This is a genomic window from Sporosarcina sp. FSL K6-1508 (assembly GCF_038007465.1).
In the GTDB taxonomy this organism is placed as follows: Bacteria; Bacillota; Bacilli; order Bacillales_A; family Planococcaceae; genus Sporosarcina; species Sporosarcina psychrophila_B.
The window spans coordinates 890,172-1,005,514 of sequence record NZ_JBBOXF010000001.1 but is presented as its reverse complement, the minus strand read 5'-3'; the positions used below and the strand labels follow the sequence as shown (position 1 = coordinate 1,005,514).

Sequence of the window (115,343 nt, the reverse complement as noted above, 5' to 3'; positions counted from 1 at the left end):
CATTTGCAAGTTGTGTATAAAAATTAAAATTCATATCTCCCGCTTCAAATCCCAAGTTTTTAATACCGAGCTTGTTAACATTTTGCACAATGCTTTCCAATAACAATCGGGATGACTGGTGAATATTTATTTCATAGCCATTAATTTGTTCCCTCGCCTGCTTGTCATAGCGAAAGTCCGTTAAGAATAAAGCTTCGTTTTGGGTAATCAAGACAACACCCGCACTACCCGTAAACTCTGTTAAATAGCGGCGATTCAATTCATCGGTAACGAGCAGCCCATCTATTCCAAACTCTTTAAATAAACTTCTAATCTGATTAATTTTATCCACCTAAACCACTCCTCTTAATTTTCAACGGTATTTTCTAGCACGTATATTGCATTGCAACTTTGATGCCAACTAGTCATTGTCTTCAAAAAGGCTGCCGATGCCTAAATAAAACCTGCGCATCAGCAGCCTTCTTATTGAAATTTTTTAAAGAATAACCAATTCCTTTGAAGATGGCGACAATACTTCGCAGCCCTCTTCCGTAACCAGTAGCATGTCTTCAATGCGCGCCCCGCCTATCTCGGGTAAATAGATTCCAGGCTCAATCGTAATGACCATCCCTGGTAACAAGATTTTTTCCGAGTCTACGGAGAATAGTGGCTTTTCGTGTACTTCAAGGCCAATTCCATGACCCGTACCTGTTCCCGAGAATTGGTTGTAGTCGGCTTCGATTAGGACATCCCTCATATATTTATCCACTTCACGGTCCGTCAGCCCTGATTTTAGATTGGTTGCACAGTTGGTGAAAGCCCGAAGAACGACTTGCTGCACTTCCATCATTTTTTCATTCGGTTCACCCATCGCCACAACACGGGAAATATCAGACCAGTAGCCATTGTAGTTTGTTCCGAAATCGATGGTGATCATATCGCCTTTTTCAATGACTTTGTCACTTGCCCTGCCATGTGGCAACGATGCCCGCTTCCCGGATGCTACAATCGGACTGAACGTTGAAGTGATTCCACCGTTTTTTTTGATGAAACTTTCCAATTCTCCTGCGACTTTCAACTCTGTCAGTCCTGGACGAATGAAATCCAATATATGAACGAATGCATCATCAGTAATTTTAGAGGATGTTCGGATGTTTTCGATTTCTTCAAGCGACTTGACCATACGCAGATTTTCCACTACATCATAAGTAGGTATCATTTCACAATCGATTAGCCCATCCAATTTTGCATAGTTTCCGAAACTTAGATGCTGCTGTTCAAAACCAAGACGTTTTATGCCCATCTTTTTGATTTGCTTCGCTGCTTCATCGTAGATTTTATGCTTATGACCCGTGTGCTCTGCATGCAAGACCACACTTAAGCCAGTCTGACTTTTCGCTTGTTCAAAATAGCGGTAATCCGTTATGAGTGTAACGTCATTTTTCGTAATAAGTACAATACCGTTACTTCCTGTAAAACCAGTTACGTATCGTCGGTTCCAGTCACCGTTAATCATTAACCCATCAATGGATAATTCGTCAAATTGTTGTTGAAGCTTCACTAATCTATTCACTCTTTTCCCCCCATATCCTATTTAATGTTTTGAAACATTCATTACTTTTTATAAGAGATATACCGGAAAAACCGTTGTGATGACTATGATTGTTATTCCCGTGAACAGAATGTAGCGTGGAAACGTAGCTTTCTTAGCTGAAGACGCTGCAAATTCATCTTGACCATTCACTTCTGATACATATTCCTCCACTTTCGAGGATGTCTTCAAGAATTTTTTAAAGCTGTAAAAAAAGAAGTCAAATACCCCCTTTTCCAGCAATAAAAATACGCCGCCCAGCATAAATATCACTAATCCGATGAGAAAAAAAATATCCCACAAGACAAAACTTACATCCAGTAGTAGAAATGCCAATGCCAGCAAACTAACACTACTAAAAGTAATGACTGACTTTTTTTCCATCTTCAACAGTCCTTCATGGTAATTTAGTAAACTAAAAGAGCAGTAGCTTCTGATTTCGTTCTATATGAATCGACTTCATCCTTAGAACATGCAACCCAGTGTCCCTCTGTAATCTCCCTCAGTATGCAATCTTCAGAGTCGATAGCCCATTTGCCTTTGTGAATCCTCTTTCTTCTTTTCTCAACTTTAGGATCCGGAACAGGAATGGCGGATAACAATGACTTGGTGTAAGGATGTAACGGATTGTCATATAGCTCATTGCTCTCAGCCACTTCAACCAGTTTCCCCTGGTACATGACACCGACCCGGTCGCTGATATACTTCACCATCGACAGATCATGAGCGATAAATAAATACGTAAGGTTCTTCTCTTTTTGAAGTTTCTTCAACAAGTTCGTAATTTGTGCTTGAATTGAGACATCCAATGCTGAGATCGGCTCATCTGCAATGATAAATTCCGGATCTACAGCAAGAGCCCGCGCTATACCTATGCGCTGTCTTTGACCTCCACTAAACTCGTGCGGGTACCGATTTGAATGCTCTTCGGAAAGACCGACAGTATTTAATAGTTCATAAACCTTTTCCATTCGCTCAGTTTTCGATGTATATAGCCCGTGTATATCCATTCCCTCGGCTATAATATCAGCCACGGTCCATCTTGGATTCAGTGATGAATACGGGTCCTGAAAAATCATTTGAATATCTTTGTTCAAGTTCAATTTATTTTTCTTATGAATGTCGACGCCATTAAAGTAGACTTCGCCTGCTGTTGCGTCATATAAACGAATTAGTGTTCTTCCCGTTGTCGACTTACCGCATCCAGACTCTCCAACAAGACCAAACGTCTCGCCTTTATATATATCAAAAGAAATACCATCGACTGCTTTAATAATCGAATTTTTACCGCCCATAAAGTGCTGCTTCAAACCTTTAACTTCGAGTAATTTCTCCTTTCCAATTTCTTTGCCAGATACTTTTTCGCTTTTGATTATTTTCGCTTGTTGCTTTTCTTCCATTTTCTTCGCAACTTTTGAGGCTTTTCCATGCAATAACCACGTTGCGGCAGAATGAGTTTCAGTTACTTTGAACATCGGTGGATCATGAAGGAAATCAATTTTCAATGCATGTTCATTGCGTAAAGCGAAAGCGTCCCCGGTAGGAGGATGCAACAAATTGGGTGGAGAACCCGGGATTGTTCGCAATTCCTCTTGATCTATCGTCAAATCAGGCATCGCAGCCAATAACCCTTTTGTATAAGGATGTTGTGGATTATAGAAAACCTCTTCCGTTTTCCCGATTTCCACTACTCTTCCTGCATACATAACAGCAACCCGATCAGCAATATTTGCAACAACACCCAAGTCATGTGTGATGAATATAATAGATGTACCCATTTTCTTCTGGATATCTCTCAGCAATTCAAGCACTTGTGCCTGAACAGTAACATCGAGCGCTGTTGTCGGTTCATCCGCTATTAATATTCCAGGGTTGCAGGCAAGTGCCATCGCAATGACTACACGCTGTTGCATTCCACCGGAAAATTGGTGCGGGTATTGTTTCACCCGTTCTACGGCATTTGTGATTCCGACTAACTCAAGCAGTTCAACCGCTTTTTTTTCCGCTTCTTTTTTCGTGATTTTTTGATGGGCAAGAATCCCTTCAATAATTTGATTACTAACAGTCATTGTCGGATTCAGTGACGTCATCGGATCTTGAAATATTATGGATATATCAGATCCACGGATGCCCCTCAATTCTTTATTCGAAAATTTCGTAATGTCCTTATCTTGGTACATAATATTTCCTTTGACGATTCTTCCTGTCGGTTTCGGTATCAACCCCATGATGCTTTTCGACATCACAGACTTCCCTGATCCCGATTCACCGACGACGGCTAGCGTTTCACCTTTATATAAATCGAACGTAACCCCCCGAACAGCTTGTACTTCCCCATCGTATGTGTCAAAAGAGATATGTAAATCATCTACTGATAAGATTTTCCCCATTATATTCACCTCTATTTCTTCATTTTCGGATCAAACGAGTCCCGAAGACCATCACCAAGCAAGTTAAAACTGATCATTATTAAACTGATAATGATAGAAGAAAACATAAGCATATGTGGATATATTTTTAGCATCTTAAAACCATCATTTACAATCATCCCAAGTGAAGCGATTGGCGGTTGAAGTCCTAAACCGATAAAACTTAGAAAAGCTTCGGTAAAAATTGCAGTCGGAATCGTAAACATTGTTGTAATGATGATCGGTCCTAATGAGTTAGGAATAAGATGCCCCCAAATGAGCCTTTTATCGTTTGCCCCTAACGTTCTGGAGGCAAGGACGAATTCCTGCCCCTTCAATTTCAATACTTGTCCCCGCACGATTCTCGCCATACTTACCCATCCTGTAATAACCATTGCCAACGTGATTGAAAGAATGCCCGGCTTCAATATCAGGATCAATAGGATGACGACAATCAAATTGGGAATACCCATCAAAACTTCGATGATACGCTGCATCACATTGTCAATCCGACCGCCATAATACGCAGAAATACTGCCGTACGCTACGCCAATTACCAAGTCCAGTGCAGCTGCTAAAAACGCGATATATAGGGAGATTCTTGTCCCTTGCCAGATACGCGTCCATAAATCCCGCCCTAAATCATCGGTCCCGAACCAGTAGTACTCAGATACTCCTTTTACTGCGTATTGATCCGTTCCACGGATATCTACACCGCTCACACCCAAGAACGGTATATTTTCCAACACCGGCACTTTGGGCGGCATATTCGTTCTCGTTAGATCTTGTTCGTCAAAGCCATGCGAATTCATGAAAGGTCCGAAAGCAGCAAGGAAGATGATCAGCACGATGAGAATTAACCCTATAAACGCGCCTTTATTCTTTCGTAGCCTTACCCATGAGTCTTTCAGAAAAGTCGATGATGGGCGATTCACACTTTTGTTCTCTGTTAACTTTTGCCCCGCCTCTTCAAATAGGTCATCGGCTAATTCAAATTCATTTACCTTCACGCTGTCCACCTCCTGAAAGCCGGATTCTTGGATCAATGACGCCGTACAACAGATCCACAATAAGGATAACGATAATAAACAACAAGCTATAAAATAGTGTCACACCCATAATGACAGGATAGTCATTGGTTAAAATTGACTTGACGAATTGCTCTCCTAGGCCAGGAACACTGAATATTTTTTCGACTACTAACGTTCCAGTCATTAACGCTACGGTTAACGGACCTAAAATCGTAATAATCGGTATCATCGCATTACGCAAACCATGCTTCATGACAACAGTATATTCACTGACCCCCTTCGCTCTCGCAGTTGTAATGTATTCATTCCCCAGTACATCTAGCATTTCAGTTCGCATAAAGCGGGCCATAGTAGCAACAACAAATGCAGCAAGTGCAATTGTCGGAAGGATGGAGTACTCAAACCCTTCCCAAAACGCAACTGGTAACCATTGCAAGCGTACACCTACCCAATACTGAAGAAGTCCTGCCAATACAAAGTTTGGAATCGACAGCCCCAGAACCGCTACGACCATGGCCCCATAATCAATGAATGTATTGTGCCTCAAAGCGGCAATAATTCCTAAAAAGAGTCCGATTATCGTCCCCACAATTAAAGACTGCGCTCCCAATATCGCCGATACACCTATTCTTTCACCTATAATACTGGTGACCGATCTACCATCAAATTGAAAGGAGACTCCAAAATCACCTTTCGTAATGTTGGCAAGGTATTTAAAATACTGAACGGACAACGGTTCATTTAACCCGTATCTTTCATTTAATACTTCTTTTTGCGCCGATGATAAACGTTCATCATTAAAAGGCGAACCCGGCAACGTTTGCATTAAAAAAAATGTAAACGTAACAATTATTAGAAAGGTGAACAACATATACCCAATTCTGCTAGCAATGTAATTTCTCACGCAAGTCACCGCCTATATCGTGATGTATTAACAATAAATTCGCTGTATCCCTCCAAAGCAGACTTCCACTTTGGTGAGATACAATATGCAGATTGCATTATGATTAATTAGTTATCCATTGACACCCATTGGTAAGAATACGTAGAATTCGCATGTGCAGTAAATCCTTTTACGTAAGGTTTAATAAGTCGTGCAGATCCTGCCTGATACATTGGTGAAATTGCAGCCTCTTGTCCGATTAGAATTTCTTCGGCTTCTTGTAGTTCAGCAAAACGTCTGTCGATATCCGTGAAATCAACCATTGCCTTCTTCACGTTTTTGTCGAACTGATCATTTTTAAATGCCTGCCAGTTATATGCACCGTCTGATAGGAACACAGATAGAAACTCGACCGGATCCGCGACATCATTTCTCCAGCCTGAATGTGACAAGTCATAATTCAATGCATCTTCCAATGCCAGTTTTTGTTTGTTCGGCTGTTGATTGATTGTAATTTTTAAGCCCGGAAGATTTTTTTCCAATTGGTTTTTCATATACTCAGCTACGGATTTTCTTTGACCGTCGTCATAGCTAAGTAAATCCAGTTTTATTTCTGTTACACCAAGTTCTGCTAGGCCTTTATCCCAAAGCTCTTTCGCTTCTTCAGGCGTCCCCTTGTTCAAATCGCCAAAGCGCTCCCTGAACTCTTCTCCGTCCGGCGATTGTACAAACCCCGGGAATACTAACCAGTAAGCAGCTTTTGAGCCATTTTTCAGGATGGCATCTGCCGCCTGCTCTTTATCCCAGCCCATGTCAATCGCTTTACGGATATTGGCATTACTTAAGTATTCGTTTTTCTGATTCATACGTAAGAAGTAAACTTCGGATTTCAATGAAGTCGTATATTCCTCGTGGTCCTTGTAAACATCAACAAACTCCGATGATAAATTGGCAACATCGATGGTATCCGTTTCATAAAGATTCACTTCAGTCGAGGTGTCTTTTGCAACTTTGAAATTGATTTCATCAATTTTCACATCATCTGCATTCCAGTATTCGGGGTTCTTTTTCAACGTCCATTTTTGATCATGTTCCCACGAATCCAATGTGAATGGACCATTGAAGACAAGGTTTTCCGGTTCAAGCGCGTATTTATCTTTTTGCTCCTTCGAGAACTTTTCGTTCTGCGGATAGAAAACAGGATTTGACAGAAGTTCGGTAAAATAAGGTACGGCATTTTCCATTTCCACTTCCAATGTGAAATCGTCCGGCGCTGTCACACCGAGTTCATCTACTTCCCCGTACATTTCATGGTCAGGGTCTTGAATATTTGCAGCGCCTTTCACCGCCTCCATTAAGTAAGCATGCGGAGAGATTGAATCTGGATGTAATGCTTTTTTCCAAGCATAGATGAAGTCAGTTGCTGTCGTTGGATCACCATTGCTCCAAAATGCATCTTCCCTTAAGTGGAACGTATATTTCAATCCGTCGTCACTTACGTCATACGTATCTACGATTCCTTCAATAATTTCATCATTTGCATCTATTCTGAAGAGACCTTCGAAAATATTCTGCATCATTGTTTGCGATAATCCATCCAATGCACCGTTAGATTTAAGTGTTGGAATTTCTCCCGCTACAGCCAAGTGGAGAACGCTCTTCTCCACTTTCTCTTCACCCTTGGGATTGTCATCTTTCTCGGTTTCTTCAACCTTTTCCCCGCCATAACACCCTGCCAGTAACACTAGACTTGCAAAAATCAACGTAAAGAACCATGCGGCTTTCTTTGTCATCTTTTTTCTCCCCCATTTAATGTCGTTTATTATTCTGTACGTGTCCAAATTGCTTTACAGCTAATTGAGGTCTGGTTGAATAACTGTCTAACTTTATTGAATTTCCTATCAAAAACATTTGAACCGTAAACTATTTTTTACACTTATTCGTCTAGTAGACCATCTAGCACTTACGTATTTTAAATTACTCCGTCTACTCTACGTGGTATTGTCCTCCTGAAATTTGAATATAACTGTAATAAAGTAAGATCAATAGCTCCCCCCTTTAATTATCTGGTATAAAGTATTATGCAATTTTAATGCCAGTATTTATTAAACTTTTCGTTTTAATGGCATCTAGCGAAATAAACTGCCGCTTCCTCTCTTCTTGCTAAGATGGCATCCTTCTTGCATAATCATTAGTAATACCACCTTAGGAGGGTTCCATTTTGGCTACTATATATGAGGCAAGACGATCGCTTTTGAAAGAGCATCTCACTAAGAATAATATCGGCGCAGCTATGATTACTTCGCCGGCAAATGTTTATTATTATACTGGGTTCAACTCAGATCCCCATGAAAGATTCATGTCTTTGTTTATTGACATGCAAGCTAATGAAACCAATTTGTTCGTGCCAGCTTTGGACAAAGATGCCGCTTTGCAGGAATCTGACATTCCAACAATCATTCCGATTTCAGACGAGCAAGTACCTTTCGAGGTTGTTCGTGAATCGGTTGGTGAGCTTTCGAAAACAGTTGGTATTGAAGCTAAGGCGCTGAGTTATTTTCAGTACAATACCCTGCTAGAGTTTTTTCCGGGTGTACAAGTCGCAGATATACAGCCATTCATAAACAAACAAAGAATGAGGAAATCGAAAGAAGAAATCGAAAAATTAAGGACGGCTATCGAAATCATTGAAAAGGTTTTGAAGGAAGGCATCAAGAAAGTAAAAATCGGTATGTCTGAATCTGAATTCACAGGGGAATTGGAGTTTCTGATGAGGAAATTCGGCGCAGATGGTCCTTCTTTTTCGACTATTGTGCTAACCGGTGAAAAAGCAGCGTTACCGCACGGCTCTCCCGGTGAACGTAAAATTCAAAAAGGAGATTATCTGCTGATTGATTTCGGAGTTATCAAAGACGGTTATTGTTCTGATATCACGAGGACTTTCATTATCGGCGAAGCTTCGGAAAAACAAAAAGAAATTTACGACATCGTTCTGCGGTCCAATGAAGCTGGTATCAATGCCATACAAGCGGGAGTACCAGTGAAAACATTCGATATCGAAGCGAGAAATGTCATCAATAATAGTGGCTTCGGGGAGTATTTCAATAACCGGGTCGGGCACGGCTTGGGGATTGAAGTGCACGAAGAACCTTCCATTCATGAAAACAATGAACAGATTGCAGAGGCGGGCCTTGTCTTTACAATCGAGCCCGGTATATATATCCCGGATGTGGGCGGAGTCCGTATCGAAGACATTGTCTATATCAATGAAGATGGGAATGCCGAAGTATTGTCTTCGTTCCCGAAACAGCTCCAAATCCTGTAAGTAACTCATTTCAAACATGACCTTGTATGTGTAACGGGATGACTTTAACTAAAAGTCGCTACTTACACGTTCAAGGTTTTTTATCCCTATTTTATATAGTCCGAATATTCATATTCCATGTCGAAGTTCAAAGATTTATATGCTATAATAAGAACTATACTCATGAAAGCGCATTCATTCTTTATCAGCTTTAAAAGGAGGAATCATTATGGAGCTTGGACTCCAGCAACGGCAGGAACTGAATCTATTAATGACTTTTGAATTAAGGCAAGCTATTGAACTACTCCAATATTCCACCCATGAACTCGAACAATATATCAGGGAGCAAGAGCTGGAAAATCCACTTATCAAACTAAAGGAAAAAGAAGAGAAACCGGTCCATGAAGAACGTTTGCATCGGCAATCCTCCTCTTTCGGCAGTTCCGAGATGCCCATGAACGCGGTCCGAAGTAATGATAAAAATATGCGGGATGAATTACTCGAACAGGCAAAATTCATGTATCCGGATGACCATACGCAAAAACTGATAAAGTATCTTCTTTACAATCTCGACGATAATGGCTATTTACAAATCAGTGATAGCCATTCAAATGGCCATTTGGCATTTGAAGAAGATGATATCGAAAAAGGAATTCTCCTCCTTCAACAACTAGGCCCAATCGGGATAGGTGCCAGGAACTTAAAAGAATGTCTGCTCCTGCAAATCACGTACAACTATCCTGAAAACAAATTGGCTGCCTGTTTAGTGGAATATCATTTGAACCTGATTGCCGATCGTAAATGGAATGAAATCGCTTCAAAAATGAACATCAAAATGAACGAAGTGAAAGACCTTTTCGATTTTATCCAGACGCTTAATCCAAGACCTTGCTCCTTAATTTCTGATTGTTCAACAGAGTATTTGACTCCCGATATCATCATCGAGTGGAAGGATGATGAATTCACATTCCATTTGAATGACGGTTATTTACCGGCTATTCAGTTGAACAAAGACTATTCACAGTATCTCCACGCAAAAAATGATGCATCAAAATATATCAATACGCAATATAAAAATTATCAATGGCTTCTCAGCAGCATTGAACAGCGTCGAAATACTATTATTAAAATTGTGCATGTCCTCTTGGAAAAACAGGAAGACTTTTTCAAAAACGGATTCCGTTCATTGAAACCTCTGACACTCAAAGAGGTTGCCGATGAAATTGACATGCATGAATCGACAGTTAGCCGGGCAACGACAAACAAAGTGATCCAGACTCCATTCGGCACCTTTGACCTGCGGTTGTTATTCACCTCGAAGCTTGATACTGCAGATGGAAATGTCATTTCCCAAACGAAGGTGAAAAAACTATTAGAAAGTTTCATCGCGCAAGAAAATAAATTCAAACCGTATTCAGATCAAAAGATAGCGGAATACTTCAATACCGAAAAAGGAATTACAATCTCAAGACGGACAATCAGCAAATACAGGGAAGAACTGCGAATCCCTCCTTCTAGCAAACGCAAGGATATTCAAGTATAGAAATGTATCGTACAAAAAAAAGAGGAATGGAAAGATGCAGTCATCTCCGTTCCTCCTACTCATTCAAACTATTTTTCTTTTTCTGCTAAAAAGTGACCAAGCCAGTATTTATTATAAAGGATAATAGTTCCACTTAATAAACATGCATAGATTCCGGTAATTTTCCCCAATCCATACATCAATGCTGTGAGAATGACAATCGCAAAAACAAGCGAACCCACTATTTTGAAAAACGGCGTTATGTTATTCCGGAAAGTCATCGAAATTACTTTTTCACCAATTACCATGAATAGTAAAGTAAGAATGATAGCGCTTACCATCAATGCCAGAAAATCAAATAGTTCCATAGTTATGCTCCTTTTTGAAAAGATATTTATTTCTTACATTATATCCGATATACGTACGCCATTGACACATTTATCAGAAAAAACAAACCACTATACCGATGATGAAAAATGGCCATGGATTTAAAATCCACGGCCATTTTAACCATTCTTGAACTTAAAACAATTATTGTTTGATGTTTACAAATACACTTTTCACTTCTGTATAATTTGCCAAACCGTATTCTCCGCCCATTTCACGGCCAATACCGGATTGTTTGTAGCCGCCAAACGGCATTGTCTCTATTTCGATACCAAAGTCGTTGATCCAGACCGTCCCTGCTTGCAATTTCTTTGCAACATAATGGCCCGTTTTGATATTTTCTGTCCAGACGCTCGCTGCAAGCCCATAGATACTATCATTGGCACGTCGGATCACTTCTTCCACCGTATCAAAAACAAAAATGGATAGGACAGGTCCGAAGATTTCCTCTCGCGCAATCGTCATGTCATCTTCTACATCTGCAAAAATTGTCGGTTGCACATAGTAACCTTTATCGAACGCTTTGCTGCCACCTGCGACAAGACGTGCACCTTCCGCTTTTCCTTTTTCGATATAGTCGAGAACCGTCTGTTGCTGTTTTGCTGAAACGAGTGGACCCATTTCCGTTTCCGAATCCATGCCAGGTCCGAGCTTCAGCGCATTTGCACGTTCGACTAACTCATTCACTACGCGGTCATAATGCGACCGGTGAACGAAGACGCGTGTACAAGCGCTACAGTTTTGTCCATGGTTATACATCGTGCCGTTAAATGCCCCTTCAATGGCTTCTTCAAGGTCGGCATCTTCCAGGATGATGCTCGGCGATTTTCCGCCAAGCTCAAGGGTAACGCCTTTGAGCTGATCAGCCGCTTTTCGCATAATGCCTTTTCCGACAGCCGTTGAGCCCGTAAATGCAACTTTATCCACATCCTTATGCCCAACAATCGCATCTCCGGCAACTCGACCGGCGCCAGGTATAACGTTGACAACACCGTTAGGGAATCCGGCATCTTTGAATAGCTTTGCCACATATAGAAGAGATAGTGGCGTTTCACTTGCAGGCTTGATGACGACCGTACAGCCGACCGCAAGTGCCGAGCCGAGCTTCCAAGCAGCCATCGCTAGCGGGAAGTTCCAAGGAATAATTTGTCCAACAACACCAACAGCTTCGTGTACGGTGTAATTCAAGTAATCCTTGGACACAGGGATTGTTTGTCCGACCATTTTCGTCGCCCAGCCCGCGTAGTATCTGAAATGCTGAACCGTGCCATCCACATCATCTGCTAGCGCTACTGCATAAGGCTTGCCGTTATCCAGTGCTTCCAGTTGCGCAAGCTCTTCACGGTGTTCTTCCAATAAATCTGCAAACTTATAGATAAGATGAGAACGTTCAGCTGTCTCCATCTTCGTCCATTCACCTTCATCAAACGCTTTTCTCGCAGCGGCAACCGCTATATCAACATCTTCTGCTTGCGCTTCACTTACTTGCACGATCACTTCTTCGGTCGCCGGATTAATGACATCGAATGTTTTCCCGCTAATTGCTGGTACATATTCCCCGTCAATATAAAGCCCTTTGACGCCTTGCAAAAATTCCTGCACTTTTGGTTTCAGTTTATAGTCTGTTGCTTCCATTCGTTTTCCACCTCCACTTCTTAGTTAGTGACCGTTTCCAAGCTTTGTAGAAGTTCTTTCAATTTCGCTTCTTCCTCTTCGTTAAGCGGAAGTCTCGGTCTGCGGCATGGTCCGCCCGCTAACCCTTGCAGATCCATTGCTCTTTTAACGATTTGAACGTATTTTCCGGACCCTTCAAGGAATTCGCAAAGCGGCAGAAGTCTATCATAAAGTGCCCAAGCCTGGTCCAATTCATTATTTTGAACATGGTTGTACATGTCCGTCACAAGGCGTGGTGCAATGTTCCCCGATACAGAAATCCATCCCGTTGCACCGACAAGTAGCGATTCGATTGCAAGGTCCTCAGATCCGCAGAATACTTTAATGAAACCTGCGCCCTGTCGGGCAATATCACGCGCTTTGCCGATGCCACCGCTTGATTCTTTAATATGCGTAATGTTTTCAACGTCACGTCCGACTTTTAGAATCGTTTCCGTGCTAATGTCGACGCCCGATGTAAATGGGTTATTGTAAATCATCACCGGGAATTTAACAGATTCTGCAACAGCCTTGAAGTGTTCATAGATTTCGTTCTCTTTCGGGTGTGAATAATACGAGTTGATCAGCAATGAAGCGTCCGCACCAGCCTGTTCAGCCTGTTGTGTAAATTCAATCGCATCTGCTGTCGTTTCGGCCGCCGTACCAACTATCAATGGAATTCGACCGTTGACTTGTGCAACTGCTACTTCAACTGCTTTATAGCGCTCTTCCCTTGTCAAGCTGACGAATTCGCCCGTACTGCCGTTAATTGTAAGACCTGTCACACCCGCATTGATGAAATGCTCGATGTTATTTTTGAATCCTTCCCAATCGATTTCCCTTTCATTGATCATTGGTGTAATTAGTACTGGGAATACCCCTTCAAGTTTTACCATAATAAATTCCTCCTAAGTTTTGTGTTTTTTTAAGATAACTTTAAATCTCCTACGACGGGTTCACTTATTTCTTCAATTGATTCAGGTACAGCTGTCTTTGGCTTCGTATACCAAATGAATTTATTCGTATACCCGTAAATGACCGAAATAATGATGACTAAGAAGTTGAACCATAAGAATGGTAAGTAACTCAAAGTCGAAACTCCTAGTGCCGTAGCCATGAATACTCCACCGTCAGACCACGGTACCATCGGTGTCGTAACTGTTCCGCCGGCTTCCGTGTTTCTTGAAAGTACCCGACGATCAATGTTCTGGCGATCGTAGTTGTCTCCGGTTATTTTACTGGCCGTGATGATTGAGACATATGCGCCGCCAAATAAATTTCCAAGAAATCCTGCAAGAAGCGTAGAAACTGTTGTTCTACCTGGATTGTTTGCCCATTTCGATAAATAGTTACCAACAGCACGTAATACACCAATCCTTTCCATCAAGCCCCCTACACCAAGTGCAAAGATGATTAAGGCAATAACGTCAAGCATGAACACGATGCCACCGCGGTTTAACAGATTGTCGATGAACGGAACGCCCGACGTGATTGAGTTTCCTGCATACATGATGTTGAATGCCTGCAAAAACGTTGCGCCCTGGAATAAGAACGCCCAGATTGTCCCTAAAAAAGCGCCGAATAAAATAACTGGAATTGATGGCATTCTGAACGCCAGTAAAATGATAACGACAACTGCAGGGATCAGCATATACCAGCTGATACTGAAGTACTCTCGTAAAGATGCCATTGTTGACGTTGCTGCACTTAAATCTCCGCTACCGTTATAGAAGAATCCTGTCACTAAAAACAGGACGGCTGCAATCAACCAAGCCGGGATGCTGACTGTCAGCATCGATTTGATATGATCAATCAAGTCGACTTTAGATAGTGAAGCAGTCATAACCGTTGTATCGGATAACGGCGATAGCTTATCCCCTACATAACAGCCCGAAATGACCGCACCTGCAACAAGTGGGAGTGGAAACCCGAAGCTTGCCCCGATTGCCATCATTGCGATTCCTGCTGTTCCTGCCGAACCGAAAGAGGTCCCGGTCGCAATCGAAGTAACCGTACAAATGATGAACGCTGCCATTAAAAAAATGTTCGGTTCAATAATGGCAAGTCCATAGTAAATGATGGACGGTACAACTCCACCCGCTATCCAAGTCCCAATCAACGCACCGACTGAAAGTAAAACGAGCACCGCTTCCAGACCGTCATTGATTCCTTTCAAAATTCCTCTCTGCATTTCCATGTAGTTATAACCGATTTTCAATCCAACGAGCATGATCAAGAACCATGTCGTCAACAAGGCCAAGTGGATTGAAATCTCAAACTTGATGATAAATAAAATCATAATCAATCCAAAACCGATTAAAACAAACAGTGTTTCGGCCAAATTAGGCAATCTTTTTTCTGTTTCCATACTATCCCCCCTTACTAATTTCCCGAGTCATTTTACGAACAGTTTATACAAATCTTCCAAACAAACTTAATTATTTCTTATACCAATAAGAATCCATCCTTCAATGGATCGTCCTGGTCAAAGATGAATTCATGCGCCCCCGTGACAAACGCTTCTATTTCAACGGAGAATCGAAGGGCATCCTCCGAAAGTTTTTTTGCTGTCAATGAACTTCCAAAAATACTTTCATTTTCAATTTTGGATCGGTCGTCTTCTTTGTTCGCCAACGATGTAAGAATGGCAAACGTACTATCAATTCCCGGCGATCGTAGGATATAGCCGTCTTTTTCAAATGTTACCGATCGGATTTTATCAGGCGTAGATGGCACTGATTCAATCACTATAACTCCTGCGTAATCGATGTTATCGCCATTCAATTTCGTCGTCTGTTCCAAGCCCCAGCGGTTCAATTTTGCCAGATGTTCCAATTCAATGCCGGGAATGCTATCGGGCAGTGTGTAAAGCAAGTAGTTGCGTGCATTGTCAACACTTATTGAAACGAATTCCGAATTGGTATTGATTTCGGAACAGGCTTCACTTTCGATGGAAACGGAAGTCACTTCCTGGTTTTCACCGCGCGCTTTCACAGAATAAATGCCGTTCACTGTCTCCACTTTGTAAAACCCATCTGTCGACTTATTCAAATTCCCAGTTTCAATCAACGCTGTTACCGTCGCGAGCAGTCCTTCATATTTGAAGTTGCTGACATCTACGTGATTGAAGAATAACAACGAAAAATCCGCGGTTTGGGATGGGGCAACTACGCATCCATGCATTCCGCGGTGTCCACGCGGTTCGTTCAACAATAAACTCTTTTCATTTGTAAAGTTATTTTTCAACTCATCGTGATTTGCTTGCACGTCCTCTCCGTGAAGCCTGATCGGTGATTGGACAACGATTCTGAATGCCTCTCCCGCTACATGCGTATCGATTGTGCTGTACATTTTTTCAAAGTTCATTTATACACCCTCTTTCACTGGCACATGTTCCATTGGTGGAATAAGCAGGAATCCTTCGCGCAGCGGATCTTTTTCATTGTAGAAGAAACGGTGTGTCCCCATAATCCAAGCAGAGCCTGTCACTTCCGTTATCACTGCATCCAGCTCTTTCACTTTTGTTTCTTCAAGCACTTTCGCTTTGAACAACGTACCGACGATGCTCTCATGAACGAACAGTTCATGCATGCCGATCTGTTTATTCTTATACAGCGTCGCAAGTTTCGCGGATGTTCCTGTCCCGCAAGGGGAGCGATCAATCCCCCCGGGCGGAACGATAACCGTATTTTTGACATCTGCATCCGGATGAACCGGGTCTGTAAAGAATTCGATATGCGTCAATCCAGTGATAAACGGAAACTCGGGATGAATTACTTCTTCAGTTGCATTGATGGCATTGCGGATGTCGATTGCTTGATTGATGATTGTTGTTGCATTGTTTTCAACCAATGGCAGTTTAAGCTTGCGCGCATCGATAATGCCATAGAAATTCCCTCCATACGCGATATCACATTCCACATTACCGATACCCTCTACGTCAATTTCAATTGATTTAAGTAAAAATGCTGGCACATTGGCGAACGTCACTTCTTCAGCTTTTCCGTTGACGACTTTGATTTCCACCTCGATAAGTCCTGCAGGTGTATCTATCTTGATGTTCGTAAAGGGCTCACGAACCTCAATCAGTCCCGCTTCAACAAGCGCTGTACAGAAACCGATTGTATCGTGTCCGCACATTGGCAAATAACCGCCCGTTTCAATATAAATGACTCCGACGTCTGCATCTGGATGGCAAGGTTCTGTCCATAATGCACCTGACATAACACCGTGTCCCCGTGGTTCATTCATCAGGAACTTTCTGATCCAGTCATAGTTTTCTTCCATATACAACATCTTTTCAGACATAGTATTCCCTTTCAAAGGAGGCAGTCCACTAATCAGTGTCCTTGTTGGGTTTCCGCCCGTGTGCGTATCAATTGTTGTGAACAGTCGCTGGTAATTCATCAAATAGTCACCCTTTCTCTAAAACGGCTGAGTTGCAATGGCTCTATTGGGATACATGTTTCTTTTTCATTAATCATTTCTTCAATCAGTTTGCCTGTCACGGCAGCGAGACTGATTCCATCCCCTTCGTGACCCGCGGCGATGAAATACCCTGGGATATGCTCCACGCGGGAAATGATCGGCAAGTGATCTTCCGTCCACGGCCGCAATCCAGCATAAGTCCGGATAACGGTCATATCCGCGATTTTTGGATAGAAGCGCATCGCACGTTTGGCAATGTATTTTGTCACTTCATGATCGACCCGCGTATCAAAACCTGTGAATTGCCGGCTGCTGCCGATTAAGAAGTTTTGACTTTCGGTAGGCTCGAACACGAGTGCAACGCCATATTTCTCCGTCATCGGATCGACCGTTCTTTCACCGCCGAATTTCGAAATAAGGTAACCGAACTCCATAACCTTCCTCAGCCCGACAGGCTGTTGCCGTGAAGCGACAATCAGCTGACCTTTCCTTGGAATGATTGGTATATCCAAGCCCACCATCTCACCGAGTTTCGGTGCCCATACACCACCGGCATTGACTACTATATTGGCGGTATACGTACCATTATCCGTTTCGATGAAAAACTGACCTCCCTCATTTCGCGTCACATTTTTCACTTCTGTATTCGTATGTATTTTCGCACCTTTTTTTTCAGCACTATGAAACATTGAATACGTCATCATGTACGGATTTACGGTTGAATCCGTTTTACATTCCAATCCCCCGTACAAATCATCCGCAAAGTAGTTGGACTCATTGCGCAAGTCTTCACGATCTAGCATTTTGAAATCCAATCCCGCTTCTTGCTGTCTTCTGACCCACTCACTCGCCGCTTCCATTTCAGCATCGTTCTCACATACTAAAATACTTCCAGGGTTGCGGTATTCAAACGAAACCTCAAGTTCTTTATCCAACTCATGGACGAGTTGCTGACTCTTCACGGACATTTGACTATCAAAACCGGGATCTTTGTCAATCGCCAGTATATTTCCATCACATCTGGAGGAGGTTCCGCTCGCCAACTCCTTCTTTTCAAGGACGGTAACATCCAAACCGGCTTTCGAACCGTAATAGGCAATTGCTGCGCCCATAATCCCTCCTCCGATGACGACAACGTCTCGATGTTGAGTATTTCCCACAATAACCCCCCTCTCGCTTGATTGTTCACATATATCTATTGCAAGTCGCGTGCCAAACATCAAAACCCACATGTATTATCAATCTCTATTGAACATTCCGATAATTAGTGTAAACTTATTTATACAGTTCAAATATTTTGACAGTCGAGGTGGCTAATAAAATGAACTTTTCGCAAAAACTACTCAATAAGTTGATAGAAAAAGAGTTTACACTAGTGGAATCAATGAAAGACGAGGCTTTGTTAGCGAAACGGATTGCAAAAGAAATACCTAAAAAGGTATTCCTTTTAACGGCCGATGGTCCGCAATGTGTCAAATTTGTTGAATCTTCAAATGAAATCATTTACACCCCATGCAAAGTCTTATCAGTTAGCAGCACATCAGAAGAAGTTTTTAACGAGCTTGGGGCTACCGACATTGCACTTATCAGTAATGATTCCAATGAATATTTGGGATTTTTGACGTATGAAGTGTTTTCTAAATACTTATTGAACGAATATCGACGTGCTCAAGCATATTTAAACACCATCTTACAAACCATCGATGAGTCGTGCACAGTGATAGACGACGAAGCCAATGTCCTTTATTGGACAAAAGGGGCAGAAAAAATATTTTCCGTAAAAGAAAAGGACATCATCGGTCAACCCATCACCAAATTTTTCAATACCGAAAGATTGGAAATACTAAATACTTTAAGAGACGGAACTTCCCTTTACCACAGCCAGCACCACGCCCGGAAGAATCTCGTCGTCATGATCAATTCCAATCCTATCTATTTCAACGAAGAGATAATTGGGGCGGTCGTTTCCGAGACAGATATAACCAGCCAGATTTTATTGAATAATGAGCTCTATATGACTTCTGAAAAGTTGTTCAGCCTGGAAGAAGAAGTTAGAAAGACATCGCCTTCCGTCAATCCTTTTTCCTATATAAAAGGTAACAGCCCTGCACTGAAGAAAACGTTGGAAATTGCCAGCAAAGCGGCTACAACAAATGCCGGAGTACTCATCTACGGAGAGAGCGGTGTCGGTAAAGAACTGTTCGCAAAAGCGATCCACAACTTGCGCGAGCCTGAAAGCGCACCTTTCGTCGCCATCAATTGTGGCGCCATTCCAAGTGGACTGTTTGAAAGTGAAATTTTCGGCTACGAAAAAGGAGCTTTCTCAGGAGCAAATCAAAAAGGGAAAAAGGGGAAAGTGGAGCTTGCAAAGAACGGTACATTATTTTTGGATGAAATTGGTGAAATGCCAATGGACATGCAAGTGAAGATACTGAGACTCCTGCAAGAAAAAAAGTTCTACACTGTCGGCGGCACGAAGGAGCTGGAAGTGGATTTCCGAGTTGTGGCGGCAACCAATCGAGACTTGAAAGAACTCATTAATGAAGGTAAGTTCCGGGAAGACCTATATTACCGTTTAAATGTTGTCAATTTCAAAGTTCCACCGTTGCGCGAACGCCTAGAAGATATTATTGAGTTGACCCATTACTTCCTCTATGAATTATCGGTAAAGTATAACCGGCCCATCCACGGTATCTCGCAAGCCGTCATGCAGTCACTGCTCCAACACTCATGGCCAGGAAACATCCGCGAGCTAAAGAACGTCATCGAGCGGCTAGTTGCGTTTTCCGAAAATGGAGAAATAAGAATCGATGATCTTCCAGTCGATATGGAAAGAATTCCACAATCAACGGCTGCGGATAATGATGTACCTCAAGCCTATCAACCTGCCAGTGATGAAAAACTTTCTTTAAATGAACAATTAAAAATTTACGAGAAAGACATTATCCTAAAGGAACTGGGTAAAGCCGATGGAAATAAACTTCTTTGCGCTAAAAATTTAGAAATTACCAGAGCAACCCTTTATAATCGTATGAATAAATTAGGCATTAAATTATAAAACTCCAGACTTGGCTACATTCTTGCATATAGTTAAGTATGTATATTCACAAAGTTTAAGTATGGGGTGATTTACTTGTCAGAAAATGAAATGATCATTTGTCGATGCGAAGAAGTAACTTATGGCGAATTAAAAGAAACAGCTGAAAACTATAATTGTTCAGCAAGGGAACTGAAACTTCGGACCCGTGCCGGCATGGGCTATTGCGGTGGAAGAACTTGCCGCACGATGGTTGACAGCATTGCACATTCTTCAACCGAAAGAGACGTTGCACAAATCACATTGAAATATCAACCGCCTATCAGACCAGTAAGTTTCGGCAGTTTGGGGGATATTACAAAATGACGAGGAGAATTATTAACCATCCAGTATTGGATAAAGTAGACGACACGGATATTGTTTCCTTCACTTTCAACAACTCCATATTTCGGGGATTGAGAAACGAATCATTAGCTGCTGCCCTTTTGGCGAATGATGTCCGTACATTGCGTGTTCACGAGGAAAATGGCACACCTCGTGGAATTTATTGTAATATCGGCCATTGTTTCGAATGCCGTGTCACTGTTAACGGACAACAAGGCATAAGAGCCTGTCTAACGCCTATTCAGGATGGCATGACTGTATCGAGTGGCGAAAAACTCCTGACATCGGTTAGAGACTGGAGGTCGGAAAATGAGTAAAGTCATTATTATCGGAGCAGGACCCGCGGGTTTATCTGCCGCAATCACCATCGCGGAAAATGGTTCCGAAGTTCTTGTTCTTGATGAATATATGCTTGCGGGCGGACGCTTGTTAGGCCAGCTATACGAAGAAGCGAATGGAACGTGGTGGAATGGTATGAAAGAATCCAAGAACCTGCATGACAAAGCAATCGCTCTTGGCGTACAAATTCGATTAGGTGCCTCGGTATCCAATATTGAGAAACTGGATAATTCATGGGTCATTTATACAGAAGAGGAAACATACTATACTTCGCATCTATTGCTTGCAACCGGAGCAGCTGAGGTACCGTTGCCAATACCGGGCTGGACACTACCGGGTGTCATGTCTGTCGGAGCTGCCCAAGTCATGACGAATGTACATAGGGTCAAGCCCGGCAATCGTGGTGTCATTATTGGCGTGAATGTGCTGTCATCCGCAATCGCAATGGAATTGAAACTAGCTGATATAGACGTTGCATGCATCACGTTACCGAAAATGAATCAAGTTACGAAAGAATCCGGTAACCCAATGGATGTAATGAATTCATTGTTGCATGTTTCCCATATGGCACCCTCAGCCTTCATCAAATTCGGGAGCAAACTTATGAAGAATGAGTTCATGAAAAAAATGGGCATCACTTTCTTTCCGAAAAACGGCGTGAAAATGTGGGATATTCCAATCATGTTACGAAAAGCCGTCATCAATATCTATGGTGACAACGCAGTCGAAGGGGTTACTCTAGCTACCATTAACGCGGCAGGCAAAGTGATTCCCGGGACAGAAGAAAAAATCAGTGCCGACTTCGTTTGTATCGCGGGCGGCTTGTACCCTTTGGCAGAGTTGGCGGCGGTTGCTGGCTGTCCGTTCTATTTCATCGAAGAATTGGGCGGTTACGTGCCACTTCATAACGATCGATTGGAAACAGCATTGGACGGACTATATGTTGCTGGAAACATCACTGGTGTCGAAGGAGCTAAAGTGGCGATAAGTCAAGGGGTTACGGCGGGGCTTGCGATTACCAACAACATCAGCGGCGGCAAACAGGAATCTGAAATCAAAGAATCCATCAAAATGATTGAACACACACGAGACAATGCATTTATACAATTTCATCCTTCTGTAAAAGAAGGCAAACAGAAACTCCAACAGTATTGGGAGGAGCATGTCAATAAAGCTAAAGTAGAAGTGCATAGCTAAACAGAGCATTTTAAGATAGCTGCCGTGGAAGTCAGTATTACGACTTCCACGGCAGCTATTTTGGTTCCATAATTTATTATAATCTCAATAACTAATGCACTTCGCTTATGTCATAATTCAACCGTGACCCCGGCTTTGGTCGCCATCGCCTTATCGTATAAGTATTTTGCAACGACGATATCAGCTATCGCAAGGCCAACAGATTTGAAAACAGTTATTTCCTCGTCATTTTCTCTACCTGGACGTTCACCGCTAACCACTTTTCCCAATTCTGCATGAATACCCGATTCAGAAAATACTCCTTCTTGGATAGGCACTAGCAAATCACCCGTTTCTTCCAAAGCAGCATCCTCCGCCTCAACGATGACTTTTGTCGCTGAGCTGATTGCATGTGATGGTAACTCCTGCATCGATGGGCGGAATGATCCAACCGCATTAACATGCGTTCCAGGTTTCAACGCTTCTGTAAAAACCGGTGTTGTCGAACCCGTTGCAGTTACTAAGACATCCGCATTACGGACAACCTCATTCGAATCCATACAGACTGTGACTCTAAGGCCGAATTTCTCGCCAATGTATTGTGCAAATTCTTTTGCTTTTCCTTCACTACGATTAAAAACAAAGATTTCTTCAATGTCTCTTGCCGCCACAACAGCTTCGCAAAGCCCCTTTGCCTGCTCGCCGGTTCCGATAATGCCTAACGTCTTTGCGTCTTCACGGGCAAAGTATTTGGTTGCAACTCCTGATAAAGCCCCCGTTCGAATAAGGGTCAGATAAGAACCCTCTAGCAAGGCGAGTGGCTTTCCTGTCTCAATATCGGAAAGTAGAACGACCCCTTGTATCATCTTTTCATTTTCCTTATTGTTTGGAACGACCGTCACATATTTAAGACCCATTGTTTTTAACCCTTCTGCAACAGAAGGCATAACTAAACCTGTGTTTTCCTCACCAAAAGGGAGGGAAAGTCGTATCGGCGTTTGCGTTTTAAAGGCGGAAAACTCTTTCAAGGCAAGTTCAGCACATTCCATCACCTCATTCATATCCGCTAATTTTTTTTGGTCTTTTGCACTTAAAATCAACATGTCTCTTACCTCCAGTACTGAATTCACTCAAAAGATATGACTTTTTCAATCGAATGTTCAAATCTCTTCCAGTAAAAATCCTCTTGGCAATGTATCACGCGGGTCTACTAAGAATTGATGAAGGCCTGTCACGAATGCTTCTCCAGTGACTTTCGGGATGACCGCTTTATGCCCACCTACTTCATTTATTGACAAAATCTCACCGATGAATTGTCCGTCAGTAATGCTTTCATGGACGAATCTTCCATTTTCACCCAATGCGCCGTTCTCATAGAGCGTTGCAAGTCTTGCACAAGTCCCTGTCCCGCATGGTGATCGATCGACTTGTTCATCTGCAAAAATGGTGACATTGCGTAAATCTGCATCTTTGCTGACAGGATTGTCCGAAAAGATAACCCCGTATATGCCATGTAGACCGCTTTCTTCCGGATGGACAACTTCTAACTTTTCTTCAATGAAGAGTTTAATTTTTGTTCCCCATTTTTGTAGCGCTGATAAATCTTTTTTACTCACTTTTAAGTCAATGTCTTTACTCTGAGCAACCGCATAGAAAGCACCTCCAAATGCGATATCAACAGTGAACTGATAACCATCGATGCTCACTGGTACATCTTTATTCAAAACAAATGATGGAACGTTTTCAAAAGAAACCGATTCTACAATTGAACCGTTGCATTTCGCATAAGCAGTTATTTCTCCTGCAGGGCTATCGATCACAAACTTCCGATTCTCCTCCGTCACTTTAAATCTGCCCGTTTCGATCCCCATCGTAATGACTCCGACGATTCCATGACCGCACATCGTACTCCAACCTTCATTGTGCATAAACAGGACACCGAAATCTGCATGAGCACTTGCTGGCGGCGTAATGATACATCCATACATCCCGTGATGTCCCCGCGGTTCTAGCATTAGCAATTCTCTGATATAATCGAGATGCTCCATGCAATAGGCCCGTCTTTCAAGCTGGGTATCGCCTTTTATTTCCGGCAGTCCATCTGTAATGATTCGTAAAGGTTCGCCCGCAACATGGACATCGACAGTTGAATATAAGTGATTGGTTATCATTAATATATCTCCTCATTTCTATATAAAATTAGTTACTATTTGAAGTGTTATTACACTACAATTGAAATCACACTTCAATAATGTTAATCTAACTTTAAATTAATAGTAATCTTCTGTCAACTCAGCTAAATAAAAAGGAGGCAATTCATTGGATAAAACAATCGGTGAAAAAATAAAGTTATTAAGAAAAGAAAAACAGTTGACGTTAAAGGATATCGCGGAGAAAACGGATCTATCCATTAGTTTCCTTTCGCAAGTTGAACGGATGAAATCGTCATTAACGCTCGAATCACTTAAAAAAATCTCTGAAGTTCTGCAAGTGAATCCAAGCTACTTCTTTTCAAATGACACAGAGCCACATTCAAACCCTAAAGTCATTCGAGGGATCGATAGTGATAAACACTTGACGGTTAATCAATTCATCTACAAAGACCTGTCGGGCAGCCAATCAAATATAGGCTTCAATCCAATCCTAGTCATTCTGAATCCAGGTGAAAATAAAGGGAGCCCATTCTCACATTTCGGAAATGAATTTCTTTATGTTTTGGAGGGTACGCTCACTGTCCAAATCAATAATGAAGTTTATCAATTGAATAAAAATGACTCTATCGTTATCGAGGCCAGTAATCCTCACTACTGGTTGAATCTCACAGACAGTGCAGTGAAGTTCCTATGTATTTCATCGGGTTAACGATGGTATTATTATCACTTCTTTATTACTGCTAACCCCGAAATATAGAGTAACTTATTAAAGAAAGTAACCCTCGTTTTCATTTTTGAAAACGAGGGTTACCTCTAGTTAATTGCTTCTACTATTAATTCATATTATAAATGTTTCTAAAACAGTTTATCGCCAGACTTATTTAATCACTAATTTTCTCAAAATTAGTAGACTGTAAAACAGTTGCCTTTTTACTATTTACTGTACTTGTTTCTGTAAACTGGTCAGGAGCAATTATAGCTTTCAACTTCATTGCTATTAAATATACTATAACCGCAGCGACCAGGGACTGAACTGCAGGAATACCAATTGGTATTAGATATTGAGTTACGTATCCTACAAGCCCACCTGAAATCATTGCAAGAGTAGCCATCCAATTCCACCCCTCTTTATCAACCCACTCTTTGTTACGAATGAAAAAGAAATCAGCAAATATAACGCCCGCGATAGCCGGATAAATAACGCCCAATAGGATTAAGAAGTCCATGAAGAATGTTAAAATCCCCATTAATGCTAAAATGATACCTAAAGCGGATCCAATGATTGTTAACCATGCTCTTCCTTTACCTGATTGCACATTAAACATGTTTGCCGCAGCTAGACCAGTGGAATAGCTGGCAACCAACTGACTTGTCCAAAGGGCCAACCATAGTATCAAGAATCCCCAAAACGGAAATCCAAGGTTTTGCATCACCGTAACAATGTCTGCATCCCCTACACCGACCGACATCACAGCTCCCGTAAGGAAAAACACAAAACCTATCACGATAATCCCTAATGGAATTAACGCCTGGTCTTTAATTGTAGGCTTCGAATAGCGCGTATAATCTGAGGCAATTAGCCACTGAGCAACATTTGCTCCTAGGATGAGACCTACTGCCCCCCAGAATGTCATAGTAGGTTCTGGATTCCAAGACGTTATTTTTTCCCACCCGGCTCCTTTTAACGAATAGAACACTGCGGCAATGATAAGAATTAATCCTGACGGGACCGCTAAATAATCTGTCCATTTCATGGAGTTGTATCCAATGACAGCAGGTATAGCGAAAAGAAGGCCTGCACCTATTGTTAACAATGCCCATATTATCCAATTTTCTTTATAATTGACGTGTAGAACTGCCGCAATCGCGTTTCCAGCAACCGCTGTGTTTACAGCAAACCAACCTATATTAAGAATAACTAATGCGAGCCCGATAATAAAACGTGCTTGCAAAGATCCAAAACTAGTCCTGGCAATTACAGATGAAGATAAGCCTGTTTTAGCACCAATATACCCTTGGAGAGCATTTCCAGCCCATTGAATAACCACTAGTCCTACTAATAGAATCAACAATACTTTGGAAATCCCAAAACTCCCCGCAAGTACAGCTCCAATCATAAGAACAGGTACTGAAAATTCCAATCCTCCAAAAATTGTTGCCGGTACCATCCAATGCTGTCTCTCAGATTCTGGGACTTTCCTCATTCCAGAGTCCTGATCTAATAAATTCATTTCTATCACTCCCAACAAGTTTTTTCTTAAATAACTTTTTCTATTCTAATTTTTTCTAGTCCTTCAAGCCAAATACGTTCTCCGATTTTTCTCAACACTTCTAATTGGTTATAGTCTACTTGCCCAAGTACATTGACCAGCTCCTCCCCCATATGGCTCCGAGCCATTTCAGCTCCATAATATATTGCTATTACATGCTCGGGCTGTCCGTTTACTTCGAGCCTCCAATTTCGCCAATAGCATATTTCCCCAATACTTGTATATATTGTCTGATTTTCTCTTGAAGGAAGACCATGCAGATCTACCATAAAATTCACTTCTCTTCCGGACCACCTGGATTGAGTAATTTTACTCTCATATGGCAGTGAATCCCACATTAAAGAAGCAGTATCTGGGGCATCTTTTTCATTGAGTGTGGCAAATAGTACATCGCCTTTCTCGAATATGAATTTAATCTTTTTCATGATAAAAAATAACCCTCCACAAAATATGTTATTTAAATTTTCTGATATAAAATATGACGAAGAAGGAGAATTCGTCTTTACAAATGAATTCCCCTTCTTCACAACTTATGTTTCAGCAAAATATCATGTCTTAAATAGTCAAATAGCCGTTGCGGATGTCTCTTTCCCGATCTGCTTCCGTCCGATCCATTGGACTGCCAAAACCTCCACCTCCGCCAGTTCTAACAATAACTTTATCCCCTTTTAATACCTTTCTTCCATTTACCTTTAATAAATGTTCATTTTCAACTGCTGAAACAATTTCAACGTCAGGCTGATCTCCTGTTTCTCCACCAAATAGCCCCCAAGCAGGAGTTAATGATCTTTCAAACCAAAGTGAAACTTGGGTGTCTTCACTTAGCACTTCATATTCTCTAATTACACCAAGTCCGCCGCGGAATTTCCCTTTACCTCCGGAATCTTCCCGCAAAGCGTATTGGTTTATGCGAAGAGGATATTTGGATTCAAACACTTCAACTGGTAGATTTTTAAAATCCCCGCTGACATGGTTAATTAACGCAGAAGGTCCATCTCCATGGTTGAATGCTCCCCACCCTCCTGCTGTTGCCTCGACACTCAAAAACTGTTCATCATTTTCTTCATTGATCCCGGAGAAAGTAACTACCATTGAATCTCCATAGTGTGCAGCCGCTACTTTCTCTTTCATAACCGGAGAAAGCGCCTTTATAATTAAATCAATGAGTAAACCAAGTGGTGTAAAGTACCACCCACAAGGAGCTGGTTCTACTGCATGAAAAATGGTTCCTTTCGGAGCAACTACATTTAATGTTTTAAAGTTTCCACCAGTAACCGGTGAATGAGGGCTAATCAAATCTTTAAATGCTACTCTACATGCGGAAATGGCTTGTGCATAACCACAATTTGTCTGGCCCATTCTTTGTTCACTTGAGCCGGTTAAATCAATTTCAATATTTTCTCCATCTACTACTACCTTGACCTTTACAAGAATCGGCTCATCTTTCACGCCATCATTATCAAGATACCCTTCAGCCTCATAGTTACCATCTGGAATACTTCGTACAACTTCACTGTCCAATTCTTTTGATTGCTTAAAAATGTCATGGATACATTTATTAATCCTATCTAGACCAAAGCGCTCAATTAACTCTTTGTAACGCTTTTCACCTGTCCTACATGCCGCTATTTGTGCGTTTAAATCTCCTAGAGCTGCTTCAGAGAAGCGATTATTGCTAATTATTAATCGAATAACATCCTCAATCGGTTTTCCATTCTGATGAATCCTAGTAGGCGGAATCCTAATTCCTTCCTGATAGATATTAGTTGCATCCATTGGATACCCTGGATCCTTCGATCCAATATCAAGCCAATGTGCCCTAGTGGCCGTAAACCCAACTAACTCTTTTTCGTAAAAAATAGGGGAGAATGTGGTAACGTCATTTAAATGCGTTCCACCTATATATGAATCATTCAAAATATAGACATCACCTTCTTGATAGTTCTGGTTTCCACCAATCATTTTTGTTGTTACATTGATACATTCATCGAGATTCCCAAGAAATATTGGTAGTCCCGCAGATTGTCCAAGTAGTTCGACGTCTTGGTTAAACAGGCAAACACTGCAATCTTTCATTTCATAAATGATTGGAGAAAAGGCACTTCTCGTTAAACTAGAATTCATTTCTTCTGCCGCAGAAACAAGAGCATTCCTAACAATTTCCGTGGTAATTGGATTTTCTAAGAAGACTTGATTTTCTACTACCTTCATACAAGTTCCACCTCTTTTATAGTGATTTTAGAAATTTTAATATTACGATTTTCATCGATACTGATTGAAAACTTAGGAGGTATGACAATCGTAGAGTTCTTATCTTCAATAACTGCTGGTCCTATGAAGTGATTACCTGGCTTTAAATCATGAGTAGAATACACACCAGTCGTTTTCTCTACACCATTCCAAACAATTTCTCTTGTGTGATCTGCTAAAATGAACTCTTCCGAACTAGTGTTGTCTTTTTTGATTTCAATTTTTTCTAAGTCTCCCAGTGCAGTAGTTCTTATATTCACAATTTCCGTTCCGCCATTAGGATTATTATGTCCATAAATATCGAAGTGGGATTCATGAAACTGTTCTTCCAGTTTGGCCAAATCATCCGACTCATTCACGATATTCACTGTATATTCTTGACCAACATATCTGATATCGACACTTTTTTGGAATCGAATCTGATCAGTTGAAATATGTTGCTGGTTCAACATTGAAATACACTCTTCTTGCATTTCATTATAAAGCGACTGCATCTCATTTTTCTTTACATTAGAAAGTAAGGAGACATAGTTTCGTACAGTATCGAAACGGATATCAGTTTGAAGCATCCCCCATGCTGAAAATGTTCCGGAAACGTTCGGTACCAATACTTTCTTTACATCCAGTAAGTCTGCAATCAGTACTGCATGCATGGGACCTGCTCCACCAAATGCTACGATTGTAAATTCTCTTGGATCAATTCCGCGCTTAACTGTTAAATTACGGATTGCATCTGCCATTTTTGCATTCGCAATATCGCAAATTCCTTCTGCTGTTTCTTCGACAGAAAGGTTGATTTGATCAGCAACTGATTTCACAGCCTGATAAGCCGCTTCCTTATCAAGCTTGAGGTCGCCGCCCAGGAAATTATTGGGGTCTATCCTTCCCAATACAACGTTCGCATCCGTAACCGTAGGCTGGTTTCCACCGTTTCCGTAGCAGGCCGGACCTGGATTCGATCCGGCACTTTTAGGCCCAACCCTTAATCCGCCACCCTCAAGGTAAGCAAGCGATCCACCACCAGCACCTACCGTATGAATATTAACCATAGGCGAAAGAATTGGGAATCCTTCCATAATCGTTTCTGCAGTGACATCAGGTTCCCCGTCAATCGTTATGCTGACATCAAAGCTTGTTCCGCCCATATCCACACAAATTAGGTTTTTCTCTCCAGTCAGTCTTGTTAAATTGACACCGCCAATCGTTCCTCCGACAGGACCGGACATTAACGTTTGCAATGGAAGTTGTTTTGCCACTTTCGATGTCATAACTCCACCATTGGATTGCATGATATAAATATCTTTATCAAATCCATTCTCCACCATTTGTTGTTCGAGAATATTTAAATACTTTTTTACGATTGGAGCGATATATGCATTAATAATTGTCGTACTAACACGCTCATACTCTCTCCATTCACGTGCTATCTCACTTGAAAGCGATACAGGGATATCCAATTCTTTTTCAATCGCATCTCTAATTTCTTGTTCATGCTTTGGATTCTTATATGAATGTAAAAAACAGACAGCTACAGCATCATATTTTCCTTTTTTCAGTTCATTAATAACCCCATTAATATTAACGCTTTCAATCGGGGTTTGTACTTCTCCTTGGTAGGACATTCTTTCTTTTATTTCGTAAGTATTTTCCCGGTCAAGCAAAGGTGCAGGTTTACTATATTGAATATTGTACATTTCTGTACGATTTGCTCTCCCTATCTCATATACATCTCGAAAACCTTCTGTTGTCAAAAGAGCAACCCTTGCTCCTTTTCTTTCTAAAAACGCATTTAACCCAGATGTGGTTCCGTGAACAAAATACTCAATCTCATTAAAATCTTTTACATATTGATTGATACACTGCATTACTCCTTCCGCCAAATTATGTGGAGTTGTTAATGTTTTATGGGTATGAAAAACCTTCTCTTTTTGATCGTATACTACTAAATCTGTAAAAGTTCCTCCAATATCGACACCTAATCTATAACGTGACATGAATCTTCCTCCTTATAATATATTAATTAATAGTTTTTTAAAAAATCTAGTATTTAAGTGCTTACATTAATCTTTTGGCAATATAAGGTTTTTGATAATCTTTTAGATTCGATAGAAACAAGCATTAAAATACCGCTGGGCTCACAGAACTTATTAAAACCGTTTTATTATCACATGGATTTTCCCATTTATGAAGCACTGTAGAGGGAAAGTGAATTGCATCGCCTTTCTTAAGAGAGTATTTCTTTTCACCAATATAGATAACTACCTCTCCCTCCATCACATAATAAAATTCCTCTCCTGGGTGTTGAACTAGTTCAGAGTCTTTATGATGTGGGTCTAATGTTATAATAAACGTGTCCATTTTGCGGTCCGGAAAATGGTTACTAAGGCTAACAAGTGTGGCATCTGAACTGCCTATTCGGAAGGGTTTTTGATTTTCCTCATATATTGCATAATTTAAATCATTATTGTCTTCAAAGAAATAAACCATTGATTCTCCCAAAGCATCCGCAATTTTCTTTAACGAAGTTATGGCTAAAGAGGTTGTTCCTCTTTCAATCTGCGACAAAAAACTTACTGACAGTTCTGTTTTCAAACTAAGTTCTTTTAGTGTTATACCTTGTTCTTTTCGAAGAAATTTTATTTTATTAAATATATCCTCCATATTGGCCTCCCTCACTATTACAGTATAGGTTTAATTATTTTTCATATTACCATAACCAAAATTATTTGTACAACAATATTTCTGTCTATTTAAAATTAATTGTCAATTCATCCAAGATGAATATAATACACTTAAGTAAATTTATTTTAATAATAATTTAAGAAAAGTTAATATGAATATAAAAATAGAAAGCACTTCAACCGGTTACACTTTTTCAAGTGTAACCGGTTGAAGTGCCCACCATCATTGAAGTTATTTATTTAAAAAGTTTACAAAATATAGCCCTTCTTACCATCATTTCAACATGCCACCATCTACTTCTAGGACGGTTCCGTTAATAAAGTCAGATTCGTCGGATGCCAGAAACAGATAAGCATTCGCTACGTCTTCCGGCGTGCCAAGTCGTGTATAAGGCGTCATCATCTTGATTTGTCCTAAGATTTTTTCTGGAATTGTATCAATCATATCTGTTTCGATGAAACCGGGAGCGACAGCATTTACATTGATGCCCTGTCGACCGAACTCCTTCGCCCACGTTCTCGTCATACCGATGACACCCGCTTTTGCTGCGGCGTAATTCGTTTGCCCGACATTTCCTCCCGTTCCCGCGATAGAGGACGTATTAATGATTTTCCCTTTTCCTTGTGCAAGCATTGCCGGAAGGAAAGCTTGTGTACAATTGAAGACACCTGTCAAATTAACGTCAATCACTTGCTTAAAATCGTCCACTTCGAGCTTCAGCATCATCGCATCTTTTGTAATACCCGCATTGTTAATAAGGATGTCCACCTTGCCAAACTGTTCAATAACTTTCGTTGCCATCCCTTTAACATTTTCACTATCAGAAACATCCGCCTGAAAGAAAGCGGCCTCGATTCCCTTTTCATGTAGTTGTTGTGCTTTTGCCTCCCCAGCGATTTTATCAAAATCCACGATGGCGATCTGTGCTCCATGTTTGCCGAAAAGGGCAGCGGCAACAGCTCCAATTCCATTAGCCCCGCCTGTTATGACAACAGTTTTATCCTGTAAACGCATGCAAGAGAACCTACTTTCAATTATATTTTATTTGACTTTTTCAATAATTCTTATTTTATCACATTACTTTTGCTTCTGTAGAAAATCTTTTACTATTGTAAAAAAACAGGCACTCCCAAATCGGAGTACCTGTTTCACTTTAATTGCTTCCGTAGTCTTTTACAGCATGTTCAATTTGTGGACCACTAATCGAATAATGAGTCGCATGCCAGACCGCTTTTCCGTCTTTCAATAAAAATAGTTGGGGCGATTGGTGTTCAACACGCAGATTACTTTCGATTTCATTAGAAACGGGGCGACTTTCCCTTACTTTCAAAAAATATTTGGGTACATCTGTTGCGGATGATTCAAACGCATTATAAGCTGCAGCGCTAACTGGACAAGTTGTACTATGTTTTAAAACGAACAGAGGATTCTCTTTCGATTGTTCCAATACATCGTACCACTCATTAACGGTTTTTAATTCTTTCATAATCACCAACTCCTTCTATAGGATGTGTTTTCCCTTTGGGGTTAGTCGTAAACACTAGCTCATCCGTACTTATTAAAAAAGGCAACAGTTGGAGCATTCGATTTAACTCCTTTTCCGTCACATTGTTCATGCAGGAAATTTGCAACCAATTCCTTTCACGCAAATAGGCACTTTCGTAATGAACATTGAAACCGTTCAAAAATAAATTATCCCCGAGCTGCATTGCGGAGAAATCTGCAGGTAAAGAAATCGTAACAATCGCGTCGGCTGCCTCTTCTTCTGATGCCAAGATTGTGAATCCCGCTTGTTCAACAGCCTTCCTTACTTTCCGCGCACGACTTGAAATAGCCGTGTAAACTTCTTCGGGTTGCTCAAATATCAGTAAAGCTTCGTCTAGCGCCGATACTAGATTGGACGACTGGGTATACGGAATTCCTTGCGCTTCTGCGTAAACACCCAAGTCAAGGTAACGCGGCAGTTTATCACTTTTCGTGATTTTCTCATTATGGAATACGAAAGACAGACCCGTATAACTTAAAAGTCCTTTTCCACTGACACCCGTTGCATAGGTGACATCAGTAAGGTCGACAGTAGTAGTCCCGATTGCGCTCACACAATCCACCGCAAGTGAAACACCGTATTGTAAACAGACTTTTTTGAATGAATTCAAATCATTCAGCACACCAGTCGATGTTTCACAATGAACACACCATAACCAGCTGTAGGCACCAGAGCACAGTGCACGTTTAATTTCATCTTCATCAAAAGGGGTTCCCCAATCGACTTTTATTGTGTCAAAATCCATTCCAAAGCGCTGTGCATGATCTGTGAGCCGTGAGCCGAATTCTCCATTCACCAGTATAAGACCTTTACCGTTATGCCTACTTAACTGTGCTGCAACAACATCATTCGCAAGCGTCCCCGTCCCTTGAAGTAGCTGGACATAGTTTGCTCTCGTCAACGATGTCAGTTTGTCTTTCACACGTTCCAAAACACTTTCGAATTCGGAAGACCGATGAGAAAATGGTTCTGCCATCATAGCCTTTCTTACGCCTTCGGAAATAGTCGCTGGTCCTGGCAAGAAATTGACAAGCGGTTTAGAGATTCTGCCCGCAATCCCATCGTCAAAGGTTTCTTTCGTCAAATACATCGGCTGGAACGCGGCCTCAGCTGTTCCCGTCAATTGAGCAAATGGTGTAAATCCTAATTGGCCATATAACTTCTGCTCCCGAACTGTACCTGAAATGAGCGCAGCATCATAACCGGCTTTCAGGCAATATTGGACTAACGCTTGCATAAGCCCCAGAAAAGCACGACCGTTCCTATAATCCTGATCTATCGCAAGAAGCCTGACTTCTACAGGTTTTTTGACTTGAATCGGTAATTGCCGTTCGACTGGACCAATTTTCCCATCCAACGAAAATGGTCGTTTCCCCCGTACCGCAATCATTCCGACGAGCCGATTATCTTTCAAGCAAATAATATATGTATTTTCATCATGGAACTTATCGACGAGTTTCTGCGATTCGTTTCGGTCATGCTGCGGAATCTCTTCGGCAAATGTCCGGTAATTCAATTTATGAATCTGTTCGAATTCCGAAGCCGTTTCCGCGACTTTATAAATCAAACTCATACTCTCAACTCTTTTCCGGGAAAAGTTTCTGTTTCAAATCACTCCGATGTGTAAATAAAAGCAGTCCTGACAACAAGCAGGATGCGATGAAGACAGGAAATTCGTATAAAAAGACCAACACAAAGATCGGCGTTAACAAGACTGCACTGAGCCCTGCTAACGTAAAGCTTTTCAGGAAGGGATAGAACACGAGGAACACGCCAGCAAAAACGGCAAACAGCAGGGGGTTGAACGCAAGCATACCACCGATAAAAGTGGATACACCCATTCCACCGCGAAACTTCATGAGTAAGGGCAACACATGCCCTAACGTTACTGCCAATAATGCAAACAGTTCCATAGCGGCTCCCACTTCAAGCCACTTGGCAGCGCAAACAGCCAGCGCCCCTTTGGCTGCGTCCCCAATGAATGTCGCGATGAATGCTTTTTTCCCAAACACGCGCCCCGCATTGCGTGCACCAGGATTACCACTTCCCTCTATCCGTATATCTTTCTTATAATAGTAGTTACTAATAATTGAGCCTGTAAGCATATTGCCTAGTATATACGAGCCTACTAATAAAAGTATTAGTGTCATAATCAATCCTTTATGGTAAATGATAGGTTCTTTCTAGTGTAGCATCTTTCTAGAAATATGATAAATAATTTTCAATCAGTTTTGTATAGATTAAAATAAAGAGTTCCATTGAATCGCTGTGCTTTGGCTCAGTTTATACACCGATTTCAATGCTTCAACTTATATAGTTGTATTTTTTTCTCGGGTATAGTATACAATAATGATTAATTGAAAGGTGTGTGTGTGTTTATGCGTGAACTCTCGCTAAGGCTCCTAATAGCATTTGTCCTTTGCATCGGTTTCGGTGTAACATTCGGATATATTGCCGCCGCTATCGGCAGCGATGCAATAGTAGGGTTCGACAATGCTGTCATTGGATTTGTACAAGGTTTGGAAGTATCATGGCTTACGTCGATTATGAAAGGATTTACGTGGATTGGTTCCGGTTATGTCGTTGCACCAATTGCTTTGCTCATTGCAGGTGTACTCTACTTTGGACTGCACTATCGTCAACAAGCCTTCCTTCTCATAGTGGTCATTGCCGGGACTGCACTATTAAATAAAGTTCTTAAAATTTATTTCAAACGGGAGCGTCCTGAAATTCATCGTATTATGGACGCAAATGGCTTCAGTTTCCCAAGCGGCCATTCAATGATGGCGTTCGCTCTATACGCAATCATTGCATATATCGTCTGGCGTAATGTGAAAACGATGGTGAGTCGCTTTCTACTTATCCTGTTCACTGCCTTTATGATCATCATAATTGGAATAAGCCGTATTTACATTGGCGTCCATTACCCGAGCGATGTTGTCGGCGGGTTTGCAGCAAGTGCGCTTTGGGTGACGATTGCGATTTCGGTTTATGCTTACTTTCAGCATACTCGCGGGAAAAGAGAGATCGTTTCGCGTCAGTGAATGACGTGAGGCGGTCTATTTAAATTGCAAAGCCGGAAATCCGAGGAAAGAAAAAACCCCACGCCTTTGTAAGGTTCCGTTAATTAAACTCTTTAATGGAGTCGCCGAAGCCATAAGACTGGATGCAAAGCGCTAATCCAGGCTTATGGTGAAAGTATCCCCAAAGCGCCAAGCGTTCTATAATCCACATTCCGAATTACAACTCTCTCAATATTAAGCGCCACGGCAGATTCAATGGGTTCTTTATTTCAACATATATAGAAGCAGAATTACTGTTGTATCCAAATTGCTTTCGTATAGGCCATTTTCAATCCTGTTCTTTCCATGTTGTTTTGACTAACGGATCCAAACTTCGCTTGTCCCACGACTAACTTTCCATTCAGTAGTTTAGCTTCCTTTAGACGTTCTATAATTAATGCACGTTGTATGCCTCTATTTCTAAAGTGCGGAACAGTAGCAGCCGCTGCAAGAGTAGCTATACCATCTTTACTGAAGAGCACGCCAATTCCCGCGGGTTCATTTTCAATACTGGCAAGGTAGAAAGTCCAATTTTCATTGTCATATAATATTTCATTATTTTGAGCGATTCCACTTTTTAAAAACAGCGGCATTTGAAAACCTGCTACATAAACTTCTGCAAAAATATCAAATTCACTTCTTTCCAACTTACGGATAGAAATCTTCGGATCAATCGGATTTAAACCCGGGGAAAGTGAAGCGTATAAAGACGCATGAAAATCCGTTTGATAAAAACCCTTCTTACTTAGATAAGTAAGCAAGTCTGCAGACGCATGTGCGGGCGTCAATTCAAATCGTACAGGAATTTCTCTACTATTGTAAAACCCAATAATATCCTCCAAGGACTTTTCATCTCCTTCCTTCAAACCTTTCACAGTATTAAAGGAAGGACCCGGGATACCTTTGACGGAAAATGCGGTGGCATTCCCGAACCTTTTTATTTCCACCCCCATTGGATTACCACTTATTCCTTGGATGGCAGTTAGCCTCGAATGTAATGCATCTATTTCAGATTGTTCTACTGTTTTGGCTAGTTCTTTAGTTAAAACAAACTCCATATTTGCTACCTCCCACTTAATGTAATGACTCTATACCTACCGCTCTCAACCTAAGTAAAGATTAGTTAAAGAGGTTACCAATTTCTTCTTCAGTTAAAACTTTTGGCGTTGCTTCTCCGAGCTCAATGTACTCTGTACGGCCATTTCCTTTTACAATGAAAACATTACGGTTTCTAGTAGGAGAAATTAAATCAATCCATATGTTTTGTTCAGAGTAGAAAGCTTTTATTTCCTGTTCGGCAAATAAAGGAATAGGTACATAAGCAGCATCCGAATTGTTTTCCACAGCTTGTAACGCTTGTGGATACGGTTCATTCCGGTCATGAATCTTTTGCAGTAAATCAATCACTTCGCCAAATCCAATTAGCAGGATTCCGTAAATAGCATACGTTGCGAGGACGGTCATAAAACCGATAGACCCTATACCCCCCACACTTTCTATCATACTCATTCCATCCAGACCTGGCTGAGAAAATGAAACTTGCAGAATGAATGCGTAGATAATACCCCAACTAATCACAACTAACCCAGAGACCTTCAATATGAATCCGATAAGAGTACGTTTTACAAACAATTCTTGCATCCAGCTCAAATCCTTTCTATTTTCAAACTCTTCCATTAACTATACGAAGTGAGATGGAAATAGTTTCATAGAGATATTTGATATAATAGGAATAATGCAAGGAGGTTGTGAATTATGAATGTTTTTACAGAACGGGTCATCAGAATAATCCAGGAGATACCTGCTGGACATGTCATGACATACGGCCAAGTTGCCGCTGCTGCCGGAAGTCCGCGCGGGGCAAGGCAAGTCGTACGGGTACTGCATTCGATGAGTGCAAAATACAAACTGCCTTGGCATCGTATCATTAATGCGCAAGGTGGAATTTCCGCTCCTGCCGATGCGGAAGGCAAGGGGCTACACCAACGGGAATTACTCGAGTTGGAAGGAGTTACGTTTAGCATTGATGGAAAAATTGATTTGACTGAGTATCGCTGGTTTCCTCTTGATACTGAGGAGGGATAAGAATGACTAAAACTATGTATGTCGGGACGTTTATCGGAAAAAGGCTAAAGGGAATGCCCTTAAAATACTTAAAACAACATTAAAGGGGAATTGAATATGACACAAACATTGGCATGTACAGATGTTATTTATGCATTCAGCAAAGACAACTCGCCCGTGATGCATGTGGATCCGGGAACAACCATTGAAATCGAGACGTATGATTGCTTCGAAAATCAAGTGCAATCCGCAGAGACAAAAATTGCAGGCATTGATTGGGATAAAATCAATCCAGCGACTGGACCGATCTATGTGAACGGCGCGAAACCCGGTGATGTGCTGAAGGTGTCGATCGACAAACTGGAGATTGGTTCGCAGGGCGTCATGGCGACAGGGCCGGACTTGGGTGTCATGGGGCATCGCTTGGAGGAACTCGCTTCTAAGATTATTCCCATTGAAGATGACTATGCGCTATTTAATGATCGTGTAAAAGTGCCGCTTAACCCGATGATTGGGGTAATTGGTGTAGCTCCTGAAGGCAAGCCTGTTTCGTGCGGGACGCCAGGTGCACATGGCGGCAATATGGATACAAAGTTGATTGCCGAAGGGGCGACGCTCTACTTCCCAGTGTTTACAGAAGGCGCACTGTTTGCACTCGGTGATTTCCATGCCGCGATGGGTGACGGCGAGATTGGCGTGTCCGGTATCGAAGTTCCTGGAAAGGCGACCGTAACGCTCGATGTTGTGGAATCCACACCACTTCGCCATCCCGTACTCGTTAATGCACAGGGAATCGCATTCATCGTATCGGCCGCAACTCTCGACGAAGCCGTAAAAACGGCGGTTGAAGAAGCAATCGATTTCCTGCTTCCACATACAGACATGACAATCGCAGAACTGACGATGCTCATGAGTGCTTCAGGGGAAGCACAAATAAGCCAAGTCGTCGATCCACTTATGACGGCACGTTTTTTCGTGCCGCAGTACATTTTGGATGCATATGATGTGAAACCATTCGCATAAGTTTTTGCCTTCGCAATTGACCCGGAGGTTTTTATTAGAGAATACAATTGGAAAACATGTACTTTTGCTCTAGCAAATTTAGAGACTTCCAGTTTATAATCTTTTCATAGGGGCATTGGCAATCATCGGCTTGCCCGTGCTAGGAAAAAATCAATAGATTGGAATTGAAAGTTATGCTAAAAGATTTTAAAGACTTTGCACTCAAAGGGAACGTATTCGATCTCGCCATTGCAGTTGTAATTGGTGCAGCATTCGGGAAAATTGTATCATCACTTGTGGAGAATATTATCGTACCGCTTATCGGGGTGCTTTCTGGAGGTATCGATTTTTCAGGGATGCATCAGACAATTGGGAAAGCAGATATCACATACGGTGTTTTCCTCCAATCTGTTTTTGACTTCCTTATTGTTTCGTTTGTAATCTTCATGGTAATTCGTTTGCTAGCGAAATTTAAACGGAAAGAAGAAATAATTGAAGAAGCTCTGCCTGAAATCGACCCTAAAGAAGCACTTCTTGTAGAAATTCGCGATTTGTTGAAAGAAGGAAAAAAGCTTTAGGGTTTACTGTAAAAGAGGACAATCCCGCTGCGGAATTGTCCTCTTTGCTTTTATATCAAACATGATCGCTCAATTTCTTCACTTATAGTGAATGATGCCACCCGAGTTAATCTACCGTAACAGAAAGCTCTTTCACCACTAACGACGGTGAGCCATAACCGCCTGGCATGAATTCAAGGTCTGCCCCTGTCTCTACGATGTCTTTTAAATAATCGAAGAAGTTGCCCGCAATTGTCATCTGTTTGACCGCTGATGCGATTTTCCCGTCTTTAATATGGAAGCCCGTCGCCGCAAGCGAGAAGTCACCCGAGACCGTACTGGCTCCAGAATGAAGGCCGGCCAAACCTGTGATGAAGATTCCTTCTTCCACAGAGGCAATCAATTCCTCCTTGCTCTTGTTACCTGGAGCGATATACATATTCAGCGGAGCGATTGTGAGTGTGCTTTTATAGGATGATTTCCGTGCGTGTCCAGTCGTTACAACGCCATCTTTTTTCGCTGTTTTCCTGTTATGAAGTAGCGTTTCCAGTGTTCCATTTGAGACGATTGCACGTTTTTGGGTCGCTACGCCTTCACCGTCAAAATTTGAACCCGAAATTGCGTCTGGATGAGATGGATCATCAAGCAGCATGAATGTATCGGCTGCAATCTTCTCTCCAACTTTCCCTTTCAGTAAGGACTGACCCGCTTGCGTATTTTCGGCCGAAAAAACCGGTGCGAATGTCGCGAGTAACGACGCAGATGCATCATGACGCATTATGATTGGATATTTCTTGGTTGGAATTGACCTTTCACCAAGACTTGACAGCGCTTCTTCTGCCACCTCCTTCGCAATTGCTTCGGCATCGAGCTCAGCGAAGTTACGAGTCATTTTAATACAACTTCCCGTTTTCATCTCTTCCCCATCTTTAACGACAGCGGAAATAAAGATAATGAGACCGTTCTGCTTTTCATTCAACGAAAGTCCTTTGTTATTCGCCATAACACGCTCTTCGGAAAAATCTTGCAGCGCGCAATAATTAAGCGTGACAATACGCGGATCATACGCGTAAACTTTCGCTTCAATCGACTTGATCAGTTCGATTTTCTCAAGGGTAGGCACTTGCGCAAGCTCTTCACTATAGAAGTTATGCTTTGCATACGTTTCACTGCCTTTGAAAATATCCGTTCCGTCATCTTCATCAAGTACTTCCGCATTCGCTTTGGCACCGTCAATCAAAAATGCAATCGAGGCTTCTTCGATTTTTTCCGTATAAGCATAGCCCATTTTCCCATTGTAAAGGCCACGAAAACCAAGGCCCCCCTCTTCAGATGTCTCGTAACTGTCGATTTCTCCTTTAAAAGTCATGACACGAAATGATTCGGATTTCTCATAATAAACTTCAGCTTCCTTGAAACCTGTTCCCATTGCTTCAGCTAATAGCTTCTCTTGAAATTCGTTGATAGTCATCAATTATTCCCCCTTCGTCCCGCCGACGGTAATTTCACTGACACGAATCATTGGCTGACCGACATTGACCGGCAAACTTCCGCTGATTGACCCGCACATTCCCGCACCGTGTCCAAGATTATTACCAACCATGTCAACAAGCTGTAGCGTTTTTGCACCGTTTCCAATTAATGTTGCGCCCCGTACTGGACGATCAATTTTACCGTCTTTTACTAGATATGCCTCAGCCACGGCAAAGTTGTAATCACCCGTTGCTGGATTCACTGAACCACCACCCATATATTTCGCGTAAATACCATGTTCCGTCGATGCGATGATTTCTTCTGGCATCGATTTACCTGGTGCGATATATGTGTTCGTCATGCGCGATGTCGGATTAAAGCGGTATGACTGACGGCGTGAAGAGCCCGTCGCTTCCGTATTCATGCGACGTGCATTGAATTTATCGACAAGATAGCCTTTTAAGATTCCATCTTCAATAAGGACGTTTTTCCGCGTCTTTTCACCTTCATCATCAATATTGAGGGATCCCCACTCGTTCGGCAGTGTTCCGTCATCGATGTATGTGACGATATCAGGCGCCACCTTTTCGCCAATCCGGTTCGCGAAAACAGAGTTATTTTTTGCAACAGAAGTCGCTTCCAATCCATGACCGCAAGCTTCGTGAAAAATGACCCCACCGAATTCATTGTCGATAATGACCGGGAACTTTCCACTCGGACATTCATCCGCTTTAAGCATCGTCACCGCAATGCGCGCGGCTTCGCCAGCATAATGATTGAGGTCTAGGTTTTCGATAAATTCAAAACCCGCATGTGCTCCCGGTCCATAGAAACCGGTTTGCATTTCAATCCCGTCAGAAGCAATTGCTTGAATGGAGAGCCTGCTGTGGACTCGTGTATCCTCAACAAATTTACCTTCCGAGTTCGCAATAAGCACATTTTGTTCTTCGTCAATATAACGAAGTTCAGCTTGCTTGATGCGTGCATCATAGTTTCTCGCAATTTCATTGGCCTTTTTCATAACTGCCGCTTTTCGTGCATGTTCCACCGTTTGCGGCATTTGTACAATTTTATGAATTGCAGAGACTGTTTCTTTCTGAAGCGGGTGAATTGTCCCGCTGCCTCCGCCTTTGATGGCAAGCGCTGCCCGTTTTGCCGCATTAATTAGTCCTTCTTCCGAGAAATCAGTCGTATACGTGTAAATACTTTGAAGTCCAGAAAATATGCGGATTCCGATCCCGAAATCACGACCGGATATACTCTTTTCTATCTTGCCGCCCTGCAACTCCATCATGTTCATAAATTTGTCTTCAATGAATACTTCGGAGAAATCGCCACCCGTGGAGAGTGCGGCTTCCAATACGTTTTCAATTATTGATTGCTTGATCATATTCCTATTCCCCCTTTAATACCTGATTATAACGAATAATTAAAACAATGGCACTGTTTCTGTTATTAATTTGGCATTTTGAGAGATAGTAGATTGGATAACCGAAGAAGCCTAACAGATGTCAGGCTTCTCGTTGGTCGGTATTTGTAAATGCCCGAATAGTTTGGACTCAATCCGCTCCGGCACCGCCGCCATCGCCCCCAGATCCACCTCCGCCGCCTCCCGTATCAAAGGTTTGAGCGGATCCGCCATCACTGGAACTCGCTTTGACAATTCGTGTGGCTCCCCATGTAGATTGTACAAAGTGAAGTGGGTCTGCCTCCATAGCGAATAAGGCGGTAAATGGCAAAGTACCCGCAAGCCCGTTTTTGATTTCGGGAAGCTTTTTATGGGCTGAATTTAACAAATAGGCACGTGTTAGCCACCGCTCCTGTTCTTCAATCGTCAAGCCTAGGGGGAACCCTCTTTCAATCTGTTTGTGGAACTTGATGATACTCATCTTCGTGTACAGTGCATTCAAGGACGTTAGTAAAGTTGACGGCAACATGTAGTACAGCAATGTTCCTGCTAGTAGGAGGGCGGTCAACGCTATGTACAAGTCCCCTGTAATCATCTGTCGCATGACGAAAAATAGGATAATGAAAAACACAATCGGCAGCCATTTGTTCAATGGGTTTTGAGTAAACAGACCAATCACTAGTATTGCGATAATGAACGGAAAGGCTATCTCCCATCCACTTCCACCAGCTGTATAAACAGCGAAAGCCATAAGTAATGCAATTACAACAAAAATCATCTGCTTCAACACATTAGATAACTTACCGGAAACTGTTCGTGCTTCTACCATTAGCGCCTTCACGTCCCCATGCCATTTATAATGCGTTTTTTCAAATACATATTGTTTATTCAAATAAGACTTCTCACGGTCTTTTTCACCGTCAGCCTTTCCTGCGATATCATGTAAATGAAATTTACGGTTCGTTAAGCCGACTTTGAACAGCCAAGTGACCAGCTTTTTTTCATAAGCTAATAACGGCTGAGTGCCCTTTTTGAACTGAAAGGCGAAGGTCTTCTCGGGGACATTCAACTGGCCTTTGAATCTGTCAGCAGAAGGTGCTAGTTGGATGTCAACATGGCCTTTCTCGGCTAAGGAAAAAATTCCAGATAAAAAGCTTTTCGGATGATAGTCGCCATTATGATTGATGAAAGACAAATATACCGGGTCTGTCTGAAGAACATGAGCTGGATTACCAAACGGAGCGAACCATTTTTGACGCATAAATAACAAGAAGACCGCTCCAAAAAGAAATAGCAATGAACCGCCCCACACACTAGTAGATGCAATCGGAGTCAAGGCTACCTTCAAATGGAATGCCTCCAGCCGCTCTTTTTCCTGTTCAACAGCTTGCTCAAACGAAACTGGTGCAGCACCTTTTTGTTGTTCTGTCATGATGGAAGAGGGAAAAAAAGTCCGGGTTGCTGTTACTGAATGGGCTTGTGAATTCGGGGTTGTAAAAACAATCCCGTTTCGATAAACATTGTTTACTTTTCCGTTTTGATCATACATGAATCCATGAATCTTACTATCGCCAACATCTCCAGGCAGCACATACGCAATAGTAACGTTTTTATAGTCGATATCATGATTAGCTCCACGTTCAAAAAAAGTGATATCCAGATCACTGTATGTCTCATATGATTTTACAGCGCCGCGCATGATATATACATAGAGAACGGAGACGGACTTATCCTTCACGTCGACTTTCACTGTCCGTGTCGTGCCGTTTGCCGCGACCTTGACCGTATTCAACATACTTCCATTTATTTCACCTACGACAGGATGCTTTCCGCTAACAATGTGCGCTTCGAAGCCTTCTACTTGTCTGTTGTGCTTATCCGGAAATGAACGAGTCAGCTCAGAAAAGTTACCGTCAAGCGTATAGGTGAATAGTTCATTCACTACCATATCGCCGTTTGGCTGCACCCATCCCTTAATTTGAACTTCATCAATTGTATAAGATTTTGCAAGTGCCACCGCATTAAACGATATAACGAAAGTGATGGTAATCAGGATTGCGATAATTTTTTTCATAGAAAACACCCCCTTTTCTGTTCATATGTATACGAAATTAACGCTTCGGCGGTTTCATTTCGATAAAAGATAAGGAAGAAAGACGCATTGGTTATATTATTGTATGAATAGGGATACTTCATCAACTCTCAACAACTTCGCCACAAATAGCAACACCTCATCCTAGATAACATTGCCTGTCAATCTTGGGGGTGGTATAATGGGAACAGGATTTATTGGATAAAAGGAGTGATAGTCAATGTGGTTCATATACATCATGTTTGCACTGTTCGCATTCGTACTCGTTGGTAATATCGCAGGTCTGGTTCGTACATTCAGCAACCATAAATAATTACACGCAAAAGCCCTCCATTTTCGGAGGGCTTTTTGTTTAGCTGATTAACAATGTGGAGGTAATACGCTAGGCGGATGCATATTATCATTTCCTTTTGCATGAGTAGATACTGTCTCATCTTTTTCAAGTCCATCAAAATCAGCAAACGTATTTCCTGCTCCCACTAACATAAATAAGCTCAGAGCCATTAAGGCAACAATCAATTTTTGCTTCATCATTCCTCATCTCCTTCCTTATAGTAATAATTATTATAGAAATCTACTTTCTCATAATCAGCCTGGTCTCTGTAGTACTTCGATAATTTCCAGGCAATTCTTCTTCCTTCTCCAATATAACCATATTTTTTGAAAAATGGGAACATTATTTCTTCACAATGATCATAAAAGTCCTGTTGGGAAACTTCGGCAGACTTAAAGTACTTATAAAAAACAATTAAATAAGGGTCTTTAGTCACCTCTATTCTTCCCTCCATTTCTTTCAATGCATTAGAGATATCAATCCCCGCCTCCAATGACGTATGCAACATATTCAACAGTACCGCATCGTAAAATCCACTGTCATCCGTAATAATATTTTTCAGTTCTGCCAGCAACTCATACGCATATTCATGATTGCCCATGCGATTCTGCAGCACGGAAAGATTGTAAAGTGTATGCTGGTATAATTCCCCCTGCTCCATCAACTGTGTATTACGCATTAGGATGGTGAACAGCTTTTCTGCCTGCAAGTAAAAGTCACGGTTTGTGAAATTGATGGCCAGAAGCATCTGGCCATGCATGAGCCTGATGTAATTACAATCCTCTTGAAAATGATCAACAGCCATTTCCGCATAGTACGACGACTTGCCGTATTGCGTTTTTTTATGCAGTAGCCAGGCTCGCTGATAAAAGTATTCCCCTTCCAATAATTTTGGAATTCGTTCCGCATTTTCTTCAATTTTTGCAAATAACTGTTCTGCTCGCTCGTCTTCTCCTATCGATATATAGAACATGATGGAAATCACCTTTGCCACAATCCGCTCGTAATCATTGAAAGTCGGACTCAGTTTTTCAACCAGCTGATGCTGCCTCTTTGCTTGACTTGTATCTCTTTTGTACAAATAATAGCGTAGCTTGTACAACTCATATTTATTTACCAGATCGGTTGACTGCAGATAATCTTCATTTTCTTTTAGTTCTTTATACAATGTTTCCATTGATTCAAAATCATAATACACAGAGTGGCTGATAAAGCGACTTAACTTTTCTTCAAACTTCTTATAACCGACAACCTCCTTTTCCCATTCAATATGCATTTTCTTGAATAGCTCTTCTAGCGTTTCTTTATGGGGACTGTATTTATTTGATTCGATTTTACTTAAATGTGAAATGGAACAAATACCATTAGACAGCTCTGCTTGCGTCAATCCGTTCCTCAAACGATAGTATTTCACGATGGAACCGATATTCATTCAGAAGACCCCCCCTAATTATTCTGATAAGTCAAATTATATCACATCATTTGCTATTTATTTTTAAAACTTAGCCCTCACTGCTGAAAAAATTGGTCTGCGGGTATTATTGATGCTACCTCACTCGTTTCACTTTCATTTTTACATACAAAAAATCCGAATCACGGAGCTTTTTTCAAAGCTTCCGAGATTCGGTGTATCTTCTAGACTGCTAAAAACTAGAATTACCTCACACGCGCAAATCCAAATCCTGAAGCGATATCATCGCCTGTTCCTGCATAATAACCAGATCGGATATCATTTGCTTTTGCACGGTTTTGAAGGTTTGTACGAAGTTGTACATTTGTATAGCCTGGATTTTCAGCCCATACTTTTGCCGCCAAACCTGCAACATGCGGTGTTGCCATTGACGTTCCACTAATTGTCGCGTATCCTCCATTGTTCCATGCTGAAAAGATTGCTGTTCCTGGCGCTGAAATTTCTACATCAAACTTTTGGATAACGTAATCTCCTGCAGTACGTGTAACTCCGCGTGATGATGAATCCGCAACACGGTATGTGCCATTTTCAATTTTATTTTCCAGATTCGCTACTGCAATTGTATTCTGTAGTGCGGCGGGATAGTCGATTGACCCTTCAGCGTATCCGTCATTGCCGGCCGCGGCAACAATCAAAACTCCTTTGCTATATGCATAGTTCACTGCATTTGTAATCAGCGAAGCTTCTCCATTAGATCCAAGTGACATATTAATGACCGCTTTCACGCCTTGCGCAGATGCTTGGTCAGCAACATGGCGGATCGCATTGGCAATGTCATCGGCGTATCCTGTTCCATTATCGCCAAGCACTTTGTATGCCCATAACTTTGCACTAGGTGCAACGCCGTAGACGCCCCTTCTATCGTCTCCACCTTCACCAAGAGCCGTTCCGGCAACATGTGTCCCATGGCCTTGGTTATCAGTACATGATCCGTTGACGAGCGCCGGGGCTTGTGTAAAGTCCTTACATTGTTCTGCGTTATAGTACAAATCAGCGTGTTTGACGTTCACACCTGTATCGAGAACTGCAATTCGAATATTATTTCCGCCTGCAGTCTGTGACAGGTTATTATCATTGTAGATTGCTTTAATTCCCCAAGGAATAGACTGGCTTGCGGCTGCCGCATCTACTTCATCACTAATTTTTAATGAACTCGGATCGATTTGAATTGATAGCACCGGTACTTTTTCAACTTTCAAATTCGGCATATTCTGCAAAAAACTAAATTCCTTTTCAGTCACGTCAGTTGTAAAAAGATTGGTGTCAAATTGATTGCGAATTTCAAGTCCTTCTTGTGCGGCCGTTACTTCTGCCAAGCCAGTCGTTTCTATCATTACCCGGAATGTTTCACCCCTTTGTGACATCTGCTTTTCCTTAAAATCTTTAAAGTCATCCTGGGCACTTACCCCCGTTGCCGGAATTAACATACATGCAGCAAACACAGTACTTGCTATTAGTTTCATCGATTTCTTCATTAGTCATTCCTCTTTTCTTTTTCGTATTTTGCATCTGAAATGACTATATCAATTATTCTGATAACATGTAATTGGGAAAATAGAATGTTGTTTTACCAGTTCTAACTGTCTTTATCGTCACCTTCTCATTCAACAATCCATAGTAACCAGCAGTATTTGAATAGAAAACGCAAAAAACACCGACCATTGAACCAGTCGGTGTTGGGCAAATTTAGTAGTTTCTTGATTAACAGTGTCCTCTTAAGCTGTAATATCGCGTTTCATGAACGTCGTATAACTAATAACCAGGAAGATTACGATATAAACTGCAAGTACGGCGAGTGAAAACGGCATCGTAATGCCTTCCACAATCTGATAACCTGACTCATACATCGTCAAATCCATATGTGTAAAGACGATGTATTTCACTACTTCATATTGCGATAGAATCATAACCAACGTGTTGCCCATAAAGTAGATGAATAACGACAAGCCGATTGCGAGTGAGCTAGAACGGAAGACGCTACCAATCATAAATGCAAACGTTGCTGTCACAAATACATTTGCAAATGACAGGAGCAACATATAAAGTCCTTTCCCCCAAATAGATACTTCAACAACTTCTTTACCATTCCACGTAAGCTCTACTCCATTCCCCGATTGGAAGAAAATAAAGGCACCAAGTATGGATACAATGAACCCGACGAACATAAGCAGAATACCGAATATAGTGACCGTCACAAATTTAGACGTTAAAATCTTCCACCTTTTCACCGGACGGGATAACAGCATCTTAATCGTTCCTTGCGTAAATTCAGAGGCTACAATTCCCGCTGCAACAATAACTGTGAGTAAAACTGCAATGGAACCGATGCCACTTGAATTCATGATCATACTTTCCCGGCTGTTGCCATCTAGCGGTTCGATTGAATTCGCAAGACGGTATTCAAGAATTTTTTTATCGTTTTCAATTCTCTCTCTTTCACCATCCGAAAGTCCCGAGGTTCCGAGCTCTTCATTCGCATAGGTCAGTTCGCTTTGCACATTTGCTTTCCAATCTTGTTGTGCGTAATCATTCATCGAGTCAATCCACTTCGTCAGACCGAACATTCCCAAAATCGCAAACACGAGTAGGCCTGTCATTAACCAAGTCGCTTTTTTACTCCAGAGTTTCATCCATTCATTTTGTATGAGCTTCAGCAATCTGGCCACCTCCTGTCATTTCTAGGAATTGATCTTCAAGCGTCTTGCGATGCGGCTGAACCGCAAACAATTGCATTTCATGTACCGCAATCTGCTGGACAAGTCCTGGAATCTGCGTCTTCTCTGCATTGATAATAAAACCTTCTTTATACGCTTCCACAGTAAACCCTTCAGCTTTCAGCATACTTTCTGCGATTTCAACCGGAAATGCTTCAATATAATAATGGGATTCTTGCTCTGCTGTCATATCACGTATATCAACCAGTTTACCGTTTTGAATGACAGCAATCCGGTCACACATAAGCTCGATTTCCGACAACATATGGCTTGAAACAAAAACAGAAACGCCCTCTTTTTCAGCAATTAACTTAAGATATGTCCGGAATTCACGAATTCCCGCGGGATCGAGCCCGTTCGTCGGTTCATCAAGGATCAAAAACTTCGGACGGTGTAAAAGTGCCTGAGCAAGCCCGAGCCGTTGCCGCATCCCAAGTGAATACGTCGATACTTTTTCGTGAATCCTGTTTTGCATACCGACCTGGTCGATGATTTCATCAATCCGTGCTTTTGTCACGCCTTTGTGCATGCGTGCAAAATGTAATAAGTTTTTATAGCCCGACATGAACTTATACATTTCCGGGTTTTCAACAATGACACCGACTTTGGAAAGTCCTTCTTCAAAGTCATCAGCCAGTAATTTCCCGTCAATCACGATATCTCCGCCCGACGGTTCCATCAGCCCGACCATCATACGAATTGTCGTCGTTTTCCCCGCCCCGTTCGGACCGAGGAATCCTGTAATTTGCCCTGGATACAATGACAAACTCAAGTTGTCGATAATTTTTTTCCTGCCAATCGTTTTCGATAAATTCTTCAATTCCACTACCGGTTTCTTTTCCATATCAATTTCCCTCCCTAATGAAATGCGCAAGGCGCCGTCACAAATGAACGCAGCTTAAGAACGCCACTTCCTGTGGCAATAGCTGTATGACCTACATCCTGTAGGCCCGCGACAGGCATAAGACAGACCCGCGAAGCAGCGTTTTCTTTGCTGCGGTAGCCGGGCTGACTTATGACCCGAGCGTCTGGCGCCTGGAGCTAGACACTGTTCCATATTGAAAAAATATACCTATCTTTTAAACAGTGACACCATCCATGAAGCGGCATCTTTTCCATACGTATCCCGGATTTCGTCAACCGCTTCATGCGCGATTATACGTCCCCCTCTTAGTACTACGATTTCATCGAGCAATGGTTCCACTTCTTTTATTTCATGTGTCGACAAAAGGACTGTTTGGCGATCCGGATCAGTGAAACGAATCAGGCCTTTCGCGATATCATCCCGGACCATCGGATCGAGGCCCGAGAACGGTTCATCCAGCAAATAGTAATCCGCTTCGCGCCCGAGTGTCACCGCAATTTTGACACGGCCCCGATTCCCTTTGGATAAATGTTTTATTTTTGAATCAGGTGACAGGTTGAGAAACTGTGCAATTTCTCTCGCCTTCACCGGATTAAAATCATTGAACTGTGAGTCGTAAAATTCGATGAGTTGATCCACTGTGAGATAAGGATAGAACAAGTCCGCATCCGGCATATAAGCAATATTTGTCGCCACTCTGCGCGTAATACGACTTCCGTTAAACGTGGCGATTCCAGAATCAGGCGTCACTAATCCTGAAATCAATTTTAGCAGTGTTGTTTTCCCGCTCCCATTCTCCCCGACAAGACCAATTATTTTCCCTTGCGGCAAAGAAAGTGAAAGACCTTCAAGTGCTTTCCGCCCGCCGTATTTTTTAACTATATTTTTCAGCTCAATCATCTTTTTCACCCCGTTCCTGTAGGTGTTGTATCATTTCAGACGTCGTAAAACCAAGTGCTTCCACACTTTGAAGGAATGATGTGACAAGCTGTTCCTTCATTTCATTGCGGAGCATGAAAATCTTCTCCTCATTTTCCGTGACGAAAGATCCCTGCCCCCTCTTCGTTTCAGTGATTTCCATCTGCTCCAGCTCCTTATAGACGCGCTGCATCGTATTAGCATTTACACCGGCTTCAACAGCATACTCACGAACAGACGGCAATTTCTCCCCTGACTTCACTGTTCCTCGAATGATATCTCCCGTAATCCGGTCGATGAGCTGCTGGTAAATCGGTTTGTCTGGAAGAAAATCAATGCCCATCGTTATAACCTCACTTTCTTTTCAAAAAGGACGGCTGCAACGATGAACATAGCAACTGTGAAGAAAGCATCAAGTAGTATTTCACCCGTGTAAAAAAAAGTTTGAGTTTGTTCAAAATACATAAATTCCACATTAATCTTCGGATTTTTAATTTTCATTAAGTCAATCGGTCCAATTAAAGTCAGTTTCTTGTAAAACTCAGAGAGGGCGAGCAGGGTATATAACCGAGATGAAACGAAAAACAAAATAATCGTAACAACAATTGAAAATCCCTTTAAATATGGCTTCATCAATCGATCGATGACCCAGAAGAAGAACCCGATACTCATGAAGATTATCGAAACTGCAAAAATTAGTACGATGAAAATACTTCCAAAGAAAAATAGGTCATCGAATACAGCCATTGTCGAATTAAATAATGCGTATTGTACTGCAAGAACTATAGTGGGAATCAGCAATCCAGCTATCCCAATAAGAGATGCAAAAAAAACCTTCGATCCAACCAGTTTAAAAATGGTAGCTGTTGAATGAAGCCATACATCCGGCCGCTTCATTTCCCTCTCCAACATTATAAACAGCGCACTAACCGGTGCTAACACACTTGCCCCTGCCCATATAAAACAAATAACAAGTGCAATCTCAAAAACATGTACTTCTACTCCCAAAAACTTAGATATCATTAGTGGAAAAAGTGACAGTATGATAATCCCAAGAAACGCGCTACCAAGTAACGGCCACTTCATCGTCACCCACTCTTTTTTCATCAACCCATTCCACTGCTTCATCAGCGTACCTCCTTTTGTATCAGTGTGTTAGTTATATAGTACACTATATGCAATTGGGTTGTAAAGGGATTTGTTGGAATACTTTTTTCATTCAAAAACACCTCTTCCTTTCAGGGGATGAGGTGTTTTATTCAAAGAAAACTATTGATGATAAGTTGGATAATCAATGCTATCGTGACAATCCGCAATATTATTTTAACGTGATGCGGATTCAGCCTTTCAGCAAGCCGCACACCGATTTGAGCACCCGATAAAGAACCGGCCATGAGCACAAAAGCAATTGGCCAAATAATCTTACCCATAGCGATGTAGCTGATGGCCGCGCCAAATCCACTCGAGAACGTTGCAAGACGGCCGAAGCCAATTGCCCGAATGTACGCAATTCGTAAATGACCGAACAAGTACAGAAGTAAAGTTCCTTGTCCCGGTCCAAACATCCCATCGTACATACCGATGCCGAGTAAACCAGGGACGGCCACTTTCGTCGGCCTTAAGCTTTCTTCCCCTGAGAAGTCTGCTTTGGAAAGGAATGAGGTTAGAAAAGCAAAGATAAGAAGGATGACCGCGATAGTGTACATTGTACTTTCCGTCAAACGCGTGGCGATAAAACCACCCGTAAATCCTCCCAAAAGTGATATCGGTATGATCCAAAATGACTCTTTGAATGTAACCTGCTTTTTTAGTAGTACTGTTATAAAGGTCGAAAATGAACTGACTGTTGTTGAAATCTTCCCAGCTCCAAGGACAGAGTGAATTGGAATGCCCATCAGCAGCAAAGCCGGCACTGTAATCAGGCCACCCCCGCCAGCAAGAGTTCCAAGTGTCATCGCCGCCATACCAATGAAAAATATAAGTATGTAATCCATTCTTACACTTCCTTCAATTATAGAATAGGGTTCTTTAGGTAATTGTGTAATTCAATAGCCTTTAATAAAAACAATAAGATTTCCTTATGTAATGGCGTTGGAAAAGGAGATTAGTGCTTCAGGTTAATATGGATTATACTGAAGATATAAAGTTTAGAGGAGTGTTGGATAATGAGCAAATTTTTAACAGGCATTGATCATATCCAAATCGCCGCGCCTTCTGGTTCCGAAGATGCGGCACGGACGTTTTACGGGGATTTGCTGGGTATGGAGGAGATTTCAAAACCAGAAAACTTGAAGAGACGCGGCGGATGTTGGTTTCAGTGTGGTTTACACGAAGTTCACATCGGTATTCAGCAAGATTTCATGCCAGCAAAAAAAGCACACCCCGGTTTTACAGTGAATGCACTTGAGCAGTTGAAAATACAATTGGAAGAAGCTGATTATATGATTAGTGAAGAGCCTCCAATCGAAGGCCGTTCTCGTTTTTTTACACATGACCCTTTTGGCAACCGGATTGAGTTTTTAGCGTTTGAATGAAATTTATAAATGGCATTTAGATTTCTCCTCATTATGCAGCAAGATGCATAATGAGGTTTTTTATTTGTATCTATAGTTTACAATTGCCCTTCCAGTTTACCGATTTTCCAGCCATTCTATCACGCTTCAATAATTTCTTTCTCCTGCACATCCAATCGTTCCAGTTCATGTAGCAATTCTTCTCGCTTTCTCGCAAGTCGGTCCTGAACCTTACGTACATCTTGAAGCACATCGTTCAGCTTACTTTTCGCGTCCGTAATGCGGGAATGAACCATCCAGTCCGAAAAAATATTATCGAAAAACAGGTCGGTAAATGTAAAGATATCATTTTTGTTTACTGTAAATGATTCAGTTGCGGCATTCTGGACATCCATCAATTCCGTCTCGAAATGACGAAGGGCACGCTGCGCGCGGTGAACAAGATCATCGGAGCTATTAATCTCAGAGTATTTCAGGGCGGACACCAGCAATCCACCGCCAAGAAACGTGTCCCACATCGACATTCCTTCTGCCGATCCAAGCTTATCGAGCGCCGCATCGAGTGCCCGATTTGCTTTGTTGCCGGCATCGCGGGCTTCGTCAATTTCACGCAGCATTGAACGCAGTCTTACCCTGTCATCCGCTATTTTTTGTAGCGTACCATTTGCAATTGTGTCATTGTATCGAATCCACGTCTCTTTCTCCTTCAGAAAGTCCGCCCACTCTTCATCGATATAGGTAAAGTCCGGATTTTTCATCTTATCGCGCAGTCGGACCGCTTCCGCTTCCAAGTCCTTCACCATTTTTTCTGCTTCATTGTAATGGAGCTCCGCATCCGCTGCTTCTGAAATCTCCTTCTCCATTTTTTCATCCCATTTGCCTGTCCACTCACTTATTTTATTCATAAAAGAAAACTTGCCAAGCTTCACTACATCCTGTTGTTCTTTTGTCAGTTTTTTATGCAAGTCATCACGTTGTACAATCGCGTCTTTAAGTTTCACCTCTGCATCCTCAAGACGTCTCTTCACCCGGTTGCGTTCAGTTCGTATCATCGTCAATTCCATTTGCCGTTCGTGTATATCCTGCCTCATTGACTCCACCCCTTTCTCTGTTATACGAAAATAAGTGGATGAAGTTTCATTTACACATAATATTTTACCCACATGTGGATAACAATTAAGTAATTTTTTCTCGCATAGGTACTTGTCCACAGCTATTTATTGATTTCAATCAAGGTTTATCCACCCTTAAAGGTATATGCTAGAAGATGAGGTGTGTCCATCATGAAAAAAATGCTGTCAATTGCCATTGTTCTTCTACTATTCCTATCCGCCTGCGGGAATGAACCTGCCGTTTCTACACTTCCCGATCCCGTGCCCGACCAGGAAATGTTTTCATCAGAAGAAGGTTTATCACTAGTATTGGACGAAGACTCATTCATCGGTTCGCCTCCCATCATTAAAACGCTTGTGCAAAATTACAGTTCATCCGATTACCAGTTGGGCGATTTTTATCATATAGAAGTAAATAAAGATGGCCAGTGGCATATTATTACGTATTCAGATGCCGTATTCTTAAAGAATCCTTCCTTCAAAGACTATGGAAATGTGTTGTCAGCCGGCAGTGAAGCACGCCAGACTTTTTCGGTCGATGCGCTCGGCGTGACACTGATTCCAGGTGAATACCGTCTTGTGAAATCATTTATTTCAACAGACGAGCAAATGCACGAACTATCCGTTGCCGTGCCGTTTTCGGTGAAATAAGAAATAAACCGGAACAAAGCATATGAGCCTTGTTCCGGTTTATCAGTTTAACCCCAAACTTCCTTCGCCACGTCCACAATGAATTTCAATTTCTCCCATTGCTGTTCTTCTGTCAGCTTATTACCGTGATGCGTTGAAGCAAATCCGCATTGTGGGCTCAAGCACAGCTGTTCAAGTGGCACGTATTGTGCCGCTTCTTGAATGCGCGCTATAACAGCATCTTTGTCTTCCACTTCTCCATTTTTCGATGTAACAACACCAAGTACAACTTTTGCTCCACCATTTGGAACATGATCCAACGGTTTAAAGTCTCCTGAACGTTCGTCGTCATATTCTAGGAAGAAGCCATCCACTTTTTCTTTTGCAAGCAACGTTGGTGCAATCAGTGCATAGCTTCCTTCAAACGCCCACGTCGATTGGTAGTTTCCGCGACATAGGTGTGTTGTTACAAAAAGATCTTCAGGTTTATCTTCCAAAACGCCATTAATGACGCGTAGTGCCAAGTCGATTAGTTGTTCTCTTGAATAGGCTCCATCGTTAAACGGGATATTCGGTGCTGAAAGACCCGCAATGTAAACATCGTCCAGTTGCAAGTAGCGTACGCCCGCTTCGTAAAATGCTTTCAGTGCGTCTTTGTATGCCTGTATAACATCGTTCGCAAATTCTTCAATGTCCGGATAAATCGTTTCATCACGAATCCCGCTATTAAAGAGTTGATTCGGGCTCGGAATCGTTTGTTTTGCAACAGCACGGCCGCCAACGATTTCATTAAACTCCACAAAGTCCTTGATGAAAGGATGATCAGGGTTAAATGATACTTTGCCTGTATTCCGAACGTTATATCGTTCCGTTTCCACACCGTCAAATGTGTAACCTTTTTCCGGCACAAACCCTTCAATACCATTCAGATGCTCCAAGAAGTCTAAATGCCACCACGTACGTCTGAATTCGCCGTCCGTTACAAGCTCCAGGCCAACTTCAAGTTGCTTATCGACAATCCGTTTGATTTCCTTTGTTTCAACTTCACGTAATTGTTGTGCAGTGACTATGCCTTCTTTGAATTCCTTTCGCACTTTGTGTAAATTATCCGGTCGCAATAGGCTTCCAACGTGATCCGCCCTGAATGGTGCTTTTGTTAGTATCGTCGATTGATTTGTCATAGTAAATTCCTTCTTTCTATTTTTAGTGGGGTAATATGGCGAATGATCTTACCGGGAATCCGGATGCTTTTTCCGGCTTCGGAACAATATTAAAAATGACTGCGCCTGTTGCTGGAACTTTATCCAGATTCGTTAATAATTCGATTTGATAAGCGTCTTGTTCGAGCACATAGTATTCGCCTAAAAGAGCGTTATTCTTTTGAAAGTCGATGGCCGAATCCGTATCGAAAGTCTCATGACCAATCGCTTTCACTTTTCTTTCTTCAAATAAAAACTTCAAAGCATCCAGTCCCCAACCAGGGATACGGTTATTTCCTTCGGCATCTTTATTGTTAAACGCCTCGTGGTCCGGCCAACGTTTGCTCCAATCCGTTCGTAAAGCGACGAATGTTTCTTTCTCTATTACTCCATGCTGTTCTTCAAAAGTTAAAATATCTTCGACAGTTAACGTAAAGTCATGATTTGTATGTGACTCTTTCGATTTGTCGATGACCACAAGCGGTAATATCAATTCCTTCAAACCCAACTCATCCAAGTATCTTGTGTCACGTACGAAATGGATAGGTGCATCAATATGAGTACCATACTGACCAGCAAATTTAAAACTTTGTGCGAAAAATCCATCGTCGTGGTCAAATAATGTCGTAAACTCCGCCGTATCAAATGCTGAAAAATGTGGTGAATCAGGACCAAACGTATGCGTCAAATCAATCCATTCTTTCTCTTTCAAAAACGTAATTGCATTAATTAATTCAGTTGAAATTTAAATCTCCCCCCCTCAATTGATTTATTTTGCAACAACCATTTCCAGAGAGAGAGACAAATAAAAAACCCCTTCTAAATTTCAAGAAGAGGTTTTGGCGTATTCGCTATTTGCTCTTCTTATCTCCAAGCTATAAGCATTACACTTAAGCTTCTGGAATTAGCACAGTACTTAAAAAAGTCTGTTGCTGAGGTATCAAAGGGCCAGTCCCTCCACCTCTCTGGATAAGAAAATTACGTATTTAGTTGTTAGATAGTACAATACATGCCTTTGAATAGAATGTCAACAAGGAAAATATAAAATATTTTGATTATACTATTTTAACTGTTTTTAGATGATCGAGGTAAAATAAAAAGCCCACCTCAGTAGGCGGACTTTTTCAAAACTACGTATTAATGTTTCATCTCACTCCGCAGCTTCCGATGCTCCCGCCGTGCAGGGCCTGTTTCATACAAGCTTTTTTCCGCCTCTGTTTCCGGGAAAATACCCGGGACAGCAATTGGTTTGTTGTGTTCATCCATGGCGACCATCGTCAGGAAGGATTCAGTCGTCAGTTTCGTTACGCCGGTCAGTAAATTCATTGAATGGACAGAAACAAATACTTCCATCGATGTACGGCCTGTTGAGCTGACAATTGCTTCGAGTTCCAATACGTCACCAACGCGTGCGGAGGACAAGAAATCGACGGAATCAATTGAGGCTGTAACGACTGCTGTCTTCGAATGTTTCATGGCCGTGATAGCAGCAATCTCATCGATGTATGCAAGGACTTGCCCTCCGAAAATTGTTTGTAAGTGGTTTGTATCCGGCGGCAACACCAGTTTCGTCTGGATTGTACGGGATTGGCTCATTGGTCTTTTTTCTTGCATGTAAATCTCTCCCTCGCTGTTTATGAATAAAGGAATCTTTTCCAATACTCGTCTCGTATATATAGTATACACATACGGGAGGAATATTAATGTTAAAATTTATCGATAAAAATTATGAAAAAATTACTTGGTTCATCATATTGCTTGGACTCATTACAATTTTCACAGCAAAACAATATCTAACACTAGTTTTGTTTTTCTACCTTCTGATAAGGTCTTTGAAGTCCCGAGATTCCATTATTAAGACTCTTCGTACAACGCCCTTGAGTACGACAATTACTTATGTAGTCGGTATGATTTTACTCATCGCGGCATTAACAGTACTTATGCTATTCTCAGGGAGTTTCCTAAAGCACTATAATATTCCCGCTTTCCTGCAATACATTTATATTGCCGTTGTCCTAGTTGGTTCCATGTTCTTTTATTTCTGGTTTATGGATTTTTTAATAAAAAAACAACATAAGAATGACTCGCGGAAGTAAGTTAAAATCCCACAGTCCAAAGAGGACACCCCACTGTCGGGGTGTCCTCTTAAACTATTTCTGCCAACAGCGCGTATACACGTTTTATTTCTTCCTGCATCGTCCACTGATCGGTCGCTAGCCATCTGCAATGGATTGCATTTCCTTCAAGCCTTGTCATACCAGCTTTCAAGCCTTCTTCGACTCGCAGTGTTTCCTGTAAAGCACGGACATCGACGTCTGCGGCTTTTGGCGATACGAGCCAGATCGAACCGATATACATCGCCCCTTCAAGTATACCGATGTCACCGAGTGCGGTTTCTTTCGGCGAGAAATGAAGGGAGTCGAAAGCAACTAATTCTTCCTCGACAAAAATCTTGAAATTCGATTGGAACGATAGATAATCGAAAATTTCTCCGCGTTTCTCACGTCCTGGAGCAATGATCTCTCCCCATAACACAGTTGCATCACGGGCCACCCGAATTGTCGTATCGCTGCGGAACTTCGCATCTACAAACGGAATGATCACTTCCGGCATCCATTCAAGACGTGCCCGTTCCCCGAGCTCGACGTCAATTCTCTGTACACAAATATCTCCAGTATACGATGGATAGATTTTTAAAGCAGACTGCTGAACCAACCTTGCACTGCTATCCGGTGCAAGCTTAACTGTAATGTCATTCCGATCCCCTGCGACCATCCCGCCAGATGATTCCATTATGTAGACGGTCGCTTTTGGGTCTTTCCCTTCGTACAATTCCCGACTCGCCTTCAATGGAGGCTGCTGGAAAACATGGGGCATTCGCGTATAACCCCTTCTCAATTCAAACTCTAAATCAAGTTTTCCATGATGAATCGCACGGGATAGATTATGCATTTGAACCAGCGGATCCCGCACCTTCTAAGAGCATATTGTGCTTGATCCAAGTAATAACTTTGTCGACGTTTTTCTGTGTTCTCACATCTGTGAAAATGTATGGTCTTCCGTTACGCATTTTTTTTGCGTCGCTATCCATTAATTCAAGATCAACGCCAACGTACGGCGCAAGGTCCGTTTTATTGATCAATAAAAGATCAGAACGCGTCAAAGCAGGTCCGCCTTTTCTTGGAATATCCTGACCTTCTGCAACGTCGATGACATAAATATAACCGTCGACAAGCTCGGGGCTAAATGTAGCAGACAAGTTGTCGCCGCCGCTTTCCACGAAAATAATATCAAGGTCTTCAAAGCGGTTTTTCAGTTCATCGATTGCTGCAAAGTTCATAGATGCATCTTCGCGGATTGCCGTATGCGGACAACCTCCCGTTTCAACGCCTAAAATGCGGTTCTCTTCAAGTACACCGCTATTTATTAAAAACTGAGCGTCTTCACGTGTGTAAATATCGTTCGTAATGACTGCCACATTATATTCTTTATGCATCGCGCGTGTAAGTTGGTCAACGAGCGAAGTCTTGCCCGATCCAACTGGTCCTCCGATGCCAATACGTACTGGTTTCATTAAAAAAACTCCTTCCAATCAATTAAGAAAAGCACAAGGCGCCCGCTTAGAAGCGACAGGCATAAGACAAACCGGCGGAAGCGGCGTACTTGGCCGCATAGCTGGGATGGCTTATGACCCGAGCGGCTGGCGCCCGGAGCTAGACATTACTCCGTGTTGATAAATTTATACTTATATTTTATGAAATAAATAATCTTGAGAACAAAAACTCGTGCTTCATCGAAGCAAGTTCTATACCTAGCGCGTTATTACTAATATCCTTTTCCGTCAATGTAGAAACTAATTCTGCAGCTTCCGTCACCTGTTCAATCAATTCATACGTCGCTTGGACGCCTGTAGTTTGTCCGAACGGAACTGCACGGACCGCATTTTGGACAAGGCCGTTAAGCGATGCGAATAAATATGTCATAACCGCGTGGCGTGCGCTAACGCCTGTTGTCGCACTGTAAATACCATAGAGAATGGCATAATGCCCTTTGATCGCTTTCGAATCAATACGCGCTTTCCAATCAGTAAGGAATTCATCCGTACCGAGTGGTGACACTGTTTTGATGAACTGTCTGCCGAGTTTCACACTTGCCTCACGTGATTCTTTGGCAAGCTTCATCGCCCCGCACAATTGCTCCAAATAGAGAAGTCGCTCGATATCCTGTTCCTGCGCCGCGGCATACGCTTCTTGAATTAAAATCGCATCACCGCGAACCAGATTATGAAAAAGAAATGATGTACAATAGGCTATCAAATCTTCTTTCGTCCGAATCACATCTTCTTGAATATACGTCTCCATTCCATACGTCTGTGTAAAAGATCCAATTGGAAACGCAGAATCGTGAATCTGTATTAATCTTAAAAGGGCAAGATCAGTGAGAGTGTCCACGGTATTTGAATGGTTGTTTGAATCGTCTTTCAATTGTTTCATATGCAACACCCACTTCATCCAACAGTTTGTTCAGCGTATGATCTGCACGCACGATCACTTCATTTTCTTCAATTAGCGCCGGTGTATGACGGTTACCAAGTTCGAACGCTGTTTTACCCATTTCCGTCATGTTTTTCGGGCTAATTACGATAACTGGTTCCATTTTTGTACGAACAGCAATACGACGTTCGTCGTCCTCGAATAAGATATCGCCGTATTGTAAGGGTTGACGTTCGTGATGATGATCATGGCCATCATGGTCGCCATGGTCATGACTGTGATGATCATGGTCGTCATCATGTTGTTCAAGGGACAACGCGACGTCTGTACCTTGATCTGTTTCTTTGCGCAGAATTCGTTTACTCAATTCTTCCCAGTCAAGTTCAATCCACTCTGTCTTTTTACCAGCAATTTCTTCTTCCGTTCCGATATTACCAATGACTTTAGTTATAAGCATTTAGTATCCTCCTATGTCGGCATGTTCAATAGCTTGAGTCCGAAATGATTGTATTTATATAGGGTAAAGTAAAATGTTCCAGCGAAGGCGGGTAATATGAATTCCTATACTATGGATAGATTTAGAATTCTTCCTAATACCGCTTCGACGCTTTGTGGATGCCTCCCGCGATAAGCCGGAAAGAAGATCACTTTCAGTCTTATCGCTCCGGCTACCACGAAGTCGCGTCTTCGCTGGATGTTCTATATTAGAAAGCACATTGCATTGTCGGGGTTAAGACATGTAGCTCGTTGTGTGACTTTCTTCAATGAAATTAGTATCAAATAGTAATCACATTATAATCTCAGTCCATACGTCTCAAAATCACTTTCAATAATGTACACTCCAGCGCAGGCGCGGCAAAGGGGTAGCCGAAGCTGTGAGACTGGATGCGAAGCGTTAATCCATGCTCATGGCGAGAGGCATCCCCAAAGCGCCAAGCGATCTATAATCCACATTCCAAATTAATACTCTCTCATCATCGAGCGACACAACAGATTCAACGGGATTCTTTAATTCAACATATATATAGTTAGTAATTAAAATAGGAAATAACGTTGTGCCATCGGGAGAACGTTAACTGGTTCACACGTAGCAAGCACGCCGTCAATTTTCACTTCATACGTTTCAGGATTGACGTCAATTTCTGGTGTTTCGCTGTTATGTTTCATATCCGCTTTACCAATGCTACGGCAGTTTTTCACAGTGCCAATCATTTTCTTTAAGCCTAGTTTTTCAGGAAGACCTTCCTCTATTGCAATTTTCGGAAGGAATGTCATCGCCGCCTGTTGTGGCGCTTGACCATGGAAACCATACATACGGCGCCCCATCATCGGTTGTGGTGTAGGAATCGATGCATTCGGGTCGCCAGTCATTGCGTAAACCGCAATTCCACCCTTTATGACGACTTCCGCTTTCACTCCGAAAAACGCTGGGTCCCAAAGAATGATATCCGCAAGCTTCCCTTCTTCGAGTGAACCGACTTCATGACTGATTCCATGTGCAATCGCCGGGTTAATATTTAACTTTGAAATGTAACGCTTTACACGGAAGTTATCATTGTCTTTTCCTTCGTCTTGTGGAAGTGGACCACGTTGCTGTTTCATTTTGTTTGCTGTTTGGAACGTACGCATTGTTACTTCACCAACACGACCCATCGCTTGTGAATCGGATGACATGATACTAAGAATGCCAAGATCCTGCATAATATCTTCTGCTGCGATTGTTTCGGGACGGATACGTGAATCTGCGAACGCTACATCTTCAGGTACATCGTGTTTCAAATGGTGACATACCATAAGCATGTCTAAATGTTCATCGATTGTATTTGTCGTAAATGGTTTTGTCGGATTCGTCGATGCCGGCAAAATATTTGGGTATGCAGCCAATTTCAGCTGATCCGGTGCGTGTCCACCGCCTGCTCCTTCTGTATGGAATATATGGATGACACGACCGTCTATTGCCTCAATCGTATTCTCAACAAAACCCGCTTCATTCAGCGTATCGGAGTGAAGCGCAACTTGAATATCGTATTCGTCCGCAACTTTAAGACTTGTATCAAGGGAAGAAGGTGTTGCGCCCCAGTCTTCGTGAATTTTCATGCCGATTGCACCTGCACGGACTTGTTCTATAATTGGTTCAGGGGTGGATGCGCTTCCTTTTCCAAGTAGACCTACGTTGATCGGCAAGTCTTCAACCGCTTGTAACATCCGGTGAAGATGCCACTCTCCCGCCGTCAAACTCGTTGCTTTTGAACCCGCTGCAGGTCCTGTTCCGCCACCGATGAATGTAGTTGTACCTGTGTTAAGTGCAGTCTCAACTTGCTGAGGACTGATAAAATGAACATGCGTGTCTATCGTACCAGCTGTTGCGATCAAACCTTCACCTGCATACACTTCGGTACCAACGCCAATAATCATATCCTGATCTACACCGTCCATCGTAAGCGGATTTCCCGCTTTTCCGACTCCAATGATGCGGCCATCTTTAATACCGATATCAGCTTTCACAATACCTGTATAGTCGATAATCATAACGTTCGTAATAACTGTATCGAGGACACCTTCAGCTCGCATATTTGTACCATTTTGCCCCATTGACACGCGAAGTGATTTTCCGCCTCCAAAAACGCCTTCATCACCGTATGATGTATAGTCCTTTTCAATTTCAATCCAAAGATCCGTATCAGCAAGACGTACTTTATCGCCTACTGTAGGACCGAACATTTTCGCATATTGTTCGTGTGTTACTTTCATTTATCCTCGGCTCCTTTAAATCCTGCTTCTGCTGCTTTATCCATAATTTCGTCCTTATTATGCGTCGAACCTTCCGTCAAATTATTCAATCCGAACACGTGACGTTTTCCACCAAACTCAACCAATTCAACTTCCTTCTCTTCGCCCGGCTCAAAGCGAACAGCCGTACCGGATGGAATATTCAAATGCATACCTACTGACTGTTCACGGTCGAATTCAAGGAATTTATTAACTTCTATAAAGTGGAAATGAGATCCGACTTGTATAGGGCGGTCACCAGTATTTGCAACGCGTACTGTTTTCACTGGGCGACCAGCATTTATTTCAATCGTACCTTCAGCTGTTCTAATTTCTCCTGGAATCATTGTTGAATCCTCCTCTTATTGAATCGGACGGTGGACCGTCACAAGTTTAGTTCCGTCTGGGAATGTACATTCAATCTGCACATCACTAATCATATCGCCGACGCCTTCCATTACATCCTCAACTGTAAGCACTTGTTTTCCTTCACTCATCAGTTGCGCAACAGTCTTTCCGTCACGTGCGCCTTCCATAATATAGTGGCAAATTAGTGCGATAGCTTCCGGATAATTCAATTTAACTCCACGTTCCTTACGTTTAATCGCAAGCTCTCCTGCTACGTGCAATAACAATTTTTCCTGTTCAACTGGTGATAATTTCAATACAAAGCACCTCTTTTTCAATTAATAAAAAATGAAATCATTAATAAAAAAACCAAACCTTAGACGATTCAGAAAATTAACTGTATTAGTGTTTTTGTTTCCTTTTACAAGTTGGTTTGCATGAGCATGCAATTACGGACAAGTGCCCGGACGATTGGAACCCGTTTAAATCGGGCTTGAGTAGGATTTGTCGAAGAAAGTCGATGACTGTCCTATTATAGCTAATTGTTGTTGCCTCTTCAACTTTATTACCTTTAAAAGGTATAGGGAAATCGAATTGTTTTTTTGTTAGTCGGCTGTAATTCTTACTTAAATATTACATAAAAGTTATATTTGTATTCTCAATCCCATTGCTTAGGCGTATTCTCCTTTAAACTACCCAAATGCTGCCTTTTTCAAACAAAAAAAGCTATCCCGGTTTATCGGGACAGCTCAGGCACTTCAACCGCATCTCTTCTTGTCATTACTTGTTTGTCGTGCAGATGACAGGCGACGAAGTGACCTGTTTCTTGCTCGAGCCATTTCGGTTTTAATTCGGCACAGACTTCCATCGCGGACGGACAACGCGTCCGGAATACACAACCGGACGGCGGATTGATGGGGCTTGGAAGTTCGCCTTGCAACAAAATACGTTCACGCAATTCTTCAATGTCCGGATCTGGTATTGGAATGGCTGATAACAGCGCCTCCGTATAGGGATGGAGCGGCTTATCATAGAGCTGTGCACTCGTCGTCAATTCGACCATATGTCCAAGATACATGACGCCTATACGGTCAGAAATGTATTTTACCATAGACAGATCATGAGCAATAAATAGATACGTCAATCCTTTTTCCCGCTGTAGTCTTTGTAGAAGTTTGACAACTTGTGCTTGTACGGAGACGTCAAGTGCCGAAATCGGTTCATCCGCGATGATGAACTCCGGATCGAGTGCCAGCGAGCGGGCGATACCGATCCGTTGGCGTTGACCACCGGAAAACTCATGCGGATAGCGGTTTGCATGTTCGCGGCTCAACCCGACATCTTCCAGTAATTCATTGACACGAATACGCATTTCTTCTTTTGTTTTATATAAACTGTGTATTTGCATCGGCTCCGCAATTATTTCATAGACAGTGGAGCGCGGATTTAATGAGGCATATGGATCTTGAAAAATCATTTGCATTTTTTTCAGGAAACGCTGCCTTTCTTTACTCGTCATGTCGTGGACACTTTGTCCGCCATAAAGCACGTCCCCGTCCGTTTTACTATACAATCCTAGAATCGTCCTGCCCGCCGTTGATTTGCCGCAACCCGACTCGCCAACAAGGCCAAATGTCTCCCCTCTGTAAATATCAAAACTGATTCCGTCGACCGCTTTCAACTTTTCCCCGTGCCCAACGTCAAAATAACGTTTCAATTCAATCACTGATAACAAAGCCGGTTGCGTCATCCCATTTCCCCCTTCGTCATACCATACCGCCGGACAGCGCAAAGTTCTCGCTCTAATTTGGTGCCTGCAAGCTTCATCACTTCAACCGACTTTCCCGTATTATGAGAATGAAGGAGTAACCCATTCCCAAAGTAAAACCCGACGTGGCGGACACTCGCTGTCCCTTCATTGTTAGCAAAAAACAGAAGATCCCCTTTTCTCCAGAGCGACTGATTGTCTAATGGAATTTCCTCGCCACTCCCAGCTTGGTCGCTAGCGTCCCGCGGAATGGAGTACCCGCAAGCTTTCAGCATACTGTAAGTAAAGCCGGAGCAATCATAGCCATACGAGGACATCCCCCCCCATAAATATGGCAGGTCAAGGAAAATGAGTCCTTTATCAACAACCACGGAAACTGGTTGTTTTTTAAATTGGTGAATAGACGGAGCTATTTCTGCGTCATGTTTCAGTAACAACGCTTCTCCTGTAGGTGCGCAGACACGTAAATGAGTACCTGATTCGTCAATATAGGGCAGCGTTGAATTGAACGGGATCACGACAGAAGGCGTGCCATCCATATTCCACAATTGTGCTTTTCCAGATGTCACTCGCGCAAACCCTATCGCATGGATTGGTTTCGCTTCTTTCAATTGAATGAGGGGGACCCAGCCTGGATAACCGCGTTCGTCTTTATTCGACGGCTGCCAGACGGCGATAACTTTCGCCCAACCATCTTGTACCTCTTCGACAATGACTGGTTCGCCGAACAGCAACTGTGTCTGAATCCGATTGCCGTCACATAAGTCAAGGCGTGGTGCATAGGGCAAATTCTCGAGCCATCTTGTTAACCGAACCGGGTTTGCTATTCCGGGTTCATCGATCGCCCGAGCAGATACCGGCGATGTCCATACTGTCGCAACCGAGACCGCACAATACCAAGTGTTCACAATTGTCTCCATCACCCATCCACTCCTTTTCCTAAGTGCTCCATCTGTTCATGATCGAGGCCAAGACCTGGGGTTTTAGGTAGACGAATCGTTCTTCCTTCATAGACAATTCCCCCTGGAACAATATCTTCCGCCAACATAAGAGGTGCGTCGAAGTCAAAACGCGTCACATTCGGCTGACTCGCCGCAAAATGGGCCGCTGCCGTAATACCGAGCTTTGTCTCAATCATACTGCCGACCATACATTCCACGCCGTACGTTTCCGCAAGCGCATTGATTTTCAATGCTCCATGAATGCCACCCGACTTCATCAGCTTGATATTGATCAAATCCGCTGCCCTCGATTGAAGTATCCGCAGTGCATCACTTGCTGAAAAAATGCTTTCATCTGCCATGATCGGCGTTAACGTATTGTCCGTTACGTATTTCAACCCTTCGATATCAATGGCGGGTACCGGTTGCTCAATCAATTCAATCCCAAGTCCCGCATCTTCCAGCATCCGAATCACACGGACTGCTGTTTTCGCATTCCATCCTTGATTGGCATCTAGCCGGATTGTGGGGGCATCCCCGATTCGCTCGCGTATCGCTTTGACGCGCGCGATATCTTCATTTATATCTCCAATGCCCACTTTCACTTTCAGTACATCGAATCCATCGGCATTATAACGTCCTGCATCATCTGCCATCTCTTCGGGGCTGTTGACGCTCACTGTGAAATCCGTTTCGAATTCATTCCGGTAGCCGCCAAGTAATTGATAGAGCGGCATGTCCGCTTGTTGACCCAGTAAATCATGGATTGCCATGTCGATTGCAGCTTTCGCACTTGTATTGTGGACAATCGAACGGTTCAATGTGTTAAATATCGTTTCTCGGCGCCTGATATCGAGTCCGATCAGCGGGGGGGCAATCACTTTTTCGACGGCATATGTAATACTGCCGACTGAATCCCCCGTAATGACATGAGTCGGCGGCGCTTCCCCCCACCCTGTACGTCCGTCCTCACAGATTACTTTCACATAGACTGCATAAGCGGTATGGACCGTCCGAAGTGCCGTCTTGAAGGGCTTGATGAGTGGCACTGCAACTGGAATTGTTTCAATAGAGCGGATCAGCATGTTTCATCCCCCTTTTATTCCACGCCGGGCAATATCGTCAACGTCTTATTATCCGCATCGAGCTTTGCCCCAACGCCAAGTGGTATGGCAAAGTGTGGTTGGCAATGGCCGATTTTGAATCCTTTCACAACTGGCACCCCTAGATTAGCTGTGTAATCCGCGAACACTTCATCGAGCGTCAGTGTTTCTTTTCGTTTTTTCGGTTCCGCATCCGAGAAGTCGCCGATGACAATCCCCGCTGCTTCTTTAAGCTTACCGGCCATGCGGAGCTGATTAAGAAGGCCATCGACTCTGTAGGGTTCTTCGCCTACATCTTCTATAAAGAGAAGTTTTCCCTTCGTGTCCACTTCGAACTTTGTACCAATTCCACTTACGAGCAGTGACAGATTTCCACCAACAAGTTCACCTTGCGCAATACCGCCCCTAATCGTTTCCAAGGGTGCGATCGCTTCCGTGTAATGAAGTTCCATCGGCTCGAATAACTGTTGGAACATTTTAGCAGACAGTTCATGAAACGACTCTTTTCCGACACAAGAGGCAAGCATCGGGCCATGAAATGTGACGAGATTAGAGTATAGTCCCATCGCGGTATGCAAGAATGTGATGTCGCTGAAACCCCAAAAGATTTTAGGATTTTCTTTCATAAATTGCAAATCTATTTTATCTGCATAGCGAGCCGATCCATATCCTCCGCCTGCACAGATAATTCCTTTAATTTCGGGATCCGCAAACATGTCTTGCAAGTCCTCAAGTCGCTCGTCGTCCGTTCCCGCGAGATAACCATGGACTTTACTCACATGTTTACCAAACTTCCATTTCAAGCCGAGCTGTTCAAGAAATGCAAGTGATTTCTCTAAATTCTCCTGATTCGGTGGGCTCGACGGAGCGATAATACCAATCGTGTCACCTTTTTGCAGACGCTGTGGTCGTATTTTCATTCAAAAAACTTCCTTTCTTTATCGGGAGGAGGGGACAAGCATTTGGGTGACAGTCACCAAGTCAATTCAGACACAATTCCCAACATTCAATTATACGGGTTTCTCCATAAATTCAAAACGCGGCGCCACAACGGACGCCGCGACTGTCACTCAGTTCTTATCCGTATATTTCAAATCGAGATAGCCAACCGGATGACGCAGAATTCCAGTTATGCCCGGTTTTTCAAGCGTAGACTGATTGTAATAGTAAATCGGGAAGACAGGCATTTCTTCCATTAGAAGCTGATCAGCCTGTTTCAGCAATTCCCAACGCTTGTTTTCATCTGTCTCATTTTTAATATCCGTAATAAGCTTATCATACTCAGCATTCGACCATGTCGTCCGGTTCATGGACGAGTCCGTGATGAAGCTTTCAAGTGCATTCACAGGATCCGCATAGTCATGTAAGAAGGAGGAGCGGGACATCTGGTATTTAAACTCTTTTTGTTCCGACGCGAAAACTCCGCTCTCAACGTTTTGCAATACTACATCAACGCCAAGTACTTCCTTAAACTTCGCTTGTAGTGCTACCGCAATATTTTGATGCGACGGACTTGTTGAATACGTCAATTCCACTTTTGGCAATTCCGTGTAGCCTTCTTCTTTCATTCCTTCTTCTAGAAGCTTTTTCGCTTCAGCCGGATTGAACTCAACAAGTTTACCAACGGAATCTCGGAATTCCTTACCGTCTGGACCGATGAATCCATATGTCACGAAACCGTGCGCTGGCTTCTCACCATTCTTCGTTACATAGTCGACGATTTCTTCCTGATTAACCGCGAGTCCGAATGCTCTCCGAATCTTGGTATTTGTGAAAGGCTCCATCGAAGTATTGAATCGGTAGAAGTATAATCCTGCCTGGTCATCGATGCGCAGTTCATCGCTATCTTTCAACTGTTCTGCAAGTTCAGGCGGCACTCCTGATTGGTCTAATTCATTTGATTGGTACATCTGATACTCAGTTGTCGGATCATTCACCATGGCCCACTCTACCTTATCAAGCTTCACGACATCTGCATCCCAATAATTTTCATTTTTTTCAAATAGAAGACTTACATCATGATCCCATGATGTTAATTTGAAAGGACCGTTCCCAACAAACGACGAAGCTTCTGTAAACCATTTTGGATCGGCAGTCGCTACTTTTTCATTAATCGGGAAGAAGCTCGGATTTGTAATGACATTTAAGAACGCTTCATTCGGCGATGTTAATTTCACGACAAACGTCTTGTCATCCGGTGCTTCAACTGCAACATCTTCCACAGTGCCTTCGCCGTTATTATATGCTTCTGCGCCCTCAATGAAATACGCAAGGAATGAAGCGGGCGATGCTGTCTCCGGGTCAAGCATGTGACGCCACGCATAGACAAAATCTCCTGCGACGACTGAATCTCCATTCGACCATTTCGCGTTTTCACGGATTGTGAATGTGTACGTTAGACCGTCTTCGGAAACGTCAATCTTCTCCGCTGTCGCCTCTACAGCCAGGTGATCTTCTGATAAACGCGTCAATCCTTCCATCAAGTTATTCAAAGCACTCCACGAAACAGCGTTAAAACCAACCGATGGATCAAAAGATGTCGGCTCCTCCCCGTTATTCAAATAGAGGATTTTTTCTGCTTCTACCGGCTCAGCCTTCGTTCCTTCTTCTTTCTTTCCGGCATCCTTATCCTTCTCCGGTTCTTTCCCGGCATCCTTCGTTGCTGTACAAGCCGCCAGTACGATAGCGAGCATCGCTACAATGATAAACGTCAACCACTTCTTCATACAAAATCCCCCTCTGTTTGTTATGAATATGGAAGCACTTTTGTGCATATTGCCACCGTTTAGGCGAAAACCAGTTTCGCACGTTCATCCTGCAGCCAGCAATCGACTGCATGGTCTTTCGATAATTGTGTCGTTCCCGGATAGACATGACCGCAGACATCCATCGCGAACGGACACCTCGCCGTAAACGGACAGCCTTTAGGCGGTGAGAATAAATCCGGCGGCGTCCCTTCAATCGGCTGCAACTCTTCCTCTTTCAAATCAAGCCTTGGTACTGAATTAAGCAAACCCTTTGTATATGGATGTTGCGGCGTATAGAAAATCTCACGCTTCTCTCCAATTTCAATCACCTTGCCGGCGTACATGACCGCAATCCGATCAGCAATTTTGGCAACCACGCCCAGATCATGCGTAATTAGAATGATTGACACGCCTGTTTTTTCTTGGATTTCATCAAACAACTCAAGAATCTGGGCCTGGATTGTAACATCGAGGGCGGTCGTCGGCTCGTCCGCAATTAGAAGCTCCGGTTCGCAGATCAGCGCAATTGCGATGACAATTCTTTGCCTCATCCCGCCGGAAAATTGATGCGGGTATTGTTTCAACCGCTCTTCGGGATTCGGGATGCCCACCACTTCCAACATCCGGATCGCTTTCTTTCGTGCGTCAGCCTTACTCACTTTGTGATGTGTCCGAAATCCTTCTGTCAATTGTTCACCAATCTGCAGCGTCGGATTCAAGGCAGTCATCGGATCTTGGAAAATCATCGATATATCAACGCCCTGTATTTTTCGAAGGCGCGCTTTACTCAGTTTTGTCAGGTCCTTCCCTTTGAACAACACTTTCCCATTTTTTATTTCCCCAGGCGGCTGCGGGATTAACCCCATAATCGTATTGGCTGTGACACTTTTTCCGCATCCTGATTCTCCTACAATTGCGAGTGTCTCTCCTTTATATAGTTTAAACGACACACCCCGCAGAGCTTGTACTTCTCCGCCGAACGTCTTGAATGATACGTGCAGATTCTCTACCGTAAGCACTTCTTCACTAGAAGCCGTTTTCCGTTTCCGTTTTTTGCCACTCTGTTTCTCTGTATCGCCTTGCCACTCTGCGATTAGCACATCTTCCTGCCGATTATGGACAGGCACCTTATCATTGGCCAATTGGTGTTCATCCAAAATCCATCACCCCCTTAGTTTCGGATCGAGCGCATCCTGCATACCGTCACCAAGGACGTTAAATGCAAACATTGTCATTGATATGAAAAATGCCGGGAAGAACAGTCGCCACCAATGTCCAGACAAGATAACCGGCAGTGCATCGTTCGCCATGACCCCCCAGCTTGCAAATGGGGTCTGGATGCCGAGTCCAAGGAAACTCAGAAACGCCTCCGCGAAGATTGCACTTGGTACGGTCAATGTCATTTGGACGATGATTGGACCCATCGTATTCGGCAACAAGTTTTTCCGGATAATCCTCGGTGTCTTTGCCCCGAATGATTTCGATGCCGTAACAAATTCATAGTTTTTAATTTGCAGTACTTGTCCTCTCACAATACGGGCCATTCCAACCCAGCCTGTTATCGTCAGTGCAATGATGATGGTCGTCAAACTAGCTCCCATGAGGACCATCAGCAAAATAACGACTAGCAGGTGGGGTAAACCATATAATATTTCAATAACACGCATCATGATGGTATCGGTCCGACCGCCCTTATATCCGCTTATACCGCCGTAAATGATGCCAATGAAGAAATCGATTAACGCTGCCATTACACCTACGAACAATGAAATACGTGCACCATACCATGTGCGAGTAAAGACATCGCGCCCCGCTTCATCCGTCCCAAACCAATGTCCCGCGGAAGGGGCTTTATTCTGATTCGGGTAATCCGTTCCCGTCACGGAATACGGAGAAAGTATCGGGGCAAATATCGCAAACAGCGTCAATACAATAAGAAAAATAAGTCCAGCCATCGCTAATTTGTTCTCCCTTAAGCACCGCCAAGCATCTTTCCAGTATGACAAGGATGGCCTGACAACTGATTCCCCTTCATCCGCGCCCTTCTCCCTCGGCCTAAACCACTCATCCGGAACACTTACACGCTGATCATTCTGTACCATTACACATCACCTTCCTTCTTGTGCAATTTAATGCGCGGATCCAGAAAGCCGTATACGATATCGACAAGGAACAGCATGAAGACGAGAAACGCGCTATAGAAAACCGTCGACCCCATAATGACCGGATAGTCCCGATTATTAATACTTTCAACGAAGTATTTTCCCATTCCTGGTATAGCAAAAGTCTGTTCAATAACAAAAGTTCCCGTCAAAATCCCTGCAAGCATCGTTCCCATTATCGTAACGACTGGCATGAGTGCATTGCGAAGTGCATGGCGCACAACAATTCGAAACGGCGACAGTCCTTTTGCACGTGCCATTTTCATATAATCCTGCGTTAACACTTCAAGCATGCTTGCCCGTGTAAGCCGCGCGATGATGGCCGTCGGACCCGTTGCCAGTGCCAGCGTCGGCAAGATCATATGGAGTGGACTACTCCAAGTCGCGGGCGGCAGCCACTGCAAGTTGACTGCAATCTGTTGGATCAATAACGTCGCAAGCACAAAGTTCGGAACGGATATCCCAACGACAGCAAACGTCATTGCCATGTAATCGATAATGCCATTATGCCGTAGCGCTGCAAATGTACCGAGAATAATACCTGATATGACTGCAACGAGGATGGTCACCATCCCAAGTTCAAATGATATGGGGAACCCCCTGGCCAGCAAGGTATTCACCGATTCATTCGGCTTTTTAATGGAAGGTCCAAAATCGAAGGTCGCAATGGATTTCAAGTAATGCACATATTGGACCGCTACAGGTTGATCAAGTTTATAAAACTTTTCAAGATTTGCCTGTATCGTCGGGTTCGAGGTCCTCTCTTCATCGAATGGTGATCCAGGTATTGAATGCATCAGGAAAAAGGTCAGTGTCGCGATGATAAGGATCGTAGCAATCATCATGAAAAATCGTTTGACTATATATACCGCCATGCACCATTCCCCCTCAGCAAAACTTTGTCTGCATTGCAAGTTCAACCATAACAAGCATCGCTCGATACGCTTCAATGATATCTTTTGCTTCGAACTTCACAATTGTTGTACCTTGCTCAATTTCACAGCCTGGCATAAGAGCCGCCCATTCTGCCTGTCCGTAGTTTGTAAATTCAATTCGAAGTACCGGGCTTTCAGGTGGGACGAGCGGTTGAATCGACGTACATTTCGCAATCGCCTCGGCTGTCTTTTTTTCAAGTAATGCATGTGCTTTTTGCGGATGAAGTGTTTGAACAGCGGAGCGGGATATCGATTGTTTCACAGCTGCCGTTACCACGCCCGGGATGAGTGCCTCTGCTTCCCTGCATGCCCCGTCATCTCCGGCAACCATGATAACGGGTACACCGAAATGTCCTGCAACGTACGCATTGAAACCAAGTTCTCCGATTTCAACGTCATTGATGTACATATTCCTCACACCAAAAGTCATCGAATGGCTCATTACACCAGGTTGTCCGGCACGGGCATGGTATCCGGCGAAAATTGCTCCTGCAAACGTTTCGTCAATCGACTGCACCATGGAGAGCGGTTTCAAATCGCCCGTGATAAGATCCGCGTCCGGATGAATTTCTTCGACAAGAAGGTTATTCATTTTGGAATGGCTATCATTAACAAGGACCTGCTCCGCTCCTTTTTCAAATGCCGCATAGATAATTGCATTTGCCTCCTCCGTCATAATACGCCGCGCACGCTCGTAATTATGACTAGCTGAGTCAACAAATGTGTAATCCGGCAATCCTGTAATACCCTCCATATCAATAGATACATATATTTTCAAAAAATGCCCCCCAAGCTCTTTTTCATCTACAAATATAACAACATCCCTTTTACTAATTAATAACAATACTATCAAAAATTTATGAATATTAAAATATCTTTTGAATGAAAGAAAAACCGCTACCCAGACTAAACCAGGTAACGGTACTTTTAATGCTTACTTATTCACTTACACCCATTTCATACAACCATAGGTCAGAACCTGGGTCGATTGAATAGTTAACAACACGTTTGCTAACCGCTTCAAGGTCATAGCGATAAAGTGTTGGAGCTAGTGATACATCTTCAACCATCATTTCTTGCCATTGATTGTAGATATCCCTGCGGTAGTCTGCATCGAATGCTTTTACAGAAGTGCCTGCTGCAAGTAGTTCATCGTTCTTTTCGCTTGTGTAATGAGAGTAGTTAGAGACTGATTTCCGACCGTGAATTCCTGAAGGATCTGGATCTGAAGCAATCGACCAAGCTCCTTGGAAAACATCAATGTCTTTGCGGCCAGTTTGAAGCATGTCATAGAATGCTTGCATTTCGTGTAAGCGTCCGTCTAAAAGCTCAACTTTAAGACCAACGTCTTCCCAGTTTTGTATATACCATTGCGCAAGTGGTTCAGCTACTTCTCCACCCGACATTGTAAGGAAGTTCAGTACATATTCATTGCCGTCCGCATCTTCACGGAAGCCATCACCATTTACATCTACAAATCCAGCTTCATCAAGAAGCGCTTTTGCTTTTTCAGGATCATATGGACGTCCTGGGTTTTCAGAATCATGGAAACCTATTACTGGAGTGATAAGCGTTGTTGCAGGGATACGGAGATCATGATACATCTCTTTACCAACTACTTCGTTATCCATTGCATGCCACATCGCTTGGCGAACGCGCTTATCAGCAAGTTTTGAATCTGGATCCATTACGTTTTCTTCTTTCGCTTCATCATATGAACCAAGGTTAAAACCGATATACGTATAGACCAAACCTATTCGACCAAGGAGTTCAAACTGTTCTGAATCCTTCGCATTCAAGTACTGATCAGTTGGGAACTCTGCAATATCGACTTCTCCTTTTTCAAGTGCCTGAAGAATTGATGCACTGTTGACAACCTTCAAGACGATTGATTTTAGATTCGGTTTCCCTCTCCAATAATCATCAAATCTTTCATACTGAACAGATTCACCTGGAACAACTTTTTTAACTTTATATGGACCGAAACCAATCGGTGCTGTACGAATCTTGTCAGAGCTTTCAATTTCCTCAATTGTAGTCTCGCCAGTTGTTATGTCACCAAGATAGTGTCTAGGCGTAGGTGCTGTCCATACTCCGGACATTATAGACGGTGTTGCTTCTGTAAATGTAATAGCAATTGTTTTATCGTCATCGGAAATTTCTATACCAGAAATTGTATCAGCTTTACCTTCGTGATAAGCAGGCATTCCCTCAACATTAGATATTGAGAATTGGTAACGTGAAGCCGTGTAATCCGGATGACCAATAATCTCATACGAGTAAAGTAGGTCAGATGCTTTTACGGGCTCTCCATCATGCCATTTCACACCATCTTTAAGTTTCATCGTAATTGTTTTATTGTCATCAGAAATCTCATATGTCGCTGCCCCATCGCTCGTAATGAGGTAATCCCCATCCGCCGCTAGAAAGTCTTCAGCAAAGAATTGCATAATGTTAGCGTCTGGTGCATCGCTATAGAATACTGGAGAGAGAGTCCCTTTGAACGGGTCACTTGATACAAGTCCGTAAACTAGTTCTCCATCTTCAACTACTTCGGCTTTATTAGAAACTTCTACTGGGAATGTAATCTCTTCATTCCCTTCTTTTTCTTCTACCTTTTCTCCCGCCTTTTCTTCTGCAGGCTTTGCTGGATCTTTCTCTTCTTCTTCAGTCTTTTCCTTACCCGTACATGCAGCCAGGAATACACTAAGAACTAGCATAAGGCTGACGAGCATCATAAGTTGCTTCTTTGCCAATTGTATTACCTCCCCTATTTTTTTAGGCTAATCTTTGTCTTGCGTCAGACGCGCGTTTGACCGCTTGGCCGACGTAATTTATACACAGCATCATTACTAGGATCAGTAATGCTGCGGGTAACCATACCCACCACTTATTTTGCACAATATCAGGATTTCTCGCAAAAGCGATTAGCGTCCCAAGAGAGGGTGTGCCTGTAGGAAGACCGAAACCAAGGAATGTGAGGCCGGTCTCCAACCCGATATTTCCTGCAAGAGTAAGTGTCATATTCACAATAACGATGGAACTCAAGTTAGGGAACATTTCAAAAAACATAATTTTCCAACTTGGTGTTCCTAACGTTTTGGAAGCATTAATATAATCTAGCTCCCTTTCTGCAAGTCCCTTTGAACGGATGAGTCTCGCTTTCCCAAACCAGGCGAAGGCGCTCATTATAAGGATAAAACTGAATATCGTGTAATTAGGTACGATTGTTACAAAAACGATAATGAACATAAGTGATGGCAAAACCATCAGAAAGTCAATAATTCTCATAATGATATTATCAACGAGGCCACCGAAGAAACCTGCAATGAGTCCTATTGTTAAACCTAACAAACCTGCAATCAATGTGACACAAATTCCGATTGTGAATGAGTTTTTTGCACCAAGCAACAGTTGTCCGAAAATTCCCCGGCCACCGTCATCTGTTCCGAGCCAATGTTCTGCGGAAGGTGGTTTATGGATATTCTTAAAGTCAACCCTTACTAGTTGTGTCTGATCGATAAATAACGGAGATAGATAGGCGGCCGACAAAAGAATCGTAAGTAGGATAAGTGATCCTAGCGCCATTTTGTCGTTCCTAATTTCACGCCAAATCGTTTTTATGAACGATGGATTATTAATTTTTTCTTGAGCCATGAGCTGCTTCTCATTTAGAGATATTGTATCTTTCATCTGTTTTCCCTCCCCTTTCCTCCCTATTCATCATTCAACTCGGATGCGTGGATCTACAATGCTCAAGATGATATCCGATAGCATTGTTCCCACGATTGTGGCCGTGCCTAAAATCATGACAAGGGCCGTAACAACAGTGAAATCACGAGCGCCGATTGATGTTAAGAAAAGTTGTCCGAGTCCGGGATAACTGAAAATCGATTCAATGAAAATGGATCCGCCGATAAGACCAGTTATTTCATAACCTAGAAAGGCAGCTATCGGTATAAGTGAGTTCCGCAAGATATGGCGTGTATAAACTTTTCTTTCAGGTACCCCTTTTGCACGAGCCGTTTTGACAAAGTCTTTCAGTTTCGTGTCAATAATATCATTTCGCAAATATTGGATTGTTCCGAATGTGGCGAGAAGTGCTCCTGACATGACTGGTAAGACAAGGTGTTTTGCTTTACTAACAATATAATCCCATGAGCCGACCTCAAATTTTATATCGACACTACCCCCGATAGGGAACCAACCGAGAATGAAGCTGAAAAGGAATAGCATTAGAAGCGCAAAAACGAATGGCGGTGTAGCAAATGCAAAGTAATTATAGGTGACAATCATTTTATCCACCCATGTGTCTGTCCACCTTCCCGCAACAATTCCAAGTGGGATGGCGATTAAATACGTGACAATCAATGTGGCTAATGCTAACAGGACCGTATTTGCGACCCTTCCGGCAAGTAAAGAAGTGACCGGTTGCTTATACATATAAGACATTCCGAAGTCACCTTGGACTGCATTTCCAATCCAGCGTCCATACTGCTCATACCACGGATCATTTAATCCATGTTTTTCACGAATCTGTTCTATTTGTTCTGCAGTCGCATTCGGATCTCCGGCGAAAGCTCCTGTGATGGCATCACCTGGCATTGCCTTCGCAAGCACAAATATAATCAAACTCAGAAGAATCAATTGCGGGATCATGATTAGTATTCTTCTAAAGATGAATTTTAGCATTTTTTCATAATCCCCCTTTATTGCACTGCAACGGAATGTGTATCAGAAACCTTTTTCAGGTCAAACATCCGTCCATCTTTATCGAAATAATTATCATAGTCTGCTCGGTATTCTTCATTGATGGACTGGCGGAGATGCGTTTTCTCAAATCGCTTTTCCGGATTCATTTCTGGAATTGCAGCAATAAGTCTTTTCGTGTATAAGTGTTGTGGATTATTGTAAACATCAGAAGCTGTTCCTTCTTCAACAAAACGGCCTTTATACATGATACCGATACGGTCACACATATGCTGTATGATCCCTAAGTCATGAGAGATAAATAAATAGGTTAAATTAAATTCCTTTTGAATTTCCTGCATGAAGTTCAAAACTTGCGCTTGTACAGATACATCAAGCGCCGATACAGGTTCATCCGCAATAATCAATTTCGGATTTAATGTAAGTGCGCGTGCAATTCCAATTCGTTGTCTTTGTCCCCCCGAGAATTGATGCGGGTATTTATAAATTGATTCAGGATTCAAACCGACACGTTCAACGAGCGCTTGTACCCGTTTTAATTCTTCACCTGGTGACATGCGTTCGAAGTTGCGGAGTGGTTCCGCAATAATGTTCAAGACGTTTTTCCGGATATTCAATGAAGAGTAAGGATCTTGAAAAATCATTTGAATGTCTTTTATATGTTGTCTTCTATCTGCACGTTTTAGTTTTGCAAGGTCACTGCCTTCAAATAAGATTTCTCCGTCCGTTGAATTATTGAGCCCGATAATTGCGCGCCCAGTTGTCGTTTTCCCACAACCTGACTCACCAACAAGGCCATACGTCTCCCCTGGCTCAAGTTCAAAACTGACGCCATCAACTGCCCTGACTTGATCGACCACCCGACGGAGAAAACCTCCTCGTATCGGATAATGTACTTTTAAATTATTTACTTTAAGTAGTGACATAATTTTCTGCTCCTACTCTCTCCTCAGGGAAGTGGAAGTTTTTGTAACAGCTACAACGGACAAAATGACCTGGTTGTACTTCGTTTAGTTTAGGATTCTTTTCATGGTCTTCCTCAGGAATCCATTTAATACGCGGAGCAAACCTGCAGCCTATCCGATCAAGCTTCTGTATAGAAGGGACAATTCCTTCTATAACATGAAGCTTTTCTTTTGATTCCAAATTAGTCGGGATTGAATTTAATAACGAACGGGTATAAGGATGTAAAGGATTCGCAAAGAGTTCACGAACTTCAGCAATTTCGACCACTTCACCCGCATACATAACCGCTACACGGTCAGCCATTTCTGCTACGACCCCAAGATCATGTGTTATAAGAATAATGCCTGATTTAATTTGATTTTGAAGTTCTTTCATAAGATCCATGATTTGCGCTTGAATCGTTACGTCCAATGCTGTCGTCGGCTCATCCGCTATTACAAGAACTGGGTCACAAGCAAGTGCGATTGCGATAACCACACGCTGCCTCATACCGCCAGACAGTTCATGAGGGTACTGCCCAAAGACGTGCTGTTCATTTTTAATACCTACACGCCGGAGTAAATCAAGGACACGTTTTTTCTTTTCTGCTGCCGAAAGTTTCATATGGTAATCCATCGGTTCCTCAATCTGTCTACCGATCGTGGCTAACGGATTAAGTGCAGTCATTGGATCTTGGAAAATCATTCCCACGTCTTTGCCGCGAACCTTATTCAATTTAGATACCGGCAGGTTCAAAAGATTCTGACCTTTAAAGTTAACTTGTCCTTCAAGCTTCGTAGTTTTCAGATTATGAAGGCCCATTATGGAAAGAGCGAGTGCACTTTTCCCGCAACCCGATTCTCCTACGATTGCGACGACCTCATTCTCATGGACTGTTAAGGAAACATCATCTACCGCCGCGTAGTAGTTACCCTTGATGCTAAACGATGTGCGTAGATTCTCAATTTCCAATACTGGATTTCCCAAGAAAACTTCCTCCTTACATTACTTAAACTCCCAAACTGTGTATAGTAAATTTTCTGATATTTGTTTGCTTGCACCAATATACTATACAAATTTATAGATGACAACACTATTTTTTTAGAATATTAAAACCTCGGTATATTTCATATATGACAAACAGGTTACAAACGTTGGTTTTAAAGCACTTTCTAAACCGAAATATTCTTAATCTTTTTTGAAAAATAATTTGTCACATTATTTATTAAACACAAAAAACGATTTCATTCAAAATTTGAATGAAATCGTTTTTTATTGTTCAGAAAAGATATCTTCGACAGAATTATTACGAGTTCCGCCATTTTTTCCATCAAAACATGGATGCCAATTCAATTATTTGATGAACTTGCTGAGGAAGATGCAACCATTGCCGCAATCGTTGCTGCCATTACCGCTTGCTGCGCTTGTATAATTAATTCAACTGACGTTGCAAGACTGACACTTGCCGCTTCTGCACTTTCAGTTAACTGATGCATAATATACCCAATCGCAATAGAGAGTGCCATTTCCCGATTCCATTTAAATGGTTTTGATTCTTCCAATGCGTGTGTCAATTCGACAATATTCTTTAATTCTGCATCATCTATCCCAAAAACAGTTAGGAATCCAATCATTGGATAATGAACAGGCCGCACTTTCGTATTCTGCTTAAAATGGATAAGGACTTCTGCTGCCCTTGCTACAAGACTCGGTTCAAATTTAATTTGTATGTAAGTCATTACCTGTGACAGCCATTGCAGTTCATTCCCCGACCGGAATCCCTCAGTCCGCAGTGCATCATAATACACTCGCATCGATTTGGCATGCTCCATTGGATCGGCACCTCTTTTACCCAACAATACTGCATATGCGTAATCATCATCAGACGTCAAGAAGAAATGTCGTTTTTTTATCGCATCATATAGCTTTTTAGCTTGACGTGCTTCATTTTCATAGAGACTTGTGTCGTTCGTCAAGAGAAGTGCAGCCAAATACGAATGGATTGTATTACGGAAACCTAAACCTTTTAAAACTTGCTGCTTCGCGAATAAACGATTCACTTCTTTATCAATATCCGCTCCAGGCTGATCTAGAAATGCTGCCATCATCGGAAGAAGATTGCCGCGGAGCGGAGAAAGCCAACTTGATTTGCTTTTCAGTGCATCCATCACTCTACTCAAACTTTCCGCATCAAATTCCCTTTCGGATGTGACATAATACGATGTAATTGTCAGCACGACGTTTTTATCCACCGTCCAACCTGCCAACGACTTCACTTTCTCATATGTCGTTTCGACTTCCTGTCTAATCACATTCGCATCCATTGACCACATCTCCTTTTATATATGTACGCTTGTCCGCAAGAAAGGTTTCACTAAACTTGGCAAAACATCTACTAATTGTTATGCTTTTTGAAAATATCTACAGAATTGAGTGATTCACTTGACCGAATTTGAAGCTATTCAACAAACTCCTTCATTCCAATCAAAAGAAACTCTAAAAGAACAACTTAGCACACTTGGCGTCAAATCGGGTGACCACATCATTGTCCATTCATCCCTCAAGTCGATGGGCTGGATTGCGGGCGGTGCACAAGCCGTCGTCGAATCACTCATTGAAACAGTGACTCGTAACGGTACAATTATCATGCCTGCACAGTCTGCCGACAATTCTGAACCATCTTACTGGATGCTTCCACCTGTCCCGAAGGCCTGGCATGAACCAATACGTCAATCTATCCCCGCTTACAATCCTAGCTTAACCCATCTGCGCGGAATGGGGAAAATTGCCGATTGCTTCCACCGCCACCCAGAAACAATTCGCAGTCCTCATCCCGCTCATTCCTTCATGGCATGGGGACTACATGCAGATGAATGGATGGCTGAACACCCGCTTGAAGATTCATTTGGAATGAGCTCTCCGCTCGGGAAAATGTTGGTGGCGAATGTGAAAGTCATTATGATTGGTGTCGGTTATGAATCGTGTACAGCTCTTCATTTATCCGAATACCTGGTCCCTGGACTCACAGTTTCCCCTCAAGGAGCCGCTATCATGCAAGACGGCGAACGTTTTTGGGCCACTTTCGATATGGCCGATGTCGATTCAGACGTTTTCCCAGCGTTAGGCCAAGCTTTCGAGGGAATAAACCCTGGTATCGTCCTTGATGGCAAGTTGGGTCAAGCCCTTTGCAAAGTCGTTCCGATGAAACCGCTTGTCGATTTTGGGACTGAATGGATAAGAAAAAAAGAAGGTTAATAAGTTAACTTTTTTAAGGCCGGATATGTGAATGAACTTATAACCCCTCAACTTGGCAGGTCTTTTTACTCTCCTACATAAAATTATCTGATTAATTACTACCATTTTTTAAATTTGACGGAAAATATAGAGGATTCTTACATTAAAACAACGAAGACAGAGGATGTACAAATTAATAGGGAGGTGATACATAGTGAAGAAGAAAAAAACGTTTTTACTATCGGGGGCATTATTGTTGATGTTTGCAGTAGCTCCGATTGCCAATGCAGGAAGTTCTCTTCCAGTTCCATTACCTACAGACGGCGGGGGAGGGTCAAAACCGCCGGCATGTACCCCGCAAGGTTATTGTCCGATTCCAACTTAATACTGAATAAAATGTTATTGATTGAAAAGGCTCCCCTTGTTACTCAGAGAAATTCTGAGTAACAAGGGAGAGCCTTTTTTGAAATCTTAATCATGATTTCTGATCAACTCTCTTATATTCTCGTCCATATATCTATCTTTACTACACTTCAGTTGATAGTCTGGTGAACTTCATTTCTTGAAGCATCTACAAGTGAATGTATTAAATCTAAATCTCCCATATGAAAAGCAGTAACAATCGCGCTACCAACAATGACTCCGTCTGCAAGCGCACCAATTGACCGGACCTGTTCAGGCGTTGAAATCCCAAACCCTGCTAGTACAGGGACAGGACTTACCTTTTTCAATTGCTCCAAATGGGCAGCAAGATCCTCGCCAAATCCATTCCGCACCCCTGTAATACCGTTTACCGTCACCGCGTACACAAAACCTTCAGCTGCCGCTGTTATTTTCTTAATCCGTTCTGGCGGGCTCGTTAGCGAGACCAGTGGAATAAGTGCAATCTTAGATATTGTAAGGGAATTACGCAATAGTCCACTTTCCTCGTACGGCAAATCAGGCACAATAAGACCGCTAATCCCGCTGTTCTGGCAATCCCTTGCAAATTCATTGATGCCATAGCCTAAAATCGGATTCAAATAGGTCATGATGATGAGTGGAACCGTTACTTCATCGTTGAATAAAGCGAGTTCTTGTAATACTTTGCGAAGCGTTACCCCTTCAGCAAGTGCGCGTTCGCCAGCCTCTTGTATAACGGGGCCATCTGCAACCGGGTCTGAAAAAGGAATACCAAGTTCAATTGCAGTGACGCCTGTTTCTTGGAGAAATAAAATATTTTTCTTTATCGTTTCAAGCCCGCCATCGCCCGCCAGTATATAGGGTACAAACGCCTTATCGCCGCGACTTACACAATTAGTAATCGCGTTGGTTAAGTCTTGCTTAGTCATTCAAGCCACCTCCTAAAGCATCGCGTACCGTTTGGACATCTTTATCACCACGTCCTGAAAGGCAAATAACGAGAATTTCTTCCTCACCCATCGTACCTGCCAGTTCTAATGCATAGTGAACAGCGTGTGCACTTTCAAGCGCAGGAATAATTCCTTCTACTTTCGCTAATAACTGCAATCCTTCCAATGCTCCAGTATCTGTTACTGATGTGTACATAACTCGCCCAATATCATGCAAATGGCAATGCTCCGGTCCGACAGCAGGGTAATCGAGACCTGCCGAAATGGAATGGGCTTCTTGGATGAATCCATCATCATCTTGCAACACATACATATATGCCCCATGCAGAACGCCTTCTTTGCCATCCGCAATCGCAGCTGCATGAAGCCCCGTTTCAATGCCACTTCCCGCTGCTTCAACGCCGTACAAAGCAACGTCTTCATCATCTACAAATGGATGGAACATGCCTATTGCATTGCTCCCGCCACCGATGCACGCAACAATTGCATCTGGCAGACGCCCTTCTTTCTCCACAATTTGTCGTCTCGTTTCCACACCAATAACACGCTGGAAATCACGAACAATTCTCGGGAATGGATGCGGACCAAGCGCAGATCCTAATATATAATGCGTATCTTCCACATTCGCCACCCAGTAGCGCAATGCCTCATTGACTGCATCTTTCAGTGTCCCGGAACCTTTATCGACTGAAACGACTTTTGCTCCAAGCAACTCCATGCGAAAAACATTCAATTCCTGCCTGCGAATATCTTCTTTCCCCATATAAATAACGCATTCAAGATTAAATAAGGCACATACCGTTGCTGTTGCTACTCCGTGTTGACCCGCCCCCGTTTCCGCAACAATTTTCTTTTTGCCCATGCGCATCGCAAGGAGCGCCTGTCCGACTGTATTATTGATTTTATGTGCGCCCGTATGGTTTAAATCTTCCCGTTTAAGATAAATCTTGGCGCCGCCTGCTTCTTTTGTAAGTCTTTCTGCAAAATATAGCGGTGTCTCCCGTCCAACAAAATCCTTTAAGTAATAACTTACTTTTTCCATGAAACCCGGATCCGCAATCGCTTCATCGTATGCAGCCTCCAGTTCAATGAGCGCTGTCATTAACGTTTCAGGAACAAACTGACCGCCGAACTTTCCGTACCGCCCTGCTTTGGATACTTGTGAACCATCCAATTCTTTTACCATAACTCATCTCTCCTCCTCTTTGACCACCTTAATAAATGTGCGCATTAAGTTCTCATCTTTTCTTCCCATAACTTCCACGCCGCTTGAAACATCCACCATGTATGGCTGTACAGTCCGGATTGCTTCACCGACATTTTCCGCATTCAGTCCCCCTGCGAGAATGATGCTATCCGACTGTACATCGCACTCTCTCATCAGTTGCCAATCGAATATTCTTCCACTGCCGCCTTTATAGTCCGTTCCAGGTGTATCGAACAAAAAGTAGTCCGCCTCATATTGTGCAGCCTGCTTTATATCTTCACTGCTGTGAACTGATATCACTTTAATGGAAGGAAGTCCGATTTTATTAATGAAATCAGGGCTTTCATTTCCATGGTATTGAACAAAATCTAATGGCACTTCTCGATAGGTCTTTTCGATAAATGCCCGTGAATCGTCTACAAATACACCAATTTTCATTACCTCAGGCGGAATATTCTCTGCCAACATTTGTGCCTTGGCAATCGTCACTTGTCGCTTGCTCGGTGCGAAGACAAAACCTATGGCGTCCACTCCTGCGTCGACCGCCATTTTCACATGTTCCTTTTCCAGTAGTCCGCAAATTTTTACTTTCGTCATCGGACTGCTCTGGATAACGCGACTTGAAGTGAATGGATGGCTATATCGACTGCACCGCTTCGCATAAGCGATTCGCCCACTAGGACTGCACTTGCACCGGCATCCGCAACGAATAACGCATCTTCTGTTTCCCAGATACCGCTTTCGCTAATGAGCACACGTTCCTCATCAAATGGAAACAGAGCTGCAATCTCCTCAGTCTTCTTTAGATCGACTTTAAATGTGTGAAGATCCCGATTGTTGACGCCTATCAGTTTCGCGTCGATGGCGATTGCACGTTTCAGTTCTGCTCCGTCATGTACTTCCACAAGTACTTCGAGTCCAGATGCCACAGCATAGGCATGTAGATTGCTGAGTTCTTCATCCGTGAGAGCAGCAACAATCAGTAGAATGACAGATGCACCAGCACTTTTTGCATGATCAATCTGTACGGTATGGACAATAAAGTCTTTGCATAGCAATGGAATCGGAACATTATCCGCCACGGCTGCTAAGTCCTCGAAAGAACCCTTAAAGAAATGACTATCCGTCAATACAGATATGCACGCTGCGTCCGCGTTATAGTAAGAAATAGCCTGTGCAACTGGATCCGCACCTTCCGCGATAAGTCCCTTGGAAGGTGATGCACGCTTCATTTCTGCAATGACTTGCAAATGCTCTGTGTTGTATAGTCTTTTGAATAAAGAAGGGCGCGATGGTCGACCTTCCCGCAACACGCTCGGTTGTGTTAGCAATTGCTGTACTTCACGTCGTTTCTCTTGTAAAATTTCATCCAAAATCGTCATCTTGCCACCGCCTTTATACCGATTTTCGAACTGAATGCTACAACAGCATCGAGCTTTTGCAACGCTTTTCCAGATAAAATACTGTCAGTCGCCTGTTTGACGCCCTCTTGAATTGTCCCTGCTCGCCCATTTGCAAATAATCCGATGCCTGCATTAAAAACGACCGTATCGAAATGAGGACCGCGTCGTCCATTAAAAACCGCCCGAATTGTTGCTGCATTTTCCTTCGCGTCGCCTCCACGTATAGCTGAAATTGGGGCATATCCAAGCCCCACATCATCTGCTGTCAGCGAAAATGGGATCAAATCGCCTTTATCAAGAAGAACAAATGCATTTTGTCCCGCAAGTGACGCTTCGTCCATTCCACCCGCTCCCGATACGACAATTGCCCGCTCTCTACCAAGCATGCGCAATACGGATGCATATTCCATCGTGAAGTCCGGTCTGTTAATACCCGTGAACTGTGTTTTCAATGGGATTGGATTTGTCAAAGGCCCTACCAGATTGAAGATTGTCGGCTTGCCAATTTGCTGCCGGATTGCTCCGATTCGTTTCATTTTCGGATGAACATTTGGTGCATATAAGAAGGTGATCCCTTCCTGTTGAAGCAGTTCGATGGTTTCATCTAAGCTGAAGTCTATATGAACGCCAAGGGCTTCCAATACATCTGAACTTCCTGCAGCACTCGAAACTTTCCGATTACCATGCTTAGCGATAGATGCTCCCGCTCCCGCCAAAACGAACGCGGACGCCGTACTGATATTGAAAGTATTTGAGCCATCCCCGCCTGTTCCGCAGTTATCCATAAATGTTTCCCGCGCAACATTTACTCGAAGTGCAAATGATTTCATGACTGCAGCAAGAGCCGCAACTTCATGGGCTGTTTCTTCTTTTTGTGACAATGCAACTAGGAAATCGACTACGTCCTGCGATTCTGTTTGTTCATCGAACATCAACTTAGAAGCTTCCACCATTTCTTCATACATCAAATGCTCGCCCATCTCTACTCGTCTAACAAAACCTCTCATCTCAATCTCTCCTCTGCTCTACTAAGCTCTTTCTTACAATCTATTCATCCTTGAATTAGTTAACAACTTCTAATAAAGACTTGGCTTTGTTGACCGTCTCCATGAATTCCGCTGTCGGATCTGACGCTTGAACGATGCCTGCTCCTGCCTGAACATAAGCTTTTCCGTCTTTCACGACCATCGTTCGAATCGTCAACGCAAAATCCATATTGCCATTGAAGCCGATATAACCGATTGCTCCCCCGTAAATACCCCGGTCCATTTTCTCCAATTCATCAATCAATTCCATTGCTCGTTTTTTCGGTGTACCTGTTACCGTACCCGCCGGAAGACATGCCGTTAACGCGTCCAATGAATGCAACACGGGAGACAATATTCCCTCTGCTTCCGATACAATATGCATAACATGCTCGTAACGGACGACTTCCATATAACTCGTGACTTGAACCGAATCTGGAAGGCACACTTTTTTCAAGTCATTCCGTCCAAGCTCGACCAACATATCGTGTTCCGAAAGTTCTTTCGGATCCGCCAACAACTCTTTTTCAAGTGCTATATCTTCCGCCTTATCTATACCGCGCCGGCGTGTCCCTGCAATCGGATTCGTCATCACTTTGCCATTCGATACACTCACGATACTTTCCGGGGATGTGCCCACAACGATGTGATCATCAAATTCCATATAATACATATAAGGTGAAGGATTCCGTTTTCTTAGCTTTCGGTATAATGAAAACGGATCACCGTTAAAGTCCGCTACTAAACGTCTAGACAGCACGATTTGCTCTGCTTCTCCTTGCTCGATATACTCTTTTGCACCGCGTACCAAGTCTTCAAACTGTTGTTGCGTGACAGAACAGCTATAATCCGATAGCGCAAAAGCTGACTCTTCTTTTTCTGGTCCGGACAATATACTTTCTGCCAATGCGTCCAAATCAGGCGTACTTTGTTCTGGATTAATTTCTGTATGCAGCAATATCACTTCATTCAACACATGATCGAAAATAATAATGGTTTCATAAATATTGAAATTAACATCCGGGAATCCCATATCATCGTAGGAACGCGTCACCCTGTCGGAACCCGCCCCGTAACCGACGTAGCCGACCGCTCCGCCTGTGAAAGGAAATTCAATATCATCCGTAACTCGCGGCATCAATCGTTTCAACAGCACAAACAAATCGCCCTCGTGTACATATTTCTTGCCCGTAGCATAAACGTGTTCATCAAGTCTTCCATTGCGTCCGCTGTAGGATTTCAGGGGATCCATCCCAAGGAAAGAATATCGCCCAGAACCCTCATGCTTCGAAGAACTTTCTAATAAAAACTTTCGTTGACCCTGCATTCTTCTGAAAATCAATATGGGAGTTAACGAATCCCCATTTAATTTCTTCATTGTCGTCCGTAAACTCGTCTGTTCTCTACTCATCTCAGCTCAACTCTCCTCTTTTTTGGGAATAAAAAAGTCCCCTGCAAAAGGACATAGGAGTCCGATTGCAGAGGACGGAATTTACCGCGTTGCCACCTCTAATTGAAGCATTCCTGCTTCCACTTAGCGTGCCTTAAAGACACATCCCGTAACGTGGGATCTCACGTCCTACTTGAATAATTACTCAAATAGGCTCTCATAAGTCCATTCACACTGGCCGCAAATCGGTTTTCACCACCCACCGACTCTCTATAATCGCGCACCCATGCTACTCTTCTTAATCAATAATTTCTCAGCTATGCTCTTCTCATCTCTTCTATCGTGGGCGGCACCGCTCTCGGTACCTTCTGCCCGTCTCTTAAAAAATGTTATTCCCATCGTAGTACAAGAAGAATTAATTGTCAACCTCTTCTGTTTTATTCATCGATGACTTGAAATCAAGGCATCTTCTTTTTGCGTAATTACAATTTTTCGGCTTTAATGGCAACTCCGGCTTCATGATTTTGAACATTTCCCTTAGACGCGCTACAATGGAGGAAAGAAATTTCTTGGATAGGATGACATAAATGAGAATCAATAAATACTTAAGCGAAGCCGGAATCGTCTCCCGCCGTGGAGCAGATAAGTGGATTGAGGATGGACGCATTACAATTAACGGACTCCCTGCTGAGTTAGGCAGTAAGGTCGAAGCTGGTGACGAAGTTCATGCAGACGGGAAACTTGTGAAGACTGAGGAGCAACTCGTCTATCTCGCACTTAACAAACCCGTTGGCATTACAAGCACGACAGAACGTCATATCAAAGGCAATGTTGTCGACTTCATCAACCATCCGCTGCGTATTTTCCATATCGGACGCCTCGACAAAGACTCGGATGGGCTTCTTCTTCTTACAAATGACGGCGATATCGTCAATGAAATCCTGCGCGAAGAGAATGGCCATGAAAAGGAATATATTGTTACGGTCGATCAGCCAATTACAAAAGAATTCATCAGGCAGATGGAGTCAGGCGTCCCGATTTTAGATACAGTGACAAAACCATGCAAAGTTAAACAACTTGGACCACGTAAATTCAACATGACATTGACGCAAGGTTTAAATCGCCAAATCCGCCGCATGTGTTCTGCACTCGGCTATAATGTACGGAAACTGCAACGAACGCGGATTATGAACATCCATCTAGGTGACCTGCCAAATGGTCAGTGGCGCGACTTGACCAAAGAAGAACTGTCGGAAATGTTCAAGATGTTGAATTATGAACCGAAACGCTGACAAAAGAAAAGCGCAAGGCGCCTGCTAGACACTGTTACTAATCAAAAAAACTGTCCCACACCTATTAACTGGTGTAGGACAGTTTTTCTATTCACTACCTTATACGTCAACCATCTCTAAAAATTGGCGCGTCCGTTCGTTGGTCGAATGGTTGAAGAATGTATGCGGATCTGCGTTTTCAATAATACAGCCTTCGTCCAGCATAACAATCCGGTCTGCTACTTCTTTTGCAAATTTCATTTCATGAGTGACGACGACCATCGTCATTCCATCATTTGCGAGGTCTTGCATTACTTGGAGCACTTCTCCGACAAGTTCGGGGTCAAGCGCTGATGTTGGTTCGTCAAACAAGAGCGCTTTTGGTTCCATCGCGAGTGCACGGGCGATGGCGACACGCTGTTTTTGACCGCCTGATAATTTGCTTGGATAGACGTCTGCTTTATCAGACAAGCCGACTTTTTCCAAGATAACAAGCGCCTCCTTCTCTGCCCGTTCCTTCTTGATCTTTTTGACAATGATGGGTGCCTCCGTTATGTTTTCAAGCACTGTCTTATGTGGGAAAAGATTAAAGTGCTGGAATACCATACCTACTTCGGCACGCACATTCGATAAGTCCTCTTTCTTCAGATCGACTAGTCGTCCATCAATTGTAATTTCACCTTCATTGGGCATTTCAAGGAAGTTCAGACAGCGAAGCAACGTGCTTTTACCTGAGCCGCTGACTCCAATGAGTACGACAACTTCCCCAGCTTCCACGTCAAGGTCGATTCCTTTTAGCACTTCAAGATCGTCGAATGACTTGTGGAGGTTTTTTGTTTTAATCATTTAATTTCCTCCTCATATACTGTCAACATCCAGCTTTTTCTCATACCATTTCAGCAGTGCAGAGAAGATTAGCACGAGTACAAGATAATACACTCCGACGACCAGGAATGTTTCAAAGGGTTGGAATGATGCTGCCGCCTCCCTGTTTGCCAGTCCGAACATTTCCGAAACACCGATAACGTATACAAGTGATGAATCTTTCATGGTAATGATGAACTGATTTCCAAGTGGCGGAATCGCACGGCGAAGCGCTTGCGGAAAAATAATTCTCCGCATTGCTTGCCGACGGTTCATACCAACCGCAAGACTTGCTTCTTCTTGCCCGCGATCAATTCCCTGTATGGCGCCCCGGAAAATTTCCGCGATATAAGCACCATTATGAATACCCAGCGCAATTGCACCGGCCCAGAAATTCGAAAGGATGACGATATTCGTAATTCCGTAATAGAGAAACATGATTTGGACAATCAGCGGAGTCCCCCTGATTAGTGTAATATACAGGTTTGCGATTGCCTGCAAAATTTTTGATTTGGATATTTTCATTAAAGCAAAGATGATACCTAGTGCAGTACCCAGCACGAGGGCAATTGCTGTAATTTCCAAGGTGATAAGTGCTGCCTTTAAAAAACCTGGGTACGTTCGTATGAATACCTCATAAAGTGTTGTAAATATCTCTGGCACTAGTTATTCCCTCTTTCCGTAGTCAAGTCTGTAGAGTCATTCATTCTAAAAGCTCCACACCTTCCAGATCAAGGTCTAGCAGATTCCGATCGAACCATTTCTTCGATATTTCCTCATACGTGCCATCTTCAATTATTTCTTTCAACGCTTTATCAATTGCTTCTCTTAATGCATCATTGTCAGGTCGGACGGCGATGGATGGCTGCTCTACCCATAGCGGCTTTCCGACTTCCTTAATTTTAAAATCATTATCAATTGCTTCATAGCCAACAATATCAGCCGTGATAACCGCATCGAGACGACCTTCTATAGTCAAATCCTTCAGTGCAACAACATCACTGCTGTAATATTGGATATCGTCCGAAAGGGTTTGTGCCGGCTTTTCGTATGTAGATTGAGCCACAACTCCGATCTTTTTGCCTTTCAAATCAGCGTCGGACATTATGTCCGTATTATCTTCCGATACAAAAATCATTCCGCCTGAGTAGTAATAAGGCTCAGTAAAGTTTGCCTGTTTTGCGCGCTCTTTTGTATAAGCCATCGATCCGATGATTGCATCGAACTTTTTACCGATGAGTCCCTGCATGATTGTTTCAAAAGGATTTGTCACAGGGTTTGGTTTTAAACCCATCTTGTCAGCAATCGCCTCACCAATCTCGATATCAAAACCAGTTAATTCCCCTTTTTCCTCAAAGTTAAATGGCTTATAAACGCCGCTTGCGGCAAACGTCAGACTTCCTTTTTTCATAAGTTCATAGCTTCCGTCGCCGTCACTTTTTTCTTCTCCGGCATCCTTCTTGGTCCCGCATGCCGATAATACGAGCATTGAAACAGTCAACAATAGAAATAATGATTTCAACTTCCCCATAATAAAATACTCCCCTTTTTAATCATCCCGAACGTTTTCGGTTTTTTTAGATTACTCTCTATCTCGTACCCTATTCCTTTCCTGCTAAACATAAATATTCACGGAGTATGCATTTCATTGCATACTTGGTAGTTCACTTTGACTGATAACTCGCAAGTATAATAGCAATTCTGTCTAGAATTTCAGGCGTCGTGTCATTCAAATAGTTATTAATCATAATAGAAAACGCAAGTTTTTCTCCGTCTTTTGTTTTAACATAGCCCGACAACGCGGTAACTCCGTTCAATGCTCCCGTTTTGGCTTGGACATTACCCGCTGCCGCTGTCCCTTTCATGCGATTGCGCAATGTCCCTCCAACAAACCGTTCTTCATTTCCCGCTACGGGGAGCGCCTTCTGAAATGCTGGATACCATGGTTTTGTCTGTGCTGTGTAGAGCAGTTTTGTCACTTCATTCGCCGTGACGAGATTTTTATGGGACATACCTGATCCATCGCGAAGTAGCATGTTTTTTGTGTCAACCCCCAGATTAGCGAGCGTACCTTCTACGACTGAAAGCCCTTTATCCCAACTGCCTTCTCCACCCATCGTACGTCCCATCTCTTTGACCAGTACTTCGGCATGTCCGTTATTACTTAATTTCATAAAGGGGATGAATAATTCTTTTAGCGGTATTGATTTTTTTGACGTCAGTAATGTGGCCCCTTTGGAAACTCTTTTACGCTCGACTTTCGGTGTCCCCACAAAAGTAATGCCTTGTTGTTCGATTGCATCCTTGAAAATAGTTGCCGCATAGTCTGTCGGTTCCCAGATCGATGACCAGCTGCGTATTTTTTTTGCGCCTAGCGGAATCGTCCCGGAAACGATGAGAGTATTGGAGCCATGTTGCCGTTCAACTGTAATGCTCTTACTGCCTTTTTTAGCTATTGTTTGCGTCTTGTTGACGATTGTCAGGTAGTTATTCGCCGGTACCATGGCGACTTTCCCCGCTTGTCCCGATTTCTTAGAAGGGGTTACTTCAACGATGACCGTGCCCGCGTCATAATCGTCATTTGGCGACAGTGTCAGTGCGGACACTTGGGAGCCTGTATAATAGGGTTCGTCGGACCAATTCAGATCTTGGGATAGTCTTATGTCATCATACCAAGTGTCATCCCCGTATACGTTTCCAGCGATAGAGCTGATTCCCTTCGCTTTTAACTCGGATACGAATGCCTTCAGATCATTCTGTGTCAACGTCGGGTCGCCTCTCCCTTTTAAATAGAGATTGCCACGCAGTACGCCATCCTTCACTTGTCCATCCATATACAACTCGGTTTTGAACATATGCTCCTCTCCAAGTGTTTCAAGCGCCGCCGCACCTGTCAGTAACTTCATAACGGAGGCGGGATGGACTCGTGTATCGCCTAGATGGGAATAGATAATATTTCCGGTAGATGCCTCACGTATACTCAGCGTAGCTGTCGCACCTTGCAGTCTAGGGTCGTTCAGAATTTCATCAATAGCATGGAAATCATACGGTTCACGGGGGATATCAATTTTAGCAACAGGCACTGCAGTAATGTCCGGGGCGGTAGTATGGTTCTGGTTATCCTTGTCGTTAAATCTATTTACAAACAAGACAATCGTTACAACGACCACTAGTACACCTAACAATTTCAATAGTTGGCTTTTTTTCAAACCGTCTTCGCCTCCCTGGTAGTTAAGTACGTTTTTACTTTGGATGAAACAAACGAAAATGGTTTTCCGATGAATGGAATGGGGGATAAAGGTATAGAGAGAGAAACGGCAGTACACTGATCCATCTCTCATCACTTTTAAAGAGAGGTGTATACGTTGGCTCATAAAGATCTTGAGAACGGCATCCCAACTGCGTTAATTCAAGTATTGAAAGATGGAAAAAAAGAGACGTTCCATGAAATCATCAAGGAATTAAAACCGTTCGATATTGCAAACCAGTATAAACATTTACCTGTGAAACATCGGCCATTATTTTTAGAATTCCTTACATTGGATGAATTAACTGGATTATTACGCCACTTATCACAGGATGATCAGCTTCATGCTTTACGAACAATCGGGCCTGCCCGTTCTACGGATATTTTAGACCTTATGAAAAATGATGACCTTGCCTTCCTGTTATCTGGACTCTCCCAAAATGAGACGGATGCATTAATTGCTGAAATGAAACAAGAAGAAATGGACATCATCCGGCAGATCATGAATTACCCGCAAAAAACTGCCGGTCGTGTAATGACAAATCGTTTCGTATGGATTCATCAATCGTATTCAGTGGAGCGTGCAGTGAAAAAACTGAAGAGTTACTCTGCACTTGCAGAGTACTTGAATTATCTGTATGTCATTGACGATGACAAAAAACTTATCGGTGTTGTCTCTTACCGCGATCTGTTACTTGCAGAACCCAACGCTAAGATAGAAAAAATCATGTCACAGAACGTCGTGAAAGTAGGCGTGCTGACCAAGCAAGAAGAAGTAGCTAAAATTATTGGTCGTTACGATTTCATCTCCATGCCGGTCACTGATGACGAAGGTGTTCTGCTCGGTATCATCACGGTGGATGACGTCCTTGATATTGTCGTCCGGGAAGCAAACGAAGATATTGAAATGCTACTCGCCTCCGGGAAAGCAATTGACTTCAGAACGAAACCGTTAGTCGCTGCCCGAAGACGTTTGCCATGGCTAATTTTACTGCTATTCATTGGACTTGTTTCCGGCAGCATTATCTCTCGTTTTGAAGCGACGCTTGAGGCCGTTGTCGCGCTCGCCTTCTTCATGCCTATGATTGCCGGCATGACCGGAAATACTGGAACACAATCACTTGCTGTCGTCGTGCGTGGCCTTGTTTCTGAAGATCTTGATACGAAAAAAATGTTAAAACTTATTTTCCGAGAACTGTTAGTCGGCATTATTATCGGTATTGTATGTTCCGTTGTTATTTCGATTATTGCTTATACTTGGCAAGGCAGTTTTGTACTTGGCCTTGTTGTCGGCTCTTCTTTACTTATCACACTTATTATCGGAACGCTGGCGGGGACTATCATTCCGCTTATCTTGCACAAATTCAAAGTAGATCCTGCAGTTGCATCGGGTCCGCTTATTACTACCATCAACGATATATTGTCGCTTTTGATTTATTTCGGAATTGCGACGATGTTCATTTCAAAATTGATGTAAAACGATGAGGAAGCGACTTTACTCGATTGGGTGAAGTCGCTCCTTTTTAAATTGTTACGAAAGTGGCTAAACTTCCTATTTACAATAACGCACTAGCCATCCATCAGGGCCTCCAGAAATGTCTGTTCCTCGCCACCCATCTTCTAAAAGATCTTGCTGAGATTTAGTATCTTGCATTGGGATGAATTGCTCTTCTTTCCGCTCTTCCCCTTCTCTATGAAGTTGTTTTACAAAAACATAACGCAACAATCCGCCATACTTCTTTTTTAACGCGGCTATTTCCATCTGCTGTGCAAACTTGTCCTTTAAACTTGCAATATTGAATGGTGCCACTGTCGCGCAGACATATTTATAGTCCTCTTTTCTCAATTGCTCCATTAAAACTTCCGCCATAATCTTTTGCAAGCGATGTCCACGATACCGAGGGGATACATTCGATATTTCCTGGTAAATGACAGAGCCCAATTCTGTTGAATCGAGTCCCACATCTGAACCGAGATGTTCTTCATCCGCACCTGGCACAAGTAGCGCACGGAATGCAACAAGCCAGCCATCTGCAAATACTCCTACCATCTTACCGCCGCCGGTCAAAATATATTCATACTCTTTTTTTGACAGTGAAGATAATGAACTTGGATTATCAAGGACATGGAGTATTTCTTTTTGTACATGTAAAATCGCCTCAAGATCTTCCAAATACAATCTTCGTATATAAAACGGGTGACCTTCTTTCAACGAACCACTATAAAGAACGTCCATCTACTTGCTCCTCCATTTCGTTAAATAAAAAATCGATATGCTATACTAAATAAAGAGATGACTGAATAGCGGGACTATTTATGACAAAATTGAAAAATATTGGCCAGATTGGCATACCTATAAATGATATCGATCGGGCTATTTCATTTTATAAAGATTTGCTTGAACTACCACTTTTATTCAACACGGATACAATGGCTTTCTTCGACTGCGATGACGTCCGTTTAATGCTTAGTCTGCCCGAAACAGAACAATTCACAAACGCAAGTTCAGTCCTTTATTTTCAAGTAGATGACATCAAACAAAGCTATAGTCAGATGAAAGAAAAAGGAGTTTCATTTATCGATAAACCGCATATCGTCGCAAAAATGGACTCCACAGAAACGTGGATGGTGTTTTTCAATGATACTGAGGGGAATACGCATGCGCTGATGAGTGAAATAGCAGTATAACTATTTAATGAAATATACTACTCACTTATTCCACGTCTGTTGATTAACCATTTTCTTAAATAAGATAATAATAAGGTCTTCATTTAGACTAGTACGTTTCCGCCTCACTTTTGGCTAAATAATCACGACAGTTTCACCGAGAGACAAGAGTGGTTACAACGTTCAAGTAAAAATTGCAGTTGCTTGGGAAAGAAGAATAACGGATGATCTTCATTTTCATTTCAGCCATTTTTTGGAACTAATTTATAAAGTGAAACTTCAATCGGGATGGGGGGTTTTGCCCGTTACTATGGGGTTAACAACAAAGTGTTTCACATGAAACATTGTTACTATTGTGGCCAGCAAAGTAACTTTTTATTTTCCAAATAAAAAGCATCACTCCATAAAAGAGTGATGCTTTTCCGAGCAAAAATAGCACTGACAACGACAGTACTACTCTGTTTATTAATATGAAATTCCTACACGAAAACCGATATTATTGCCTTGCAGTAGTTCATCGTAAGCAAAAGCAGCTGTATCACCAACGGATATTTGTTTACCGTCCTCTGGCAACAAGTCGCGCTCAGTTCTGTAGTCACCCACTGCCACACCATCCGGTAAATAAGTAGGGCAGACAATTGTCCACTCAAGCCCCGATTGACGCAGCATGTCATACACTTTATGGTGCTCCTCCGCCGCAAAAGTTAGCCGGCGATTTGTATCTCCAGCTTCATAACGCAGTTTTTCGGGATTAATCTTACTTTGCAAGATGCCCGCTGTCCCAATTGTGACTAGCCGATTAATTCCTGTATCCTCCATCGCTCTTATCATATGAGGAACTGCCTCAGTCAACGTTGTTGTCTGGTCTGTACCTAACGAACTGAATACAACGTCCATTCCAGCAACGGCATTCGAAACTGCTACAACATCACGGACATCACCTTGGATAATCGTTAACCTATCATGTCGTTCCAATTTCTCAGGTGAACGGACAAGTACCGTCACTTCATGCCCTTCTACCAATGCTAATTTTAGGACTTCTCCACCTACGCGCCCTGTTGCTCCAAACAATGCGATTTTCATAAGAAACATCTCCATTCTATAAATAACTTTCTCATTTTATTAATAAATAAACGCCCGTAAATAGTAAAATGCCATATGTGAAAATCCGAAAGGTCTTTTGACTGATATGACGGAATAGTAGTTGTCCTAGATACAATCCAGCAAATACTAGCGGCAGTGCCATTCCGATTGAGGTCCAGATACCTTTAGTTGTACCAACAAAAAGCACTTGAATGAGTAGACTAACGGAATAAATGAATAAATAAAACGCGAGTGTCGTTGCACGTAATGTTTCTTTTTGCATAGCAGTTCCTGCAAAGTAGAGTAAAAGCGGCGGACCTGGCATGCCAATTCCTGTCGTCAATGTACCGGATAATCCGCCAACAACAAAGTCCCCACGTTTAGTTCTCTTAATTCGAAGGTTCAGGACAAGCAGCAGTGTTAGCAAAAGAAGAACAATGCCTATGCCCGTTTTCAATTTGTTGATATCCGCCGAAATGAACAAAATGATACCAATTGGCAGTCCAGATAAGCTCCCGATTATCAACTTTTTTAATAGGTCTGTGTCCACATCTTTACGTATTTTGGCAATAAGTGCGCTTGAAATAACAAGCGACAAAACTAGGTTTATCTGAATGGCCTCCATCGGATTGAAAATCATGAGTAGAAAAGGTGTCGCCATGATCGAAAAACCAAATCCTGTACTTGTCTGTAAAATGGATGCAAAAAGTATAATGCTAATAAATATGAAAATTGTCATTCTAACACCGCTTTCTCTATCACTTCAAGTGTATCAGATTAATTGTAACGCGATATATGCTCAGTCGTACACGCTATATGTTTGGTTGGCAAGCTTATATGAGCGGTCTCTCATGCTATTTGATCGGTTGGCAAGTTTATATGAGCGGTCTCTCATGCTATTTGATCGGTTGGCAAGTTTATATGAGCGATCTCTCATGCTATTTGATCGGTTGGCAAGCTTATATGAGCGGTCTCTCATGCTATTTGATCGGTTGGCAAGCTTATAGCTTATATGCTAGCTACCCGATCAAATAGCCCCCACTATAAAAATAGAAAAAGGGTTACCCTCAATTGGGCAACCCTTTTTCTATTTGTTTACTAAACCAACTTCTCAACAAACTCGCGCATCGTGCCGTTCTTCGCTAAATTTGTATGCCATGAAAATGCTTTTTCCAAGACATGCGGGGTTTGACCGCCTCTTTCAAGCGCCTCTTTGTAGTACGCGCGAAGTTGTCCGCGGTACGTCGGATGTGCGCAACGTTCAATGATGAGTTCAACACGTTCCCTTGGTGCAAGCCCGCGTAAATCTGCATAGCCTTGCTCTGTCACGATAATATCAACGTCATGCTCAGTGTGGTCAACGTGCGAAACAAACGGAACGATACTTGAAATATTACCGCCTTTTGCCGTTGACTTTGTTACGAAAATAGCGAGGCGTGCATTGCGAGCAAAGTCACCCGAACCACCGATGCCATTCATCATTTTCGTTCCTGAAACATGCGTCGAGTTGACATTTCCATAGATATCCAATTCAAGTGCTGTATTGATGGAAATCAAGCCTAGACGGCGGATGATTTCTGGATGATTCGAAATTTCCTGCGGGCGCATGATAATTTTGTCTCGGTATTGTTCAAAATTATTAAAGACTTGATCCATCTTCTTTTCGGATAATGTAATCGAAGCGCAAGAAGCAAATCGGACTTTTCCTGCATCAATCAAATCAAACACAGAATCCTGCAGTACTTCTGAATACACTTCTAAATCCTTGAACTCTGAGTTGATCATTCCGTGAAGAACTGCATTCGCTACCGATCCAATTCCTGACTGTAATGGTGCCAGACGTTCAGTCAATCGCCCCGCTTGAACCTCAGTACGAAGGAATGTTAATAAATGCTCTGCCATAATTTCTGTTTCTTGATCAGGCGCTACAATCGTAGAAGGAGAATCCAGTTGATCTGTGAAGACGATTCCTTTTACCTTTTTCATGTCAATAGGAATTCCAATCGTACCAATACGGTCATCTACATTCATTAACTGAATCGGCGACCTTTCACCCTGTTTACCCGGATCGTATAAATCATGCAGCCCTTCCAATTGCGTAGACTGCGCCATATTAATTTCTATAATAATTGCTTTTGCATGTTGCGCGAACGTCAATGAGTTACCGACCGAGGTCGTTGGAATAATCATTCCGTCTTCCGTTATTGAAACCGCTTCCAAAATTGCAAAGTCAATTGGCTCGACAACTTCAGCACGAATAAGTTCCGCGGTATGCGACAAATGATGATCCACAAACAGAAGCTCACCGTCATTAATTTTTTTCCGCATCGTCGGATCAGCTTGAAACGGTAATCTTTTATGTATAATGTCTGCTTCAGCAAACAGTCGATCGATGTCAGACCCTAATGAGGCGCCTGTAAAAACATTTACTTTGAACGCTTCCGTTTCTGCACGTTTCACCAATGCCAGTGGAACGGCTTTCGCGTCACCCGCGCGTGTAAACCCGCTTAATCCAAGCGTCATACCGTCTTTAATCCAAGATGCCGCTTCTTCCGGCGGGACAACGACATCCCTCAACTGAACATTTTTAATTCGATCCATATGAGTTTCCATCCACAGATGCCTCTTTTCATAACTTTTAGTTAATTTTAACGTAAGCTCTTACATGTAGGAGGAATTAGGTGTTGGATAAGGAATTTTCGGGTAAAGTACTTAAATACTTGATTGGAGCAGCATGATTCAAGTACTCTCCGACAAAATGGTGATCGTATTTTGAATTATGCTTGCGTGCATGTTTGATCTAAGGGTGCAACAGAGAGGGATTGAACAGCCTCCCTCCTTATTGCCTCAGGATGCGGTGAGTTTAGTCCGCTTTCGCAGATTCAAGTTAAAACCCAAGGAGCTTACGAAAGTAACTGGAATACGATTGACTGACCGGAATCCTTGTTCCATTATCCATTTCCAAGACAAAAGTCGAGTGCATATCAGGATAAATCCCCTTTATATGGTGGACATTTACGATAAAGGAGCGATGGCATCGTACAAATGACTCGCGGGGCAACAAATATTCAAATTCTTGTAAAGTGTTCTTGTGGGTCCCTAAAAAGCCCTCTGCCACAACATATGTTTTCCGTTCTTTCACTTCGACATATTTTACGCTCTCAAAAGGGACAGGAATCCATCCGTCATATGTCTTAACAGTAACAACAGATTTCCCATCTGTGTAGGCCGGGTATATCGCAGTTACACAGCCCTCCAGTTTTCCATCATGATAAAATGGAACAGCCATACCATGATAAGGGACACCGAACACATCGCGATTGATGAACTCGGACACTTTTTGTTTCTGAGTAATTGCCTTCTGTGCAATCGTCCCTTCTTTTACCGGATCGCCCGGTCTAATTTTCAAATCGACCCGCTTGCTGGGAAGATAATAGAGGTACTCTTCCGTATTCGATACGACTATAGAGATCTCATCTGAAAACACTTCACCAATCACATCTAAAAGTGCACTAAGGCTTAAATTTTCCATCTTTATGACTCCTTGTATATTCATTTCACGATTTAATTTTTTCGTTCTCTCTATTATACTAGATATTTTTTTATATGAATTTATAATTAATCACTAGTGTTGCATTAAAATATATTCAATATAAAAAGTTCCCGAAATGTTCACTAACTTTATTTTCTGCATAAAAAAATTCCTTTATAATGGATAAAGTCAGGTGGTAACCCGTCCAAATCCACTAAAAAAGGAACTACTCATGGACAAGATTACACGAAAAACTTCATTTGGACAATGGTTTTCACCTATTAATATTCAATTAGTTGAAGAAAACGTGAAAACAATGAGATTAGATGCTTATACGAAGAAACTTACGACAGATTCATTCTTAAAATTACTGCTTTTTGCACAGCTTCATGAAACGGAAAGTCTGCACGCGCTGAGTGATTGTCTTTTTAATAAACATCTTCAAGTCAGCACAAACCTTGATTCTATAAGCGTTTCTCAATTATCCCGCAGGCTCAATGGAATGAATCCCGTGCTATTTCAACAACTTTTTCTTGATTTAGTCGCGCAAATTCATCAAAAAACAAATTATGCCAAAATCACTATGCCTTTAAAAATCATTGATTCGAGCACATTGCCACTCAATTTAACCAATCACCGATGGGCTAAATTCCGCAAAACGAAAGCTGGGGTAAAGCTTCATTTACGTCTTGTGTTTATGGAAAAAGGAACGTCCTATCCTGAAAAAGCTGTGCTTACAACAGCGAATGAACATGATCGTAATCAGCTTGAAGTCATGGTTGATGACAAGGAATGCATGTATGTTTTCGACCGTGGATATTTAGATTACGAACGTTTCGATCGCATGACAGATGACGGCTACTTTTTCTTATCCAGACTACGTAAAAATGCAGTAATCCATGAATGTGAAGACTTCCAATTGCCAGAAGGCACAACGGTATTATCGGATCAAGCGGTGTTGATTGGTACAACTCAAAATCGTGCTGAAAACATCTTTCGCTTACTCAAAGTAATAGACTCGAAAGGGAATGAACTACAACTCATCACCAATCGGTTTGACCTGAGTGCAGACGAAATCTCCGAGATGTACAAATCACGCTGGGCAATTGAACTGTTTTTTAAATGGATCAAACAACATTTGAACATCAAAAAGTTCTATGGTCAAAGCGAATGGGCCATTCATAATCAGGTATATATCGCACTCATCGTATATTGCTTGAATGTGTTGGTGCAAATAAAGACACGGAGTAAACATAAAATCTTGAAAATTAGTCGCTATTTAAAGGCTTCTCTTTGGAAACCTGCACATATTTGGATTCGTAAAATCAAAGGGACAGCAGTCCCGTAACAACTAAACTGTCGTTGCCGCAAATGTCTAATTGTAAATAAAAACCAAATGGACGGACCACCTTTATTGGAGTGTATATCTTTTTGGCTCAACGCCGTAAAAATAAATAGTAAGAATTTTAAATCATTTTTTTATGCAACACTAGTGATAATTAATTAATTTAAAAATAAAAGTAGAAACCATTTTAGAGGCAATACGCATCATTAACTTAGAAATATTGTTGTATAATTAGTTGTACTGCTTTCCAAGTTTTGATTATACTAATAGTATCATAGATTAAAAATTGTGATAATACAGACACTTATTGAATGAGGAGGAATAATTATGCATGTAAGAGACCTGCTAATGGAGAGACTAGGAGTCGCTACTGTAAATAGCAATCAAACTGTAGGTGAAGCACTGGATGCCATCAATGCGAGCGGGTACAGATGTATTCCGGTTGTAGACAGTGAAGACAACTATAAAGGTATGATTTATAAAGTCCACTTGATTGAATATCTTTATGAAGAAAATGGTGAGAAAAGCGAGCGAATTGATCATCTGCTGATGCATCAGGATATATTTATAACAGAGCGTTCTTCTTTTTTAACTGCACTCATCCAAATTAAGGCCTTGCCTTTTTTAAGTGTTGTCGAGCATGGCAAACTTGTCGGGATTTTAACGCATAACAAAGTTGAAAGTGTACTAGGAGATGCCTTCGGATTAAAAACGGGGGGTATCAATCTTACAATATCTTCAACTGAAGCTAAAGGTATGATTGAAAAGTTGACGAAAACGTTACGTGGCGAACATATCGAAGGAATGTTCACGTTGGATAACGGCTCTGTCCTTGCTCGAAGAGTAGTTCTCACTCTTGAGGGTGGTAAGACTGATGCTGAAATCGATAAGTTGAAAGAAAAACTTGAAAAAGAAGGCTTTCGAATTTTGCAGGTCGATAAAATTGAAAAGAGAAACTGAAGAAGAGGAGATTTCCTCTTCTTTTTTCTTACATTTTAAAATTCAGCCTAACTCCTCTAGATCCTTCACCAATCCTTGAATCAAGAGCCTTTTCTTGTTAAGCTCTTCCTCCGCTTCGGATATAAGTTTCAGCTCGCAATTCAAACTATTTAAAACGCCCTCTATTAATTGTTCAGAACCGCAGCCGTCATTTCTTTTAATTTCAAAGATGGCCTGAATATCTTTTAACGACAATCCCATCGACTGCATTTCTTTTATAGCATAAAAGTCATTCTGATCTTTATCCGTGTAATCCCTTGTTCCATTTATCCAAACCGGCCGCATTAGATCAAGTTCTTCATAATGCCGAACTGTATCTTTTGTCGTTTTTATCTGCTTAATAAAATCGCTAATTCTAATTTTCACACATCTCCCCACAATTATTTAACTAACTTTTGACATAACGCGGCCTGCCTTCACAATTCATTTGACTCTCTATCTGTCTATTATCTAAAAAAGCGAGGACATATTACAGCATATGCGCCTCGCTCTATAATTTCTTTAAATAACTTTCGTATCCGGTTCAGGTACCCGCGAGAGAATAATGATTCCGATAATAAACAGGATAATAAGGCTGAAGACCCCATACGCAGAACTTCCTGTTAGCTGGGCGGTCACCCCTACAAGCAATGGCCCCATAACCGATGCAAATTTGCCGAAAATGTTATAGAAGCCAAAAAATTCATTGGACTTTTCTTTCGGCACAAGCCTCGCAAAATATGAACGGCTAAGTGCCTGAATACCGCCTTGTGACGTGGCAACAAGCATTGCTAATACCCAGAAATCCATTGTCGATTTCATGAAGAACGCATAAATGCAAACAATGATATAAACACAGATCCCCACGTATAGCATCTTTTTTCCTGTGAACTTCTGGGCCAATTTACCGTAAAGAATTGCGAAAGGCGCCGCCACAACCTGCGTGACAAACAAGATAATTAGAAGATTCGTTGCGCTAATCCCTAAATCAGTCCCGTACGCTGTGGACATTGAAATGATCGTTCCAACTCCATCTATATAGAAGAAATAAGCCAACAGAAATAAAAATACTGTCCGGTATTTCCGAATCTCTTTAAATGTACCGCCTAGACGCCTAAAACCACTAGTCAGCAAATTCGGTTCACGCTTAATACCATGAATTTGATGTACATTTTTGAGCATTGGAATTGTGAACACGAACCACCAAGTCGCTGTAATAACAAAGGCTATCCTGCTGGCAGTTGATGTTGCAAGAGGGATAATTTCGTTATCAGCCAAAAGAATGATCGCAATACTAATAATGAATGGAATCGTGCTCCCGATATACCCTAACCCAAAGCCCCGTGCAGATATCTTATTCATCCGCTCTTCCGGCGTGACGTCAACTAAAAATGCATCGTAAAATATATTAGCCCCGTGAAAACCTACGGCGGTAATCGTGTAAATAATCAATAACCATAACCAGTTGCCACTCGGTACGAATGCCAGAGAAACTGTAGCGGCTGTCCCCATCAGGAAAAAGAATAGAAAGAACTTTTTCTTTAATCCTTCATAGTCCGCAATCGTTCCTAAAAGAGGGCCAATCAGCGCCAGTATGAACGTCGCAATGGCAACCGTATACCCCAAATACGCAGTCGAATTCGACATACTCACACCGGCATCCGTCGCAACCGCCTTATAGTACAGCGGAAACACCGCAGTCGTAATAATAATCGAATACGCAGAGTTCGCCCAATCATAGAAAATCCAGCTGTTCTCCTCTTTACTATACCTTTTCACACTTTCATTCCCCCTTCACTCCATACGTACAGTGTACAATAAGGGACATTGAAAAATAAGGAAAAATCAAAATTTTACAATTGCAGCAACCCTATTACTCTGCAATAAATACATATGTGGACAACGGTTTAATTGCATGATTCTTTTGCGCCTCTTCTAATAAAATCACTTCGGATTGAATAAGCAATTTTAGTTTATCAGGCAAATTAATAAGGTACTTAATCTCCTCTTTGTAATCAGCAACCGTCATGGCAATTTCCCATTCAGCATCTTGCAACTGAGGCGAATGGATTGATTGTTCATTAGTAATCGTCCAATCCGCCCTTTCCGCAATACGCCTAACATCTGTTGGCGTAAATAATGTACGCACATTCGAGAGACTGCTTTCTTTGAAACACTCATATTGGGATTGAATGAGCACAGCTAAGAAATGTGGATATTGTTCAATCATTTCAATTCTTGAGTCCCATTCGGCAAAACATAAGCTCTTACCCCATTTTTTAATCTTTGTTAGCATTGCTTCCAATTCCTCAAATGATTTTAAATACCAGGAGCAATGCGAGAAAACAATATAGTCAAAACTATTTTTCGGGAAATCAATTTCTGCCGATAAAATGTCTATGTCGAACTCCATCTTTAGCTGTTTCCCTAACGTTGATCTCTGTAAGTAATGTGCGGAATCCCCAAGTGTTAAGGGGGCCCCGTAATCGGAAGACGCAATATCTATACCATGGACGAACCCTTCTTTCCCAACAGCATACGCTAAGGCAGCCGTCGTATCACCTTGCCCACAACCAATTTCTAACACGCGGCTTCCTTCTTTGATTCCCCAGAACTCTACAAGCTTAAGACGATGCTCCGTCTGAACTCGTTGAATATCCCTCATATTCAAGTCTTCATTGGACGCCATACATTCTACAATGGTTCCTATCGTAAAATCACTCATTTAGACACCTCATTTTTATGTAAAGTATTTAGTGAAATACCGTTCATACAAATACCTTTCTAACACTTCATTTCGAGGAAACTGCTTATTTCCCCTTTATTTGAATTTAAAATTCTGCTACATTATTTATCCTATTTTTCGTTTGTTATTAAATAGTTATAGATCTCCAACCCTATATCCGCCAGTATCTGTTTTGACTGTAAATCATCTACTTCTTTTGATAAAACAGAGGCAATCAATTTTCGTTGGCCTACGTAAAAGATTCCTACATCATGGCGAACACTCGGTATCCATCCGGTTTTGTTAGCCAAATCCCATCTAACTTCCCCATTCATAAGAGCTGAATATGGAGAAGGTAGTTTTTCTGGCAGACAGTCTCTAATTTGCTGTTTTTTCATAATCTCAATCATTTGCACCCCCGCATAGGCCGATACCATTCTTCCTGTCACAATTTCTTTTAACAGTTTGGCCATATCTAGAGCCGTAACCTGATTGATGCCTTTCGTTATAATGGATTGTGTCATCAGTTTATTATAAAATGTACTCTTTTCCATGCCAGCCTCTCTCATCGTTTGTTGAATGTCTTCAACCCCGATGAGATCAATAAGAATATTCGTTGCTGTATTATCACTTTGTATAATCATCAAAGTGATGAGGTCATATAAGGTCAAAGAGGTTCCCGGTGTCAAATGTTGAAGTACACCCGAACCGCCGACAAAATCTTCTTTTTCCAATAAAATCTGATCACTCAATTTCATAGATTCTCTTTGAATAGCGGAGAAAACGGCCGCCATAATTGGCACCTTAATCACACTAGCCGCATAAAACACTTCATTGCCATTCCAAATCCACTTGTCATGTAAATCCAAATCCTCTAGAACGATTCCCCACGTACCTGTCGTGTTTTCTATCAAATCCTGGATTATAGTTGAAAGATTTTTCATGCTCGAATCCTCCTAGTTTGACGACATATGTTGAACAAATGAATACGACGTATGCGTTTTACAAGGGCTTTTGGGAGGCCGCTGAAAAAGTATCAAGATTAGAACTCCTACCAATACCGCTTCGACGCTTTGTGGATGCCTCCCGCGATAAGCCAGAAAGAAGATCCCTTTCAGTCTTATCGCCCCAGCTACCACGAAGACGCGCCTGCGCTGGATGGTCTATTTGAGAAAGCGCATTTCATTAGCTGTGATGAAATCTGCAACCTGGAGTGCGTCTTTCTTGACTATAAGTAGTATCAACTAGTGATCACTTATAATCTCGACATATATATCTCGAAATCACATTTCTCTCAATAATAAACACCCTAGCGCAGGCGCGGCAAAGGGGTCGCGGAAGGCATCCCCAAAGCGCCAAGCGATCTACAATCCTCACCCCGAATTACAACTCTCTCATTAGTGAGCACCACAGCAGATTCTAATGGGATTCTTTAATTCAACATACATAGTTGTAAAACTTTTAAAAATACTTATGCTTTCGATATTGTGTTCATGATAGAGTTGTTTTGAGTTGTTTTTCTGTCACTTCATTCACGGTTGAATCTTGATGGTCATATATCTTTTATAAATTTAAGAGGCGGGCGGTTCATATCCAACAGTTAATTTTACTGCAACAAGTTATCGATTATGTGGAGAATCATATTAAAGATGACATTAAAGCTGAGGACCTAGCGAAAATGGTTGGCTATTCTCCTTATCACTTTTATAGGATTTTTGATAAACATATTGGTTATACGATTATGGATTATGTCTTAAAAAGAAAGCTACAATACGCGTTATATGAATTAGTAAAGGGTGGAAAGATTATTCAAATCGCTTTGGAATATGGATTTGAAACGCATTCCGGTTTTACAAGAGCCTTCAAGAAATGTTTTGGTAGCCCTCCAAGCCTATACAGACTCCACTGCCCACTATCCTTACCTCAGAAAATTGATCTATTGAGTCTCGATCAAAAAAAGGTAGGCGGCATTGTTATGCAACCTAAAATTGTTCAGAAGCAAGCCTTTACAATTGCAGGTAAAACATTTGAAAGTGCTATTGAAAACATCTGTTATACAAGAGACGCCCCTGCCTTTTGGGACCAAAGAATTTCCCCAGATGAATCCATCGAACGAATGCTGTACGAAGCATTATCTCCCAAAAAACATGGTGAGTATTGTATAAATTTAAGCAGTACAGAAATAGAAGACAGATTTACTTATTTATTCGCAGTAAATTACGATCAAGATGTTCAACTGCCCGTCGGACTGACAAAGTTGCAAATAACAGATGCAACTTATGCGGTTTTTAGGACTCCACTCGTTAAAGTAGAGCAGTTTGTCTCTTCCATCAAAGGAACTTGGCACTATATTTTGGAAGACTGGTTACCTCAATCTTTTTATGAAGTCGATGAAACAGGCTTTGACTTTGAATATTATGACGAACGCTGTCATGACTGGGAGTACGAAAAAATCTATATGGAAATCTACCTACCGATAAAAGTAAGACAAAAGGGGTGAACAATTCACCCTCTAGATTTATTCAAAATTATTTTATATAGAAACAATACTGGAGTTAATAAAATTGCACTAACAATGAGTGCGATTTTTATTGTAAAGGTTGACGCTACAACTCCAATTATCGGACCTCCTCCAATTTGACCAATGGCATCCACTTGGCCTTTTACCGAAAAGAACGTTGCCCGTGTAGAGGAATCAGGAATAATTTTATTAAGCCAAATGTCTTCTAATGGATACATGACTTGCCTTGTTACTTGGATAATCACATAAAAGATTAGCAAGCTGATCACGTAAGTTGAGTACGCAAAACCAATTAATGAAATGACGATTAGAAAACTTGCTACAAAAAGAACAACGTAGATGCGTCTTAAATTCTGGTGGATTGCACTTCGATTCAAAAAGTGGAGTGCTGCAAAGGAAACGAGCACGACAATAAATTGAATGCCCCCCATTATCACGACTAATTTTTCATCCGTTAACGTTGATATATTTGAGCCTTCAAAAAAATGTGAGATCCATAAACGGTCAAAACCTTCGCTATAAAATCCAACGACTAAAGCGATAAGGAATAGCATTCGCATGATGAAACTAGCTTTAGAATGGAAAACAATTTTGCCCATATTTCCCTTCATACTCTCCCATGTAGATATTCTTTCTTCTTTATCTAATGGTTTAAAGTTTTCTTCTTTCATGAAAATCATTAAATAGACGGCCAATCCAACCATGCATAGCCCACCGATAATGATTGGCAAGTTAATCATGAAAAAGCCCATAGCAATACTTAGCGGAATTGCTATGACTTGGCCGAGGTTTCCAGCCTTTGCTCCTTTTATAAATGCCTGCGAAGCACGTTCCTCCCCTATTTCATCCGCAATCCAGGCTTGCTGAGAGCCACTAGTAAAGGTATAGCCAATCCCCCATGCGATTTGAGCCACTAGCACCGTTACAAAATAGGGAAATACCCCTTCAATTAAAAAACCGATTCCTATTAAAATATACCCAATTATTATAGATAACTTCCGGCTTTTCAAATCCGAAACAACTCCAGTTGGAATCTCAAAAAGAAAAACGGATAGCTCCAAAACAGTCCCTATTAACACGAGTTGTAGCGGATCAAGCTTTACAGTTTGCACATGATACAACAGGTTCACCGTAAATATAAATGTGAAAAACAATTGCGATAAGAAGCATGTAAAAATGTAAACTCGATATGGATCTGTTGTTTTTAATCTGTTCATTTTCTATCCCCCTTAAGTTGAGTATAGTAAGGTAGATAGAACTTTTCTTGTCCAAATTTGCGGTAAAGGGCCAATAATATGTCCCTTGTTTAGCAATCGCGTTAAGTCGGACGATATGTATGTTATAGTAAAAGCACAACTGAATAACGTGTAGAAATTAGGTGCTTTTTTACGTTTGTATGAAAGCTTAAATGGGAAGTTCGGTGAAAAACCGACGCTGTCCCGCAACTGTAAATGGGAGCAATCTTTTTAATTCCACTGTTACTAATTCGTAATGGGAAGGGAAAAGAACGCGATGATCATGAGCCAGGAGACCTGCCTATTTCAGTACACACCAATACCCTACGCGGATAGGAGGTGTTAAGTGCGGCTATGATCGAGCAATTACTTGTAAAAGCCGCCGTACGAGAAAACGTAATCGGAAAGAAACACAGGAGGAATCCATTCCTCTTCTTTCGCTATGCTTTCAATAGTGTTCTTCTGGTTATGAATTATTCGTTACGGCAACAAGCGACCATACAAATTTACGCATACTAGCATCTTCCTTACGAGTAACGAGGAAGATGCTTTTTTTATTTCCATAATAGAAAGGGATTTTAGCCAATGGAACTTGGAACAAAAGAATATTACCTGGACGCATTCAAACATGTCTTAATGACAAACCTCATCATAAGCGAATCACAATCACTGTCTTCAACCTATTCTTATTACGAAGATCAGATTGGAAAAATAACGACTATAAACGAAGAGGTAAAAAAACTTTATTCATGTAACCTCCAAAAAGCATTCGATGAAATCAAACACGAAGTAATCGGTTCACCAGAAGATTAAGCTAAAAAAACAACCAGTAACTAACTGAATCCAACACTATATATGTTGAACAAATGAATACAGCGTATACGCTTTACAAGGGATTTTGGGAGGCCACTGAAAAAGCCTTAGTACTTAGAGCAAATTAGAATTCCTGCTAATACCGCTTCGACGCTTTGTGGATGCCTCCCGCGATAAGCCGGAAAGGAGAGCACTTTCAGTCTTATCGCTCCGGCTACCACGAAGTCGCGCCTTCGCTGGGTGGTCTATGTTGAGAAATTGCATTTCGTTTTTGTGGATGAGACCTGTAACCTGGAGTGCCATAAATAGATTGAATGTGATCAACGATTGTTCCAATACATGAGGAATGAATTAGAAATTCTGCTAATACCGCTTCGACGCTTTGTGGATGCCTCCCGCGATAAGCCAGAAAGAAGATCCCTTTCAGTCTTATCGCTCCGGCTACCACGAAGACGCGCCTTCGCTGGATGGTCTGTGTGAGAAAGCGCATTTTATTAGCTGTGAAGAAATCCGCAACCTAGATTGCGGATTTCTTGACTATAATTATATATGTTGAATCCGGTATATATACTGAGCGAAGGCGCCTTAACAGGGGTAGCCAACCGAACAACGAAGAGTTCGGTTTGTATAATCTCTGCGTTCTTTGCAGAAATTATACAGTTAATGTCAAGAAGTTATTCCAGATAGGTTAAAGAAAACCTCATCTGGCTTATGGCAGGAGGCATCCCCTAGCGTCGTAGCGGTTCAATGGAATTCTTTATTTCAATTTATATAGTATCAAATAGTAATCACCTTACAATCTCACCATATACATCTCAAAATGACAGTTCTCTCGATAATGAACAACCTAGCGAAAGGCATCCCCAAAGCGCCAAACGTTCTACAATCCACATCCCGAATTACAACTCTCTTCTTATTGAGCACCGCAGCAGATTCAATAGGATTCTTTAATTCAACATATATAGGCACTTCTTGTACAATTACTTTGGGATTGCTTGGATTGAACGACCTCTATATGATTACCGAGATGTCTTGATGTGTAGGGATGCGACAGGCAACTATTCGCAACAGGATTAACTAGGAGCAATGAACTGCAATTCCTAGCCACACACTTGCCTCTCGGTAAAGATGTCATGAACAGTTCGCCGAAAGCGAACCGGAAATGATCAGGTAAAAAAGGCATCAAAAAAAGCGTGACAGTCATAATAGACTTTCCACGCTTTTAACGTATTTACAGCTCCTGATAATTCCTCTGATGTGTCCCGCCATCTTTTACATCCGCATGATACAATGCTTTCAACGCGAAACTCTTCTCTAAGTCAAGCTCAGCCATTATCTGTTTCAGACGTTTCGCTAGCTCCTTATCATTCTTTACAAGCTGCTCCATTTTCGTTCTTGAATATTTCAAAATCTGATTCCTCCCCCGTACTAAATTTGTCTTTACAGTATACCACCTATTTAAGGTCATTCGCCCAATTCAGATTTGCTATACTAAAGGTATTAGCCAAAAACAGACAGGGGCGACATCATGTATAAAACAATTGGCATACTTGCACACGTAGATGCAGGAAAAACAACTTTCTCTGAACAACTGCTTTATCACACAAAAAGCATTAAACAAAGAGGGCGCGTTGACCATCAAGACGCCTTTCTCGACAGCCATACAATTGAAAAGGAAAGAGGCATTACAGTTTTTGCAGACCAAGCATCCATTTCCTATAATGGCTCCACCTACTACATTATCGACACACCTGGACACGTCGATTTTTCCCCTGAAATGGAGCGGGCCATTCAAGTGATGGACTATGCCATCATCATTATTAGCGCAAGCGACGGCGTGGAAGGCCATACGGAAACCGTCTGGCAACTGCTTCGCAAACATCAGGTTCCTACTTTCTTCTTCATCAATAAAACCGATCGTGAAGGAACAGACATCGCAAGTGTACTCCATGAAATTCGCACCAATCTATCGGAAAACGTCTGTGATCTTACATCCTCTTTCAAAGAAGGAATTATGCAAGAGGAACTCATTGAATTTATCGCAGAACGTGATGAAGCACTGCTTGAAACCTATATGGAATCAGGGTATGACAAGGATCTATGGCTTGAAACATTAAAGAAAATGATTAGCGACAATAAAACCTTCGCTCTGTCCAGTGGTTCTGCACTAAAGGACATTGGCGTCATGGCGTTTTTCGAGAAACTCGATTTATTAACAGCAGCTTCTTACGACGATGACAACGAGTTCGCCGCCCAGGTCTATAAAATCCGCCATGATGACAGCGGAAACAGGGTCACCTTCCTTAAATCATTAAGCGGCACGCTACGTGTCAGAGACGAAATAAACTATGGAGATTACACAGAGAAAGTCACACAAATACGCGTCTATAATGGCAATAAATTTAAAGCAATTGACCATGTTCATGCCGGTGAACTGTTTGCAGTTACTGGATTAACACAAGCATGCATTGGGGACGGTGTTGGAGCACTAAAAGAAAAAGCGACCTTTGACATGATGCCTACCCTTAAGTCGAAAGTGATTTTCGACGCTGCCATCCATGTGAAAGAAGTACTTCGATGTTTTAACCTACTCGATGCGGAGGATCCTTCTTTGCGCGTCTTCTGGGATGAACATTTTCAAGAAATTCATGTTCATGTTATGGGTGTCATCCAGCTCGAAGTACTCCAACAAATTGTTAACGAGCGTTTTTCGATTCAAGTCTCTTTCGGCGAACCTAAAATACTTTATAAGGAGACCATCGAAACAACCGTAACGGGTTATGGTCATTTTGAGCCTTTAAGGCATTACGCGGAAGTCCATCTTTTGATGGAACCTGCAGAAAGAAATAGCGGCATACAGTTTGATAACGTCTGTCACGCCAATGACTTGTCTATCGGTCACCAAAATTTGGTACACAGTCATTTATTTGAACGGGATCATCATGGCTTATTAACCGGTTCAGCTCTCACTGATGTGAAAATAACCTTGCTGACGGGACGTGGTCATAACGAGCACACATCCGGCGGTGACTTTAGAGAAGCTGCTTTCCGGGCATTGCGACAAGGTCTAGAACAAGCGAAAAATACACTGCTAGAACCGTACTACGATTTTAAAATAAAAGTAGATCTGGATAATATGGGAAGGGTTCTGTCTGATATCCAGCAAGCACACGGCAACTTTGTTGCACCTGAAACCATCGGGGATAAAGTACTTATAAAAGGACGGGTCCCTGTAGCTACCTTTATGAACTACAGTGCCGCCTTCGCTTCATTCACCCACGGTAAAGGGACACTCAGTCTGTTATTCGGCGGCTATGACCGTTGCCACAATGAAGAACAAGTCATTGAAAGAATTGGATACAACAAAGAAGCGGACCCCGAGTATTCGTCCACTTCCATCTTTTGCGCCAAAGGAAAAGGCTACCCCGTCCCCTGGAAAGAGGCAAGGGACGCGATGCATTGTTTATAAAGTAAAGCCGTGTTTCTCTTGAAACACGGCTTTACTTTTGTCGGATCATTCACCGAAACGAAACACTAAAAATAGTTCATTCGGATCTTTTTCATACATGCTGGATACCTTCACTCCCTTTATCAGTTCAAAAGGGGTGCTCGTCTCAAGGAACTCGATATAATCGCTAGTCGGGTAATAAAGGATTATATCAACGGACCTTTTCTGTTGTTCGACTGAAAGAAGGATATTATCAATGACTGTCATGAAAATTTGAATGGAAAACGGATTGAAAAAGTAAAATCGATTATCCTTCGCCTCCACTTCATACTCTTCCGCCAGACAACGTTCAAAGCGAATAAAGGCGCTTGATTGCTTGGCCTTTTGCATGTAATTCGCCTGGTTTTCAAGTGCTTCCTGATACAGCTGCCCACTCATTTCAATCCCCGTAACCGAAACACCAAATCGGTTATGTATATAAAAGGGTAGTCTTCCTTTGCCACATCCAAAATCTACGAGCTTGTCCGTGCTCTTTAGTTCATAGTCTTGAAAAAAATCATCTAGCGCCTTGTAAGGTGTCGCTTCATAGCGGTTATAATGAGAGGATTGATGCAGCCATTCCCGCGTTCCTACGGTTTTAATGCG

111 protein-coding genes, 2 riboswitches and 1 other annotated feature (2 of these 114 cut by a window edge) are annotated in these 115,343 nt (G+C 42.2%); of the genes, 24 read left to right on the top strand and 87 right to left on the bottom strand.

Annotated features, from left to right (window positions below; all coding sequences use genetic code 11):
- The 7 genes from MKZ11_RS04675 to MKZ11_RS04645 all read right to left on the bottom strand — a co-directional run.
- Positions 1-331 carry the 5' end (the start) of a M24 family metallopeptidase gene (locus MKZ11_RS04675; protein ID WP_340792857.1) on the bottom strand. 740 nt of this gene lie to the left of the window's left edge, so only the first 331 of its 1,071 coding nucleotides appear in the window; it begins with the start codon at positions 329-331; the stop codon falls past the left edge of the window.
- Between the two features lie 144 nt (positions 332-475).
- On the bottom strand, positions 476-1,552 hold the full coding sequence (locus MKZ11_RS04670; protein WP_340792856.1) for a M24 family metallopeptidase: 1,077 nt from the start codon (positions 1,550-1,552) through the stop codon (positions 476-478).
- 48 nt (positions 1,553-1,600) lie between these two features.
- Positions 1,601-1,954, bottom strand: a complete 354-nt coding sequence (locus MKZ11_RS04665; RefSeq protein ID WP_340792855.1) for a DUF3899 domain-containing protein — start codon at positions 1,952-1,954, stop codon at positions 1,601-1,603.
- A gap of 23 nt (positions 1,955-1,977) precedes the next feature.
- Positions 1,978-3,960 carry an ABC transporter ATP-binding protein gene (locus MKZ11_RS04660; RefSeq protein WP_340792854.1) on the bottom strand — a complete coding sequence of 661 codons (1,983 nt, stop codon included), beginning with the start codon at positions 3,958-3,960 and terminating at the stop codon, positions 1,978-1,980.
- Between the two features lie 11 nt (positions 3,961-3,971).
- A complete protein-coding gene (opp3C, locus tag MKZ11_RS04655) occupies positions 3,972-4,988 on the bottom strand; it encodes an oligopeptide ABC transporter permease (RefSeq protein WP_340792853.1) in 1,017 nt (338 codons plus the stop codon).
- Positions 4,975-5,913 carry an oligopeptide ABC transporter permease gene (gene opp3b, locus MKZ11_RS04650; RefSeq protein WP_340792852.1) on the bottom strand — a complete coding sequence of 313 codons (939 nt, stop codon included), beginning with the start codon at positions 5,911-5,913 and terminating at the stop codon, positions 4,975-4,977. The genes opp3C and opp3b overlap by 14 nt, the downstream gene beginning before the upstream one ends.
- A gap of 107 nt (positions 5,914-6,020) precedes the next feature.
- Positions 6,021-7,685 carry a peptide ABC transporter substrate-binding protein gene (locus tag MKZ11_RS04645; RefSeq protein WP_340792851.1) on the bottom strand — a complete coding sequence of 555 codons (1,665 nt, stop codon included), beginning with the start codon at positions 7,683-7,685 and terminating at the stop codon, positions 6,021-6,023.
- Between the two features lie 428 nt (positions 7,686-8,113).
- On the opposite strand from MKZ11_RS04645, the gene MKZ11_RS04640 reads away from it, so the two are divergent.
- Both MKZ11_RS04640 and rpoN read left to right on the top strand, forming a co-directional pair.
- Positions 8,114-9,217 (top strand): M24 family metallopeptidase, encoded by a 1,104-nt coding sequence (locus tag MKZ11_RS04640; protein ID WP_340792850.1) that lies wholly within the window; start codon positions 8,114-8,116, stop codon positions 9,215-9,217.
- A 208-nt stretch (positions 9,218-9,425) separates the two neighbouring features.
- A complete protein-coding gene (rpoN, locus tag MKZ11_RS04635; protein ID WP_340792849.1) occupies positions 9,426-10,739 on the top strand; it encodes an RNA polymerase factor sigma-54 in 1,314 nt (437 codons plus the stop codon).
- A 68-nt stretch (positions 10,740-10,807) separates the two neighbouring features.
- On the opposite strand, the gene MKZ11_RS04630 is transcribed toward rpoN, so the two are convergent.
- The 7 genes from MKZ11_RS04630 to MKZ11_RS04600 all read right to left on the bottom strand — a co-directional run bounded on the left by MKZ11_RS04630 (position 10,808) and on the right by MKZ11_RS04600 (position 18,346).
- On the bottom strand, positions 10,808-11,086 hold the full coding sequence (locus tag MKZ11_RS04630) for a hypothetical protein (protein WP_340792848.1): 279 nt from the start codon (positions 11,084-11,086) through the stop codon (positions 10,808-10,810).
- Positions 11,087-11,249: 163 nt separating this feature from the next.
- The gene (locus MKZ11_RS04625) at positions 11,250-12,740 is read right to left on the bottom strand and encodes an aldehyde dehydrogenase family protein (RefSeq protein ID WP_340792847.1); all 1,491 of its coding nucleotides are present in this window, start codon (positions 12,738-12,740) and stop codon (positions 11,250-11,252) included.
- A 20-nt stretch (positions 12,741-12,760) separates the two neighbouring features.
- Positions 12,761-13,654: a 4-hydroxy-tetrahydrodipicolinate synthase gene (dapA, locus tag MKZ11_RS04620; protein WP_340792846.1), complete on the bottom strand. Its 894-nt coding sequence runs from the start codon at positions 13,652-13,654 to the stop codon at positions 12,761-12,763.
- Positions 13,655-13,683: 29 nt separating this feature from the next.
- Positions 13,684-15,126 (bottom strand): Na+/H+ antiporter NhaC, encoded by a 1,443-nt coding sequence (gene nhaC, locus MKZ11_RS04615; RefSeq protein ID WP_340792845.1) that lies wholly within the window; start codon positions 15,124-15,126, stop codon positions 13,684-13,686.
- A 77-nt stretch (positions 15,127-15,203) separates the two neighbouring features.
- Positions 15,204-16,124: a proline racemase family protein gene (locus MKZ11_RS04610; RefSeq protein ID WP_340792844.1), complete on the bottom strand. Its 921-nt coding sequence runs from the start codon at positions 16,122-16,124 to the stop codon at positions 15,204-15,206.
- A complete protein-coding gene (locus MKZ11_RS04605; RefSeq protein WP_340792843.1) occupies positions 16,125-17,165 on the bottom strand; it encodes a proline racemase family protein in 1,041 nt (346 codons plus the stop codon).
- Positions 17,165-18,346 (bottom strand): NAD(P)/FAD-dependent oxidoreductase, encoded by a 1,182-nt coding sequence (locus MKZ11_RS04600; protein ID WP_340792842.1) that lies wholly within the window; start codon positions 18,344-18,346, stop codon positions 17,165-17,167. Before MKZ11_RS04600 ends, MKZ11_RS04605 begins: the two co-directional genes overlap by 1 nt.
- Positions 18,347-18,507: 161 nt before the next feature.
- Between MKZ11_RS04600 and MKZ11_RS04595 the strand changes: the two genes are divergently transcribed.
- The 4 genes from MKZ11_RS04595 (at position 18,508) to MKZ11_RS04580 (ending at position 22,143) form a co-directional block, all read left to right on the top strand.
- Positions 18,508-20,244: a sigma-54 interaction domain-containing protein gene (locus MKZ11_RS04595; protein WP_340792841.1), complete on the top strand. Its 1,737-nt coding sequence runs from the start codon at positions 18,508-18,510 to the stop codon at positions 20,242-20,244.
- A 90-nt stretch (positions 20,245-20,334) separates the two neighbouring features.
- The gene (locus MKZ11_RS04590; protein WP_340796913.1) at positions 20,335-20,589 is read left to right on the top strand and encodes a (2Fe-2S)-binding protein; all 255 of its coding nucleotides are present in this window, start codon (positions 20,335-20,337) and stop codon (positions 20,587-20,589) included.
- Entirely contained in the window at positions 20,586-20,924 is a 339-nt protein-coding gene (locus MKZ11_RS04585) for a (2Fe-2S)-binding protein (protein ID WP_340792840.1), read from the top strand. The genes MKZ11_RS04590 and MKZ11_RS04585 overlap by 4 nt, the downstream gene beginning before the upstream one ends.
- Positions 20,917-22,143, top strand: coding sequence for an NAD(P)/FAD-dependent oxidoreductase (locus MKZ11_RS04580; protein ID WP_340792839.1), 1,227 nt, complete (start codon positions 20,917-20,919; stop codon positions 22,141-22,143). The genes MKZ11_RS04585 and MKZ11_RS04580 overlap by 8 nt, the downstream gene beginning before the upstream one ends.
- 110 nt (positions 22,144-22,253) lie before the next feature.
- On the opposite strand, the gene MKZ11_RS04575 is transcribed toward MKZ11_RS04580, so the two are convergent.
- Positions 22,254-23,225, bottom strand: a complete 972-nt coding sequence (locus MKZ11_RS04575) for an ornithine cyclodeaminase family protein (RefSeq protein ID WP_340792838.1) — start codon at positions 23,223-23,225, stop codon at positions 22,254-22,256.
- A gap of 57 nt (positions 23,226-23,282) precedes the next feature.
- Positions 23,283-24,293 carry a proline racemase family protein gene (locus MKZ11_RS04570; protein WP_340792837.1) on the bottom strand — a complete coding sequence of 337 codons (1,011 nt, stop codon included), beginning with the start codon at positions 24,291-24,293 and terminating at the stop codon, positions 23,283-23,285.
- Between the two features lie 148 nt (positions 24,294-24,441).
- Here MKZ11_RS04570 and MKZ11_RS04565 point away from each other — a divergent pair, with 148 nt between their 5' ends.
- Positions 24,442-24,984 (top strand): helix-turn-helix domain-containing protein, encoded by a 543-nt coding sequence (locus MKZ11_RS04565; protein WP_340792836.1) that lies wholly within the window; start codon positions 24,442-24,444, stop codon positions 24,982-24,984.
- Positions 24,985-25,156: 172 nt separating this feature from the next.
- On the opposite strand, the gene MKZ11_RS04560 is transcribed toward MKZ11_RS04565, so the two are convergent.
- From MKZ11_RS04560 to MKZ11_RS04520, 9 genes are all read right to left on the bottom strand, one after another.
- Positions 25,157-26,506, bottom strand: a complete 1,350-nt coding sequence (locus MKZ11_RS04560) for a purine-cytosine permease family protein (RefSeq protein WP_340792835.1) — start codon at positions 26,504-26,506, stop codon at positions 25,157-25,159.
- A 26-nt stretch (positions 26,507-26,532) separates the two neighbouring features.
- Complete coding sequence (locus tag MKZ11_RS04555; RefSeq protein ID WP_340792834.1) at positions 26,533-26,970, bottom strand: DUF3830 family protein; 438 nt, start codon at positions 26,968-26,970, stop codon at positions 26,533-26,535.
- Between the two features lie 130 nt (positions 26,971-27,100).
- Positions 27,101-28,756 (bottom strand): hydantoinase B/oxoprolinase family protein, encoded by a 1,656-nt coding sequence (locus MKZ11_RS04550; protein ID WP_340792833.1) that lies wholly within the window; start codon positions 28,754-28,756, stop codon positions 27,101-27,103.
- Positions 28,753-30,789 (bottom strand): hydantoinase/oxoprolinase family protein, encoded by a 2,037-nt coding sequence (locus MKZ11_RS04545; RefSeq protein ID WP_340792832.1) that lies wholly within the window; start codon positions 30,787-30,789, stop codon positions 28,753-28,755. The genes MKZ11_RS04550 and MKZ11_RS04545 overlap by 4 nt, the downstream gene beginning before the upstream one ends.
- 124 nt (positions 30,790-30,913) lie before the next feature.
- On the bottom strand, positions 30,914-31,456 hold the full coding sequence (locus MKZ11_RS04540; protein WP_340792831.1) for a helix-turn-helix domain-containing protein: 543 nt from the start codon (positions 31,454-31,456) through the stop codon (positions 30,914-30,916).
- 294 nt (positions 31,457-31,750) lie between these two features.
- Positions 31,751-32,491 (bottom strand): 3-oxoacyl-ACP reductase FabG, encoded by a 741-nt coding sequence (fabG, locus tag MKZ11_RS04535; protein ID WP_340792830.1) that lies wholly within the window; start codon positions 32,489-32,491, stop codon positions 31,751-31,753.
- Positions 32,492-32,630: 139 nt separating this feature from the next.
- Positions 32,631-32,963 carry a bacillithiol system redox-active protein YtxJ gene (ytxJ, locus tag MKZ11_RS04530; protein WP_340792829.1) on the bottom strand — a complete coding sequence of 111 codons (333 nt, stop codon included), beginning with the start codon at positions 32,961-32,963 and terminating at the stop codon, positions 32,631-32,633.
- Complete coding sequence (locus tag MKZ11_RS04525; RefSeq protein ID WP_340792828.1) at positions 32,941-34,596, bottom strand: aminotransferase class V-fold PLP-dependent enzyme; 1,656 nt, start codon at positions 34,594-34,596, stop codon at positions 32,941-32,943. The genes ytxJ and MKZ11_RS04525 overlap by 23 nt, the downstream gene beginning before the upstream one ends.
- Positions 34,597-34,600: 4 nt before the next feature.
- On the bottom strand, positions 34,601-35,173 hold the full coding sequence (locus MKZ11_RS04520) for a glycerol-3-phosphate acyltransferase (protein WP_340792827.1): 573 nt from the start codon (positions 35,171-35,173) through the stop codon (positions 34,601-34,603).
- Between the two features lie 228 nt (positions 35,174-35,401).
- Between MKZ11_RS04520 and MKZ11_RS04515 the strand changes: the two genes are divergently transcribed.
- Complete coding sequence (locus tag MKZ11_RS04515) at positions 35,402-36,067, top strand: phosphatase PAP2 family protein (protein WP_340792826.1); 666 nt, start codon at positions 35,402-35,404, stop codon at positions 36,065-36,067.
- A gap of 269 nt (positions 36,068-36,336) precedes the next feature.
- Here MKZ11_RS04515 and MKZ11_RS04510 read toward each other — a convergent pair whose 3' ends face one another.
- Positions 36,337-37,143 carry a GNAT family N-acetyltransferase gene (locus MKZ11_RS04510; RefSeq protein ID WP_340792825.1) on the bottom strand — a complete coding sequence of 269 codons (807 nt, stop codon included), beginning with the start codon at positions 37,141-37,143 and terminating at the stop codon, positions 36,337-36,339.
- A gap of 61 nt (positions 37,144-37,204) precedes the next feature.
- Positions 37,205-37,762, bottom strand: a complete 558-nt coding sequence (locus MKZ11_RS04505) for a hypothetical protein (RefSeq protein WP_340792824.1) — start codon at positions 37,760-37,762, stop codon at positions 37,205-37,207.
- 78 nt (positions 37,763-37,840) lie between these two features.
- Between MKZ11_RS04505 and MKZ11_RS04500 the strand changes: the two genes are divergently transcribed.
- The 3 genes from MKZ11_RS04500 to mscL all read left to right on the top strand — a co-directional run bounded on the left by MKZ11_RS04500 (position 37,841) and on the right by mscL (position 39,729).
- A complete protein-coding gene (locus tag MKZ11_RS04500; protein WP_340792823.1) occupies positions 37,841-38,170 on the top strand; it encodes an MGMT family protein in 330 nt (109 codons plus the stop codon).
- 96 nt (positions 38,171-38,266) lie between these two features.
- Positions 38,267-39,172, top strand: a complete 906-nt coding sequence (locus MKZ11_RS04495; protein ID WP_340792822.1) for an acetamidase/formamidase family protein — start codon at positions 38,267-38,269, stop codon at positions 39,170-39,172.
- Between the two features lie 173 nt (positions 39,173-39,345).
- Positions 39,346-39,729, top strand: a complete 384-nt coding sequence (gene mscL / locus MKZ11_RS04490; RefSeq protein WP_340792821.1) for a large conductance mechanosensitive channel protein MscL — start codon at positions 39,346-39,348, stop codon at positions 39,727-39,729.
- A gap of 106 nt (positions 39,730-39,835) precedes the next feature.
- On the opposite strand, the gene MKZ11_RS04485 is transcribed toward mscL, so the two are convergent.
- The 12 genes from MKZ11_RS04485 to MKZ11_RS04430 all read right to left on the bottom strand — a co-directional run bounded on the left by MKZ11_RS04485 (position 39,836) and on the right by MKZ11_RS04430 (position 52,977).
- A complete protein-coding gene (locus MKZ11_RS04485) occupies positions 39,836-41,179 on the bottom strand; it encodes a TldD/PmbA family protein (protein ID WP_340792820.1) in 1,344 nt (447 codons plus the stop codon).
- Positions 41,180-41,182: 3 nt separating this feature from the next.
- Complete coding sequence (locus MKZ11_RS04480) at positions 41,183-42,571, bottom strand: TldD/PmbA family protein (RefSeq protein ID WP_340792819.1); 1,389 nt, start codon at positions 42,569-42,571, stop codon at positions 41,183-41,185.
- A 169-nt stretch (positions 42,572-42,740) separates the two neighbouring features.
- Entirely contained in the window at positions 42,741-44,663 is a 1,923-nt protein-coding gene (locus MKZ11_RS04475) for a DUF2207 domain-containing protein (protein WP_340792818.1), read from the bottom strand.
- Positions 44,664-45,041: 378 nt separating this feature from the next.
- Positions 45,042-45,215 carry a hypothetical protein gene (locus tag MKZ11_RS04470; protein ID WP_340792817.1) on the bottom strand — a complete coding sequence of 58 codons (174 nt, stop codon included), beginning with the start codon at positions 45,213-45,215 and terminating at the stop codon, positions 45,042-45,044.
- Positions 45,212-46,447 carry a helix-turn-helix domain-containing protein gene (locus MKZ11_RS04465; RefSeq protein WP_340792816.1) on the bottom strand — a complete coding sequence of 412 codons (1,236 nt, stop codon included), beginning with the start codon at positions 46,445-46,447 and terminating at the stop codon, positions 45,212-45,214. The genes MKZ11_RS04470 and MKZ11_RS04465 overlap by 4 nt, the downstream gene beginning before the upstream one ends.
- 224 nt (positions 46,448-46,671) lie before the next feature.
- The gene (locus MKZ11_RS04460) at positions 46,672-47,961 is read right to left on the bottom strand and encodes a S8 family peptidase (protein WP_340792815.1); all 1,290 of its coding nucleotides are present in this window, start codon (positions 47,959-47,961) and stop codon (positions 46,672-46,674) included.
- A 240-nt stretch (positions 47,962-48,201) separates the two neighbouring features.
- The gene (locus MKZ11_RS04455) at positions 48,202-49,152 is read right to left on the bottom strand and encodes an ABC transporter permease (RefSeq protein ID WP_340792814.1); all 951 of its coding nucleotides are present in this window, start codon (positions 49,150-49,152) and stop codon (positions 48,202-48,204) included.
- Entirely contained in the window at positions 49,121-50,044 is a 924-nt protein-coding gene (locus MKZ11_RS04450; RefSeq protein ID WP_340792813.1) for an ABC transporter ATP-binding protein, read from the bottom strand. The genes MKZ11_RS04455 and MKZ11_RS04450 overlap by 32 nt, the downstream gene beginning before the upstream one ends.
- Positions 50,045-50,272: 228 nt before the next feature.
- A complete protein-coding gene (locus MKZ11_RS04445) occupies positions 50,273-50,965 on the bottom strand; it encodes an ABC transporter ATP-binding protein (RefSeq protein ID WP_340792812.1) in 693 nt (230 codons plus the stop codon).
- Complete coding sequence (locus MKZ11_RS04440) at positions 50,958-51,326, bottom strand: GntR family transcriptional regulator (RefSeq protein ID WP_340792811.1); 369 nt, start codon at positions 51,324-51,326, stop codon at positions 50,958-50,960. Before MKZ11_RS04440 ends, MKZ11_RS04445 begins: the two co-directional genes overlap by 8 nt.
- Positions 51,327-51,328: 2 nt before the next feature.
- The gene (locus tag MKZ11_RS04435; RefSeq protein WP_340792810.1) at positions 51,329-52,111 is read right to left on the bottom strand and encodes a hypothetical protein; all 783 of its coding nucleotides are present in this window, start codon (positions 52,109-52,111) and stop codon (positions 51,329-51,331) included.
- 131 nt (positions 52,112-52,242) lie between these two features.
- Positions 52,243-52,977 (bottom strand): sulfite exporter TauE/SafE family protein, encoded by a 735-nt coding sequence (locus tag MKZ11_RS04430; RefSeq protein ID WP_340792809.1) that lies wholly within the window; start codon positions 52,975-52,977, stop codon positions 52,243-52,245.
- A 171-nt stretch (positions 52,978-53,148) separates the two neighbouring features.
- On the opposite strand from MKZ11_RS04430, the gene MKZ11_RS04425 reads away from it, so the two are divergent.
- On the top strand, positions 53,149-53,517 hold the full coding sequence (locus MKZ11_RS04425) for a VOC family protein (protein ID WP_340792808.1): 369 nt from the start codon (positions 53,149-53,151) through the stop codon (positions 53,515-53,517).
- 119 nt (positions 53,518-53,636) lie between these two features.
- Here MKZ11_RS04425 and MKZ11_RS04420 read toward each other — a convergent pair whose 3' ends face one another.
- The gene (locus MKZ11_RS04420; protein ID WP_340792807.1) at positions 53,637-54,587 is read right to left on the bottom strand and encodes a hypothetical protein; all 951 of its coding nucleotides are present in this window, start codon (positions 54,585-54,587) and stop codon (positions 53,637-53,639) included.
- 192 nt (positions 54,588-54,779) lie between these two features.
- Between MKZ11_RS04420 and MKZ11_RS04415 the strand changes: the two genes are divergently transcribed.
- A complete protein-coding gene (locus tag MKZ11_RS04415; protein WP_340792806.1) occupies positions 54,780-55,259 on the top strand; it encodes an immunoglobulin-like domain-containing protein in 480 nt (159 codons plus the stop codon).
- 47 nt (positions 55,260-55,306) lie between these two features.
- Here the strand turns inward: MKZ11_RS04415 and MKZ11_RS04410 are convergent, their stop codons facing one another.
- The 3 genes from MKZ11_RS04410 to MKZ11_RS04400 form a co-directional block, all read right to left on the bottom strand.
- Complete coding sequence (locus MKZ11_RS04410; RefSeq protein ID WP_340792805.1) at positions 55,307-56,419, bottom strand: 5-methyltetrahydropteroyltriglutamate--homocysteine S-methyltransferase; 1,113 nt, start codon at positions 56,417-56,419, stop codon at positions 55,307-55,309.
- Between the two features lie 22 nt (positions 56,420-56,441).
- On the bottom strand, positions 56,442-57,182 hold the full coding sequence (locus MKZ11_RS04405) for a cyclase family protein (protein WP_340796911.1): 741 nt from the start codon (positions 57,180-57,182) through the stop codon (positions 56,442-56,444).
- Between the two features lie 116 nt (positions 57,183-57,298).
- Positions 57,299-57,413, bottom strand: a riboswitch (SAM riboswitch).
- A gap of 161 nt (positions 57,414-57,574) precedes the next feature.
- Positions 57,575-58,051, bottom strand: coding sequence for an acyl-CoA thioesterase (locus MKZ11_RS04400; protein ID WP_340792804.1), 477 nt, complete (start codon positions 58,049-58,051; stop codon positions 57,575-57,577).
- Between the two features lie 89 nt (positions 58,052-58,140).
- On the opposite strand from MKZ11_RS04400, the gene MKZ11_RS04395 reads away from it, so the two are divergent.
- Positions 58,141-58,533: a hypothetical protein gene (locus MKZ11_RS04395; RefSeq protein ID WP_340792803.1), complete on the top strand. Its 393-nt coding sequence runs from the start codon at positions 58,141-58,143 to the stop codon at positions 58,531-58,533.
- A 49-nt stretch (positions 58,534-58,582) separates the two neighbouring features.
- Here the strand turns inward: MKZ11_RS04395 and MKZ11_RS04390 are convergent, their stop codons facing one another.
- From MKZ11_RS04390 to MKZ11_RS04285, 22 genes are all read right to left on the bottom strand, one after another.
- Positions 58,583-59,389, bottom strand: a complete 807-nt coding sequence (locus MKZ11_RS04390; RefSeq protein WP_340792802.1) for an urease accessory protein UreD — start codon at positions 59,387-59,389, stop codon at positions 58,583-58,585.
- Positions 59,382-60,011: an urease accessory protein UreG gene (ureG, locus tag MKZ11_RS04385; RefSeq protein ID WP_340792801.1), complete on the bottom strand. Its 630-nt coding sequence runs from the start codon at positions 60,009-60,011 to the stop codon at positions 59,382-59,384. The genes MKZ11_RS04390 and ureG overlap by 8 nt, the downstream gene beginning before the upstream one ends.
- 178 nt (positions 60,012-60,189) lie before the next feature.
- On the bottom strand, positions 60,190-60,930 hold the full coding sequence (locus MKZ11_RS04380) for an urease accessory protein UreF (RefSeq protein ID WP_340792800.1): 741 nt from the start codon (positions 60,928-60,930) through the stop codon (positions 60,190-60,192).
- Positions 60,872-61,387, bottom strand: a complete 516-nt coding sequence (locus MKZ11_RS04375; RefSeq protein ID WP_340792799.1) for an urease accessory protein UreE — start codon at positions 61,385-61,387, stop codon at positions 60,872-60,874. Before MKZ11_RS04375 ends, MKZ11_RS04380 begins: the two co-directional genes overlap by 59 nt.
- Before the next feature lie 578 nt (positions 61,388-61,965).
- Positions 61,966-63,681, bottom strand: a complete 1,716-nt coding sequence (gene ureC, locus MKZ11_RS04370; RefSeq protein WP_340792798.1) for an urease subunit alpha — start codon at positions 63,679-63,681, stop codon at positions 61,966-61,968.
- Entirely contained in the window at positions 63,678-64,046 is a 369-nt protein-coding gene (locus MKZ11_RS04365) for an urease subunit beta (RefSeq protein WP_340792797.1), read from the bottom strand. Before MKZ11_RS04365 ends, ureC begins: the two co-directional genes overlap by 4 nt.
- 15 nt (positions 64,047-64,061) lie before the next feature.
- Complete coding sequence (ureA, locus tag MKZ11_RS04360) at positions 64,062-64,364, bottom strand: urease subunit gamma (protein ID WP_067204300.1); 303 nt, start codon at positions 64,362-64,364, stop codon at positions 64,062-64,064.
- 419 nt (positions 64,365-64,783) lie between these two features.
- Positions 64,784-65,797 carry an ABC transporter ATP-binding protein gene (locus MKZ11_RS04355; protein ID WP_340792796.1) on the bottom strand — a complete coding sequence of 338 codons (1,014 nt, stop codon included), beginning with the start codon at positions 65,795-65,797 and terminating at the stop codon, positions 64,784-64,786.
- Positions 65,794-66,735 carry a C40 family peptidase gene (locus MKZ11_RS04350; RefSeq protein WP_340792795.1) on the bottom strand — a complete coding sequence of 314 codons (942 nt, stop codon included), beginning with the start codon at positions 66,733-66,735 and terminating at the stop codon, positions 65,794-65,796. The genes MKZ11_RS04355 and MKZ11_RS04350 overlap by 4 nt, the downstream gene beginning before the upstream one ends.
- Entirely contained in the window at positions 66,735-67,841 is a 1,107-nt protein-coding gene (locus MKZ11_RS04345) for a mandelate racemase/muconate lactonizing enzyme family protein (RefSeq protein ID WP_340792794.1), read from the bottom strand. The genes MKZ11_RS04350 and MKZ11_RS04345 overlap by 1 nt, the downstream gene beginning before the upstream one ends.
- Positions 67,842-67,855: 14 nt before the next feature.
- On the bottom strand, positions 67,856-68,779 hold the full coding sequence (locus MKZ11_RS04340; RefSeq protein WP_340792793.1) for a S66 peptidase family protein: 924 nt from the start codon (positions 68,777-68,779) through the stop codon (positions 67,856-67,858).
- Between the two features lie 150 nt (positions 68,780-68,929).
- Positions 68,930-70,585, bottom strand: a complete 1,656-nt coding sequence (locus MKZ11_RS04335) for a peptide ABC transporter substrate-binding protein (RefSeq protein ID WP_340792792.1) — start codon at positions 70,583-70,585, stop codon at positions 68,930-68,932.
- A 59-nt stretch (positions 70,586-70,644) separates the two neighbouring features.
- Positions 70,645-71,625, bottom strand: a complete 981-nt coding sequence (locus tag MKZ11_RS04330) for an ABC transporter ATP-binding protein (RefSeq protein WP_340796910.1) — start codon at positions 71,623-71,625, stop codon at positions 70,645-70,647.
- A 144-nt stretch (positions 71,626-71,769) separates the two neighbouring features.
- Complete coding sequence (locus MKZ11_RS04325; RefSeq protein WP_340792791.1) at positions 71,770-72,708, bottom strand: ABC transporter permease; 939 nt, start codon at positions 72,706-72,708, stop codon at positions 71,770-71,772.
- The gene (locus tag MKZ11_RS04320; protein WP_340792790.1) at positions 72,708-73,643 is read right to left on the bottom strand and encodes an ABC transporter permease; all 936 of its coding nucleotides are present in this window, start codon (positions 73,641-73,643) and stop codon (positions 72,708-72,710) included. Before MKZ11_RS04320 ends, MKZ11_RS04325 begins: the two co-directional genes overlap by 1 nt.
- A gap of 13 nt (positions 73,644-73,656) precedes the next feature.
- Positions 73,657-74,481, bottom strand: coding sequence for a M55 family metallopeptidase (locus MKZ11_RS04315; protein ID WP_340792789.1), 825 nt, complete (start codon positions 74,479-74,481; stop codon positions 73,657-73,659).
- A gap of 160 nt (positions 74,482-74,641) precedes the next feature.
- Positions 74,642-76,459 (bottom strand): oligopeptide ABC transporter substrate-binding protein, encoded by a 1,818-nt coding sequence (opp4A, locus tag MKZ11_RS04310; protein ID WP_340792788.1) that lies wholly within the window; start codon positions 76,457-76,459, stop codon positions 74,642-74,644.
- 22 nt (positions 76,460-76,481) lie between these two features.
- Entirely contained in the window at positions 76,482-77,396 is a 915-nt protein-coding gene (locus MKZ11_RS04305; RefSeq protein ID WP_445326976.1) for an ABC transporter permease, read from the bottom strand.
- 30 nt (positions 77,397-77,426) lie between these two features.
- Positions 77,427-78,395 (bottom strand): oligopeptide ABC transporter permease, encoded by a 969-nt coding sequence (gene opp4B, locus MKZ11_RS04300; RefSeq protein WP_340792787.1) that lies wholly within the window; start codon positions 78,393-78,395, stop codon positions 77,427-77,429.
- A gap of 17 nt (positions 78,396-78,412) precedes the next feature.
- The gene (locus tag MKZ11_RS04295) at positions 78,413-79,339 is read right to left on the bottom strand and encodes an ABC transporter ATP-binding protein (RefSeq protein ID WP_340792786.1); all 927 of its coding nucleotides are present in this window, start codon (positions 79,337-79,339) and stop codon (positions 78,413-78,415) included.
- Positions 79,326-80,345 carry an ABC transporter ATP-binding protein gene (locus MKZ11_RS04290; protein ID WP_340792785.1) on the bottom strand — a complete coding sequence of 340 codons (1,020 nt, stop codon included), beginning with the start codon at positions 80,343-80,345 and terminating at the stop codon, positions 79,326-79,328. Before MKZ11_RS04290 ends, MKZ11_RS04295 begins: the two co-directional genes overlap by 14 nt.
- A 362-nt stretch (positions 80,346-80,707) precedes the next feature.
- Positions 80,708-81,682: a DUF4003 family protein gene (locus MKZ11_RS04285; RefSeq protein WP_340792784.1), complete on the bottom strand. Its 975-nt coding sequence runs from the start codon at positions 81,680-81,682 to the stop codon at positions 80,708-80,710.
- A gap of 118 nt (positions 81,683-81,800) precedes the next feature.
- Here MKZ11_RS04285 and MKZ11_RS04280 point away from each other — a divergent pair, with 118 nt between their 5' ends.
- Positions 81,801-82,613, top strand: coding sequence for an aminoglycoside N(3)-acetyltransferase (locus MKZ11_RS04280; RefSeq protein WP_340792783.1), 813 nt, complete (start codon positions 81,801-81,803; stop codon positions 82,611-82,613).
- A 193-nt stretch (positions 82,614-82,806) separates the two neighbouring features.
- The gene (locus MKZ11_RS04275; RefSeq protein ID WP_340792782.1) at positions 82,807-82,977 is read left to right on the top strand and encodes a hypothetical protein; all 171 of its coding nucleotides are present in this window, start codon (positions 82,807-82,809) and stop codon (positions 82,975-82,977) included.
- Between the two features lie 148 nt (positions 82,978-83,125).
- Here the strand turns inward: MKZ11_RS04275 and trpA are convergent, their stop codons facing one another.
- Genes trpA through MKZ11_RS04245 form a run of 6 tightly spaced genes read right to left on the bottom strand, consistent with a single transcriptional unit; the run spans position 83,126 to position 88,990 of the window.
- Positions 83,126-83,923 (bottom strand): tryptophan synthase subunit alpha, encoded by a 798-nt coding sequence (gene trpA / locus MKZ11_RS04270; RefSeq protein ID WP_340792781.1) that lies wholly within the window; start codon positions 83,921-83,923, stop codon positions 83,126-83,128.
- Positions 83,916-85,130, bottom strand: a complete 1,215-nt coding sequence (gene trpB, locus MKZ11_RS04265; RefSeq protein ID WP_340792780.1) for a tryptophan synthase subunit beta — start codon at positions 85,128-85,130, stop codon at positions 83,916-83,918. Before trpB ends, trpA begins: the two co-directional genes overlap by 8 nt.
- Before the next feature lie 3 nt (positions 85,131-85,133).
- Positions 85,134-85,748: a phosphoribosylanthranilate isomerase gene (locus tag MKZ11_RS04260; RefSeq protein ID WP_340792779.1), complete on the bottom strand. Its 615-nt coding sequence runs from the start codon at positions 85,746-85,748 to the stop codon at positions 85,134-85,136.
- Positions 85,745-86,533, bottom strand: a complete 789-nt coding sequence (gene trpC, locus MKZ11_RS04255; RefSeq protein ID WP_340792778.1) for an indole-3-glycerol phosphate synthase TrpC — start codon at positions 86,531-86,533, stop codon at positions 85,745-85,747. The genes MKZ11_RS04260 and trpC overlap by 4 nt, the downstream gene beginning before the upstream one ends.
- Positions 86,530-87,561: an anthranilate phosphoribosyltransferase gene (gene trpD / locus MKZ11_RS04250; RefSeq protein ID WP_340792777.1), complete on the bottom strand. Its 1,032-nt coding sequence runs from the start codon at positions 87,559-87,561 to the stop codon at positions 86,530-86,532. The genes trpC and trpD overlap by 4 nt, the downstream gene beginning before the upstream one ends.
- Before the next feature lie 55 nt (positions 87,562-87,616).
- Positions 87,617-88,990 carry an anthranilate synthase component I family protein gene (locus tag MKZ11_RS04245; RefSeq protein WP_340792776.1) on the bottom strand — a complete coding sequence of 458 codons (1,374 nt, stop codon included), beginning with the start codon at positions 88,988-88,990 and terminating at the stop codon, positions 87,617-87,619.
- 67 nt (positions 88,991-89,057) lie between these two features.
- Positions 89,058-89,284, bottom strand: a binding site (T-box leader).
- A 272-nt stretch (positions 89,285-89,556) separates the two neighbouring features.
- Between MKZ11_RS04245 and rluF the strand changes: the two genes are divergently transcribed.
- A complete protein-coding gene (rluF, locus tag MKZ11_RS04240; protein ID WP_340792775.1) occupies positions 89,557-90,261 on the top strand; it encodes a 23S rRNA pseudouridine(2604) synthase RluF in 705 nt (234 codons plus the stop codon).
- A 99-nt stretch (positions 90,262-90,360) separates the two neighbouring features.
- Here rluF and MKZ11_RS04235 read toward each other — a convergent pair whose 3' ends face one another.
- The 4 genes from MKZ11_RS04235 to dacB all read right to left on the bottom strand — a co-directional run bounded on the left by MKZ11_RS04235 (position 90,361) and on the right by dacB (position 94,313).
- Positions 90,361-91,086, bottom strand: coding sequence for an amino acid ABC transporter ATP-binding protein (locus MKZ11_RS04235; protein ID WP_340792774.1), 726 nt, complete (start codon positions 91,084-91,086; stop codon positions 90,361-90,363).
- Between the two features lie 12 nt (positions 91,087-91,098).
- Positions 91,099-91,767, bottom strand: coding sequence for an amino acid ABC transporter permease (locus MKZ11_RS04230; protein WP_340792773.1), 669 nt, complete (start codon positions 91,765-91,767; stop codon positions 91,099-91,101).
- A gap of 40 nt (positions 91,768-91,807) precedes the next feature.
- Positions 91,808-92,635, bottom strand: a complete 828-nt coding sequence (locus tag MKZ11_RS04225) for a transporter substrate-binding domain-containing protein (RefSeq protein ID WP_340792772.1) — start codon at positions 92,633-92,635, stop codon at positions 91,808-91,810.
- A 133-nt stretch (positions 92,636-92,768) separates the two neighbouring features.
- Entirely contained in the window at positions 92,769-94,313 is a 1,545-nt protein-coding gene (dacB, locus tag MKZ11_RS04220; protein WP_340792771.1) for a D-alanyl-D-alanine carboxypeptidase/D-alanyl-D-alanine endopeptidase, read from the bottom strand.
- A 156-nt stretch (positions 94,314-94,469) separates the two neighbouring features.
- On the opposite strand from dacB, the gene mgtE reads away from it, so the two are divergent.
- The gene (gene mgtE / locus MKZ11_RS04215; RefSeq protein WP_340792770.1) at positions 94,470-95,828 is read left to right on the top strand and encodes a magnesium transporter; all 1,359 of its coding nucleotides are present in this window, start codon (positions 94,470-94,472) and stop codon (positions 95,826-95,828) included.
- 75 nt (positions 95,829-95,903) lie between these two features.
- Here the strand turns inward: mgtE and MKZ11_RS04210 are convergent, their stop codons facing one another.
- Complete coding sequence (locus MKZ11_RS04210; RefSeq protein WP_340792769.1) at positions 95,904-96,587, bottom strand: GNAT family N-acetyltransferase; 684 nt, start codon at positions 96,585-96,587, stop codon at positions 95,904-95,906.
- Between the two features lie 80 nt (positions 96,588-96,667).
- Between MKZ11_RS04210 and MKZ11_RS04205 the strand changes: the two genes are divergently transcribed.
- Positions 96,668-97,039: a VOC family protein gene (locus tag MKZ11_RS04205; protein WP_340792768.1), complete on the top strand. Its 372-nt coding sequence runs from the start codon at positions 96,668-96,670 to the stop codon at positions 97,037-97,039.
- A gap of 444 nt (positions 97,040-97,483) precedes the next feature.
- Here MKZ11_RS04205 and MKZ11_RS04200 read toward each other — a convergent pair whose 3' ends face one another.
- The 4 genes from MKZ11_RS04200 to MKZ11_RS04185 all read right to left on the bottom strand — a co-directional run bounded on the left by MKZ11_RS04200 (position 97,484) and on the right by MKZ11_RS04185 (position 101,633).
- Entirely contained in the window at positions 97,484-98,101 is a 618-nt protein-coding gene (locus MKZ11_RS04200; protein ID WP_340792767.1) for an NAD(P)-dependent oxidoreductase, read from the bottom strand.
- A 31-nt stretch (positions 98,102-98,132) separates the two neighbouring features.
- Positions 98,133-98,840: a sulfite exporter TauE/SafE family protein gene (locus tag MKZ11_RS04195; protein ID WP_338654321.1), complete on the bottom strand. Its 708-nt coding sequence runs from the start codon at positions 98,838-98,840 to the stop codon at positions 98,133-98,135.
- Between the two features lie 359 nt (positions 98,841-99,199).
- Positions 99,200-100,714: an acetyl-CoA hydrolase/transferase family protein gene (locus MKZ11_RS04190; protein ID WP_340792766.1), complete on the bottom strand. Its 1,515-nt coding sequence runs from the start codon at positions 100,712-100,714 to the stop codon at positions 99,200-99,202.
- A gap of 274 nt (positions 100,715-100,988) precedes the next feature.
- Complete coding sequence (locus MKZ11_RS04185) at positions 100,989-101,633, bottom strand: LytTR family DNA-binding domain-containing protein (RefSeq protein WP_340792765.1); 645 nt, start codon at positions 101,631-101,633, stop codon at positions 100,989-100,991.
- A gap of 232 nt (positions 101,634-101,865) precedes the next feature.
- On the opposite strand from MKZ11_RS04185, the gene MKZ11_RS04180 reads away from it, so the two are divergent.
- Both MKZ11_RS04180 and MKZ11_RS04175 read left to right on the top strand, forming a co-directional pair.
- Positions 101,866-102,981: an IS4 family transposase gene (locus tag MKZ11_RS04180; RefSeq protein ID WP_340792764.1), complete on the top strand. Its 1,116-nt coding sequence runs from the start codon at positions 101,866-101,868 to the stop codon at positions 102,979-102,981.
- 324 nt (positions 102,982-103,305) lie between these two features.
- Entirely contained in the window at positions 103,306-103,938 is a 633-nt protein-coding gene (locus MKZ11_RS04175) for a CBS domain-containing protein (RefSeq protein ID WP_340792763.1), read from the top strand.
- Between the two features lie 42 nt (positions 103,939-103,980).
- Here the strand turns inward: MKZ11_RS04175 and MKZ11_RS04170 are convergent, their stop codons facing one another.
- From MKZ11_RS04170 to MKZ11_RS04155, 4 genes are all read right to left on the bottom strand, one after another.
- Positions 103,981-104,343 (bottom strand): helix-turn-helix domain-containing protein, encoded by a 363-nt coding sequence (locus tag MKZ11_RS04170; RefSeq protein WP_340792762.1) that lies wholly within the window; start codon positions 104,341-104,343, stop codon positions 103,981-103,983.
- Between the two features lie 135 nt (positions 104,344-104,478).
- A complete protein-coding gene (locus MKZ11_RS04165) occupies positions 104,479-105,735 on the bottom strand; it encodes an MFS transporter (protein WP_340792761.1) in 1,257 nt (418 codons plus the stop codon).
- 94 nt (positions 105,736-105,829) lie between these two features.
- A complete protein-coding gene (locus MKZ11_RS04160) occupies positions 105,830-106,681 on the bottom strand; it encodes a class I SAM-dependent methyltransferase (RefSeq protein WP_340792760.1) in 852 nt (283 codons plus the stop codon).
- 131 nt (positions 106,682-106,812) lie between these two features.
- Complete coding sequence (locus tag MKZ11_RS04155; protein ID WP_340792759.1) at positions 106,813-107,625, bottom strand: serine hydrolase; 813 nt, start codon at positions 107,623-107,625, stop codon at positions 106,813-106,815.
- Between the two features lie 686 nt (positions 107,626-108,311).
- Here MKZ11_RS04155 and MKZ11_RS04150 point away from each other — a divergent pair.
- Positions 108,312-109,181, top strand: coding sequence for an AraC family transcriptional regulator (locus tag MKZ11_RS04150; protein WP_340792758.1), 870 nt, complete (start codon positions 108,312-108,314; stop codon positions 109,179-109,181).
- A gap of 5 nt (positions 109,182-109,186) precedes the next feature.
- Here the strand turns inward: MKZ11_RS04150 and MKZ11_RS04145 are convergent, their stop codons facing one another.
- The gene (locus tag MKZ11_RS04145) at positions 109,187-110,419 is read right to left on the bottom strand and encodes an MFS transporter (RefSeq protein ID WP_340792757.1); all 1,233 of its coding nucleotides are present in this window, start codon (positions 110,417-110,419) and stop codon (positions 109,187-109,189) included.
- 142 nt (positions 110,420-110,561) lie between these two features.
- Positions 110,562-110,756, top strand: a riboswitch (cobalamin riboswitch).
- 266 nt (positions 110,757-111,022) lie between these two features.
- On the opposite strand from MKZ11_RS04145, the gene MKZ11_RS04140 reads away from it, so the two are divergent.
- A complete protein-coding gene (locus tag MKZ11_RS04140; RefSeq protein WP_340792756.1) occupies positions 111,023-111,250 on the top strand; it encodes a hypothetical protein in 228 nt (75 codons plus the stop codon).
- Positions 111,251-112,481: 1,231 nt separating this feature from the next.
- Here the strand turns inward: MKZ11_RS04140 and MKZ11_RS04135 are convergent.
- A complete protein-coding gene (locus MKZ11_RS04135) occupies positions 112,482-112,658 on the bottom strand; it encodes a hypothetical protein (RefSeq protein WP_340792755.1) in 177 nt (58 codons plus the stop codon).
- Positions 112,659-112,778: 120 nt separating this feature from the next.
- Here MKZ11_RS04135 and MKZ11_RS04130 point away from each other — a divergent pair, with 120 nt between their 5' ends.
- Positions 112,779-114,719 (top strand): translation factor GTPase family protein, encoded by a 1,941-nt coding sequence (locus tag MKZ11_RS04130; protein WP_340792754.1) that lies wholly within the window; start codon positions 112,779-112,781, stop codon positions 114,717-114,719.
- Between the two features lie 45 nt (positions 114,720-114,764).
- Here MKZ11_RS04130 and MKZ11_RS04125 read toward each other — a convergent pair whose 3' ends face one another.
- Positions 114,765-115,343 carry the 3' portion of a class I SAM-dependent methyltransferase gene (locus MKZ11_RS04125; protein ID WP_340792753.1) on the bottom strand. 30 nt of this gene lie beyond the right edge of the window, so 579 of the gene's 609 nt are visible here — the last part of the coding sequence; its start codon lies off the right edge, out of view; the stop codon is at positions 114,765-114,767.

Excerpts from the sequence above, each read along its gene's own strand:
- MKZ11_RS04665 (WP_340792855.1), bottom strand. The coding sequence starts at position 1,954 with ATGGAAAAAAAGTCAGTCATTACTTTTAGTAGTGTTAGTTTGCTGGCA.
- MKZ11_RS04660 (WP_340792854.1), bottom strand. The coding sequence starts at position 3,960 with ATGGGGAAAATCTTATCAGTAGATGATTTACATATCTCTTTTGACACA.
- MKZ11_RS04645 (WP_340792851.1), bottom strand. The coding sequence starts at position 7,685 with ATGACAAAGAAAGCCGCATGGTTCTTTACGTTGATTTTTGCAAGTCTA.
- rpoN (WP_340792849.1), top strand. The coding sequence starts at position 9,426 with ATGGAGCTTGGACTCCAGCAACGGCAGGAACTGAATCTATTAATGACT.
- MKZ11_RS04630 (WP_340792848.1), bottom strand. The coding sequence starts at position 11,086 with ATGGAACTATTTGATTTTCTGGCATTGATGGTAAGCGCTATCATTCTT.
- MKZ11_RS04625 (WP_340792847.1), bottom strand. The coding sequence starts at position 12,740 with ATGGAAGCAACAGACTATAAACTGAAACCAAAAGTGCAGGAATTTTTG.
- dapA (WP_340792846.1), bottom strand. The coding sequence starts at position 13,654 with ATGGTAAAACTTGAAGGGGTATTCCCAGTACTAATTACACCAATGATC.
- nhaC (WP_340792845.1), bottom strand. The coding sequence starts at position 15,126 with ATGGAAACAGAAAAAAGATTGCCTAATTTGGCCGAAACACTGTTTGTT.
- MKZ11_RS04610 (WP_340792844.1), bottom strand. The coding sequence starts at position 16,124 with ATGAACTTTGAAAAAATGTACAGCACAATCGATACGCATGTAGCGGGA.
- MKZ11_RS04605 (WP_340792843.1), bottom strand. The coding sequence starts at position 17,165 with ATGAATTACCAGCGACTGTTCACAACAATTGATACGCACACGGGCGGA.
- MKZ11_RS04595 (WP_340792841.1), top strand. The coding sequence starts at position 18,508 with ATGAACTTTTCGCAAAAACTACTCAATAAGTTGATAGAAAAAGAGTTT.
- MKZ11_RS04590 (WP_340796913.1), top strand. The coding sequence starts at position 20,335 with ATGATCATTTGTCGATGCGAAGAAGTAACTTATGGCGAATTAAAAGAA.
- MKZ11_RS04585 (WP_340792840.1), top strand. The coding sequence starts at position 20,586 with ATGACGAGGAGAATTATTAACCATCCAGTATTGGATAAAGTAGACGAC.
- MKZ11_RS04580 (WP_340792839.1), top strand. The coding sequence starts at position 20,917 with ATGAGTAAAGTCATTATTATCGGAGCAGGACCCGCGGGTTTATCTGCC.
- MKZ11_RS04575 (WP_340792838.1), bottom strand. The coding sequence starts at position 23,225 with ATGTTGATTTTAAGTGCAAAAGACCAAAAAAAATTAGCGGATATGAAT.
- MKZ11_RS04570 (WP_340792837.1), bottom strand. The coding sequence starts at position 24,293 with ATGATAACCAATCACTTATATTCAACTGTCGATGTCCATGTTGCGGGC.
- MKZ11_RS04560 (WP_340792835.1), bottom strand. The coding sequence starts at position 26,506 with ATGAATTTATTAGATCAGGACTCTGGAATGAGGAAAGTCCCAGAATCT.
- MKZ11_RS04555 (WP_340792834.1), bottom strand. The coding sequence starts at position 26,970 with ATGAAAAAGATTAAATTCATATTCGAGAAAGGCGATGTACTATTTGCC.
- MKZ11_RS04550 (WP_340792833.1), bottom strand. The coding sequence starts at position 28,756 with ATGAAGGTAGTAGAAAATCAAGTCTTCTTAGAAAATCCAATTACCACG.
- MKZ11_RS04545 (WP_340792832.1), bottom strand. The coding sequence starts at position 30,789 with ATGTCACGTTATAGATTAGGTGTCGATATTGGAGGAACTTTTACAGAT.
- MKZ11_RS04540 (WP_340792831.1), bottom strand. The coding sequence starts at position 31,456 with ATGGAGGATATATTTAATAAAATAAAATTTCTTCGAAAAGAACAAGGT.
- fabG (WP_340792830.1), bottom strand. The coding sequence starts at position 32,491 with ATGCGTTTACAGGATAAAACTGTTGTCATAACAGGCGGGGCTAATGGA.
- ytxJ (WP_340792829.1), bottom strand. The coding sequence starts at position 32,963 with ATGAAAGAATTAAAAACCGTTAATGAGTGGTACGATGTATTGGAACAA.
- MKZ11_RS04525 (WP_340792828.1), bottom strand. The coding sequence starts at position 34,596 with ATGAGTTTGATTTATAAAGTCGCGGAAACGGCTTCGGAATTCGAACAG.
- MKZ11_RS04520 (WP_340792827.1), bottom strand. The coding sequence starts at position 35,173 with ATGACACTAATACTTTTATTAGTAGGCTCGTATATACTAGGCAATATG.
- MKZ11_RS04515 (WP_340792826.1), top strand. The coding sequence starts at position 35,402 with ATGCGTGAACTCTCGCTAAGGCTCCTAATAGCATTTGTCCTTTGCATC.
- MKZ11_RS04510 (WP_340792825.1), bottom strand. The coding sequence starts at position 37,143 with ATGGAGTTTGTTTTAACTAAAGAACTAGCCAAAACAGTAGAACAATCT.
- MKZ11_RS04505 (WP_340792824.1), bottom strand. The coding sequence starts at position 37,762 with ATGGAAGAGTTTGAAAATAGAAAGGATTTGAGCTGGATGCAAGAATTG.
- MKZ11_RS04500 (WP_340792823.1), top strand. The coding sequence starts at position 37,841 with ATGAATGTTTTTACAGAACGGGTCATCAGAATAATCCAGGAGATACCT.
- MKZ11_RS04495 (WP_340792822.1), top strand. The coding sequence starts at position 38,267 with ATGACACAAACATTGGCATGTACAGATGTTATTTATGCATTCAGCAAA.
- mscL (WP_340792821.1), top strand. The coding sequence starts at position 39,346 with ATGCTAAAAGATTTTAAAGACTTTGCACTCAAAGGGAACGTATTCGAT.
- MKZ11_RS04485 (WP_340792820.1), bottom strand. The coding sequence starts at position 41,179 with ATGACTATCAACGAATTTCAAGAGAAGCTATTAGCTGAAGCAATGGGA.
- MKZ11_RS04480 (WP_340792819.1), bottom strand. The coding sequence starts at position 42,571 with ATGATCAAGCAATCAATAATTGAAAACGTATTGGAAGCCGCACTCTCC.
- MKZ11_RS04475 (WP_340792818.1), bottom strand. The coding sequence starts at position 44,663 with ATGAAAAAAATTATCGCAATCCTGATTACCATCACTTTCGTTATATCG.
- MKZ11_RS04470 (WP_340792817.1), bottom strand. The coding sequence starts at position 45,215 with ATGATGAAGCAAAAATTGATTGTTGCCTTAATGGCTCTGAGCTTATTT.
- MKZ11_RS04465 (WP_340792816.1), bottom strand. The coding sequence starts at position 46,447 with ATGAATATCGGTTCCATCGTGAAATACTATCGTTTGAGGAACGGATTG.
- MKZ11_RS04460 (WP_340792815.1), bottom strand. The coding sequence starts at position 47,961 with ATGAAGAAATCGATGAAACTAATAGCAAGTACTGTGTTTGCTGCATGT.
- MKZ11_RS04450 (WP_340792813.1), bottom strand. The coding sequence starts at position 50,044 with ATGGAAAAGAAACCGGTAGTGGAATTGAAGAATTTATCGAAAACGATT.
- MKZ11_RS04445 (WP_340792812.1), bottom strand. The coding sequence starts at position 50,965 with ATGATTGAGCTGAAAAATATAGTTAAAAAATACGGCGGGCGGAAAGCA.
- MKZ11_RS04440 (WP_340792811.1), bottom strand. The coding sequence starts at position 51,326 with ATGGGCATTGATTTTCTTCCAGACAAACCGATTTACCAGCAGCTCATC.
- MKZ11_RS04435 (WP_340792810.1), bottom strand. The coding sequence starts at position 52,111 with ATGAAGCAGTGGAATGGGTTGATGAAAAAAGAGTGGGTGACGATGAAG.
- MKZ11_RS04430 (WP_340792809.1), bottom strand. The coding sequence starts at position 52,977 with ATGGATTACATACTTATATTTTTCATTGGTATGGCGGCGATGACACTT.
- MKZ11_RS04425 (WP_340792808.1), top strand. The coding sequence starts at position 53,149 with ATGAGCAAATTTTTAACAGGCATTGATCATATCCAAATCGCCGCGCCT.
- MKZ11_RS04420 (WP_340792807.1), bottom strand. The coding sequence starts at position 54,587 with ATGAGGCAGGATATACACGAACGGCAAATGGAATTGACGATGATACGA.
- MKZ11_RS04415 (WP_340792806.1), top strand. The coding sequence starts at position 54,780 with ATGAAAAAAATGCTGTCAATTGCCATTGTTCTTCTACTATTCCTATCC.
- MKZ11_RS04410 (WP_340792805.1), bottom strand. The coding sequence starts at position 56,419 with ATGACAAATCAATCGACGATACTAACAAAAGCACCATTCAGGGCGGAT.
- MKZ11_RS04400 (WP_340792804.1), bottom strand. The coding sequence starts at position 58,051 with ATGCAAGAAAAAAGACCAATGAGCCAATCCCGTACAATCCAGACGAAA.
- MKZ11_RS04395 (WP_340792803.1), top strand. The coding sequence starts at position 58,141 with ATGTTAAAATTTATCGATAAAAATTATGAAAAAATTACTTGGTTCATC.
- MKZ11_RS04390 (WP_340792802.1), bottom strand. The coding sequence starts at position 59,389 with ATGCATAATCTATCCCGTGCGATTCATCATGGAAAACTTGATTTAGAG.
- ureG (WP_340792801.1), bottom strand. The coding sequence starts at position 60,011 with ATGAAACCAGTACGTATTGGCATCGGAGGACCAGTTGGATCGGGCAAG.
- MKZ11_RS04380 (WP_340792800.1), bottom strand. The coding sequence starts at position 60,930 with ATGAAACAATTGAAAGACGATTCAAACAACCATTCAAATACCGTGGAC.
- MKZ11_RS04375 (WP_340792799.1), bottom strand. The coding sequence starts at position 61,387 with ATGCTTATAACTAAAGTCATTGGTAATATCGGAACGGAAGAAGAAATT.
- ureC (WP_340792798.1), bottom strand. The coding sequence starts at position 63,681 with ATGAAAGTAACACACGAACAATATGCGAAAATGTTCGGTCCTACAGTA.
- MKZ11_RS04365 (WP_340792797.1), bottom strand. The coding sequence starts at position 64,046 with ATGATTCCAGGAGAAATTAGAACAGCTGAAGGTACGATTGAAATAAAT.
- MKZ11_RS04355 (WP_340792796.1), bottom strand. The coding sequence starts at position 65,797 with ATGACGCAACCGGCTTTGTTATCAGTGATTGAATTGAAACGTTATTTT.
- MKZ11_RS04350 (WP_340792795.1), bottom strand. The coding sequence starts at position 66,735 with ATGGAGACAATTGTGAACACTTGGTATTGTGCGGTCTCGGTTGCGACA.
- MKZ11_RS04345 (WP_340792794.1), bottom strand. The coding sequence starts at position 67,841 with ATGCTGATCCGCTCTATTGAAACAATTCCAGTTGCAGTGCCACTCATC.
- MKZ11_RS04340 (WP_340792793.1), bottom strand. The coding sequence starts at position 68,779 with ATGAAAATACGACCACAGCGTCTGCAAAAAGGTGACACGATTGGTATT.
- MKZ11_RS04335 (WP_340792792.1), bottom strand. The coding sequence starts at position 70,585 with ATGAAGAAGTGGTTGACGTTTATCATTGTAGCGATGCTCGCTATCGTA.
- MKZ11_RS04325 (WP_340792791.1), bottom strand. The coding sequence starts at position 72,708 with ATGGTACAGAATGATCAGCGTGTAAGTGTTCCGGATGAGTGGTTTAGG.
- MKZ11_RS04320 (WP_340792790.1), bottom strand. The coding sequence starts at position 73,643 with ATGGCGGTATATATAGTCAAACGATTTTTCATGATGATTGCTACGATC.
- MKZ11_RS04305 (WP_445326976.1), bottom strand. The coding sequence starts at position 77,396 with ATGAAAGATACAATATCTCTAAATGAGAAGCAGCTCATGGCTCAAGAA.
- opp4B (WP_340792787.1), bottom strand. The coding sequence starts at position 78,395 with ATGCTAAAATTCATCTTTAGAAGAATACTAATCATGATCCCGCAATTG.
- MKZ11_RS04295 (WP_340792786.1), bottom strand. The coding sequence starts at position 79,339 with ATGTCACTACTTAAAGTAAATAATTTAAAAGTACATTATCCGATACGA.
- MKZ11_RS04285 (WP_340792784.1), bottom strand. The coding sequence starts at position 81,682 with ATGGATGCGAATGTGATTAGACAGGAAGTCGAAACGACATATGAGAAA.
- trpA (WP_340792781.1), bottom strand. The coding sequence starts at position 83,923 with ATGACTAAGCAAGACTTAACCAACGCGATTACTAATTGTGTAAGTCGC.
- trpB (WP_340792780.1), bottom strand. The coding sequence starts at position 85,130 with ATGGTAAAAGAATTGGATGGTTCACAAGTATCCAAAGCAGGGCGGTAC.
- MKZ11_RS04260 (WP_340792779.1), bottom strand. The coding sequence starts at position 85,748 with ATGACGAAAGTAAAAATTTGCGGACTACTGGAAAAGGAACATGTGAAA.
- trpC (WP_340792778.1), bottom strand. The coding sequence starts at position 86,533 with ATGACGATTTTGGATGAAATTTTACAAGAGAAACGACGTGAAGTACAG.
- trpD (WP_340792777.1), bottom strand. The coding sequence starts at position 87,561 with ATGAGAGGTTTTGTTAGACGAGTAGAGATGGGCGAGCATTTGATGTAT.
- MKZ11_RS04245 (WP_340792776.1), bottom strand. The coding sequence starts at position 88,990 with ATGAGTAGAGAACAGACGAGTTTACGGACGACAATGAAGAAATTAAAT.
- rluF (WP_340792775.1), top strand. The coding sequence starts at position 89,557 with ATGAGAATCAATAAATACTTAAGCGAAGCCGGAATCGTCTCCCGCCGT.
- MKZ11_RS04235 (WP_340792774.1), bottom strand. The coding sequence starts at position 91,086 with ATGATTAAAACAAAAAACCTCCACAAGTCATTCGACGATCTTGAAGTG.
- MKZ11_RS04225 (WP_340792772.1), bottom strand. The coding sequence starts at position 92,635 with ATGGGGAAGTTGAAATCATTATTTCTATTGTTGACTGTTTCAATGCTC.
- MKZ11_RS04210 (WP_340792769.1), bottom strand. The coding sequence starts at position 96,587 with ATGGACGTTCTTTATAGTGGTTCGTTGAAAGAAGGTCACCCGTTTTAT.
- MKZ11_RS04205 (WP_340792768.1), top strand. The coding sequence starts at position 96,668 with ATGACAAAATTGAAAAATATTGGCCAGATTGGCATACCTATAAATGAT.
- MKZ11_RS04200 (WP_340792767.1), bottom strand. The coding sequence starts at position 98,101 with ATGAAAATCGCATTGTTTGGAGCAACAGGGCGCGTAGGTGGAGAAGTC.
- MKZ11_RS04195 (WP_338654321.1), bottom strand. The coding sequence starts at position 98,840 with ATGACAATTTTCATATTTATTAGCATTATACTTTTTGCATCCATTTTA.
- MKZ11_RS04190 (WP_340792766.1), bottom strand. The coding sequence starts at position 100,714 with ATGGAAACTCATATGGATCGAATTAAAAATGTTCAGTTGAGGGATGTC.
- MKZ11_RS04185 (WP_340792765.1), bottom strand. The coding sequence starts at position 101,633 with ATGGAAAATTTAAGCCTTAGTGCACTTTTAGATGTGATTGGTGAAGTG.
- MKZ11_RS04180 (WP_340792764.1), top strand. The coding sequence starts at position 101,866 with ATGGACAAGATTACACGAAAAACTTCATTTGGACAATGGTTTTCACCT.
- MKZ11_RS04175 (WP_340792763.1), top strand. The coding sequence starts at position 103,306 with ATGCATGTAAGAGACCTGCTAATGGAGAGACTAGGAGTCGCTACTGTA.
- MKZ11_RS04160 (WP_340792760.1), bottom strand. The coding sequence starts at position 106,681 with ATGAGTGATTTTACGATAGGAACCATTGTAGAATGTATGGCGTCCAAT.
- MKZ11_RS04155 (WP_340792759.1), bottom strand. The coding sequence starts at position 107,625 with ATGAAAAATCTTTCAACTATAATCCAGGATTTGATAGAAAACACGACA.
- MKZ11_RS04145 (WP_340792757.1), bottom strand. The coding sequence starts at position 110,419 with ATGAACAGATTAAAAACAACAGATCCATATCGAGTTTACATTTTTACA.
- MKZ11_RS04140 (WP_340792756.1), top strand. The coding sequence starts at position 111,023 with ATGGAACTTGGAACAAAAGAATATTACCTGGACGCATTCAAACATGTC.
- MKZ11_RS04130 (WP_340792754.1), top strand. The coding sequence starts at position 112,779 with ATGTATAAAACAATTGGCATACTTGCACACGTAGATGCAGGAAAAACA.